The 90,266-nt window shown below is 71.5% G+C and carries 89 protein-coding genes and 1 pseudogene; 46 read left to right on the plus strand and 44 right to left on the minus strand.

Features of this window, described 5'->3' with window-relative positions:
- The first annotated feature begins 216 nt into the window (after positions 1–216).
- From ABZ795_RS17350 to ABZ795_RS17380, 7 genes are all read left to right on the plus strand, one after another.
- Positions 217–1,365 (plus strand): exonuclease SbcCD subunit D, encoded by a 1,149-nt coding sequence (locus ABZ795_RS17350; protein WP_327022035.1) that lies wholly within the window; start codon positions 217–219, stop codon positions 1,363–1,365.
- Positions 1,365–3,839 carry an SMC family ATPase gene (locus tag ABZ795_RS17355; protein ID WP_357531076.1) on the plus strand — a complete coding sequence of 825 codons (2,475 nt, stop codon included), beginning with the start codon at positions 1,365–1,367 and terminating at the stop codon, positions 3,837–3,839. Before ABZ795_RS17350 ends, ABZ795_RS17355 begins: the two co-directional genes overlap by 1 nt.
- A 7-nt stretch (positions 3,840–3,846) precedes the next feature.
- Positions 3,847–4,800, plus strand: coding sequence for a hypothetical protein (locus ABZ795_RS17360; RefSeq protein ID WP_357531077.1), 954 nt, complete (start codon positions 3,847–3,849; stop codon positions 4,798–4,800).
- The gene (locus tag ABZ795_RS17365) at positions 4,800–5,657 is read left to right on the plus strand and encodes a fused MFS/spermidine synthase (protein ID WP_357531078.1); all 858 of its coding nucleotides are present in this window, start codon (positions 4,800–4,802) and stop codon (positions 5,655–5,657) included. The genes ABZ795_RS17360 and ABZ795_RS17365 overlap by 1 nt, the downstream gene beginning before the upstream one ends.
- Before the next feature lie 83 nt (positions 5,658–5,740).
- A complete protein-coding gene (locus ABZ795_RS17370; protein WP_327022039.1) occupies positions 5,741–6,433 on the plus strand; it encodes a sigma-70 family RNA polymerase sigma factor in 693 nt (230 codons plus the stop codon).
- Entirely contained in the window at positions 6,430–7,206 is a 777-nt protein-coding gene (locus ABZ795_RS17375; RefSeq protein ID WP_357531079.1) for a zf-HC2 domain-containing protein, read from the plus strand. The genes ABZ795_RS17370 and ABZ795_RS17375 overlap by 4 nt, the downstream gene beginning before the upstream one ends.
- Before the next feature lie 193 nt (positions 7,207–7,399).
- The gene (locus tag ABZ795_RS17380; RefSeq protein WP_327027199.1) at positions 7,400–8,077 is read left to right on the plus strand and encodes a hypothetical protein; all 678 of its coding nucleotides are present in this window, start codon (positions 7,400–7,402) and stop codon (positions 8,075–8,077) included.
- Positions 8,078–8,133: 56 nt separating this feature from the next.
- Here the strand turns inward: ABZ795_RS17380 and ABZ795_RS17385 are convergent, their stop codons facing one another.
- From ABZ795_RS17385 to ABZ795_RS17400, 4 genes are all read right to left on the minus strand, one after another.
- Complete coding sequence (locus ABZ795_RS17385; RefSeq protein ID WP_357531080.1) at positions 8,134–9,894, minus strand: stealth family protein; 1,761 nt, start codon at positions 9,892–9,894, stop codon at positions 8,134–8,136.
- Positions 9,895–9,957: 63 nt separating this feature from the next.
- Positions 9,958–12,156: a glycosyltransferase family 4 protein gene (locus tag ABZ795_RS17390; RefSeq protein WP_357531081.1), complete on the minus strand. Its 2,199-nt coding sequence runs from the start codon at positions 12,154–12,156 to the stop codon at positions 9,958–9,960.
- Positions 12,153–13,754 (minus strand): stealth family protein, encoded by a 1,602-nt coding sequence (locus ABZ795_RS17395; protein ID WP_357531082.1) that lies wholly within the window; start codon positions 13,752–13,754, stop codon positions 12,153–12,155. Before ABZ795_RS17395 ends, ABZ795_RS17390 begins: the two co-directional genes overlap by 4 nt.
- Positions 13,751–15,607, minus strand: a complete 1,857-nt coding sequence (locus ABZ795_RS17400) for a stealth family protein (RefSeq protein WP_357531083.1) — start codon at positions 15,605–15,607, stop codon at positions 13,751–13,753. The genes ABZ795_RS17395 and ABZ795_RS17400 overlap by 4 nt, the downstream gene beginning before the upstream one ends.
- Before the next feature lie 499 nt (positions 15,608–16,106).
- Here ABZ795_RS17400 and ABZ795_RS17405 point away from each other — a divergent pair, with 499 nt between their 5' ends.
- The gene (locus ABZ795_RS17405; RefSeq protein WP_357531084.1) at positions 16,107–17,024 is read left to right on the plus strand and encodes a DNA-3-methyladenine glycosylase 2 family protein; all 918 of its coding nucleotides are present in this window, start codon (positions 16,107–16,109) and stop codon (positions 17,022–17,024) included.
- A 26-nt stretch (positions 17,025–17,050) separates the two neighbouring features.
- Here ABZ795_RS17405 and ABZ795_RS17410 read toward each other — a convergent pair whose 3' ends face one another.
- The gene (locus tag ABZ795_RS17410) at positions 17,051–17,263 is read right to left on the minus strand and encodes a hypothetical protein (RefSeq protein WP_357531085.1); all 213 of its coding nucleotides are present in this window, start codon (positions 17,261–17,263) and stop codon (positions 17,051–17,053) included.
- Between the two features lie 135 nt (positions 17,264–17,398).
- Between ABZ795_RS17410 and ABZ795_RS17415 the strand changes: the two genes are divergently transcribed.
- The 4 genes from ABZ795_RS17415 to ABZ795_RS17430 all read left to right on the plus strand — a co-directional run bounded on the left by ABZ795_RS17415 (position 17,399) and on the right by ABZ795_RS17430 (position 21,895).
- The gene (locus tag ABZ795_RS17415) at positions 17,399–18,511 is read left to right on the plus strand and encodes an ATP-dependent DNA ligase (RefSeq protein WP_357531141.1); all 1,113 of its coding nucleotides are present in this window, start codon (positions 17,399–17,401) and stop codon (positions 18,509–18,511) included.
- 33 nt (positions 18,512–18,544) lie between these two features.
- Positions 18,545–20,128, plus strand: a complete 1,584-nt coding sequence (locus tag ABZ795_RS17420) for an alpha/beta hydrolase (protein WP_357531086.1) — start codon at positions 18,545–18,547, stop codon at positions 20,126–20,128.
- A 556-nt stretch (positions 20,129–20,684) separates the two neighbouring features.
- A complete protein-coding gene (locus ABZ795_RS17425) occupies positions 20,685–21,344 on the plus strand; it encodes a C39 family peptidase (protein WP_357531087.1) in 660 nt (219 codons plus the stop codon).
- Between the two features lie 98 nt (positions 21,345–21,442).
- Positions 21,443–21,895 (plus strand): GNAT family N-acetyltransferase, encoded by a 453-nt coding sequence (locus ABZ795_RS17430; protein WP_357531088.1) that lies wholly within the window; start codon positions 21,443–21,445, stop codon positions 21,893–21,895.
- On the opposite strand, the gene ABZ795_RS17435 is transcribed toward ABZ795_RS17430, so the two are convergent.
- Positions 21,885–22,145: a hypothetical protein gene (locus ABZ795_RS17435; RefSeq protein WP_357531089.1), complete on the minus strand. Its 261-nt coding sequence runs from the start codon at positions 22,143–22,145 to the stop codon at positions 21,885–21,887. The genes ABZ795_RS17430 and ABZ795_RS17435 overlap by 11 nt on opposite strands.
- Positions 22,146–22,543: 398 nt before the next feature.
- Between ABZ795_RS17435 and ABZ795_RS17440 the strand changes: the two genes are divergently transcribed.
- From ABZ795_RS17440 to ABZ795_RS17450, 3 genes are all read left to right on the plus strand, one after another.
- Positions 22,544–23,410, plus strand: coding sequence for a helix-turn-helix transcriptional regulator (locus ABZ795_RS17440; protein ID WP_357531090.1), 867 nt, complete (start codon positions 22,544–22,546; stop codon positions 23,408–23,410).
- Positions 23,403–23,600: a DUF397 domain-containing protein gene (locus tag ABZ795_RS17445; protein ID WP_357531091.1), complete on the plus strand. Its 198-nt coding sequence runs from the start codon at positions 23,403–23,405 to the stop codon at positions 23,598–23,600. Before ABZ795_RS17440 ends, ABZ795_RS17445 begins: the two co-directional genes overlap by 8 nt.
- 257 nt (positions 23,601–23,857) lie before the next feature.
- Positions 23,858–24,052, plus strand: a complete 195-nt coding sequence (locus tag ABZ795_RS17450; RefSeq protein WP_357531092.1) for a DUF397 domain-containing protein — start codon at positions 23,858–23,860, stop codon at positions 24,050–24,052.
- 134 nt (positions 24,053–24,186) lie between these two features.
- On the opposite strand, the gene ligD is transcribed toward ABZ795_RS17450, so the two are convergent.
- A complete protein-coding gene (gene ligD / locus ABZ795_RS17455; RefSeq protein ID WP_327022053.1) occupies positions 24,187–25,212 on the minus strand; it encodes a non-homologous end-joining DNA ligase in 1,026 nt (341 codons plus the stop codon).
- Positions 25,213–25,259: 47 nt separating this feature from the next.
- On the opposite strand from ligD, the gene msrB reads away from it, so the two are divergent.
- Positions 25,260–25,670 (plus strand): peptide-methionine (R)-S-oxide reductase MsrB, encoded by a 411-nt coding sequence (gene msrB / locus ABZ795_RS17460; RefSeq protein ID WP_357531093.1) that lies wholly within the window; start codon positions 25,260–25,262, stop codon positions 25,668–25,670.
- Positions 25,671–25,675: 5 nt separating this feature from the next.
- On the opposite strand, the gene ABZ795_RS17465 is transcribed toward msrB, so the two are convergent.
- From ABZ795_RS17465 to ABZ795_RS17475, 3 genes are all read right to left on the minus strand, one after another.
- The gene (locus ABZ795_RS17465) at positions 25,676–26,338 is read right to left on the minus strand and encodes a DUF305 domain-containing protein (protein ID WP_357531094.1); all 663 of its coding nucleotides are present in this window, start codon (positions 26,336–26,338) and stop codon (positions 25,676–25,678) included.
- The gene (locus ABZ795_RS17470) at positions 26,323–27,072 is read right to left on the minus strand and encodes a lytic polysaccharide monooxygenase (RefSeq protein ID WP_357531095.1); all 750 of its coding nucleotides are present in this window, start codon (positions 27,070–27,072) and stop codon (positions 26,323–26,325) included. The genes ABZ795_RS17465 and ABZ795_RS17470 overlap by 16 nt, the downstream gene beginning before the upstream one ends.
- A gap of 92 nt (positions 27,073–27,164) precedes the next feature.
- Complete coding sequence (locus ABZ795_RS17475; protein ID WP_327022057.1) at positions 27,165–27,440, minus strand: isoamylase early set domain-containing protein; 276 nt, start codon at positions 27,438–27,440, stop codon at positions 27,165–27,167.
- A 196-nt stretch (positions 27,441–27,636) separates the two neighbouring features.
- Here ABZ795_RS17475 and ABZ795_RS17480 point away from each other — a divergent pair, with 196 nt between their 5' ends.
- The 3 genes from ABZ795_RS17480 to ABZ795_RS17490 all read left to right on the plus strand — a co-directional run bounded on the left by ABZ795_RS17480 (position 27,637) and on the right by ABZ795_RS17490 (position 29,663).
- Positions 27,637–27,897: a Prokaryotic metallothionein gene (locus ABZ795_RS17480; protein WP_327022058.1), complete on the plus strand. Its 261-nt coding sequence runs from the start codon at positions 27,637–27,639 to the stop codon at positions 27,895–27,897.
- A 77-nt stretch (positions 27,898–27,974) separates the two neighbouring features.
- Positions 27,975–28,415, plus strand: coding sequence for a GNAT family N-acetyltransferase (locus tag ABZ795_RS17485; RefSeq protein WP_357531096.1), 441 nt, complete (start codon positions 27,975–27,977; stop codon positions 28,413–28,415).
- 162 nt (positions 28,416–28,577) lie between these two features.
- Positions 28,578–29,663, plus strand: coding sequence for a lytic polysaccharide monooxygenase (locus tag ABZ795_RS17490; RefSeq protein ID WP_357531142.1), 1,086 nt, complete (start codon positions 28,578–28,580; stop codon positions 29,661–29,663).
- Positions 29,664–29,802: 139 nt separating this feature from the next.
- Here ABZ795_RS17490 and hemQ read toward each other — a convergent pair whose 3' ends face one another.
- The 3 genes from hemQ to hemE are packed head-to-tail and all read right to left on the minus strand — an operon-like array spanning position 29,803 to position 33,004.
- Positions 29,803–30,504 carry a hydrogen peroxide-dependent heme synthase gene (gene hemQ / locus ABZ795_RS17495; protein ID WP_327022060.1) on the minus strand — a complete coding sequence of 234 codons (702 nt, stop codon included), beginning with the start codon at positions 30,502–30,504 and terminating at the stop codon, positions 29,803–29,805.
- The gene (hemG, locus tag ABZ795_RS17500) at positions 30,501–31,910 is read right to left on the minus strand and encodes a protoporphyrinogen oxidase (RefSeq protein WP_357531097.1); all 1,410 of its coding nucleotides are present in this window, start codon (positions 31,908–31,910) and stop codon (positions 30,501–30,503) included. The genes hemQ and hemG overlap by 4 nt, the downstream gene beginning before the upstream one ends.
- A gap of 5 nt (positions 31,911–31,915) precedes the next feature.
- Positions 31,916–33,004 carry a uroporphyrinogen decarboxylase gene (gene hemE / locus ABZ795_RS17505; protein ID WP_357531098.1) on the minus strand — a complete coding sequence of 363 codons (1,089 nt, stop codon included), beginning with the start codon at positions 33,002–33,004 and terminating at the stop codon, positions 31,916–31,918.
- Positions 33,005–33,195: 191 nt separating this feature from the next.
- On the opposite strand from hemE, the gene ABZ795_RS17510 reads away from it, so the two are divergent.
- The 4 genes from ABZ795_RS17510 to ABZ795_RS17525 all read left to right on the plus strand — a co-directional run bounded on the left by ABZ795_RS17510 (position 33,196) and on the right by ABZ795_RS17525 (position 38,725).
- Positions 33,196–33,768 carry a DUF3000 domain-containing protein gene (locus tag ABZ795_RS17510; RefSeq protein ID WP_327022063.1) on the plus strand — a complete coding sequence of 191 codons (573 nt, stop codon included), beginning with the start codon at positions 33,196–33,198 and terminating at the stop codon, positions 33,766–33,768.
- An 89-nt stretch (positions 33,769–33,857) separates the two neighbouring features.
- Entirely contained in the window at positions 33,858–35,174 is a 1,317-nt protein-coding gene (locus tag ABZ795_RS17515) for a ribonuclease D (RefSeq protein ID WP_357531099.1), read from the plus strand.
- A 204-nt stretch (positions 35,175–35,378) separates the two neighbouring features.
- The gene (locus ABZ795_RS17520; protein ID WP_357531100.1) at positions 35,379–36,575 is read left to right on the plus strand and encodes an acetyl-CoA C-acyltransferase; all 1,197 of its coding nucleotides are present in this window, start codon (positions 35,379–35,381) and stop codon (positions 36,573–36,575) included.
- Between the two features lie 50 nt (positions 36,576–36,625).
- Positions 36,626–38,725 (plus strand): 3-hydroxyacyl-CoA dehydrogenase NAD-binding domain-containing protein, encoded by a 2,100-nt coding sequence (locus ABZ795_RS17525; RefSeq protein ID WP_357531101.1) that lies wholly within the window; start codon positions 36,626–36,628, stop codon positions 38,723–38,725.
- 128 nt (positions 38,726–38,853) lie between these two features.
- Here the strand turns inward: ABZ795_RS17525 and ABZ795_RS17530 are convergent, their stop codons facing one another.
- The gene (locus ABZ795_RS17530; protein WP_357531102.1) at positions 38,854–39,078 is read right to left on the minus strand and encodes a hypothetical protein; all 225 of its coding nucleotides are present in this window, start codon (positions 39,076–39,078) and stop codon (positions 38,854–38,856) included.
- Between the two features lie 149 nt (positions 39,079–39,227).
- Between ABZ795_RS17530 and ABZ795_RS17535 the strand changes: the two genes are divergently transcribed.
- Both ABZ795_RS17535 and ABZ795_RS17540 read left to right on the plus strand, forming a co-directional pair.
- Positions 39,228–39,776, plus strand: coding sequence for a TetR/AcrR family transcriptional regulator (locus ABZ795_RS17535; protein ID WP_357531103.1), 549 nt, complete (start codon positions 39,228–39,230; stop codon positions 39,774–39,776).
- A gap of 66 nt (positions 39,777–39,842) precedes the next feature.
- Positions 39,843–40,340: a polyketide cyclase gene (locus ABZ795_RS17540; protein ID WP_357531104.1), complete on the plus strand. Its 498-nt coding sequence runs from the start codon at positions 39,843–39,845 to the stop codon at positions 40,338–40,340.
- A gap of 106 nt (positions 40,341–40,446) precedes the next feature.
- Here the strand turns inward: ABZ795_RS17540 and ABZ795_RS17545 are convergent, their stop codons facing one another.
- Genes ABZ795_RS17545 through ABZ795_RS17555 form a run of 3 tightly spaced genes read right to left on the minus strand, consistent with a single transcriptional unit; the run spans position 40,447 to position 42,434 of the window.
- Complete coding sequence (locus tag ABZ795_RS17545) at positions 40,447–41,538, minus strand: Glu/Leu/Phe/Val dehydrogenase dimerization domain-containing protein (protein WP_357531105.1); 1,092 nt, start codon at positions 41,536–41,538, stop codon at positions 40,447–40,449.
- 19 nt (positions 41,539–41,557) lie between these two features.
- The gene (locus tag ABZ795_RS17550) at positions 41,558–41,938 is read right to left on the minus strand and encodes a thiamine pyrophosphate-dependent enzyme (protein ID WP_357531143.1); all 381 of its coding nucleotides are present in this window, start codon (positions 41,936–41,938) and stop codon (positions 41,558–41,560) included.
- Entirely contained in the window at positions 41,862–42,434 is a 573-nt protein-coding gene (locus tag ABZ795_RS17555; protein ID WP_357531106.1) for a thiamine pyrophosphate-binding protein, read from the minus strand. Before ABZ795_RS17555 ends, ABZ795_RS17550 begins: the two co-directional genes overlap by 77 nt.
- A gap of 127 nt (positions 42,435–42,561) precedes the next feature.
- Here ABZ795_RS17555 and ABZ795_RS17560 point away from each other — a divergent pair, with 127 nt between their 5' ends.
- Positions 42,562–43,290, plus strand: a complete 729-nt coding sequence (locus ABZ795_RS17560; RefSeq protein ID WP_357531107.1) for an IclR family transcriptional regulator — start codon at positions 42,562–42,564, stop codon at positions 43,288–43,290.
- Positions 43,291–43,307: 17 nt separating this feature from the next.
- On the opposite strand, the gene ABZ795_RS17565 is transcribed toward ABZ795_RS17560, so the two are convergent.
- The 5 genes from ABZ795_RS17565 to ABZ795_RS17585 form a co-directional block, all read right to left on the minus strand.
- Positions 43,308–43,688, minus strand: coding sequence for a VOC family protein (locus tag ABZ795_RS17565; protein ID WP_357531108.1), 381 nt, complete (start codon positions 43,686–43,688; stop codon positions 43,308–43,310).
- Between the two features lie 63 nt (positions 43,689–43,751).
- Complete coding sequence (locus ABZ795_RS17570) at positions 43,752–44,945, minus strand: HAMP domain-containing sensor histidine kinase (RefSeq protein ID WP_357531109.1); 1,194 nt, start codon at positions 44,943–44,945, stop codon at positions 43,752–43,754.
- Positions 44,942–45,610, minus strand: a complete 669-nt coding sequence (locus tag ABZ795_RS17575) for a response regulator transcription factor (protein ID WP_327022077.1) — start codon at positions 45,608–45,610, stop codon at positions 44,942–44,944. The genes ABZ795_RS17570 and ABZ795_RS17575 overlap by 4 nt, the downstream gene beginning before the upstream one ends.
- 94 nt (positions 45,611–45,704) lie before the next feature.
- Positions 45,705–46,991, minus strand: a complete 1,287-nt coding sequence (locus ABZ795_RS17580) for a PQQ-binding-like beta-propeller repeat protein (RefSeq protein ID WP_357531110.1) — start codon at positions 46,989–46,991, stop codon at positions 45,705–45,707.
- Positions 46,992–47,055: 64 nt separating this feature from the next.
- Positions 47,056–48,351: a PQQ-binding-like beta-propeller repeat protein gene (locus tag ABZ795_RS17585; protein ID WP_357531111.1), complete on the minus strand. Its 1,296-nt coding sequence runs from the start codon at positions 48,349–48,351 to the stop codon at positions 47,056–47,058.
- Between the two features lie 104 nt (positions 48,352–48,455).
- Between ABZ795_RS17585 and ABZ795_RS17590 the strand changes: the two genes are divergently transcribed.
- Complete coding sequence (locus ABZ795_RS17590; protein ID WP_357531144.1) at positions 48,456–50,282, plus strand: hypothetical protein; 1,827 nt, start codon at positions 48,456–48,458, stop codon at positions 50,280–50,282.
- 4 nt (positions 50,283–50,286) lie between these two features.
- Here the strand turns inward: ABZ795_RS17590 and ABZ795_RS17595 are convergent, their stop codons facing one another.
- Positions 50,287–52,167, minus strand: a complete 1,881-nt coding sequence (locus ABZ795_RS17595; protein WP_327022080.1) for a hypothetical protein — start codon at positions 52,165–52,167, stop codon at positions 50,287–50,289.
- Positions 52,168–52,438: 271 nt separating this feature from the next.
- Here ABZ795_RS17595 and ABZ795_RS17600 point away from each other — a divergent pair, with 271 nt between their 5' ends.
- A complete protein-coding gene (locus ABZ795_RS17600; protein WP_327022081.1) occupies positions 52,439–53,614 on the plus strand; it encodes a hypothetical protein in 1,176 nt (391 codons plus the stop codon).
- Positions 53,615–53,747: 133 nt separating this feature from the next.
- On the opposite strand, the gene dxs is transcribed toward ABZ795_RS17600, so the two are convergent.
- The 3 genes from dxs to ABZ795_RS17615 form a co-directional block, all read right to left on the minus strand.
- Positions 53,748–55,697, minus strand: a complete 1,950-nt coding sequence (gene dxs, locus ABZ795_RS17605) for a 1-deoxy-D-xylulose-5-phosphate synthase (RefSeq protein WP_357531112.1) — start codon at positions 55,695–55,697, stop codon at positions 53,748–53,750.
- A gap of 97 nt (positions 55,698–55,794) precedes the next feature.
- Complete coding sequence (locus ABZ795_RS17610) at positions 55,795–57,054, minus strand: TRAM domain-containing protein (protein WP_357531145.1); 1,260 nt, start codon at positions 57,052–57,054, stop codon at positions 55,795–55,797.
- 5 nt (positions 57,055–57,059) lie between these two features.
- Positions 57,060–59,132 (minus strand): APC family permease, encoded by a 2,073-nt coding sequence (locus ABZ795_RS17615; protein WP_357531113.1) that lies wholly within the window; start codon positions 59,130–59,132, stop codon positions 57,060–57,062.
- A gap of 155 nt (positions 59,133–59,287) precedes the next feature.
- On the opposite strand from ABZ795_RS17615, the gene ABZ795_RS17620 reads away from it, so the two are divergent.
- Positions 59,288–59,950 carry a TrkA family potassium uptake protein gene (locus tag ABZ795_RS17620; RefSeq protein ID WP_327022084.1) on the plus strand — a complete coding sequence of 221 codons (663 nt, stop codon included), beginning with the start codon at positions 59,288–59,290 and terminating at the stop codon, positions 59,948–59,950.
- Between the two features lie 2 nt (positions 59,951–59,952).
- Positions 59,953–60,642 (plus strand): TrkA family potassium uptake protein, encoded by a 690-nt coding sequence (locus ABZ795_RS17625; RefSeq protein ID WP_357531114.1) that lies wholly within the window; start codon positions 59,953–59,955, stop codon positions 60,640–60,642.
- A gap of 24 nt (positions 60,643–60,666) precedes the next feature.
- On the opposite strand, the gene ABZ795_RS17630 is transcribed toward ABZ795_RS17625, so the two are convergent.
- The 4 genes from ABZ795_RS17630 to dut all read right to left on the minus strand — a co-directional run bounded on the left by ABZ795_RS17630 (position 60,667) and on the right by dut (position 63,138).
- On the minus strand, positions 60,667–61,350 hold the full coding sequence (locus ABZ795_RS17630; RefSeq protein ID WP_357531115.1) for a DUF3159 domain-containing protein: 684 nt from the start codon (positions 61,348–61,350) through the stop codon (positions 60,667–60,669).
- A 76-nt stretch (positions 61,351–61,426) separates the two neighbouring features.
- On the minus strand, positions 61,427–61,807 hold the full coding sequence (locus tag ABZ795_RS17635) for an OB-fold nucleic acid binding domain-containing protein (protein ID WP_327022087.1): 381 nt from the start codon (positions 61,805–61,807) through the stop codon (positions 61,427–61,429).
- Between the two features lie 144 nt (positions 61,808–61,951).
- Positions 61,952–62,611 (minus strand): DUF3710 domain-containing protein, encoded by a 660-nt coding sequence (locus tag ABZ795_RS17640; protein WP_357531116.1) that lies wholly within the window; start codon positions 62,609–62,611, stop codon positions 61,952–61,954.
- Complete coding sequence (gene dut, locus ABZ795_RS17645) at positions 62,608–63,138, minus strand: dUTP diphosphatase (protein ID WP_327022089.1); 531 nt, start codon at positions 63,136–63,138, stop codon at positions 62,608–62,610. Before dut ends, ABZ795_RS17640 begins: the two co-directional genes overlap by 4 nt.
- An 84-nt stretch (positions 63,139–63,222) precedes the next feature.
- Between dut and ABZ795_RS17650 the strand changes: the two genes are divergently transcribed.
- Positions 63,223–63,711, plus strand: coding sequence for a DUF3093 domain-containing protein (locus tag ABZ795_RS17650; RefSeq protein WP_357531117.1), 489 nt, complete (start codon positions 63,223–63,225; stop codon positions 63,709–63,711).
- Between the two features lie 134 nt (positions 63,712–63,845).
- Here the strand turns inward: ABZ795_RS17650 and ABZ795_RS17655 are convergent, their stop codons facing one another.
- Entirely contained in the window at positions 63,846–64,664 is an 819-nt protein-coding gene (locus ABZ795_RS17655; RefSeq protein WP_357531118.1) for a hypothetical protein, read from the minus strand.
- A gap of 208 nt (positions 64,665–64,872) precedes the next feature.
- A complete protein-coding gene (locus tag ABZ795_RS17660; protein ID WP_007075406.1) occupies positions 64,873–65,169 on the minus strand; it encodes a DUF4193 domain-containing protein in 297 nt (98 codons plus the stop codon).
- Positions 65,170–65,590: 421 nt separating this feature from the next.
- Here ABZ795_RS17660 and ABZ795_RS17665 point away from each other — a divergent pair, with 421 nt between their 5' ends.
- The gene (locus tag ABZ795_RS17665) at positions 65,591–66,106 is read left to right on the plus strand and encodes a LytR C-terminal domain-containing protein (RefSeq protein WP_357531119.1); all 516 of its coding nucleotides are present in this window, start codon (positions 65,591–65,593) and stop codon (positions 66,104–66,106) included.
- A 147-nt stretch (positions 66,107–66,253) separates the two neighbouring features.
- On the opposite strand, the gene ABZ795_RS17670 is transcribed toward ABZ795_RS17665, so the two are convergent.
- Positions 66,254–67,069: an inositol monophosphatase family protein gene (locus ABZ795_RS17670; RefSeq protein ID WP_327022093.1), complete on the minus strand. Its 816-nt coding sequence runs from the start codon at positions 67,067–67,069 to the stop codon at positions 66,254–66,256.
- A gap of 284 nt (positions 67,070–67,353) precedes the next feature.
- Here ABZ795_RS17670 and ABZ795_RS17675 point away from each other — a divergent pair, with 284 nt between their 5' ends.
- Together ABZ795_RS17675 and ABZ795_RS17680 are read left to right on the plus strand one after the other, a co-directional pair.
- Complete coding sequence (locus ABZ795_RS17675) at positions 67,354–68,967, plus strand: RNA polymerase sigma factor (RefSeq protein ID WP_357531120.1); 1,614 nt, start codon at positions 67,354–67,356, stop codon at positions 68,965–68,967.
- 243 nt (positions 68,968–69,210) lie between these two features.
- Positions 69,211–69,444 carry a hypothetical protein gene (locus ABZ795_RS17680; protein ID WP_073835435.1) on the plus strand — a complete coding sequence of 78 codons (234 nt, stop codon included), beginning with the start codon at positions 69,211–69,213 and terminating at the stop codon, positions 69,442–69,444.
- 201 nt (positions 69,445–69,645) lie between these two features.
- Here the strand turns inward: ABZ795_RS17680 and ABZ795_RS17685 are convergent, their stop codons facing one another.
- The 3 genes from ABZ795_RS17685 to ABZ795_RS17695 form a co-directional block, all read right to left on the minus strand.
- Positions 69,646–71,376 carry a DEAD/DEAH box helicase gene (locus ABZ795_RS17685; protein ID WP_357531121.1) on the minus strand — a complete coding sequence of 577 codons (1,731 nt, stop codon included), beginning with the start codon at positions 71,374–71,376 and terminating at the stop codon, positions 69,646–69,648.
- Between the two features lie 188 nt (positions 71,377–71,564).
- The gene (locus ABZ795_RS17690) at positions 71,565–72,218 is read right to left on the minus strand and encodes a trimeric intracellular cation channel family protein (RefSeq protein WP_357531122.1); all 654 of its coding nucleotides are present in this window, start codon (positions 72,216–72,218) and stop codon (positions 71,565–71,567) included.
- A gap of 28 nt (positions 72,219–72,246) precedes the next feature.
- Positions 72,247–72,465: a DUF3039 domain-containing protein gene (locus ABZ795_RS17695; RefSeq protein ID WP_327022098.1), complete on the minus strand. Its 219-nt coding sequence runs from the start codon at positions 72,463–72,465 to the stop codon at positions 72,247–72,249.
- A 92-nt stretch (positions 72,466–72,557) separates the two neighbouring features.
- Here ABZ795_RS17695 and ABZ795_RS17700 point away from each other — a divergent pair, with 92 nt between their 5' ends.
- Positions 72,558–73,478 carry a pseudouridine-5'-phosphate glycosidase gene (locus tag ABZ795_RS17700; RefSeq protein WP_327022099.1) on the plus strand — a complete coding sequence of 307 codons (921 nt, stop codon included), beginning with the start codon at positions 72,558–72,560 and terminating at the stop codon, positions 73,476–73,478.
- A gap of 4 nt (positions 73,479–73,482) precedes the next feature.
- A complete protein-coding gene (locus tag ABZ795_RS17705; protein ID WP_357531123.1) occupies positions 73,483–74,412 on the plus strand; it encodes a PfkB family carbohydrate kinase in 930 nt (309 codons plus the stop codon).
- 92 nt (positions 74,413–74,504) lie between these two features.
- Here ABZ795_RS17705 and ABZ795_RS17710 read toward each other — a convergent pair whose 3' ends face one another.
- Positions 74,505–74,861, minus strand: a complete 357-nt coding sequence (locus tag ABZ795_RS17710) for a DUF3099 domain-containing protein (protein ID WP_327022101.1) — start codon at positions 74,859–74,861, stop codon at positions 74,505–74,507.
- Positions 74,862–74,966: 105 nt separating this feature from the next.
- Between ABZ795_RS17710 and ABZ795_RS17715 the strand changes: the two genes are divergently transcribed.
- Both ABZ795_RS17715 and ABZ795_RS17720 read left to right on the plus strand, forming a co-directional pair.
- Complete coding sequence (locus ABZ795_RS17715) at positions 74,967–75,266, plus strand: hypothetical protein (RefSeq protein WP_357531124.1); 300 nt, start codon at positions 74,967–74,969, stop codon at positions 75,264–75,266.
- A 2-nt stretch (positions 75,267–75,268) separates the two neighbouring features.
- Complete coding sequence (locus ABZ795_RS17720; RefSeq protein ID WP_327027207.1) at positions 75,269–75,580, plus strand: hypothetical protein; 312 nt, start codon at positions 75,269–75,271, stop codon at positions 75,578–75,580.
- Positions 75,581–75,625: 45 nt separating this feature from the next.
- Here ABZ795_RS17720 and ABZ795_RS17725 read toward each other — a convergent pair whose 3' ends face one another.
- Positions 75,626–76,207 carry an HhH-GPD-type base excision DNA repair protein gene (locus tag ABZ795_RS17725; protein ID WP_357531125.1) on the minus strand — a complete coding sequence of 194 codons (582 nt, stop codon included), beginning with the start codon at positions 76,205–76,207 and terminating at the stop codon, positions 75,626–75,628.
- A 197-nt stretch (positions 76,208–76,404) separates the two neighbouring features.
- Positions 76,405–77,625: a S8 family peptidase gene (locus ABZ795_RS17730; protein WP_357531126.1), complete on the minus strand. Its 1,221-nt coding sequence runs from the start codon at positions 77,623–77,625 to the stop codon at positions 76,405–76,407.
- Between the two features lie 178 nt (positions 77,626–77,803).
- On the opposite strand from ABZ795_RS17730, the gene ABZ795_RS17735 reads away from it, so the two are divergent.
- Entirely contained in the window at positions 77,804–79,288 is a 1,485-nt protein-coding gene (locus tag ABZ795_RS17735) for a methyltransferase (RefSeq protein WP_357531127.1), read from the plus strand.
- Positions 79,288–79,710: a D-aminoacyl-tRNA deacylase gene (dtd, locus tag ABZ795_RS17740; protein ID WP_357531128.1), complete on the plus strand. Its 423-nt coding sequence runs from the start codon at positions 79,288–79,290 to the stop codon at positions 79,708–79,710. The genes ABZ795_RS17735 and dtd overlap by 1 nt, the downstream gene beginning before the upstream one ends.
- Before the next feature lie 44 nt (positions 79,711–79,754).
- Here dtd and ABZ795_RS17745 read toward each other — a convergent pair.
- A pseudogene (locus ABZ795_RS17745) lies at positions 79,755–80,542 on the minus strand (sporulation protein).
- Positions 80,543–80,779: 237 nt separating this feature from the next.
- Here ABZ795_RS17745 and sigB point away from each other — a divergent pair.
- Genes sigB through ABZ795_RS17760 form a run of 3 tightly spaced genes read left to right on the plus strand, consistent with a single transcriptional unit; the run spans position 80,780 to position 82,494 of the window.
- Positions 80,780–81,784 (plus strand): RNA polymerase sigma factor SigB, encoded by a 1,005-nt coding sequence (sigB, locus tag ABZ795_RS17750; RefSeq protein WP_327022112.1) that lies wholly within the window; start codon positions 80,780–80,782, stop codon positions 81,782–81,784.
- Positions 81,785–81,793: 9 nt separating this feature from the next.
- A complete protein-coding gene (locus ABZ795_RS17755) occupies positions 81,794–82,090 on the plus strand; it encodes an SRPBCC domain-containing protein (RefSeq protein ID WP_357531129.1) in 297 nt (98 codons plus the stop codon).
- A complete protein-coding gene (locus ABZ795_RS17760; protein WP_327022114.1) occupies positions 82,087–82,494 on the plus strand; it encodes a VOC family protein in 408 nt (135 codons plus the stop codon). The genes ABZ795_RS17755 and ABZ795_RS17760 overlap by 4 nt, the downstream gene beginning before the upstream one ends.
- Before the next feature lie 29 nt (positions 82,495–82,523).
- Here the strand turns inward: ABZ795_RS17760 and ABZ795_RS17765 are convergent, their stop codons facing one another.
- From ABZ795_RS17765 to ABZ795_RS17775, 3 genes are read right to left on the minus strand one after another with little or no spacing between them, the layout of a single operon-like run.
- A complete protein-coding gene (locus ABZ795_RS17765; RefSeq protein ID WP_357531130.1) occupies positions 82,524–85,079 on the minus strand; it encodes a GNAT family N-acetyltransferase in 2,556 nt (851 codons plus the stop codon).
- A 25-nt stretch (positions 85,080–85,104) separates the two neighbouring features.
- Entirely contained in the window at positions 85,105–86,286 is a 1,182-nt protein-coding gene (locus tag ABZ795_RS17770; protein WP_357531131.1) for an acetoin utilization protein AcuC, read from the minus strand.
- 51 nt (positions 86,287–86,337) lie between these two features.
- Positions 86,338–87,195 (minus strand): sulfurtransferase, encoded by an 858-nt coding sequence (locus tag ABZ795_RS17775; RefSeq protein ID WP_357531132.1) that lies wholly within the window; start codon positions 87,193–87,195, stop codon positions 86,338–86,340.
- A gap of 99 nt (positions 87,196–87,294) precedes the next feature.
- Between ABZ795_RS17775 and ABZ795_RS17780 the strand changes: the two genes are divergently transcribed.
- Positions 87,295–87,984, plus strand: coding sequence for a metal-dependent transcriptional regulator (locus tag ABZ795_RS17780; protein WP_327022118.1), 690 nt, complete (start codon positions 87,295–87,297; stop codon positions 87,982–87,984).
- Between the two features lie 7 nt (positions 87,985–87,991).
- Here ABZ795_RS17780 and ABZ795_RS17785 read toward each other — a convergent pair whose 3' ends face one another.
- Entirely contained in the window at positions 87,992–88,231 is a 240-nt protein-coding gene (locus ABZ795_RS17785) for a DUF5522 domain-containing protein (RefSeq protein ID WP_357531133.1), read from the minus strand.
- Between the two features lie 163 nt (positions 88,232–88,394).
- Between ABZ795_RS17785 and ABZ795_RS17790 the strand changes: the two genes are divergently transcribed.
- Both ABZ795_RS17790 and ABZ795_RS17795 read left to right on the plus strand, forming a co-directional pair.
- Positions 88,395–88,736, plus strand: coding sequence for a YciI family protein (locus tag ABZ795_RS17790; RefSeq protein ID WP_327022120.1), 342 nt, complete (start codon positions 88,395–88,397; stop codon positions 88,734–88,736).
- 116 nt (positions 88,737–88,852) lie between these two features.
- Entirely contained in the window at positions 88,853–90,070 is a 1,218-nt protein-coding gene (locus ABZ795_RS17795; RefSeq protein ID WP_357531146.1) for an RNA polymerase sigma factor, read from the plus strand.
- Positions 90,071–90,266 lie beyond the last annotated feature (196 nt).

Here is a 90,266-nt window from a genome sequence, read left to right on the forward strand (position 1 = left end):
GAAGCGGAGCCCCGCAGTCGCGAACGAAAGGCCAGCCCCGTGAGCGCGAGGAGTGCAGCGAAGCGGAGCCCCGCAGTCGCGAGCGAAAGGCCAGCCCCGTGAGCGCGAGGAGTGCAGCGAAGCGGAGCCCCGCAGTCGCGAGCGAAAGGCCAGCCCCGTGAGCGCGAGGAGTGCAGCGAAGCGGAGCCCCGCAGTCGCGAGCGAAAGGCCAGCCCAGTGAAGATCCTGCACACCTCGGACTGGCACGTGGGCAAGGTCCTCAAGGGGCAGTCGCGGGCCGAGGAACACAAACAGGTGCTGGCCGGGGTCATCGACATCGCCCGGCAGGAGCGACCGGATCTGGTCGTCATCGCCGGTGACCTGTACGACACGGCCGCCCCGACGGCGGAGGCCACCCGGCTGGTCACCCGGGCCTTGACCGCCTTGCGGCGCACCGGCGCGGACGTGGTGGCCATCGGCGGCAACCACGACAACGGTGCCGCCCTGGACGCCCTGCGCCCGTGGGCCGAGGCCGCCGGCATCACCCTGCGCGGGGCGGTACGCGAGGACCCGGCCGAGCACGTCATCGACGGCACCACTCCCGGTGGGGAACGCTGGCGGTTGGCCGCCCTGCCGTTCCTGTCCCAGCGGTACGCGATCCGGGCGGTGGAGATGTACGAGTTGACCGCCGCGGAGACCATCCAGACCTACGCCGACCACCTGGGCCGCATCCTGGCCCGGTTGACCGAGGGGTTCACCGAGCCGGACCGGGTCCACCTGGTCACCGCCCACCTGACCGTGGTCGGGGCGGCCACCGGCGGCGGTGAACGGGATGCGCACACCGTCATGGGGTACGCCGTACCGGCCACGGTCTTCCCGGGCACCGCCCACTATGTGGCGCTGGGGCACCTGCACCGGGCCCAGCGGGTCTCCGGGCCCTGCCCGATCCGCTACAGCGGTGCCCCGCTGGCGGTGGACTTCGGCGAGCAGGAGAACGTCCCCTCGGTGACCCTGGTAGAGGTCAGCGCGACCACGGCGGCGCAGGTGCGGGAGGTACCGGTGACGGCGGCGACCGCCCTGCACACCGTACGCGGCACGCTGGAACAGCTGGCCGGGATCACCCCACCGGAGGGTTGGCTGCGGGTGTACGTACGCGAGCAGCCCCGCGCCGGGCTGCGCGAGGAGGTGCAGGAGTTGTTCCCCCGCGCCCTGGAGATCCGCATCGACCCGGAGCTGCTGGCGGCGCCCGGCAGCGGCGCCCGGGTCGCCCAGCGCGCCGGGCGTACCCCCCGCCAACTGTTCGCGGACTACCTGGACAGTCGGGGGCACGCCGACGAGGGGGTCCGGGACCTCTTCGACGAACTCCTCGAACAGGTGGAGCACTGATGCGGCCGATGCGGTTGGACCTGGCCGGGTTCACGGTGTTCCGGGACGAGACCACGATCGATTTCACGGACGCGGACTTCTTCGCCCTGGTCGGTCCCACCGGCTCCGGCAAGTCGACAGTGCTCGACGCGATCTGCTTCGCCCTCTACGGCACGGTGCCCCGCTGGGGCGGCACCCGGGGGCTGGGTAACGCGCTGGCCCCCTCGGCGACGGAGGCCCGGGTGCGGCTGGTCTTCGAGTCGGCCGGGGCCCGTTACGTGGCTACCCGGGTGGTGCGTCGCGACGGCCGGGGCAATGTCAAGACCGCCAATGCCGGGTTGCAGTTGATGCCGGACGGCTTCGACGTCACCAAGCTGGACACCGGGCTGAGCCCGGAGGATCTCGGCGAGGTGGTCGCCGGCACCCCGGCCGAGATGGAGTCCGCCGTGCTGGCGGCGGTCGGCCTGCCGTACGAGCAGTTCACCAGTTGCGTGGTGCTGCCGCAGGGGCAGTTCGCCGACTTCCTGCACGCCCGACCGGCCACCCGGCAGCAGATCCTGGTCAACCTGCTGGGCCTGGGGGTGTACGAGGAGGTGCAGAAGCTGGCCACCGGTCGGGCCGGGCAGGCCGAGGCGAAGCTGGAGGCTCTGGACCAGTTGCTAGCCGGGCTGGCCGACACCGACGAGGCCACCCTGGAACAGGCCACCGCGCAGGTCGAGCGGATGACCGAGCTGGCCGGGGCGGTGACCGAGGCCGTACCGGAGCTGGAGCGGGCGCGGGCCACGGCCCGGGAGGTGGCCCGGGCCCTGGCCGCCCTGGACGCCGACCTGGCCCTGCTGGAGGCGGTCCGGGCCCCGGAGGTCACCGCCGAGCTGACCCGGGCGGTGTCCGCCGCCCGGGCGGCGGCGGATGCCGCGGTGGACGAGGTCTCGCTGGCCGAGGAGCGTGAGGAGAAGCTGCGCGGCGAGCTGACCGCCCTGGGCGACGAGAGCACCCTGCGGCTGCTGCTGGGGGCCTACGCCGATCGGGAGCAGTTGGCCGGGCAGGCCGAGGCGCTGCGGGTGGCGGTGGAGCAGGCCGCTGCGCGGCACGAGGCGGCCGTGACGGCGCTGGCCCAGGCCGGTGCGCAGGCCGAACGAGCCGAGGCGGAGCTGGCGGCGGCCTTCCAGGCCCACGAGGAGGCGAAGACCGCCGACCAGGCGGCGGCGCTGCGGGCGCACCTGAGCGACGGGGACCCCTGCCCGGTGTGCGAGCAGGTGGTGGCCCGGGTGCCGGCGATGCCGGCCGGGTCGGCGGTGGCCCGGGCGGTGGCCGCCGGCAAGGCCGCCCGGACGGCCAGCGAGGTCGCCAAGCGGCTGGTGGCCGAACGCGACACGGCGGCCCGGGAACTGGACCGGGTCCTGGTGCGGGCCCGCGCCGAACACGACGGGGTACGGGCCCGGCTGTCCACGTTGGACGAACGCCTGGCCGACGCGGCCAGCCCGCAGACCCTGCGGGAACGGCTGGCCGAACACACCCGGCTACGGGCCGCCCTGGACGAGGCGGCCACCGCGGTACGGGCCGGTCGGGACGCCGCCCGCCGGGCCCGGGGCACCCTGGAGGCGGCCCAGGAGCGGCTGCGTACGGCCTGGCGGCACTTCGACGGCACCCGCGACGGGTTGGCCCGTTTCGGCCCTCCGGGGGTCGACCGGGAGGACCTGGCCGCCGCCTGGACCGCCCTGTCGGAGTGGGCGCGGCAGCAGGCCCGGGACCGCCGCTCGCAGCGGGAGGGCCTGGCCGCATCGGTCGCCGACGCCGAGACGGCCACCCGGGCGGCGACGGAGCGCATCGAGGGCATCTTCGCCGAGGCGGGGCTGCCCGCTCCGGAGGATCCGGTCCGCGCCGCGACCGTGGCGGTGGAGCGGGCCGAGGCCGAGCTGCGCCGGCTGGTGGAGCGCCGCGAGCAGGCGGCGCAGCTACGCGAGCAGCGGGCCGAGCACGAGCGGGAGGCCCAGGTGGCCCGGGCGCTGGCCGGGCACCTACGGGCCAACAACTTCGAACGGTGGCTGCTGGCCGAGGCCCTGGACCTGCTGGTCGACGGCGCCTCCCGGATCCTTCGGGAGCTTTCCGGCGGCCAGTACGACCTGGTCCACGACAAGGGCGAGTTCTTCGTCGTCGATCATCACGATGCCGGCCTGCGGCGGGGGGTGCGGACCCTGTCCGGCGGGGAGACCTTCCAGGCTTCCCTGGCGTTGGCGCTGGCCCTGTCCGAACAGTTGGCCGGGATGTCCACCACCGCGGCCAGCCTGGAGTCGATCGTGCTGGACGAGGGTTTCGGCACCCTGGACGCGGCCACCCTGGACACGGTCGCCGCCACTCTGGAGAACCTGGCCGCCCGGGGGGACCGGATGGTCGGGGTGGTCACCCACGTACCGGCGTTGGCCGAGCGGATCCCGGTGCGTTTCGAGGTACGCAAGGACGCCCGCTCGGCCCGGGTGGAACGGACCGGCCGGTGAGGCGACCATGACCCGGTTCTTCGTCGACGCCTGGGATCCTGCCTACGGGGCCTCCTTCGAGGCCTCCGCGGGTGGTCCGGCCGCGCCGAGCAGCGCCCAGGTCGACGCCGACGCCGAACTGCCCGCGGTGGACTGGCGGGCCATCGGCCCCCGCCCGGGGGTGCGGGCCCCGCATGTGGTGCTGCTGGTCGACGGGGTACGCCGGATCGACGCCAGCGTCTGGACGGCAGAGGAGGACGGCACCTCGTACCCCGGCCTGGCCGCCTCGTACGCCGCCGGGGTGGTGCGGTGCGACCTGGAGCGCGGTGCGGCGCAACTGGCCGGGGCGAAGGTCGGCCGGGGGCTGTTCACGGCCAGCCCTTCGGCGGCCGAGGTGGTGGCCGGCAACGTCCGCTACCCGGTGCACCGGGTCAGCGGCACGGGCGAGTTGGCCAAGCTGCCGGCGGCCGTGCAGGGGCCGCTGACCGCCCTGGAGGTGGAGGTCTCCGACGCCGCCCGTACGGACGAGGATCTGCTGGTGGTGGACGGGCCGCTGCGCAACCGGCGGCAGTTGCCGCGCACCCTGGGGTACATCAAGACCCAGCACAGCCAGTATCTCGACGCCCGGCTCACCGCCGTGGTCACCGGGCTGGCACCGGGCCACCGGTCGCCGGTGTTCCGCCTCGGCACCGCCTGGGGTGGCTGGTCGTGGTATCTGCGGCTGCCGGTGGCCCCCGGGGCCCCCTGGGCCGGCATCGTCCGGATGGAATGCTCCGCCGAACTGGAGATCGACGAGGCGGTACGGCTGGCGGATCTGTCGCTGGTGACCCTGCCCCGGTTCGCCTCCACCCCCTACAAGGATCCCCGGGCCCCGCAGAACCTGGTGCCGATCGCCGGCCTGGAGCGGCTGCTGCGGTCCCGATTGGGTGACGCCCGGCTGCTGCACCGCGCCCTGAACGCCGCCGCGCGGACCAACCGCTGATGGGCCGCCGCCGCGACACCGACCGGCGCACCGAACAGGTCGACACCGGGTTGGCCGAGCTGACCCCCGATCCGGACCGCCCCGGCTCGTGGACCCTGTCGCTGGACGGGGCCCCACAGTCGCATGTGGACCTCGACGATCCGACCCACCTGGAGTTCGAGTACGTCCGGCGGCTGGCCGCCGCACTGGATCTGATCGCACCGACCGGCACCCCCCTGCGGGTGCTGCACCTGGGCGGCGGGGCGTTGACCCTGCCCCGCTATGTCGCCGCCACCCGACCCGGCTCCACCCAGCGGGTGGTCGAGGTGGACGGTGCCCTGGTCGACCTGATCCGCCGGGCCCTGCCCTGGCGGCCGGACGCCCGCCTGAAGGTGCGGGTCGCCGATGCCCGGGCGGCGTTGGTCGGCACCCGGGAGGGCAGCTACGACGTGGTGGTCGCCGACGTGTTCGCCGGTGCCCGCACCCCGGCCCGACTGACCTCTGTGGAGTACGCCGCCGAGGTGGCCCGGGTGCTCCGACCGGGCGGCTGGTACCTGGCCAATCTCGCCGACGGCCCACCCCTGCGCTACGCCCGGGGGCAGGTCGCCACGGTGCGTACCGTGTTGCCTCGGGCCTGTCTGGTCGCGGACGCCGGGGTGCTGCGGGGCCGCCGCTACGGCAACCTGGTGCTGGTCGCCGGTGCTCAGGAGCCCCCGGTACCGGAGTTGACCCGCCGGGCCGCCGGTGACTGGTTTCCCGGCCGGGTGCTGGCCGGCACCGACCTCGACCGCTTCGTCGGGGGCGCCCCGGTGGTCCACGACGAGCAGGCCACGGACTCCACCCCACCCCCGGCGGGAATTTTTTCCGTCCGACGTTGATCTGTACGGCCCGGCCGTGCGTATCAATCGGCAGCCATGCCCGTGGGGGGACGGCTTCTGTCCATGGACAACCGGAGGTCTGCATGCACGCACTGGCGGCCGGTTGGCACGGCGAACGGGTGCGGGTGGACTGGATGTCTGCCCGGTCCCAGTCCCGGCCGACCACGACCACCAACGGGGTCGACTCGCGTGCGGGGTCTCGCCAGAATAGCCCGGTGACGCCGCGCCCCGCCCCTGGCCGCCATCAGGCGACGACCACCGAGGCCGCCCACTCCGACCAGTTGATCCGCACCCTGTACGCCGAGCACGCCGGTCCGCTGCTGATGTTCGTGATGCGACTGACCGGTGGTGACCGGCAGCGGGCCGAGGACATCGTGCAGGAGACACTGCTGCGGGCCTGGCGTAACGCCCACCGGCTGGGCACCCAGGGACAGGGTTCGTTGCGTCCCTGGTTGGTTACGGTGGCCCGCCGCATCGCCATCGACGAACACCGCAGTGAACAGGCCCGCCCGGCCGAGACGTACGACCGGGACCTGACCGCGTTCGCCGAGTCGGACAACACCGACCGGGTGCTGCGTTCGATGACAGTGGCCGACGCACTACGCACGTTGAGTCAATCGCACCGGGAGATCCTGGTGGCGACCTACTTCCGAGGGCGTACGGTGCCAGAGGCGGCCGAGGAACTCGGTCTGCCCCTGGGCACCGCCAAGTCACGGGTCTACTACGCGCTGCGCGCCCTGCGCACAGCCTTGCAGGAGAGGGGGGTGACGGAATGAGCCGAGTTGACCACATGGACGTCGCCGCGTACGCGCTCGGCGTGCTGGACGAACAGGACATGGAACGGTTCGAGGAACACCTCGCAACCTGCTGGGCGTGCGCCGCCGAGTTGGAGTCGATGGTGCCGGTGGTCGGGCTGCTCTCCGACATCGACGCGGAGTCGGTGACGGCGCTGGAGCAGACCCACACCAATCCGGTCCTGCTGGACCGGACCCTGGTGGCGATGCGGGCGCACCGGCGCAAGGCACGGTTCCGGCAGATTCTCGCGACCGCCGCGGCCGTGGTGGTCCTCGGTGGGATCACCGGGGTGGTGTTCAGCAATCTGGCCGACAGTGGTGCCGCACCCCCGGTCGCCGGTCCGACCTCCGGACCGGTGGAGGTGCCGACCAACCGCCCGGGCAACCCGGATGGCCCGGGATTCGGGGGTACCAAGCAGGAGGGCAAGCAGGTCGACGCCACCGACCCGACCACCGGGGTCACGGCCACCTTCTTCCTGGCCGCGAAGGATTTCGGCACCAACATCAACTTCACCCTGGGTCGGCTGCCCGGTCCCCGGGAGTGCCGTCTGGTGGTGGTACGCCGGGACGCCAGCACCGAGGTCATCTCCAGTTGGTCGGTCCCGCAGGGCGGCTACGGCACCAACAGCAATCCCCAACCGCTGACCCTGTCCGCCGCCACCTCCTCCACATTGGACGAGGTCAAGCACTTCCAGGTGCAGGAGGTCGACGGCAAGGGAGTGGGCAAGACCCTGGTCACGGTGCCCGCTGGCTGAGCGCCCGGAGATCGCGCGAAGGCCCGCCTCGATCGAGGCGGGCCTTCGCACGTCCACCCCTGCACGGACAGCCGTCGATTCCGGTTCAATCGATGGGCTGTGAAATGAGCCACCGTTCTGCTTTCAACCTTGACAGCACTGTTTCCCGTACTTCCCGGTGACTTGTCAAGTATGAGGAGGGCACGTGGCAAAGATGAAGCGGACCGTCGTTGTCGCGAGCGCCATGGTCGCACTTACGGCCTGCGCGCCCGCGGGCTACAACGGAGCGGACCCCGGCGCGGCGGAACCGGTCGCCGTCGCTGCGGCCGACTCCTCGGCGACCCCGGAGCCGGAGATCAGCGCGGACCCCGGGGCCAGTCCCGAACCGGGCACCTCGGCCTCGCCGGGTGCGGAGAACGAGAACGATGCCCCGCTGCCCGAGGGTGTCGAACTGACCGAGAGTCTGACCGGCAAGAAGTTCCCCCGGATGGGCAGCGCGGTCGTCAACCAGGACGGGTTCCTGCTGTACCGCTTCGACCGGGACAGCAACGACCCGCCGACGACCAACTGCGAGGACCAGTGCGCCGAGGTGTGGCCCCCGGCGCTGACCGACGGCAACCCGAAGCTCAAGGGGGTCTCCGACGACGCGGTCGGCACCATCACCCGCCCCGACGGCACCCGTCAGATCACCCTGGACGGTTGGCCCCTCTACACCTACATCGGTGACAAGAAGCCGGGCCAGTGGAAGGGCCAGGGGGTCGGCGGCACCTGGTTCGTGGTCAACCCGGACGGCAGCAAGAACCTGGAGTGCCTGCCCAAGGGCACCCCGAAGGCGGTAGAGCCGCCGTCGAAGACCAAGTCGGGCGGCTCCGACTCGGACTACGACTACTGACCCTGAGGTTCCTCCGATGGCCGGCCGCAGCAACTGCGGTCGGCCATCGTCGTCCGTCAGGCCCGCTCCCAGGGGCTGGGGACCGGGAGGTAGGTGTCCAGGAAGGGCGTGACGACCGCCAGTTGAGCGGCCAGATCCTCCTCCGTGGAGAAGGCGTCGTTCAGGCAGAAGACATGCCGGTCCCGCCGGGCCAGCAGGTGCGCCAGCCGTCCCGGGGTGCCCGGATCGGACAGCTCCGCGATGGTGTACCGCAGGTTCCCCGGCACGGCCCGCCCGGTGTGGAAGGCGTAGTAGTGATGCAGCGACGAGGCGATCGAGATGTCCGTCATGCTGCGGAAACGACTCCCGGCCGTCTGCCGGTGGGCGGCGGGGAAGGCCTCCTCGATCTCGTACAGCACACTGCGCCGCAGGGCGTGGGGCATGTGCTTCATCTTCTGGGTCAGCACGGTCCCGAACCGCTCGGCGATCAGGGCCCGGTTGTTCTTTCCGGCCGCCGACGAGGGGATGTCCTCGGCGGTCGCCGTGCCCGGCGGCACCAGGGCCGGCGAGGGGAAGTACCGGGAGATGCCGTTGGCCAGGAAGAAGTCCGAGGGCAGCACCTCGCTGCCGAGGAACACGTCGTCGTTGAAGTAGAGGAAGTGTTCCGCCAGCCCCTCGATGTGGTGCAGTTGGCTCTCGATGGCGTGCGAGTTGTAGGTGGGCAGCACTTCCGGGTCGGCGAAGATCTCCCGATGGCCTACCACCCGCAGTCCGGGCGCGGACCGGTCCAACCAGGGCGGCACCTGATCGTCGGTGACCAGGTAAACCTGGCGCACCCAGGGCGCGTACAGGTGCAGGGAACGCAGTGAGTAGCGCAGCTCGTCCCGGCTGAGGAACCGGGCCGGGTTGGCCGCCTCACTGTGGTACGGCACCCCGGTCGCCGCCGCCCGCCGCCGCAGCCAGTCGGGGTCGGTGCCGTCGACCCAGGTGTAGACCACATCGATCGGGAAGGTGACATCCTCCGGGCGTCGCCCGGCGAACGGCGACCTGGTCCGGGCGGTCGCCGTGGTGGTCGGGGGCAGCAGCCTGGTGAACAGCGCCTCGGAGGCGACGACCGGCGGCTGCGCCGGGTCTACCTGCTCGGCCACCGGATTGGGGCGGGGGGCCACCAGGGTGTTTCCCCGGCGGGTCCAGAACTCCACCTCGCACCCGTACTGCTGCCCCAGCACCATCCGGTGTCGGGGATCCGTCCGGTACCAGGTCAGCCGGAGCACCTCGGCCGCGGCCAGGCGCTTCCACACCCTGGGCTCGAATCCCGGGGCCGGCGGTTGCTCGCCGCCGGAGCCCACCTGGGTGACATAGCCGGGAGTACGCGTGCAGGCCGCCGCCAGGGCGGCGTACACCCGGTCCCGGTCGGCGACGTCCACCCCGACCACGGAGGACCTCTCGGAGCCGCCCCGGACCCGGAAGAAGTCGACACCGGCCTCCGTCAGGGCCACGGTCACCGCCGCCAGGTTCTCGGTCCGGGCCAGCAGGGGGGTCAGGTCGGCGGCCACCAGGGCGATCCGGGGCGCCCGGTCGGCGGTGACGGCCGCCCGGTCACCGCCGGAGAGCAGTTCCGGCTGTTGGCGGGCCAGCCGCTCGGCTCGACGACCCGCCGACCGGGTGTCCTCGGCGGCCCGGGCCACCCACTGCTTCAGTTGGTGCCGGGCTCGGGGACTCACCTTCTTGGCGATGGCCCGCCGGGTCTGCGGGCTGAGCACCCGCCGATAGACCTCCACGAACCCGGAGGGTTCGGCGACAGCTCTGGGGATCTCGGCTCGCCCCGGCTCGGTCACGGCTACCTTGCTCCTCTGTGCGGGCGCTCCGGGAGCGCGATCTGGGGGCGCATCCTGGGGGCGCTAGGGGCGGTCGATGATCGTGAAGGAGAGTTCACTGTCGATGGTGTAGTAGGGGCGGACCCGCAACCTCGGCGCCGGGTCCTCCTCGACCAGGTCCAATGGGATCAGCTGGGTCAGGTCGATCTCCGGATAGCTGTACGCGCGCTTCTTGTCGACCACGTCGTCGGCGAACCGGCCCATCCGCACCTCGTCCGCGCCGCACCGCAGATAGACGTCCCAGTCCTCGTACCGGCCCAACCGCAGGTCGGTCAGGGGGGTCAACGGCACCACCATGCTCAGCTGCCCCTGCGGGGCCGGCCCGACCGGCAGGCTCAACGACTCCGGGACATCCCCCCGTCGGCGCAGCACCGCCTGATCCGGTACCCCCGGTCCGTGCCAGGTGAAGGTGACCGCTACAGCCGTGCCGTCGACCGCGATCCGGCGTACCTCGGCGTGGCGGGCCCGCACCCAGCTACGGATCGCCAGGAAACCGTCCGCCGTCTGGTACGGCACCTGCGCCGACAGGCCCGCCCGGTCCCCCAGCGGACCGGCGGCACCGGACAGCACCCGGCAGTCCACCCGCTGGGGACGCAACCGACGCCGACCCTTGTTCCCCTCGGTCAGGAAGAGGTTCCAGCGGCCCTCGGACAGGGCCCCGGCGTCGAGGGCGACCTCCGCCCGCGTCCCGTCCGGGGAGGGCACGAGAGGGGTACGGAGCACCTCCCGGGTGTCCCGGTTGCTCAGCACCACGCACGCCTCGCCGGCACCGGTGGTCCCGTCCACCGACACCCGCAGGCCCAGATCCGGCAACACCAGGCAGTCCGCCACCGGTGCCTCCTGGGTCTCCGAGATCCGGCGTCTGATCGCGGATTGCAGCCGGGTGCTGGTGCTGCGGGCCCGGGGTATCCGGGTCAGTCGCAGCAGAGCGCCCATGCTCGCCCGTCGGGCCAGTTCGTTGCCGGCGATCCCCCGCAGCACCGGATCGGCCAGGGCGCGGGCCAGCCCGGCCTCCCGGCGGGTCGGCTCCGTCGGCAGGGGTCGGCGTCCCACCCGCCGGGGGCGGGGCACCTGGCTGCGGCGGACCGCTAGCACCTGGGCGCAGTCCCGGGCGAACTGGGCGGCCAGGTGCACCGGATCGAAGCGGGCGGAGTGGGTCACCGCCATCCGGCCCATCCGGATGCGCAGCTCGTCGTTGTGCATCAGAACCCGCAGCGCATCGGCGTACGCCCCGAAGTCGTCCGTGGGTACCAGCAGGCCGTCCTCGCCGTGGGTGATGATCTCGCGGGGGCCGACCGGGCAGTCGCTGCTGACCACCGGCAGGCCCAGTCGCATGGCCTCGACGATCGTCATGCCGAAGGACTCCCGCTGCGAGGAGACCGCGGCGATGGCGCCCTTGACCCACTCCGCGGCCATGTCCTCGCGCCGCCCCATCAGCAGGACCTGGCCGTACAGGCCCAGCTCACGGATGAGCCGGGCCAGCCCCGGCCGCTGGTCGCCGTCCCCGTAGATCCGCAGGGTCCAACCCGGGCAGTCCCGGACCGCCTGGCCGAAGGCCAGGATCAGTTGGTCGTACCGCTTGAGCGGTTCCAGGCGGCCCGCCGCCACGACGATCCGGCTCCGCCCGTCCGCCGGCGGAATCGAGCTGGCCGGCACGCTGTTGGCCAGGGCCTTGACCTGGGTGAACGGGACGGGGTTGCCGGTGCGGAAGGCCTCGGCGTCCGCCTGGGACACGGTGTACGCAAGGTCGATGCGCGAGTAGTACCGGCTGATGTCGGCCTTGACCGCCTCGTGGATCAGGTCCTGGGTCATGTGTTCCTGGGCCACCCGCACCACATGCTCCGGGGCGTACCTGGCGATGACGAGGTTGAGCCCCGGTCGGGTGCCCACGACCACGTCGGCGTCGGTGTGCCTGAGGTAGCGGACCATCCGCTCGTCGGTCAGCCGGCTGTACTGCTGGTGGAACTCCTCCTGGGTCGGGATCACCGTGGAGGGTTCCCGCAGTTGGGGGTCGGAGCGGTCCGGCCGCCGTGGCCTGATGTCGACCAGCGGCACCACGGTGATCCGGTCGTCGCCGTCGAACATCATCCGGTCGACTCGCCGGAAGACCGAGGCGATCTCGACGGTGTGGCCGTCCTCGACCAGGCCGGTGGCCAGGTTGAGCACCGCTCGGTTGGTGCCGCCCACCCCGTAGAAGTTGTGCACCAGGAAGGAGAACTTCACCGCTGGTCCGCCGCCTCGTAGGGGCTGGGCACCGGGAAGTACGCCTGAAGGAAGGGCTCCAGGACGGCCATCTGCTGCTGGAGTTGGGCGTAGGTGGAGAAGGCGTCGTTGATGCAGAAGGTATCCCAGTCCCGCCGGGCCTCGGCCCGCTTGAGTCGGGCGACGAGATCCGGCACCGCCAACTGCACGTACCCGTAGTTCACCTGGCCGGGCAGGGCCCTACCGGTCAGGAAGGCGTAGTAGTGGTACAGGGAGTAGGTGATGATGATGTCGGTGGCGCTGCGGAACCGGCTGTGCGCGGTGCGGGCGTGTTCCTGCGGAAACTCCCGCTGGATCTCGGCCAGGATGCTGCGCCGCAGCGGGTAGGGCACATGCTGGCTGCCCTGGGTCAGGGTCCGGCCGAACCGTTGCTCGATGAGCCGCCGATTGTTCTTGATCATGGCGTCGATCGGGGTGTCCAGGTTGGTGATCGGACCGACCGGGACCCGGTTCTGGGACAGGAAGAACTTGGTGTTGCCGTTGGCCAGGAAGAAGGTCTGCGGGGCCAGCGGCCGGCCGAAGAACATGTCGTCATTGAGGTAGAGGAAGTGCTCGGCCAGGCCGTCGATGTTGTGCAGCTGGGTCTCGATGGCCACCGAGTTGAAGGTCGGCAGGGCCGCTCGGTCGGCGAAGATGTCCTGGTGGTCGACCACGAAGATGTTCCCCGGGCTCAGATCGAGCCAGGCGGGGCGCTGCCGGTCGGTCACGATGTAGATGTTGCGGACCCAGGGCGCGTTGAGGTGCAGTGAGCGCAGCGAGTACTTCAGCTCGTCCCGGTTGATGTAGCGCGACTCGCTGGCGGCCTCGGCGTGAAAGGCCTCCCCCTTGATCTCGGCCCGCCGGCGTTGCCAGTCCGGATCCGCGCCGTCCACCCAGGTGTAGACCACATCGATCGGGAACTCGATGTCGTCCGGCAGCGAGTGGTCGAACTCCGGCCGGGTACGCAGACCCGGGCCGGCGCCGCGCGCGGCCGCCAGGCGGGTGAAGCGGTGCTCGCCGACCCGCACCGGCACCCCCGCCATCGAGACCGCCGGCATCATCCGGTTGCGCCTGGGGGCACGCAGCACCTCGGCCCCCCGGTCCGGCTGCCAGAACTCGATCTCGCATCCGTACACCGGGCCGAGGACCAGCTTCATCGTCGGGTCCGCCCGGAACCAGGTCAGCTTGAACGCCTCGACGGTGTGCAGGTCGGCCCAGACCGCCGGGTCCTCGGCATCGTGCAGCACCGCGGTGACCGGTGGCTTCGGCAGCACCTGACTGAGGTAGCAGCCGGCGGTGGCCCCGAGCTTCTCCAGGGCACCCAGGACGGCCGTCCGGTCCTGCTGGCTGACCCCGATCACCGGGGTGCGGTCGTCCATCCCGCGTACCAGGAAATGGTCCACGCCGTGCGCGTCCAGGGCCCCGGTCACCGCGGCGACATTGAGCCGGCGGGCGAGCAGGGGGGTCAGGTCGGGGTGGACATGAGCGCGCCGACGACGCCCGTCCACCAACACCTCACGAACATCGACACCCCCCGGGGGCACCGTGTCGGTCGTCCGGGGTGGGGAGGTCAGGTTCACGGTGATTCCCTGGGGGTCGAGGGCAGGGTGGGGGCGTCCGACCGGGGGCCGACCCGCAGGGCCGGGAGGGTGGCCGCGTCCACCTGGCGGGCCGTCGGAAGTGAGGGGGTGGTCTGGGCGTCCACCTGCCCGGTGTACCGGTCGACACCTGCGGACTGCCGCCACAGGGCACTGGCGCCCAACTCCCGCCGCCGGGCCACCTCCTCCTCCGGCAGCTCGAAGGGCGCGGGGAAGGGCAGATAGCGGGGCAGGACCTCGGCGAGCATCCGTTCCTGCTCCTGGAAGGTCCGGGGGTCGGAGTCGGTGTCGTTCAGGCAGAACACGTCACGGTCGCGGTGGGCCAGCAGTTCGGCCAGCCGGGCGGGCGTCGCCGGGTGGCCGAGGTCGGCGTACTCGTACTCGATCTCCCCCGGGACGGCCTGGGCGGTCAGGTAGGCCCAGTACTGGTGCAGGGAGGACGGGATCGACAGATCCCGGTGGTCGCGGAACCGGTGCCGGGCCGTGGCGGTCACCTCCGCCGGCAAGGTCGCCTCGATCTGCTGCATGATGCTGCGCCGCAGGGCGAAGGGGGTGTGCTTCATCTTCTGCGTGATGGTCACACCGAAGTGGCGCTGGATGTGCCGCCGGTTGTTCTTCCCGGCGGCGTTCACCGGAAGGTCACCGGGGGTGGCCTCGCCGAGCCCGAACTGCGCCGGAGAGGGGAAGAACTTGGCGATCCCGTTGGCGTGGAAGAAGTGGGTGGGCAGCAGCGGCCGACCCAGGAAGACGTCGTCGTTGAGGTAGAGGAAGTGCTCCGCCAGGCCCTCGATGCGGTGTAGCCGGGACTCGATGGCGTGCGAGTTGAACGAGGACAGGCCGTCCAGGTCGGCGAAGAGGTCCGCATGCGACACGACCGTGACCATCGGATGGTCGGGGTCCAGCCAGCTCGGCAACTGGCTGTCCGTGACCACGAAGATCTTCCTCAGCCAGGGGGCGAAGCTGTGCAGCGAGCGCATGGAGTACCGCAGTTCGTCGCGGTTGTGGTAGCGCGAGGTGTTGGCGGCGATCGCGTGCAGGGCGGCGTCCGGGGTACCCATCGCCGCCTGCTTGCGCTCCCGCCATTCCGGGTCCGCGCCGTCCACCCAGGTGTAGACCGCGTCGATCGGGAAGCTGACCCGGTCCGGGGCGCGTACGGCCAGGTCACGACGGGTGCCGTAGGTGTGGTCGTCGGCCTCGGGCACGAAGTGGCTGAGCAGGGCGGCGGCGACCCGCACCGGTTGCGCCTGGGCCGGAGCCTCGTCGATCACGGCGTTGTGCCGGGGTGCCCGTACCAGGTCACCGACCCGGGTCCACATCTCGATCTCGCAGGCGAACTGCGCGCCGAGCACCACCCCCGCCCGCATGTCCGTCACCGGGAACCACACCTGGATCACCTCGGTCGGCTCCAGGTCCGGCTGGTCCCGGTCCGGCCGTACCTCGACCACCCGGACCTGGGCTCCGGACAGCAGCGGTGCGGAGTCGACCAACCGCCGCACCGCCTCCCGCTGATCGTCCAGCACCGCCACCGAGCTACGCAGGTAGTCGTCGTGGCGTACACAGTGGTATTCGATCCCGGCGGACTCCAGAGTGGAGGTCACCGCGGTCAGGTTGCGGTGCCACATCTGAAGGGGGGTCGCCGCGGCGACGACCTCGGCCTCGGCGCGGACCCCGTCGTCGCTGACCAGCACTCGGGCGCCGATCGGGTGCAGGGTCTCCCCGCCGCGAGGGCGGGTGAGGGTACGCACGATGCCGAGCCGGTGCTGCTCCGGGAGCAGCCGCAACAGGTGACGCCGGACGCCCGGCGGCAGGAGACGGTAGACACGCAGCGCGATCATCGGATCGTCACGCTCGGTTCAGCCACCTGGGGCCACCCCACCTCAAAGGTGCCGCCCGTACGGCGTGACGACGGTTCTGAAACACCCCGACCGAACGATCGCGCCAGCAGCCATCCCGGCACCTCCTGAGCAGATTCCCCGTGACCCGCGGCAGGTCTGACCTCATCGGGGTGACCTCGTGGCCAGCCATCCGACATGCACCGGCTGCTATGTCGGCCGGGCGGATGCCGCGCTGGTCGGACCCTAACAGCGCACTTCACTTACAGGTGAGGAATCAAACCTTTCCATATTGATCGTGTCTCGGTGTGAGGTCAGTTACATCAGCAAATGGAGGTATTTGCCCGATGATTCCTGACCGTTCGGTGGGCCCCGCGATGAACGGACGGTGACCGAGAAGGGTCCGGAGCGCCGATCGAAGTCGGGCCGGCGGTGTCCGGGGCGCCGACCAGAGCCGGGTCCGGCGGTGCCCCGGGCGCCGGTGAGGTGGCACAGTGGGGTCGTGACCGGAGCCGCACCCACCGCCGGCCGGACCCTGCGCCCGCCGTCCGGCTACCGGTTGGCCGCCTCGATCCGGCCACTGACCTTCAGCCCGTACGATCCCTGCGCCCGGATCACCGGCGACACCTTCTGGCTGGCGGCGCGCACCCCGGTCGGGCCCGCCACCCTGGCCCTGCACGCCACCGGCGACGAGTTGCGCGCCGAGGGGTACGGGCCCGGCGGCGGCTGGCTGGTCGAGCAGGCCGACGCGATCGCCGGGCTGCGCGACGACCTCACCGGCTTCGCCGACCTGGCCCGGTCCCACCCCGTGGTGGCCCGCCTGGCGGCCCAGCACCCAGGTCTGCGGATGCCCGCCACCGGGCTGGTCTTCCCCCGGGTGCTGCGGGCCGTCTTCGAGCAGAAGGTCACCGGCAAGGAGGCCTACCGGGCGTACGCGGCCACCGTCCGCCACTTCGCCGAGCCGGCACCGGGACCGGTGTCGCTGCTCCTGCCGCCCGAGCCGGGGGCCGTGGCAGCCGCCCCCTACTGGGTCTTCCACCCCTTCGGGGTGGAGCAGCGCCGCACCGACACCCTGCGCCGGGCCGCCGCCGTCGCCGACCGGCTGGAACGCTGCGAGGACTCGGCGAGGGCCACCCGTGCCCTGCTGTCGATCAACGGGATCGGCCCGTGGACGGCCGCCGAGGTCGTCCGGGTGGCGTACGGCGACCCGGACGCGGTGAGCGTCGGCGACTACCACGTACCGAACACGGTGGCCTGGGCCCTGGCCGGCGAGGCCCGCGCGGACGACGCCCGGATGCTGGAGTTGCTGGAGCCGTTCCGGGGCCACCGGGGCCGGGTCTGCCGACTGCTGGAGGTGGCCGGCATCCACGCCCCCAGGTTCGGCCCCCGGATGCCGATCCGCTCCTTCGCCCGCTACTGACGGTCACCCCCGCTGCCAGCCGGGTCTCAGGCGGCTTCGTGCAGGTCGGCCAGGTCGACCGGGCTCCACTGGCGCAGCAGCGCCGCCAACTCGGCCACCGTGGCCACCTCGCCGAGCACGTTGTCCCCGCCGCCGAAGCGGCTGGGGTAGCGGTGGGTCAGCCGGTAGACGTACCGGCCCCGGATCAGCTCGACGCTGACCCGCCACCGTCCGCAGCACCCGCAGACCCACTCCGACACCCCGCGAAAGTAGCTCTGACCTGCCGTTCTCCGAATCTCCCAGGCGCGCTGGGACAGCCCAGCGGCGGACACGCCGCCCGCCGGTGCGCCGTGATGTGCCTCACCGTTGTCGGTGGGTTCTGGTTGACTGTCGCCGTGGACCTGCCGATCAATCCGCCGGTGGAGCCGATGCTCGCCCGCAGTGTCGCCTCGATCCCCACCGGGTCGGGGATGACCTACGAGCCCAAGTGGGACGGGTTCCGCTGCATCATCTTCCGCGACGGCGACGAGGTGGAGCTGGCCAGCCGGGGCGGCAAGCTGATGACCCGCTACTTCCCCGAGGTGGTCGAGCAGGCCCGTCGGCAGTTGCCGGACCGCTGCGCGGTCGACGGTGAGCTGATCGTGATCCGCCGCGACGGCCCGGAGGCCGCCCCCCGGCTCGACTTCGAGCTGCTGGCCCAGCGCATCCACCCGGCCGCCTCCCGGGTGAAGCTGCTCGCCGAGACCACCCCGGCCGACTTCGTCGCCTTCGACCTGCTCGCCCTCGACGACGAGAGCCTGCTGGAGGTGCCCTACCCGACCCGGCGGGCCCGGCTGGAGCAGGCCCTGGCAAAGGTGCGTCCGCCGGTGCACCTCACCCAGATCACCACCGAGGCCGACACCGCCCGCCGCTGGTTCGAGGTGTTCGAGGGGGCCGGGTTGGACGGGCTGATCGCCAAACCCGCCGACCTGCCCTACGAGCCGGGCAAGCGGTTGATGTTCAAGGTCAAGCACGCCCGCACCGCAGACGTGGTGGTCGCCGGGTTCCGCTGGCACAAGTCCGGGCCGGTGGTCGGTTCCCTGCTGCTCGGGCTCTACGACGACGCGCAGGTGCTGCACCACATCGGAGTGAGCGCCTCGTTCACCATGGCCCGCCGGGCCGAGCTGCTGGAGGAGCTGGCCCCCTACCGCGAGGTCGCAGACGATCACCCCTGGGTGCACGGCGACCACGAGCGCGGCCAACGCATCCCGGGCGGGGTCAGCCGGTGGACCGGCACGAAGAACCTGGAATGGGAGCCCCTGCGCCCGGAGTTGGTGGTCGAGGTGGCGTACGACGCTATGGAGGGTGACCGGTTCCGGCACACCGCGCGGTTCGTCCGCTGGCGGCCCGACCGGGACCCCCTCTCCTGCCGGTACGACCAGTTGGAGCGGCCGATCCGGTTCGACGTGGACCAGGTCCTGCGCGGCGATCCGGCGGTGACGGTGGGGTCCGCTTCCGGTTCGGCGTAGCCTGACGATCGCACCGATCCCGGAGGCCCGCTCGTGACCCGTACTTCCGCACCGATCCGCCGTCGACGGCTCACCCTGGCCGGTCTGGTCGCCGCCGCGGTGGTCGCCGCCGGTTGCACCCTGCCGGCGCTGGCACCGCACGACGACACCGTCAGCAGGGCCGCCCCACCGGGCACGACACCGACCTGGCAGGCCTGCCCGGAGGTCGCCGACGAGGTGGTCGGGCGAGGGGCACCGGGCATCCGGTACGAATGCACCCGCATCCGGGTCCCCCGCGACTGGGCCGGCGGCAGTGGCGCCACGACCGGCCCCGGTGCCGGAGAGACCTTCGAGATCGCCCTGATCCGGGCCCGCTCCGAAAACCAACGCGACCGGATCGGTTCCCTGCTGGTCAACCCCGGTGGTCCCGGCGGTTCCGGAGTGGACACCGCCGTCTACCTCTCCTTCGGCGAGCGGTACGGCGGGCTGCCCGACCGCATCCTGGAACGCTTCGACATCGTCGGCTTCGACCCTCGCGGGGTGGCCCGGTCCAGCCCGGTGGAGTGCATCTCCGACGACGACCTGGACGCCGTCTTCGGCTCCGATCCCGACCCGCAGAGCCAGGAGTCCTTCGACGGCCTGGTCGACCTCGCCGACCGCATCGGCCGGAGCTGCGGCGACAAGTACGGCGACCAACTCCCGCTGTACGGCACCGAGCAGGCCGCCCGGGACATGGACGCGATCCGCGCGGCGGTCGGCGACGACCAGCTCACCTACCTGGGCTACTCCTACGGCACCCTGCTCGGTGCCACGTACGCCCAACTGTTCCCCACCCGGGTGCGGGCGCTGGTACTCGACGGGGCGATCGACCCCCGACAGGGTCTGATCGAGGGCTCGGAGAGCCAGGCCAAGGGCTTCGAGCGGGCCTTCGACAACTTCCACCGGTGGTGTGCTGCCAACGCCGCCCGCTGCCCGATCGCCCCGGACGCCCGGGCGGCGGTCGTCTCCGCGATCGACAAGGCCCGGGTGTCCCCGGCCCGTTCCGCCGACGGCCGGGAAGCCACCGCCGGCTGGGTCTTCTACGCGGTCATCTCCTCCCTCTACACCGAGAGCGGCTGGCAGGAGTTGGCCCGCGCCATCGACCAACTGGAGGGCGGCAACCCGCAGGGGGTGTTCCAACTGGCCGACAATTACGCCGACCGCGACGACCGGGGCCACTACACCAACCTCTTCGACGCCAACACGGCGATCAACTGCGCCGACGAGGAGGAACGGCCCGACCTGGACCGCATCCGCCAACTGCAGTCCCAGTGGCGAGGACAGTACCCGTTGTTCGGCCCGGCCCTGGCCACCGGCCTGATCTCCTGCACCGAATGGCCGGGCGGCAGCGACCCCTACCCCACCGGCCGCGCCGACGGCGCCCCACCCATCCTGATCATCGGCACCACCGGCGACCCGGCGACCCCGTACGAGCAGGCCCCGGCCCTGGCCGAGATGCTCGGGGTGGGGCGGCTGCTCACCTGGGAGGGTGAGGGGCACACCGCGTACCCGCAGACCGCCTGCATCACCCAAGCCGTCGACGCCTACCTGATCGACCTGACCGTGCCGGCCGAAGGGAAGCGCTGCCCGGCCCGCTAGCCGCAGCCCTACCTCTGCCAGCTCGGGCGGCTTGGGCCACCGCGCCGTCACCGAGGGTCTCTCGGGGGAGCCCACGCACCTCGGCCGGCACCTGCGCCACTCGGACGGGCAACTCGTCCTGTTCGGCTTCGGTGCAACTCGTGGCCGTGGCCAGCACCAGCAGTGCAAGCGCAATCGACGCAGCTTGGCGGATACCGGTCATCCGGGCATTGTGATCCCCCGTCGGCATGCCGCCGCTTCCGGGCGAGGCCCGAGATTTCATGCCCGGCGCCGACCTGCCGTCCGGTACGTGGCCGTTTGCGGGCCGGCCCGATCAGCCGACGGCGCGGAATGATGCTCGGCTGCGGGTCGTTGTACATGGCATACCGCGAGGGCTTCCCCCGCCCCGCAACGCGGTCTCCCGGAACCCCTGGAATGTGGGGGCGCCCGGGATCGTTACATCCCCCGGACGCCCGAGCACCCCCGCCGGGCGTTCCTCTTTCCCCCCGCAGCACCGCGAACCCCGAACCGGGTTGATTCCTGCTGCGTACCCCCGAACGGAAGGTGTGAGTCGATCATGCGTACCACCATCCTGCGTAAGACCGCTCTGACCGTCGCCGCTGCCGCCGCCACCGCCGGTGGCATCGCCGGCCCCGCCGTCGCCGCCTACGCCGCCCCCGCGCCGGCCACGGCCGCTTCGGTGCAGGCCGACCGCAAGTCCAGCGACGAGCGCCAGCTCGACGTGCGCTACGAGGCCCAGCCCAACTTCTACTTCTGCGGCCCGGCCGCCGCCCGTAACGCGCTGAGCGTGCAGGGCAAGAACATCGACGTGTACGACATGGCCAAGCGGATGGGTACCACCGAGGCCGGTACCGACTCCATCAACGACATCACGCCGGTGCTGAACAAGGAGACCGGTAAGGACGTCTACAAGTCGGTGGAGATCCGGGACGCCAAGGCCGCCGAGAAGCATGCCGACAAGCTGCGCGAGGACATCGTGCGGACCGTCGACGACGGCCGTGCCGTGGTTGCCAACATCGCCGGCACCGCCACCGACACCGACGGCGGCGTGCACAGCTTCGAGGGCGGGCACTACGTCAGCGTCACCGGATACGACGACGAGGGCGAGACCGTGACCATCGCCGACTCGGCCGACCCGGCCAAGGCCTCGTACCGGATGGACGTCGACACCCTCGCCAACTGGATCGCCACCCGCGGTTACTCCGCAGCCTCCTGACGATCCGACAACCGAACACTCGAAGGGTCGACCCCCTGCCGGGGTCGGCCCTTCGGTCTGCCGCAGCCCGGTCGCCGCAGGTATGTCACCCTCACTGAATGAACGACATGATCTTCCGTACGGCGATCCGGGCCGACCTGCCTACGGTGCTCGACCTGCTCGCCGACGACATGCTGGGACGTACCCGGGACGTCGGAGAGGTCGACGCCACCTACGAGAAGGCGTTTGCGGACATCACCGCCGACCCGCGCAACCACCTAGTGGTCGCCGAGGTCGACGGCGAGGTGGTCGGCTGCATGCAGCTCACCTACATCCCCGGGCTCGGTCGGCACGGGGCCGAACGGCAACTGATCGAGTCGGTTCGGGTTCGCTCCGACCAGCGGGGTCGGGGCCTGGGTCGGCTGATGATGACCTGGGCGATCGAGCAGGCGCGGCTGCGTGGCTGCGCCCTGGTGCAGCTCACCACCGACAAGAGTCGCCACGACGCACACCGCTTCTACCTGGGTCTCGGCTTCGTGGCCAGCCACGAGGGCATGAAGCTCAGTCTCTGACGCCGCCGCCGGTCGGCGGGTCGACCAGCCGGGGACGTCCCACCTCGCAGTCGAGGACGCTGGCCCAGAAGCTGGTCAGGACCGACAGGCTCGAACCGTGGGTCAGGCTCCGCGCGGCATTGCGGATCAGCCAGAAGTCGCCTTCGGGCAGGACGACCGCCCACCCGATCGGCCCGTCGTCCTCGGTCGCCAGGACCAGCAGTACCGGCTGGCTGACCACCTCGATCTCCGGCAGGTCCGTCACCTCCACGGGCTTCAGCCCTCGCGGCCCGCTCACCGGCTGCCGCCCCGGTCGCATCGCCCTACCAGGCGGCTGGAGCGCAACCCCACCCTCGTCGTCGTCCGTCGCTCAGGCTGGGCCGCCGTGGGGACACGCCCGGCAGACTCACCGGACCCATCGGAGCAGGTTGACTCCTCCACCACGTCAATCGGTTCGTCCTTGCGCTGAAACCACTTCCACCGCCCCACCCCGAAACCTCCCAATGCCAGCGACCAATCTCCTTCCGGAGCCAGAATCTGCGCGGCGCGAGCGATCGCGCAACATTCCTCGTGAGACAGTCACCTGGAGATGCTCTTTTCGTTTGCCGACGCGCAGGCCGTCTCGCGGCAAGCCCGGTGAGGCGTCGGCATGAGACAGGGAGGACGGCCATGGCCGAAGTCGGCTCCACGGTGCCCCGACGGGAACTCGGACGGCTACTCCGCCAGACCCGGGAGCAGGCCGGGATCGGTTTGGAGGCCGCTGCCTCGGATCTTGAATGGTCGCGGGCCAAGATGTATCGGATCGAATCAGGGCAGACTCCGATCCGTGCACTTGACGTCGAGCAGATGTGCCGGCTCTACGGCGCCTCGCCGGAGATGTCAGAGGTACTGGTCAGCCTCGCCAAGGAGTCCAAGAGCAAGGGTTGGTATCACGCCTACGGTGACGTGATCCCCCGATGGTTCCAGTTGTACGTGGGGCTTGAGTCCGCCGCGACTCGCATCCGCACCTACGAGCAGAGCCTGGTTCCTGGGCTGCTACAGACTCCCGACTACACGACAGCGGTCGCGAAGTGCCGACCGAACATCACCGATGACGAGGTCGCAAAAATCGTCGAGTTGCGGCTGGAACGACAGCGCATTCTCACCAGGCAGCGGCCGGCCGCGCCCACGCTGGACGTGATCCTCGACGAGGGTCTTCTGCACAAGGACGTGCCTGGCATGCCTCGGCAGATCGACAAGCTGATCGAGGCCAGCGAGGCACCCAATATGACCGTCAGAATCGCTCCACTTGGCGGCAACCTCAACCGTGCCGCCGTCGCCGGCAGTTTCGTGATCCTGGACTTCCCTGCCAAGGGGGCTCGATCAGCCGAACCAACTACCGTCTTCCACGAAAGCCTCTCCGGCGCGTTGTACCTTGATCGTCCAGATGAGGTCCGAGCGTACGCCGAGGTGTGGAACCAACTCAGCGCAACAGCGCTGAACAGCGAGGAATCCCGCTCGCTCCTGCGACGAGTCAAGGAGAAGCATCATGACTGACCTGCGCAGTGCGACTTGGCGCAAGGCCACTTACAGCAGCGACCAGGGGAACTGTGTCGAAGTGGCCGACGATCTTGGTGGCGTCGTGGGGGTTCGGGACAGCAAGGACACCACCGGACCGGTGCTGCTGTTCGCCCCCACCCAGTGGCGGTCCTTCGTCGAGACCATCAAGGCCGACGACCTCTCGTAGTCCCAACCCACCACACTCCGCGCCACCCCTCCGCGCTCCGCAAGATCGCGGGCGCTCCGCAAGATCGCGCTCGATTTGGGATCGAGTGGTCTCGGAGCGAATCAAGGCCACTCGATCCTGGATCGAGCGCGATCTTCAAAAGGGCCCCGCGCGGAAGCAGCCGAGCGTCCGTCCGAGTGCTGCCGCTGGGCAGCGGGCCGCACGCGGCATCCGTCGCCTACTCGTCCATCATCCTGGACCTTCAAAGAGAAGCTTCGATGAATGACCTGACCATCGCCCGGTGGCGCAGAAGCAGCCGAAGCGCTGAGGGTGAGTGTGTCGAAGTGACCAGCGATCTTGGTGGTGTCGTGGGGGTGCGGGACAGCAAGGACATCGCCGGGCCGGTGCTGCTGTTCGACCCCACCCAGTGGCGGTCCTTCGTCGAGACCATCAAGGCCGACCGCCTCTCGTAGCCCCTCACCGCACCCCGAGCCACCGAGCGCTCCGCAAGATCGCGCTCGATCTGGGATCGAGTGGCCTCGGAGCGAATTTAAGCAACTCGATCCTGGATCGAGCGCGATCTTCAAAGGCCCACGCGGAAGGCGAGTCAGCGGGGGCGGTCGCGGTCCTTGGAGGGTTGGACCCGCTTCGGTTCACCCGGCATCTTCGGGTGGTCCGGGGGGTAGGGCAGATCGCCCTCGCCGGCGGCGGCGTCCCGCTCGGCCCACTCCAGCAGCGGGGTGATGTCCCACGCGGTGTCGTCGATGCCGGCGTGCGGGTCGCCCTGCTCGGCCAGCCGCTGCGGGACCGTACCCAGGTCGAAGTCGTCCGGGTCGACCTGGGGCAACTCCTCCCAGGTGACCGGGGTGGAGACCGTGGCCCGGGCGTTGGCTCGCAGCGAGTACGCACACGCGATGGTGCGGTCCCGGGCCATCTGGTTGAAGTCGACGAAGACCCGTTCGCCGCGTTCCTCCTTCCACCAGGCGGTGGTGACCAGGTCGGGGCGGCGGCGGGCCAACTCCCGGGCCAGGGCGATGGTGGCCCGGCGTACCTCGACGAAGGTCCACCGTGGCTGGATTCGCAGGTAGACGTGCACCCCCCGCCCGCCGGAGGTCTTCGGCCAGCCGGGCACGCCCAGCTCGTCGAGGATGGCCCGCAGCTCCGCGGCGGCGGTGGCGGCGTGGGCGAAGTCGGTGCCGGGCTGCGGGTCGAGGTCTACCCGCAGTTCGTCGGGGCGGTCCGGGTCGGCGGCGCGTACCGGCCACGGGTGGAACACGACAGTGCCCATCTGCGCCGCCCAGGCCACATGGGCCAGGTCCGCCGGGCAGAGCTCCGCCGCCGTACGCCCACTGGGGAAGGTGATCTCGCTGGTCCGCACCCAGGGCGGCACCCCCCGGGTCGGCACCCGCTTGGAGAAGAACATCTCCCCCTCGATGCCGTCCGGGAAGCGTTGCAGGGTGGTCGGCCGTTCGCGCAGGGCACGCAGGATGCCCTCGCCCACCGCCAGGTAGTAGCCGAAGACGTCGGCCTTGGTGAAGCCCCGCTTCGGAAAGATCACCCGGTCCGGGCTGGACAGCCGTACGGTGTGTCCGGCGACCTCGATCTCCTGGGCCGCCGCCTTCGTGCCTGCCATTTCGCGACCATATGCGATGGGTCCGACGTTCGACGTACCGTTGACGGGTGAGTCTTCCCGACAGTGAACTGCCCCGCACCGAGGACGAGTGGCGGGTCCGGCTCAGCCCCGAGGAGTTCCGGGTGCTGCGCGAGCACGGCACGGAGCCCGCCTGGACCGGCGAGTACGTCGACACCAAGACCCCCGGCATGTACCACTGCCGGGCCTGCGGTGCCGAGTTGTACCCCAGTGACACCAAGTTCGACTCGCACTGCGGGTGGCCGAGCTTCGACGACGCCATCCCGGGTGCGATCAGGGAGATCGAGGACAACTCCCTGGGCATGCGGCGCACGGAGATCCGCTGCGCCCGCTGCGACAGCCACCTGGGGCATGTCTTCCGGGGCGAGGGCTTCACCCCGAAGAACACCCGCCACTGCGTGAACTCGCTGTCGATTCGCCTGGACCCCAGCACCCCCTGAGCCGGTCAGGCCGCTGCCGGGTGGGCGGCCAGCATCGCTACCTGGGCGGTACGGGACTGCTCGATGCGTCGGGCCAGGTCGCGTACCCCCTGCTCGGTGCCGGCCGCCAGGTGGGCGCGGGCCAGGTCGGCGGCGGCCCGCTGGTGGGCAGACAGCACCTCGATCAACACCTTGTCGACCTCGCCGTCCTCGGCGTCGCGCAGCCGGGCCAACTGGTCCGGGCCGGCGCCGTGGCCGGTGTGGTCGTCGGCGCGGGCGCTGCGTCCGGCCTGCGCCAACCAGCGGCGTACGGTGGCCAGTTCCTCGGCCTCGGTCACCTCGATGGCGGCGACCAGGGTACGCAGTTCCGGGTCGGTCAGCCGGTCGTGCACCAGCCGGACGATCCGCAGGGTCTGTTCGGTGTGCCCGGCCGTCATCGACAGGTACAGCAGGTCCACCCCGGTCATGTCGGTGGCCGTCGGGGTACCGGGTGCGTCGCGGGTGGGTGACGCCGCCCGGCCACCGGTGTCGGCCGCCGAGGCGGACGAAGTCGCGGTCGGCGGTGCCGACCCGCCGCCACAGCCGGTGGGCGCCAGCACAAGGGTCAGGGCCAGCGCCGCCCGGAACAGGGCGAAGGGCAGGCGCGGCCGGTCAAGGCCGCACCTGCCGCTGCTCAGAGCAGGCTCCACAGCGCCGGTACGTTCGGCGGCTCCCAACCGGCGATCGCGGTGTGCGCCTGCCGGCACCGGTACGCCCGCCCGCCGTAGGTGACCTGGTCGCCGACGGCGTACGCCCGGCCTGCGGTCCAAGTGCCCCCGGCCGGCGGGGTGGTGGTCGGTGCCGGGGTGGGCGACGGCGGCGGGCTGGTCGGGCCCGGGGTGGTCGGGCTCGGACTGGGCGGTGGGTTGCCGCCACCGCCGATCTGGAGATCGATGCAGGAGTAGAAGGCGTTGGCGGTGTCGGCGATGTTCCAGACGGCCAGCACCTTCTGGCGACCGGGGTAGCCGGACAGGTTGACGCTGTGCGAGACCGTGGGGCCCGGCTGGCGTCCGCCGCCGCTGAACACGGCGACCCGGGTGTTGCCGATGAAGTACTCCCAGTCGCGGGTGGCGTGCATCGCGGTGTTCACCCAGGTGAAGATGACCGTGGTGCCGACCGAGGTGGCGGGCCAGCCCCGGTTGTCGTCGTTGAGGACGGCGAAGTGGGAGATGTTGGCGTGGCAGGTACGCAGCCCCTTGGGGCCTTCGACACTCTGCGGCTCCCACCGGATCTGCCCGCAGTCGGGCACCCGGTTCTGGGCGCAGAGGGCCTGCCGGCTGGGCGGTGACGAGACGTAACCGTGGGCCTGGGCCGGGGTGGCGACGGCCAGGGTGGAGATCATGGCGCCGGTCGTGGCCAGGGCGAGGGTGAGTCTTCGACGCATGGCGGCACTCCTTTTCGGCGTGTTGCCTGGTGAGGTGCCACCAACATAATTTAAACATTGTTAACAGTAAAGACTGCTATCAATAAAAGGGCTCACAGCATCAGCAGGCCACCATGGTCGTCGAGCCGGTCGGCGGACTCGTCGTCGAACCACAGCCCACCGCTGGCCAGGTAGCGGAAGCGGTGCTGCCCCGGCCCCAGCCGTACGGTCACCGTCCGAGTGCCGTCACGCCGGGCCACCAGCACGTGCTCACCGGGCCGCCAGTCGTTGAAGGACCCGACCACGCTGACCGTGCCGGGCGGGGTGTCCCGGGGGAGACAGAAGGTGACCCGGGTCTGACTGCCGAACAGCCGGTTGCGCTTGATCATTGTTCCTCCCGGTTCGGGTGCTCCACCGAAAGGCGGCGGCCGGGCCGCCGCCTCCGGCCAGGTCACTGGGTACAACGGCGCACCGGCGACCGGCGACACGCCGCCCCGTACGGGCGATGCAGGCTGGTTCCCACCGGGCCGGCCGGCGACCTGCCGCACCCTGGGCAGGACACCGGCTAGCGAAGGGATGTGCGTCGTGGCGACGTGCGAGGTCTGCGGAAACGACTACTGGTTGGCCTTCGAGGTACGCACCGTCAGCGGGGACGTGCACACCTTCGACAGCTTCGAGTGCGCCGCGCACAAGCTGGCCCCGATCTGCGAACACTGCCAGGTGAAGATCGTCGGGCACGGGGTGGAGGTGTCCGGGCGCTTCTTCTGCTGCGGCCACTGCGCCCGCGCGGTCGAGGCCGAGCACGGCGCCCAGATCCGCGACGCGGTAGGCGCCCGCCCCGCCTGACCGGCACCCGCCCGCCGCCCCCGAGCACCCCGGGACCCGCGACGGGCAAGGGCCGGGCGAGGCTCTAACCTGGGCCGATGCCGAGCACGCACCTCCGGATCGCCGGCTTCGCCGACCTGGACGCCCGCACCTTCCACGACCTGGTACGGCTGCGCATCGACGTGTTCGTGGTCGAGCAGGAGTGCGCGTACCCGGAACTCGACGGTCGGGACCTCGAACCCGGCACCCGACACCTCTGGCTGGCGCGCGACGGCGCCGTCCTGGCGTACCTGCGGATTCTGGCCGACCCCGACGGGGTGGCCCGGATCGGTCGGGTGGTGGTGGCCCCCTCGGCGCGCGGCGCCGGGCATGCCGGGCGGCTGCTGGCCGCGGCGCTGGCCGAGATCGGCGACCGGCCGTGCGTGCTGGAGGCCCAGTCCCACCTGGTCGACTTCTACGCCCGACACGGGTTCACGGTCAGCGGCCCGGACTATGTCGAGGACGGCATCCCGCACACCCCGATGCGCCGCGACCCCTGACCCTGAACCAGGGCGATTGACGGCTGGCGATGTTTTGTGCCATTCTTCCGCACGGAGCTATACCGCAGTGCCACGCGGACCGGCGCGGGAGAGGCAACTCCCGGGCGTTCGGGCGATGTCGCAATCCGACGACTCCCCCTGGGGGCTCCATCCATGTCCAAAATGCTCAAACCCGCTAGGCTGGTCGGCCTGCTCGCCACCGCGGCGGCCGCCACCCTGCTCGTCTCCACCGCTCTGGTCAACTCCGCCTCCGCACACGGCTCGGTTGTCAACCCCGGAGCCCGCGCCTACAGCTGCTGGGAGCGCTGGGGTGGCGACCACATGAACCCTCGGATGGCCACCGAGGACCCGATGTGTTGGCAGGCCTGGCAGGCCAACCCGCAGGCCATGTGGAACTGGAACGGCCAGTTCCGTGAGGGCGTTGGCGGCAACCACCAGGCGGCCATCCCGGACGGCCAGCTCTGCTCGGGCGGTCGCGCCGAGGGTGGGCGGTACAACGCCCTGGACACCGTCGGCGCCTGGCGGACCACCCAGGTCTCCAACAGCTTCCGGCTGAAGTTCTTCGACCAGGCCAGTCACGGGGCCGACTACATCCGGGTGTACGCGACCCGGCAGGGATTCGACGCGCTGACCAAGCCCCTGGCCTGGTCGGACCTGGAGCTCGTGGGGCAGATCGGCAACACCCCGGCCTCCCAGTGGCAGCGTGAGGTCGACGGCGTCTCCATCGAGATCCCGGTGAACGCGCCGGGTCGCAGCGGCCGGCACATCATCTACACCATCTGGCAGGCCAGCCACTTCGACCAGTCGTACTACCACTGCAGCGACGTGCAGTTCGGTGGCAGCACCAACCCGCCGCCCACCACGCCGCCGCCGACCACTCCCCCGCCCACGACCCCGCCGCCCACCACTCCCCCGCCGTCCACTCCGCCGCCCAGCAACCCGCCGCCGGCGGGTGCCTGCTCGGCGACGTACCAGGTGACCAACACCTGGTCCGGTGGCTTCCAGGGTGAGGTGAAGGTGACCGCGGGCAACGCGGCGATCCGCGGCTGGCGAGTGACCTGGACGTACGCCAACGGCCAGCAGATCAGCCAGGCATGGAATGCCACCGTCAGCTCCAGCGGCTCCACGGTGACCGCCACCAACGTCGGCTACAACGGCAGCCTCGGCGCGGGAGCCAGCACCACCTTCGGCTTCCTGGCCTCCGGCTCCAGCAGCGCACCCACGCTGACCTGTACGGCCACCACCTGATCCCGGGTGGGGTCGCGCCCTTCTCCCTCGGACGCGGCCCCGCCCGGCCGGGCCTGCCGGCCCTCGACTCCCGTCCGGGTGCCGGCGCCCTGAGTTGAAAAAGGGGTCCCCTGCTACCTCAGCAGGGGACCCCTTCTCGTCAGGCCAGGGCGGTGACGATGTCGGCGATGGAGCGGCGGCGGCCGGTGTAGAAGGGCACTTCCTCGCGTACGTGCAGCCGGGCCCGGGAAGCACGCAGGTCCCGCATCAGGTCCACGATCCGGTGCAGTTCGTCGGCCTCGAAGGCCAGCATCCACTCGTAGTCGCCGAGGGCGAAGGAGGCCACCGTGTTGGCGCGTACGTCCGGGTAGCCCCGGGCCATCTGGCCGTGCTCGGCGAGCAGTTCCCGCCGCTCGGCGTCCGGCAGCAGGTACCAGTCGTACGAGCGGACGAAGGGGTAGACGCACAGGTAGGCGCGGGCCTGCTCACCGGCGAGGAAGGCCGGGATGTGGCTCTTGTTGAACTCGGCCGGCCGGTGCAGGGCCATCTGCGACCAGACCGGGGTCATCGCCCGCCCCAGGGTGGTACGCCGGAACCGCAGGTAGGCGTCCTGGAGGGCGTCGCTGGAGGAGGAGTGCCACCAGATCATCAGGTCGGCGTCGGCGCGCAGCCCGGCCACGTCGTACGTGCCCCGGACCACCACATCCTTGCCGGCCAACTCCTCGATCAGGGACTCGACCTCGCCGGTGACGTTGTCGCGCAGCGAGGGCAGCGGTGCGCTGGCCCGGAACACCGACCACATGGTGTAGCGGATGGTGGAGTTGAGTTCCTTCAGCCGGGCCGCGTTGCTCTGCTCGGTCATCTCGCCGATCCTCCCAATGCTGTGATGATCTCCTCGGCCGCTGTCTCGCCGGAGCGGATGCAGACCGGGATGCCCACCCCGTCGTAGCCCGCTCCGGCCAGGGTCAACGTCGGATACGCCGCCCGCAGGAGGGCCCGCGCGGCCGCGATCCGGTCCAGGTGGCCCGGGGTGTACTGCGGCAGCGCACCGCCCCAGCGCTGCACATGCCCGGCGATCGGGGCGGGCAGCGGGGTGCCGATCACCGCGGACGCCTCCCGGTGCACCGTGGCGGCCAGGTCCTCGTCGGGGCGCTGGAGTTGGGCCTCGTCGCCGTAGCGGCCCACGGAGGCGCGGACCAGGGCCACCCCGTCGTCCCGACGCAGGTGCCCCCACTTGGTGGTGAAGAAGGTGGAGGCCTTGATCAGTAGTCCCTCGGTGCTGGGCACCAGGAAACCGGAGAGCTGCGGCAGGGTCGCCTCGGGCAGGGCCAGGGTGACCAGTGCGACGCTGGCGTAGTCCAGTCCGCCGATGCTCCCCGCGACCGCCTCGGCGACCTCGGTCAGCAGTCGGGCCGCCGGCCGGGCCGGTACCGCCAGCACCACCGCGTCGACCTCGACATGCTCCGGGTCCCGGGTCGGTCCGACCGTCAGCCGCCAGCCGGTGTCGGTGGGGATCAACTCCCGTACGGCCGCGTTGGTGCGGATGGTGGCCCCGCTGGCCGTGGCCGCGGCCTCGACCAGGGTGCTCAGCCCGCCGTCCAGGGTGCCGAAGACCGGTTCGCCGACGGCCCGGGGTGCGGCGGCCTGCGCGGTCCGGACCGCATCCAGCAGGGTGTGGCTGGTGCGGGCGGCCCGGGCCAGGGCGGGCATGGTGGTGACCAGGGAGAGGTCGTCGGCCCGGCCGGCGTACACACCGCCGAGCATCGGGTCGACCAGCCGGTCGACCACCTCGTCGCCGAACCGGGCCCGGACCAGTGCCCCGACGGAGATGTCCTCGGTGGCACCCAGCAGCGGAGCACCACCGTCGCGGTCGGCCTCCGGGGTCGGCCGGGCCACCGTCGCCACCTTGTCCAGATCCCCGGGTACGCCGACAAGGGTCCCGCCGGGGATGGGCCGCAGCCCGCCGTCGACGGCCAGGGCGGCCTGCCCGACGGTGGGGTGCACGATCCGCTCCCCCAGCCCGAGGCGGTGGATCAGGCGTACCGCCGCCGACTCCCCGCCGGCCGGGTCGCGCATCAGGAAGGACTCCGCGCCGAACTCCACCGGCCCGCCGGCCAGCTCACCGGTACGCAGCTTGCCGCCGAGCAGGCCGGACTGCTCGTACACGGTGATCTCCGTGTCGGCGGGTGCCTGGTCGCGCAACCGGACCGCGGCGGCCAGTCCGGCGATGCCGCCGCCGATCACGGCCACCCGCCAGCGCGTCGTCATGGCGGTCAGGCCCCCTCGGCGGACAGTTCATGCACCAGGGCGACCACCCGGGTGAGCACCTCCGGGTCGGTCTCCGGCAACACCCCGTGCCCCAGGTTGAACACGTGCCCGGGCGCGGCCCGACCCTGGTCGAGGATGCGGCGCACCTCGGCCTCGATGACCGGCCACGGGGCGAACAGCAGGCAGGGATCCAGGTTGCCCTGCACGGCCTTGTCGGGCCCGATCCGCCGGGTCGCGACGTCCAACGGGGTACGCCAGTCCACGCCGACCACGTCGGCCCCGGCCTCACCCATCGCGCCGAGCAGCTCGGCGGTGCCCACCCCGAAGTGGATCCGGGGCACCCCCGCCTCGGCCAGCCCGGAGAGCACGGCGGTCGAGTGCGGCAGCACGAACCGGCGGTAGTCGGCCTCGGAGAGCGCCCCGGCCCAGGAGTCGAAGAGCTGCACCGCGCTGACCCCGGCGGCGATCTGCACCCGCAGGAAGGCCAGGGTCACCTCGGCCAGCCGGCCCGCCAGGGCGTGCCACAGCTCGGGGTCGCCGTACATCAGGGCCTTGGTCTTGACGTGGTTCCGCGACGGCCCGCCCTCCACCAGGTAGCTGGCCAGGGTGAACGGCGCACCGGCGAAGCCGATCAGGGGGGTGTCGCCCAGCTCCTTGACCAGCATCCGGACCGCCTCGTCGACGTACGGGACGTCGTCGCGGTCGATCAGCCGGATCCGCTGCACGTCAGCGGCGGTACGCACCGGCTCGGCCACCACCGGTCCGGTGCCCGGCACGATGTCCAGGTCGACCCCGGCGGCGGCGACCGGGACCACGATGTCGCTGAACAGGATCGCCGCGTCCACCCCGTGCCGGCGTACCGGCTGGAGGGTGATCTCGGTGACCAGGTCGGGGCGGCGGCAGGACTCCAGCATCGCCACGTTGGCCCGGATCTCGCGGTACTCCGGCAGCGACCGGCCGGCCTGGCGCATGAACCAGACCGGGGTGTGTGGGACGGGCAGACGACGACACGCCCGCACGAAGGGCGAGTCGGCGGGCCCGCCGGGGCGGGAGGCGTCGTCTCGGGCAGCGGCGCCCGTGGTGTCGGTGGTCATCGCGGCAATCGTGCCACGCCCCGGATGACCGCTATCGGGCGGTCGCGGAGTTTGGCTGGTTTGAATAAGGCAGCCCACCGATGACTGTCGATGAACTCGGCGCGGCGTGGACGGCCGGGGCAGCGGCTCTGGTTCGTGATCGTCGGCGCGCCGTCCGGGCGCAGCGACCGACAGCGGCTTAGGCTGCGGACATGCCCCCCCCGATCGCGCTTCCGGACACCTTCGCCCGCGCGGTCGCCGGGCTCCGGTCGGCGACACCCCGGCCGGAGATCCTCCTGGAGGAGGTCGGCGCACCCCAGCGACTCGCGCCGTACGCCTTCGCGCTGTCCGCCACGGTGCTGCGCGACGGCGAGGAGGTGGCCACCGGGCGACTGATCCTCCTGCACGACCCGGCCGGGCACGAGGCCTGGCAGGGCACCCTGCGCCTGGTCACCTACGTGACGGCCGAGTTGGAGAACGACCTGGCCGCGGACCCCCTGTTGCCGGGGGTCGGCTGGACCTGGCTCACCGACGCCCTCGACGCCCAGCAGGCGGGTCACCGGGCGATCGGCGGGACGATCACCCAGACGATGTCGAACCGGTTCGGGGAGCTGTCCGGCCCACCGGCGACCGCCGACATCGAGATCCGCGCCTCGTGGACCCCTACCGATGCCGATCTCACCGCCCACCTGTACGCCTGGTGCACCCTGCTGGCCTCCACCGCCGGCCTGCCGCCACCCGGGGTGACCGCCCTGCCGGAGCGCCGGGCCGCCGCGGCCGGCTGAGTCGGCTGAGTCGGCTGAGTCGGCTGAGTCGACACGCGGCCGGGGGCGGGTGCGCGCGGTGTGTTCCGCTTCCGCACTAGGGTTGTCAGGTGACCGACGAACCACCCCTGCGCCGTCGGGCCGCCGCAAGCCGTACGGGAAACGACATCGAGACCCCGCCTTCGGCGCGGCCGGAGCCGTCGGACGCGGGGACCGAACCCACCGGCAGCGAGTCCGTGCCGCTGACCGCACCCCGTGAGGGCACCCCGGAACCGGTGACCGTGCCGGAGCAACTGGCCGAGGTGGTGGCCCGATTCGCAGCCGGCAGCGGCCCGGTGGCCCTGGACGCCGAACGCGCCTCGGGCTACCGCTACAGCCAGCGGGCCTACCTCGTGCAGTTGCGGCGCAGCGGCGCCGGTACCGCCCTGATCGACCCCCTGCCCCTGCCCGACCTCAGTGCTCTGGACACCGCGATCGCGGACACCGAGTGGGTGCTGCACGCGGCCAACCAGGATCTGCCCTGCCTCGCCGAGCTCGGGCTGCGCCCGCGTCGGCTGTTCGACACCGAGTTGGCCGCCCGGCTGGCCGGGTTCGAGCGGGTGGGGCTGGCCGCCCTCACCGAACAACTGCTCGGCTACAGCCTGGAGAAGCACCATTCGGCCGCGGACTGGTCCAGCCGCCCGTTGCCGGAGTCCTGGCTGACCTACGCCGCCCTGGATGTGGAACTGCTGACCGATCTGCGCGACGCCCTGGACGCGGAGCTGACCCGGCAGGGCAAGTCGCAGTGGGCGGCGGAGGAGTTCGCCGCCCTGGTGCAGGCCGGCACCCGCCCACCCCGGGTACGCGCCGAGCCCTGGCGTCGCACCTCCGGCATCCACCGGGTACGCGGGGCGCGGGCGCAGGCCCGGGTCCGGTCCCTGTGGTACGCCCGCGACCAGATCGCGGCCCGCCGGGACTCGGCGCCGGGCCGGGTGCTGCCCGACTCGGCCATCGTGGCGGCGGCCGAGCTGGACCCCAAGGACGAGAAGACCCTGCTCACCCTGCCCGGGTTCGGTGGCCGGTCGGTACGCCGACTGGCTCGGACCTGGCTGGCGGCGCTGGAGGACGCCCGGCAGTTGCCGGACGAGGACCTGCCGGTGACCCCGACCGTGGAGGGCCCACCCCCGCCGCACCGGTGGGCCGAACGGGATCCGGCCGCCGCCGCCCGGCTGGCCCGCAGCCGTGAGGTCGTCCTGCGGGTGGCCGGTGAACACAATCTGCCGCCGGAGAATCTGATCTCCCCCGACTCGATCCGTCGGCTCGCCTGGCAACCCCCGGAGGAGATCACCGAGGCCACGGTGGCGGAGGCCCTGCGCGCCATGCATGCCCGCGAATGGCAGATCACCCTCCTGCTCCCCGCCCTGGCCGAAGCCCTCCTCCCCACCTGACCGCACTCTTTGCCCCTGTTGATCAAGAGGTTTGCGTCAACGACACGCCGTACGGCTGACGCGAACCTCTTGATCAACAGGGCGAGGGGCCGGGTGGGCTGGGGACGGGGGTCGGTGTGGGCTGGGCCACAGGGAGGGGTGGGGCGGGGATAGTTACTGACGGGTAGCATTCGGGGAAATGCCAGTGCCGGCTAGGAGGCTCCAGTGCCCCGTGAAGTTCGGGATGTCGTCTTCGTCGACGGCGTCCGCACCCCCTTCGGTAAGGCGGGTGGCATGTACGCCAACACCCGCGCCGACGACCTGGTGATCCGATGCATCCGTGAGTTGCTGCGCCGCAACCCGCAACTGCCGCCGGAACGGGTCGAGGAGGTGGCCATCGCCGCCACCACCCAGATCGGTGACCAGGGACTGACCATCGGCCGTACCGCCGCCCTGCTGTCGGGCCTGCCCAAGACCGTCCCCGGCTTCGCCATCGACCGGATGTGCGCCGGGGCGATGACCGCCGTGACCACCGTCGCCAGCGGCATCGCCGTGGGTGCGTACGACGTGGCGATCGCCGGCGGTGTCGAGCACATGGGCCGCCACCCGATGGGCGAGGGCGTCGACCCCAACCCGCGCATCGTCGCCGAGAAGCTCGTCGACCCGTCCGCGCTGGTCATGGGCGCCACCGCGGAGAACCTGCACGACCGGCTGCCGCACATCACCAAGGAGCGCACGGACGCCTTCGCGCTCGCCTCGCAGCAGAAGACCGCCAAGGCGTACGCCAACGGCAAGCTCCAGGACGACCTGGTGCCGGTGGCCATCCGGGACGAGGAGGGCGGCTGGGGCCTGGCCACGGCCGACGAGGCCCCCCGCGACACCTCGCTGGAGAAGCTGGGCAGCCTCAAGACCCCCTTCCGGCCGCACGGCAAGGTCACCGCGGGCAACGCCGCCGGTCTGAACGACGGCGCCACCGCCAGCCTGCTGGTCGCCGAGGACGTCGCCCGCGAGTTGGGCCTGCCGGTCGCCATGCGCCTGGTGTCGTACGGCTTCGTCGGTGTCGAGCCCGAGGTGATGGGCGTCGGCCCGATCCCCTCGACGGAGAAGGCCCTGCGCATCGCCGGGCTGACCATCGACGACATCGGCCTGTTCGAGCTGAACGAGGCCTTCGCCGTGCAGGTGCTCGCCTTCCTGGACCACTTCGGCATCGCCGACGACGACCCGCGGGTCAACCAGTGGGGCGGCGCGATCGCCATCGGTCACCCCCTGGCCTCCTCGGGCGTACGGCTGATGACCCAGCTGGCCCGGCAGTTCGCCGAGCACCCGGAGGTCCGCTACGGCCTCACCGCCATGTGCATCGGCATCGGCATGGGCGGCACCGTGATCTGGGAGAACCCGCACTGGGAGGGTGGAGACAAGTGAGCGCGAGGAGTGAGCTTGCGAGCCCCGCAGTCGCGAACGAAGGAGGCACTGTGAGCCTCACCGCACCGAACGAGGTGGTCACCCGGGCCCTGCTGCGCCAGGTGAACGTACCCGGGCTGGACCGCCCAGCCGCCCTGATCACCCTCGACAACGGATTCGACCACACCAAGCCGAACACCTTCGGTCCCGGCGGACTGGCCAGCCTGGACGAGGCGATCAGCGCCGCCCTGGCCGCCGAGCCCGCCTTCATCGCGGTCACCGGCAAGCCGTACATCTTCTGTGTCGGCGCGGACATCACCAGCCTGCCGCTGCTGGCCGACCGGGAGCAGGCCCTGGCCATCGGGCAGCTGGGCCACCGGGTCTTCGCCCGGCTCAAGGACAGCCAGATCCCGACCTTCGCCTTCGTCAACGGCGCGGCGATGGGCGGCGGCCTGGAACTGGCCCTGCACTGCCACTACCGGACCCTGTCCGCCGGTGCCGCCGCGCTCGCGCTGCCAGAGGTCTCCCTGGGGCTGATCCCGGGCTGGGGCGGTACCCAGCTGCTGCCGAACCTGATCGGCATCCCGGCGGCCACCCAGGTGATCATCCAGAACCCGCTGATGCAGAACAAGATGCTCAAGCCCAAGCAGGCCGCTGAGCTGGGCATCGCCGATGTGCTGCTGGAGCCGGCCGACTTCGTGGAGCGGTCCCTGGAGTGGGCCGCCGGAGTGGTCCGGGGCGAGGTCACCGTGACCCGGCCCGAGGTCGACAAGGACATGTGGGCCGGGGTGCTCTACTTCGCCCGGCAGACCCTCGACCAGCGGCTGCACGGCGCGGTCCCGTCCGCGTACAAGGCGCTGGACCTGCTGGAGACGGCGAAGGACGCCGACTTCGCCACCGGCACCGCCGCCGAGGACGAGGCCCTGGCCGACCTGATCTTCTCCGAGGAGCTGCGCAGCGGCCTGTACGCCTTCGACCTGGTGCAGCGGCGGGCCAAGCGCCCGGCCGGGGCACCGGACAAGGGCCTGGCCCGCCCGGTGACCAAGGTGGGCATCGTCGGGGCCGGCCTGATGGCCAGCCAGTTGGCGCTGCTGTTCGCCCGCCGCCTCCAGGTGCCGGTCGTCATGACCGACCTGGACCAGGCCCGGGTCGACAAGGGTGTGGGCTACGTGCACGCCCAGATCGAGAAGCAGGTCAGCAAGGGCCGGATGGACAAGGGTACGGCCGCCAAGCTGTACGGCCTGATCAGCGGCTCGCCAAAGGCAGAGGCCTTCGCCGCGTCGACCCCGGGCCAGCGCACTTCGTTTGCTGACTGTGACTTCGTCATCGAGGCCGTCTTCGAGGACCTGAACGTCAAGAAGCAGGTCTGGGCCGAGCTGGAGAAGATTGTCAAGCCGGAGGCGGTGCTGGCGACGAACACCTCCTCGCTGTCCATCACCGGGATGGCGGCAGAGCTGGAGCACCCGGAGCGGGTGGTCGGCTTCCACTTCTTCAACCCGGTGGCCGTCCTGCCGCTGCTGGAGATCATCCGGGGCGAGCGGACCGACGACGCCACCCTGGCCACCGCCTTCGCGGTCGGCAAGCAGCTGAAGAAGTCCTCCGTGCTGGTCGCGGACGCCCCGGCCTTCGTGGTCAACCGGCTGCTCACCCGCTTCCTGGGGTCGATCTTCGCCGCGGTGGACGCGGGCACCCCGCTGGAGGTGGCCAACCGCGCGGTGGACCCGCTGGGTCTGCCGATGCGTCCGCTGGCCCTGCTCCAACTGGTCGGCCCGGCCGTGGCGTACCACGTGGGCGGCACCCTGCACGCCGCCTTCCCGGACCGCTTCGGCCTGAGCGAGAACCTCAAGCGGATCGCGGACTCCGGTCAGCCGATCGTCGTCGACGACGAGATCAACGCCGAGGTGGCGAAGCTGCTGGTGGTCGGTGACCAGCCGCTCACCGAGGAGGAGGTACGCCGCAACGCGCTGGACGCGCTGGCGCAGGAGATCCGGCTGATGCTCGACGAGGGTGTCGTGGCGCAGGCGCAGGACGTCGACCTGTGCATGATCCTCGGTGCCGGTTGGCCGTTCCACCTGGGCGGCGTCACGCCGTACCTGGACCGGACCGGCACCAGCGAGCGGGTGACCGGCCAGCGGTTCCTGCCGCCGGGAGTGGCCAGCCTGGCCGGCTGACCCACCCGAGAACACCGGATCGCGGTGGTCGCCCGTCTGGGCGGCCACCGCGATCTCGTTCTGGCGGCCCCCTTGCGGCAAGGGCGGGGTCAGATGCCCACGCGACGGTTTCCGCGGCCGGACGGCGGTCAGGAGGTGCGTCGTCGCCGGACCACCAGCAGGACACCCTGATGGATCAGCACGCCGACGGCGGTGTTGAGCACGGCGAGCCCGGCGGCGGCGAGCAGACCCGGCCCGACGTCCTCCACTGCGCTGGCGACCAGCAGAACCGGCCATCCCAGCGCGGCGAGGATGAGTGCCGAGCGCCACCAACGCCCGAGCAGCAGGCCGAACACGATCAGCGCAGGGATCATCGGGCCTCCATGGTTGCTCGCCCCACCCGCCAGGGCAGGAACGCCGGCACCGGCAGCGGCGGAGGGGCCGCCGTCGGGAGTACGCGGTCGCCGATCCCAGTCAATCACAGTCTTGTATGTAAGTGGTTACTACTGTAAGGCTGCCTGACATGGCAACGCAGCGCAGCACGGCGCCACGACGACGTACGGATGCGGTCGACATCGGGATGCGGGTCTTCGCCGACAACGGTCTGACGACGGCCTCGATGCAGAAGGTGGCCGACCAGATGGGGGTGTCACAGCCGTACGTCTTCCGGCTGTTCGGCAGCAAGCGTGGCCTCTTCCTGGCCTGTCTGGACGAGTTGGAGGCCCGCATCCGGCAGGTGCTCCGGCGGGCGGCGGCCGAACATCCGGAGGACCCGTTGCCGGCGATGCGGGCCGATTTCCGGGCCCTGATCGCCGACGGCGTCGTCACCGGCCTGTGGTTGCAGGCCTGCGCGGTGGCCCGCTCCGACGAGGTGGTCGCGGCCCGCTGCCGGGCCCTGCTCGGCGGGATTCTCGACGAGGCGGGACGGCTGTCCACCGCCGCGCCCCGGCAGCTGCGCGACACGCTGGCCCTCGGCGCGTTGGTGGTGATGCTCCAGGCGCTGGGGATGGACCTGAGTGGGGGCAGCCAGGCCGCCGTCGACTCGCTGCGGCCCACGGAGGTGACGGTGTGAGCCCGCCGACTGCCGAGGGGGTCGGAGCCGACCTGTGGGTCGGGCCGACAGGGGAAGGAGCTTCTCGTGTTCGGTGACCGGTGGGGGGTCACCGAACACGAGATGGCGCGGGCCTATCCGTGCGACGACTTCGTCGTCTCGCCCGCCATGCAGGTCTGGCGAGGAGTACGGGTGAACGCGCCGCCGACGGCGGTGTGGCCGTGGATAGCCCAGATCCGGCTGGCGCCGTACTCCTACGACTGGATCGACAATCTCGGCCGCCGCTCACCTCGACGGCTGGTCGGCCTTGCGGATCCCCAGGTAGGAGAGGCCTTCACCACCGCCGGTGGGCGACAGCGCGGCCGGATCCTCGCGGTCGAGCCCGGAGTGCACCTGACCGCGACCATCATGAACGCCTACCTGTCCTACCTCCTGGTGCCCCAGGAGGACGGCACCACCCGACTGCTACTCAAGATCGTCATGCAGACCAATCGGGTGTACGCGGCAGCCTTCGCCGTCGGCGACCTGATCATGGCCCGCCGCCAACTACTCACCTTCAAGGACCTGGCCGAATGCCCCGGCTGACCGTCGGGCACGGCTGCCGGCCTCGCCGTATCGCCGTAATGGCGGTGATCGGCCCGGTCGGATACCACCGTTACGCCGTAACGGAGTCGATCAGAAAGGGGGTCACTCAGCGGGGCAGGTAGCCGGGCTTGAGGCCGGTTCGGGCCTGCTGGATGCGGGTGTGGGCCAGGTCTTCGGCTGCCGCGCCGGGCAGCATGCCCTGTCCGCGGGCCAGGCCGAGCACCTCGGTCACCGTGTCGAAGATCTTCGCAACCTGGGCGGGCACCTCCTCCAGAGGAATCCGCCGGTACTCGGCGCAACCGATGGTGACCCCACCGGCGCTGGCGACGAAGTCGGGTACCCAGAGGATGTCGCGCTCGGCTAGCTGCTCCTCCACCTCGGGGGTGGCGAGTTGGTTGTTGGCGGCGCCGCAGATGACAGCGGCGCGGATCGTCGGGACCGAGTCGCTGGTGAGGACGGCGCCGAGCGCGCACGGGGCGTAAATGTCGACCGGCGCGTCGATGACCCGCTCGGCCAGGAGGACTGCGGGCAAATCCCGTCGGGCGCGTTCGCGGGCGGGCCCGGAGAGGTCGGCGGCGGTGACTCCGGCACCGGCCTCGACCAGCAGTCGGGCCAGCTCGTAGCCGACCTTGCCGAGCCCTTCGACCCCGACGGAACGCCCGGCCAGGTCGGCGGTTCCCCACCGGACGGCAGCGGCGGCACGCAGGGCGTGGAAGGCACCGTACGCGGTCATCGGGCCGCTGTCGCCGTACCCACCGGCGGTGGTGGTGCGGCCGAGGACGTGGTCGGTGCCCCGGCCGATCACATCCAGGTCGGCGGCGCTGATCCCCACGTCACCGGCGGTGACGTAGCGGCCGCCCAGGCTCTGCACGAAACGTCCGTAGGTCTCCAACAACGCCTCGGACTTGACCGTGTCGGGGTCGCCGATGATGACGGCCTTGCCGCCGCCACAGGGCAGACCGGCGACCGCGTTCTTGTAGGTCATCCCCCGCGACAGTCGCAGCACGTCGGTCAGCGCCTCGGCCTCGGTGGCGTACGGGTGCATCCGGGTGCCCCCGACGGCCGGGCCGAGGGTGCTGTCGTGGACGGCGATGATGGCCCGCAGCCCGGTCTCCGGGTCCTGGCAGAAGGTCACCTGCTCGTGTGGGAAGTCGGGGAAGCGGCCGAGCACCGGGGCGGACGGCTGGGGTGCGGACATGGGCTTGCCTTTCAGCGGTTCAGGGGGTGGTGAGGTCGGTGTCGACCTGGATGAGCCGGGGTTCCCCGGCACCGAGGGCCTCGGTGACCGCCTCGACGAGTGCCGTACGGCTGGAGACCGCCACGCCGGTGACGCCGTACCCGGCGGCCAGCGCGGTGAAGTCGATGTCGGGGATGTCCAGGCCCGGGGTCTCCCCGGCCCCCAGCACCCCGGCGAACCAGCGCAGGGCGCCGTAGGTGCCGTTGCGCAGGATGACGAAGATGACCGGGATGCGGTAGCGGGCGGCGGTCCACAGCGCGGTGATGCCGTAGTTGGCCGACCCGTCACCGACCAGGGCGACGACCTGCCGGTCGGGGTCGGCCAGCTGCACCCCGAGGGCCGCTGGCAGCCCGAAACCCAGGCCGCCGGAGGCCGGGAAGTAGTAGCTGCCGGGCCGGCGAAGGTCCGCCTGCGCCCAGAAAGCACCGGTGGTCGAGGTGGACTCGGTTACCCACGTCCTCGGCGAAGGACGGCTCGCTGCTCCACTTCACCAGCGGCCGGGGCAGCGCGGCGGCGTCCATGTTGGCCAGCATCACCTCTTGGCCGACGGTCGAGCGGACCTGCTGCCCGGCGGTGACCACCAGTGGGCTGTGCGAGTAGACCGAGTTGGTCAGCTGGCCCATCGCGTTGCCGGTGCCGGCTGCCGCGTGCAGGTTGACCAGGGCCGGGCCCCGGCGGGCCTGGGCGTACCCGTCGGCCATGGCCAGCACCACCCCCTCGTGCAGGCCGAGGAGGTACCGGAAGTCGTCAGGGAGACCGGCCAGGAACGGCAGCTCGTTGGAGCCCGGGTTACCGAAGATGGTGGTCAGGCCGTGCGCCCGCAACAGCTCGAAGGTCACATCCCGCACGCTCGCCACCGCACAGTTCCTCTCCGTCGACCCCGACCAGTAGACCTGGATCTTCCGCCTTGCAGAAGGGTCTGGGACAACGGTTCCGCTGTGCGAAATACTGCTGGTCCGGGTGGTGAGCGGTGGGAGGAAGGACATGGAGTCGGTGGGCAACGCGCTACGAGCCCTGCGCTATCTGGGTGCCCAGGAGTCCGTCAGCGTGGCGGACCTGGGCCGACACCTCCAGGTAGCCCCGTCCACCGCGCACCGGCTGCTGTCCACCCTCAAGGAGTACGACTTCGCCCGCCAGGACGACTCCCGCCGCTACCGCCTCGGCCCGGCGGCACACGAGGTCGCCACCCGACAGGCCCCCTGGGACGTCGTCGCCGCTGTCCGCCCCCACATGGAACACCTGGCCGCGACCACCCGGGAGACGGTCAACCTGATCGGCCTGCAGGGCGCCAGCATCGTCTTCCTCGACGGCGTCGAGAGCACCCAGACCGTCCGGGTCGGGGTCCGCACCGGCGACCGGCTACCCGCCTACACCACCGCCGGCGGCAAGGCCCTGCTCGCCCAGCTGCGCCCGAAGGACATCCGGGCCCTGCATCCGCGCATCCTCGCCGCCCTGACCTCCGCCACGATCACCACGACCGATCAACTGATCAAAGAACTCGACGCCGTACGCGCCCGCGGCTACGCCTCCAACCTCGAAGAATGCGTAGACGGTGTGTACGCCGTCGGGGTGGCCCTGATCCATCCCACCCGGGGCGCCGTGGCCGCACTCACCATCTCCGCCCCCGCACACCGGACCGACGAGCGGCGCGCCGACCTCCTCGCCGAGCAACTCCTCCAGGCCAGCACCCGCCTCACCCAGGGCTGGCAGTGAGCCGGCGTCCGTTACGCCTAGTGCTCGGCCGCGCTGCGCTCCACGCAGAACTCGTTGCCCTCCGGGTCGGCCAGGACCGCCCAACCGGTGCCGTCGGGTCGACGCTGATCGTCGATCAGTACGGCACCCAGGCCGAGCAGGCGGTCGATCTCCTCGTCGCGGGTCCGGTCGGTCGGTTGGAGATCCAGGTGTACCCGGTTCTTCGCCGTCTTGCCCTCCGGTACCCGCTGGAACAGCATCCCGCCCTCGGCGATCTCCGTGCCGGACAGCAGGGCGCACTCCGGCTCCCCCGGCTTGTTGTCCGGATCGTGCCGCATCCCGGTAGCCTCGGCCCAGAAGGTCGCCATGGCGAACGGGTCGGCACAGTCAAAATCGATCCAACGCACCCTGGAAGTCATGGGCCCAATCTCTCACCGAGATCAACCGAATTACCGCCACCGGGTCACCCGGCTCGCGCAGGGTCACCGGCTGGGGTTCTCCCCCGTCGACGCGGCGTCGGCGGCCGGCAGGCTTACGGTCACCTCCAGGCCGCCCCCGGGCTGCGCCACCGCGGTCACCGTGCCGCCGTGGGCGTCGCAGACCGCCCGGACGATGGACAGGCCCAGCCCGGACCCGCGGGCCCCGGTCCGCTCCCGGCCACCCCGCCGGAAGGGTTCGAACAGCCCCGGCACGTCCGCCTGATCCACCTCGAAGCCGGTGTTGCCGACCACCAGCCAGGACCGCTGCCCGTCGGAGCCGGTGCGGACCCAGAGTCGGCCGTGCAGGTGGTTGTAGCGGACCGCGTTCTCGATCAGGTTGCCGGCCAACCGGTCCAGCAGGCCGGGATCACCGACCACCGGTGCCGGTTCCAGGGAGGTCTGCACATCCAGCTTGATCCGCTCCACCTCACGGCGTACCGCCGACAAGGCGTTCAGGGTGCCGGCGGCCAGGTCACACTCGGTACGCCGACCCAGTCGGCGGCCGGTCTGGGCCTCGCTGCGCGCCAGCACCAGCAGCGCGTCGACCAGGCCGTTGGCCCGCTCGGAGGCGTCGCGCACCACGGTGGCCATCCGGCGGTACTCGCCCGCATCCGCCTCGTCGTCACTGAGGGTCACGTCGATCTCGGTACGCATCACGGCCAGGGGGGTACGCAGCTCGTGCGAGGCGTTGGCGACGAACCGTTTCTGCGCCTCGAAGGCGGCCGCTATGCGGTCCAGCATCTCGTCGAAGGTGTCGGCCAGCTCGGCCACCTCGTCGTTGGCGCCCGAGTAGCTGATCCGCTGATCCAGGGTGGTCTCGCCGAGCCGCCGGGCGGTCGCGGTCACCTGGTGCAGGGGGCGCAACGCCCGACCGGCCACCGCGTACGCCCCGACCACCCCGACCGTCCCGATCGCCAACAGGGCGGCCAGCCCCTTGGCCAGCAGTTCCCCGGAGGCGGAGTCGACCAGTTGCCGCTGCCAGGCGGCGGCGTCCATGGAACGCCCGTCGGCCAGCAGCACGGTGGTGCCCGGCAGCAGTTCGTCCGTGGGGCGCAGGGCATCGCGGACCAGCAGCCAGGCCAGCAGCACCAGGATGGCCCCCGCTCCCACCAGCAGCACCCCGTTGAGCAGGGTCAACCGCAGCCGCAGGGTGGGTCGCAGGCGCGGGCGCAACTCCTCCCGCGGGGTGCCCGTCATGCCGGCACCTCGGCGGTACGGTAGCCGGCCCCCACCACGGTCTCGATCAGCGACGGGTCGCCGAGCTTACGACGCAGGGTCATCACGGTGACCCGGACGATCGTGGTGAAGGGGTCGGTGTTGGCGTCCCAGACCCGTTCCAGCAGTTCCTCGCTGGACACCACCGCACCTCGGGCCTTGAGCAGCTCGCAGAGGACGCCGAACTCCTTGTTGGTCAGCTCCACCGGGGCCCCGCCCCGGGTGGCCGTACGGCGGGCCGGGTCGACGACCAGGTCGGCCAGTTCCAGCACCGGCGGGGCCGCCGGGGTGGCCCGCCGACCCAGCGCCTGCACCCGGGCGACCAGTTCGTCGAAGGCGAACGGCTTGGGCAGATAGTCGTCGGCACCGAGCTGCAACCCCTCGACCCGGTCGGCCACCGTGCCGCTGGCGGTGAGCATCAGCACCCGGGTCAGGGCGCCGGAGGTGGCCAGCTCGGCGCAGATCTGGTCACCGTGCATCCCGGGCAGGTCACGGTCGAGCACCACCACGTCGTAGCGGGTGACGAAGGCCATCTCGTGACCGCTGTCGCCGTCGTAGGCCACATCCACCGCCATGCCGCGCTTGCGCAGGCCCCGCGCGATCGCGTCGGCGAGGTGGCGTTCGTCCTCGACCACCAGTACCCGCATGTCCAGCCCCTTCCCGGCGACGACAACTCGACAACCTAGCGCCGACGGCCAAGCCGACCCCAACCCCCCGCTGCGGTGGGTCGGCCCACCCGGCTCAGTCCGGCAGCGTCCACACCCCGAAGGAGCCGTCCTGCCGGCGGCAGGCGATCAGGTCGTACCGGCTCTGGCAGTCGCTGGTGACACCGGGGAGCAGGTCGATGCGCCGGGGCTGTGGCCGACTCGGGTCCAGCCGGGCCAGCACCGCGCCCACCTCGGGCACCAGTCGGATCCCTAGCAGCCAGGGGGTCTGCTCGTAGCCGGCGACCGTGTCCCAGGCGCCGTACTCGGTCACCACCTCCCCGGTCGCCGCGTCGAGGGCTACCAGCCCCTGGCCCTCCACCTGCGCGATGGCCCGCTCCTGGGTCACCCACAGCAGGCCGTGGTCCTCGCTGGTGCTCCACCGCAGGTTCCCGGTCGCCGGGTCGAGGACATAGGTGCCACCCCGGTTGGCCCGGGCGCAGAGCAGCGCGCCGCAGCGGGTCACGTAGTCCGCCAACGAGACGGTGCTCTGCCAGCGTGGCACCAGTCCAGCCATCTCGTAGGCGGTGATGGTGCGCGAGTTGCGGATTATCACCAGCAGGTCGTCGACCACCGACACCTGCTGGTAGCCAGTGGTGTCGACCGCGGGCAGCCGGTCACGGAGTCGGCCGGTGGCCGGGTCCAGCACCTCGACCTCACCGGCGTTCGTGGACACCACCAAGGCCTCGATCACACCGTCGCGCTGGTGGTGCTCCACGAACGAGGGGGGCATCGTCCTGGACCACAACCGGCTCCCGGTGGCCGACTCGACCGAGGCCAGCGTGGTCGACTCCTGAAGGGCCATCGTGTGCAGCAGCACCCGCCCCGAGGCGTCCGGGGTACCGAACCCGGTGGCGTGCCAGCGCTGCTGCCCGGTGGCCACGTCCAGCAGCATGGTCTCGCTGGTCAGGCCCACATTCTCCGACAGGACCCGGGCGAACAGCACACCGTCGTCGAGGGTCTCCACCCGGAAGAACCGGCTCCCCGGCGGCAGCGGCACCCGCCACAGGGGGACCAGGCGCTGCGGGGTGGCGGTGGCCCACCGGGGCCGGGGGTACGCGGTGAGTTCCTGCGAGCCGTCGGTCACCCCACGTGCCGGGGTGACCGTGAAGATGTGCTCCTCGGTGAGGAACAGATCAGCGCTCAGACCACCCGGCACGGTCGCATGCACCCGGGTGGCCGGGGGTGCGGCACTGGCGAGCGTCACCAGCGCAGCCAGGGCCATCAGCGCGACCGGCCAGTTCCGGGTGCCACGGCGACGCCGTCGGGGTGGCGGCTGCGGGTCGTCCGACACGGTCATCACACCGAGGTCGATCACCGTCACGCTCGTCCCCTCCACCACTCACCTGCCGGGCGACGCAGGCAGCCGACCCGCCGGGCACCTGCGGTCAGTCGGGTAGCTGCCACAGTCCGAAGTTGCCGTCCCGGCGCCGACACAGGATCAGATCATCCCGGTACCGGCAGTTCCCGACCGCGCCGGGCAGCAGGTCGATGCGGCGTGGCTGCCCGGTCTCCGGATCGAGCCGGGCCAGCACCGCGCCCACCTCGGGGACGGCCCGGGTGCCGAGCAGGTGCGGGGCGTTGCCGAAGTCCTGCACCAGATCCCAGCTGCCCTCGGCGGTCGCCCGCTGCCCCGTCTCCGCGTCGAAGGTCACCACGCTGAGGTTGCCTTGCCGGTGGTCGGCCGCCAGGGCCCGTCGGTCCCCGGCTCGCAGCACCTCGACGTCGTCCTCGACGGTCCACCGGACGGCTCCGGCCACCGGATCCAGCAGATGCACGCGGGACCGGCCACTCGGCGCACAGAGCAGCGCCCCACACTGGTAGATCCACTCGAGCGACGGCAGTTCGATGTGCCAACGCCGGACCAGATCGTCGAGGTCGTACGCGGTCACCGCCGATGGATTCCAGGCCAGCAGGAGATCACCGGCGACCATCGGGTACCGATGGCTCACCGGATTCGCCGGGTCGTCCGGGGCGGCCGGGAGGCGACCGCGCAGGGCGCCGGTCCGCGCGTTCAGCACCTCGATCTCGCCACTCACCTTGGCCACCGCGACGACGTCGATCACCGGCGCTGCCAGGTGGTACAGCGGCCAGACCGCCCGGGCGGAGGGCACCGACCACAGTTCCCGGCCACTGGCCACCTCAAGGGTGGTGAGCTGGTCCAGACCCTGCGAGTCGTGGGAGCGCAGGATGACCCGATCCGGCTCCACCAGTACTACCATCCCCGGTCGCCGCCAGCGGAGCTCTCCGGTGCGGCTGTCCAGCAGCAGGCTCTGCGCTCCTTCGGCGGAGTCGAACACGGAGATGACCAACGTGGAGTCGTTCACCCGCTCGACCCTCACCGGCTCGACGACACCGAGGGGCCGCCGCCACAGTGGGGTGAGCTGCTGGAGTGAGCCGGTGGCCCGCGCCGGCGGCTGATAGGCGAGCAACTCCTGGCCACCCTCGGCGCCCGCGGTCGCCGGCGCCACGGCGAGGATCTGACCGCCGCCGGGAAGGATCACCTCGGCGGCCAGGGAGGACGGCAGGATCGCCTGCATCCGCCGGGCCGGCGGCACGGCACTGGTCAGGGCCAGCAGCACGACCAGCGCCACCGGCACCAGAAGCCACCGGGAAGGGACGATCCTATGTCGGCGCCGGGGATCGATCCGATCGGTCCGGTCACCGAGATCGATCACCGCCACGGTCGTCCTCCTGCCCCTATCCGGTACGCACCCTATGGCCGTTAAAGGCCCAGACGCCGCCTGTACGATGGCCCGTCGTGGCTGTGCCGGTGGTAGATCCTTCGCTGAATCCCGTCTCCCCGACCGTCGAGGCGCAATCATCGACACGGCGGCCCCGTCGACGACCGGCCCGGGTCGACATGGTGGCCCTCGGAGCCTACGTGCTGCTCGGCGTTCTCGTGTGCCTCAACTACTGGGTGGACGTCAACAACCGGGTCTCCTCGCATCTGCCCACCGACCACAGTTGGTTCGAGTGGCTGTTCTCGCACGGCGCGTACTCGGTGCGCAACCTGGAGAACCCGCTGTTCAGCACGCAGCAGAACGCCCCGGACGGGGTGAACATGATGGCCAACACCTCGCTGCTCGGGGTGACCCTGCCGTTGGCCCCGCTGACCTGGCTGCTCGGCCCCCAGGTGGTGTACGCGCTCTACCTGGGCGCTGCGCTGGCCGCCACGGCCGGCACCGCGTACTGGATGCTGTCGCGGCACCTGGTGCGCTCGCGGGCGGCGGCCTTCATCGGCGGCGGGTTCCTCGGCTTCGCCCCGGGCATCGTGCACCACGCCAACGGCCAGCCCAACTTCGTCTCCAACTTCCTGCTCCCGCTGATCGTGGTGCGGGTGTTCCGGCTGGCCGAGCCGGGCCGGTGGCGGCGCAACGGGCTGATACTGGGACTGCTGGTGGCGTACCAGATCTTCCTCAACGAGGAGATGCTGCTGCTCACCGCGATGGCCTGCCTGGTCATCGTGATCGCGTACGCGATCATGCGGCCCCGCGCGGCGCGGCAGCGGGCCGGCACCTTCGCCGCCGGGCTGGGCCTCGGCGGCGGGCTGGCTCTGCTGCTGACGGCGTACCCGATCTGGTTCCAGTTCAACGGCCCGCAGTCCTACCGGGGGTTGCAGGGCGGGGTGTTCCACAGTTGGGGCGAGGACATCGTCGCCTTCGTCACCTTCCCCCGCGACACCATCGCCGGCACCGAGGCGGTGGAGAAGACCATCGGGATGACCGAGCAGAACACCTGGTTCGGCTGGCCGCTGGTGCTGGTGTCCGTGGTGGCCCTGGCGCTGCTGGTACGCCGGTCGCTGGTAGCCCGGATCCTGGCGGTGCTGGTGGTGGTCTTCTCCGTGGCCTCGCTCGGCCCGGAGATCCGGTTCAACGGCGAGCTGACCGGGATCCCCGGACCCTGGTCCTACATCCCGGAGGACCTGCCGCTGGTCGAGATGATGATGCCTACCCGGCTGACCCTGGTGACCACGGCCGCTCTCGGCGTCCTGCTCGCGCTGGCCTGGGAGGCGGTCTCCGGTCGGAACCGGCCGCCGGTGCCGGCCCCCCGCGCCCCGCAGCCGGCAGGTGTGGCGTGGTGGCGGCGACCGCGCTGGCAGCAGGCCCTCGGGTACACCGCGATCACCCTGGCGGTGCTGCCGCTGATCCCCACCCCGCTGCCGGCCAAGCCGGTCGATCCGCCGCCGACCTTCGTCACCTCCGGCGCCTGGCGGCCGTACGTGCCGCAGGGCAGGACCCTGGTGCCGGTGCCGATCCCCAGCAACGTGCACGGACTGTCCACCCTGAGGTGGAGCGCGCTGGCCCAGCACCAGTTCCCGATCCCGGCCGGCTACTTCATCGGTCCCAACCTGGACGGTGAGGGGGTCTTCGGGGCCCCCAACCGGCCCACCAGCACCCTGATCTACCGCAGCATGGACACCGGTGAGCTGCCGGAACTGACCGAGGAGGACCGCCGGCGGGCGGTCGAGGATCTGCGCTTCTGGCGGGCCTCCGTGGTGGTCCTCGGCGCCCACCCCAAGGAGGCCGTGCTGCGCGAGTTGATGACCGCCCTGCTCGGCGAGCCGCAGCGGGTCGACGACGTCTGGCTCTGGGACGTCCGCGACCGGGCGTGAGCGGTCAGCGGTCGGTCAACGCCCGTACGTCCCAGACCCAGACGTCCAGTTCCTGGCGTGCCGGACCGACGAGTTGCTCGACGGTCTGGCGCAGCGGCTCGGAGTGCGGCTGGCTCACCGGCAGCACCAGCACGGCCGCCCGCCAGTGCCGCAGTTCGTCGAGGGCGCGGCGCCGCTGGCGGTCGTCCAACTCGGGCGTACGACCGGTCGAGGCGACCTCCTCCAGCAGCCGGCCGATGCCGCTGGGCCGGCCACCGAAGCGGCCCGGGTCGCCGGTGTTGCCGTTGCGGGGGGCCAGGAAGTAGCCGCCCGGAATCTTGAAGTCGAGGTTGGTGGCGGCGGCCCACCGCATGCCGTGGGTGTTGCCCATGCTCGGGACCGGGATGGGCACCAGGGTCTGGTCCGGCCCGACGTAGGCCCGCCACCGGTCGGCGGTGATGAACTTCGGCACCGGCGGTCGGGAGGTCATCGGCAGCGGCATGGGCGCGATCGGCAGCAGGGCCAGGACCAGCCCACCGGCGGTGAGGGTACGCAGGGTACGCGGATCCAGGGGCAGCGCTCGACTGCGCTCGATGGCCAGCGCCAGCAGGATCGCCACCACCACACTGGTGATCATGCCGAACCGGGTCGGTACGACCGCGTCGAGCAGGGGCAGTCGGACCAGCCACTCCCAGGGACCGACGATCAGCTCCCGGTCCCACCAGGTGATGCGCTCCCCCAGGGAGAGCAGGGCGTAGAACGCGGCCGTGCCGGCCAGGGCCCGGACCAGCACCTCCCGGCGCAGCCACAGCACGATGCCCACGGCGATCAGTGTCAGGCTCCAGCCGAAGAAGGCGTTCTCCTCGGAGTAGTTCGGCGCCAGGTTGACGTTGGCCCGCTGGTTGCCGCCGATGGTCGGCGACCCGGGGGCCAGGTAGGCCGCGATGTCGTTGCCGTAGTCGCGTACCGCGTCGCTGAGCCCGTGGTACGCCATCGGCCCGGCGAACTGGATGTACAGCGGGTAGGCCAGCAGCGCCCCGGCGATCACCGTGCAGGTGGCCACCGCCTTGCCCAGCGGCCGCCAGGCGGCCGACCACAGGGCCGGACGCTGGACCACCACCGCGATCAGGAAGATCCCGCAGCCCATCGCGGTGAACAGCAGGATCTCCTCGTTGATGAAGGCCTGCACGGTGACCAGCAGCGCCAGCACCGCCCCGTCCCGGTACGGCCGGGTCGAACGGGTGATCACCATGACCCGCCACACGATGAAGGGCAGCAGGAACTGGCTGATGATGTTGGGGTGCCAGCTGGCGTGGGACAGCATCGCCGGTGAGAAGCCGCAGAACCAGCCGCCCACCACGGCGGCCAGCCGGTTGCTCACCACGTGCCGGGACAGCACGTAGTACCAGGCCGAGGCGGTGCCGGCCAGGGCCAGGGTGACCAGCACCACGAAGGTGACCGCCGGCCCGAACAGCAGGGTCACCGGCACCATCGGGATGCCCAGCGCCAGGATGGCCGTGTTGGCCATCAGATTGACCCCGTCGGGATAGTTGAACTGCTCCGTGAAGAACGGGAATTCTCCGTGCAGCACCACCCGCACCGAGTGGGCCAGGAAGAACTGCACCTGGGCCGGGTCACTGCTGTAGAGGGAGGCGACCCGACCGGCCGGGTCCGCCCAGATCTGGCTGGTCACCCAGACCGCGACGAGCAGGAATCCACCGAAGACCGCCAGGTCCACCCGACGGGGGGTCCACCGGAAGCGCCGCTTCGGGGCGACCTCCGCCCGATCCGCACCATCCTCTACCGAGTTCCCGCCGACAGCGCCATCGCTGGAAGAACTGCCACCGGTCGATTCGCCGTCCACAATCGGGGCTGGGGCGACCGAGACGGAGGCTTCCTCACGCACCGTGACGGGTTCGGCTGGCAGATCCGGGGTGACGTCGGTTTTCAGCGGATTTGCGGCGCTAATCTCGGCAGGCGTCACAGTCGGCGGAGTCTACCGGAGTGGGGAAATAGCCCCAAAGTCGACCGGCAATTCCCTTGTGGTCGTTGAACAGCGCCACGACGCAGCGTGAGGCGGGGGAAAGCGTCGGGGTGACATCTCGTACTATTGCCCTCCGACACGACGACCGACGCGATCGGGGGCGTAACAGGTGGGTCCAGTCCGCTGGCGCGGCTTGACGGCCACCGGCCTGTCGGCACTGTTGGTCACCGTCGCCGCCTGTGGTCCCGTGGCCGAGCGCCGACCGCAGGACCTGCGGGTCGGCTACGACAGCCAGGACGGTTCGCTGACCGTCTGGCCCCCGCGCGGCTCGCTGATCGAGGACCCTGCGGCGACCGCCGCGGTGACCCGGGCGGTACGCGACTGGCGTTCCCCCGTCGATGATCGGGTGCATGTGCCGTCCTCCGGCATCCTCTACTCCGGTCAGGTCGACGGCGCTCCGCTGGCCCTGGTCGCCGCCTCGGTGCCCGGTCAGGCCGCCTCCTGGCTCCTGCAACTGACCGGTGACGGCGAGGGGTACCAGGTCAGCCACGCCACCGAGTACACCGATCCCGGCTACCTCGTCTACTCCGACGTACTGCCGGTGCAGGCCGCCGACCGGCGGCGCTACTTCACCTCCGAACGGGTCCGCCGGCTGGTCGGCCCCCAGGGCAAGGTGCTGCCGGTCACCGAGGGCCTCACCGACCCGGTGGAGGTGCCGGCATGCCGCGCGGTGGCGGTGTCGGCCACCCTACGGTCCACCACCTCCCTGCCTCGGGGTCGTTCTGCCGACCGGCTGCTCGATCTCGGCACCGGCATCACGGCACCCCGGTACCCGCTGGTCCGCGACGAGAGCGGCTCCGGACGACGGGCGCTGGCCGACCTGGACACCTGCCAACTGGCCGGGTCGGAGGGTCCCTTCGGCAGCATGACCCGGCGGGTAGGGGACCGGAACTCCCCCGACTCCGTACCGGCCTCCTGGCCCAAGACGAAGCTGGCCGTCCGTACCCTCGGCGAGGTGGCCCTCGACGGAGGCCAACCGGCCGAGTTGGAGCAACTGACCTGGGAGACCGCCGACGGCACGATGAGCGCGGTGGTCTACCGACCGGCCGACGACGCTCCGGTGGTGTTCTCCCCCGCCGACTGGACCAATGCCCTGCAGGTCTACGAACTGCCGGTGCCCGGGCACCCGTTGGTCGTGCTCAGCTGGCGATCCACCAAGGACACCAACCTGTCCGTGCCCCCCGGCACGGTCCGCCTGGTCGACCGTCCCGGTCTGGTCGTGGCGCCACTGCCCGAGCGCCGTCAGACCTTCAGCCTCGCCGCTGAGGACAAGACCCACTACCGCACCGCCGGCTCCACCCGCCGCTGACCAACCCGCCAGCCCCAGGTCGCTGACCGGGTGGAGAGCTACGGGTGGAACCGGCCCCGGGGAGATCCGCAGGGCCGGTTCACCTGAGCGACGAGTCGACCTGGCTGAGTGGCTGGGTCGATCGGCGGGTGGATCAGTTGTGGGTGGGGGTGTTGTCGGCTACCGGCAACGGCTCCACGGTCTGGGTGTCCAGGCGGGAGATCCAGCCGGTGACGTCGCGGGCGACATCCTGGGCGGTCAGGCCCAGGTCGGCGAGGATCTGGGCACGGGAGCCGTGCGGGTGCCAGGCGGCCGGCACCCCCAGGTCGCGCAGCGGCACCTGGACGTCGGCGTCGCGCATGGCCTGGGCCAGGCCGTCACCGACACCACCGACCCGGACACCGTCCTCGACGGTGACCACCAGGCGGTGCCGGGCGGCCAGCTCGACCAGTTCGGCCGGGATCGGACGGACCCAGCGGGGGTCGACCACGGTGACCCCGTAGCCCTGCTCGGCCAGCCGGGCGGCGACCTCCATGCCCATCTGACCGAAGGAACCGACCGCCACCAGCAGTACGTCCGCCCGGTCCGACTCGGTCAGCACGTCCACCGTGCCGATGCGCCGCACGGCGGGCAGGTCGGCCGCGACCGCGCCGGTCGGGTAGCGCAGCACGGTGGGGCCGTCGTCGACGGCGACCGCCTCGCGCAGCTCCTCGCGCAGGGTGGCGGCGTCGCGGGGGGCGGCCATCCGCAGGCCGGGCACCACGCCGAAGACCGACATGTCCCAGATGCCGTAGTGGCTGGGCCCGTCCGGGCCGGTGATGCCGGCCCGGTCCAGCACGAAGGTGACCGGCAGCTTGTGCATCGCCACGTCCAGCAGGACCTGGTCGAAGGCCCGGTTGAGGAAGGTCGCGTAGACCGCCACCACCGGGTGCAGCCCACCGAGGGCCAGCCCGGCCGCCGAGGTGGCCGCGTGCTGCTCGGCGATGCCCACGTCGTACACCCGCTGCGGGTACTTGCGGGCCAGCTTCGCGATCCCGGTCGGCTCGGCCATCGCGGCCGTGATGCCGACCACGTCGGGCCGCTCGTCGGCGATCTTGACCAGCTCGTCGGCGAAGACGTTCGTCCACTTCACCGACGGTGCGGCGGTGGCCTTGCCGGTGGCGATGTCGAAGGCACCGGGGCCGTGGAAGCAGTCCGCCTCGTCCTCCTCGGCGGGGCGGTAGCCGTAGCCCTTGCGGGTCACCGCGTGCACGATCACCGGGCCGCCGAAGTTCTTCGCCGCGCGCAGCGCGGTCTCGACCGCAGGAACGTCGTGTCCGTCGACCGGGCCTACGTACTTGATGCCGAGGTCCTCGAACATCGCCTGCGGGGCGACCGCGTCCTTGATGCCCCGCTTGACCGCGTGCAGCACCTCGTACATCGGCTTGCCGACCAGCGGGGTCGAGCCGAGGGCGTCCTTGACCGTGTCGAGGACCTTCTCGTAGCCGGGGTTGAGCCGCAGGGTCGACAGGTGGTCGGCGAGCCCGCCGATGGTCGGGGCGTACGAGCGGCCGTTGTCGTTGACGACGATCACCAGGGGGTTGCCGGCGGAGGCGATGTTGTTCAGGGCCTCCCAGCACATGCCGCCGGTCAGGGCCCCGTCGCCGACCACGGCCACCACGCTGCGGGCCTCGCCGCGCAGGGCGTACGCCTTGGCCAGCCCGTCGGCGTACGACAGGGCGGTGGAGGCGTGCGAGTTCTCGATGATGTCGTGCTCGCTCTCGGCCTGGCTGGGGTAGCCGGAGAGCCCGCCGCGCTGGCGAAGCTGGTCGAAGCCGTCCTGCCGACCGGTGATGATCTTGTGAACGTACGCCTGGTGGCCGGTGTCGAACAGCAGCCGGTCACGGGGAGAGTCGAAGACCCGGTGCAGGGCCAGGGTGAGTTCCACCACACCCAGGTTGGGGCCGATGTGCCCGCCGGTACGCGACACCTTGGCGACCAGGAAGTCACGGATCTCGGCGGCGAGGTTGTCCAGCTCGGTGCCCGACATCCGCCTCACGTCCTGCGGACCGTGCACCCTGGCCAGCAGCCGGCCCTGGTTGGCCGTGTCCTCTTCAGCACTCATGACCGCAGAGTCTATCGGCCTTCGCCCGCCTCGCAGCGCGGTCACCGCAGCGGGGCCCCGGGGAGGAGACCCGCGCCACCCACCCGAACAGGGGTTCTCACTTCGGGGACAGCAGTCCGACCAACTCCACATGCTGGGTCATCGGAAACAGGTCGTACCCCCGCAAGGCGGACAGCTCCCAGCCCAGCTCGGTGAAGACCCGCAGGTCCCGGGCGAAGGCGGCCGGGTCGCAGGCCACGTACGCCACCGCCCGGGGCCCGGCGGCGACCAGCTCGCGCACCACCCGCGCCCCCGCGCCGGCGCGCGGCGGGTCGAGCACCACCACGTCCACCGGTGCGGTGATCCGGCGCCGGGCCAGGGCGGTCTCCACCCGGGCCGCCACCACCTCCACCTGAGCCAGGTCCCGCAGGTTCTCCCGGGCCGCGCCGACCCCGTCGCCGGCCGCCTCCACCAGGGTCACCCGGCCGGTCTCGCCGACCCGGGCTGCCAGGGCCGCGGCGAACAGCCCGGCCCCGCCGTAGAGGTCCCAGACCCGCTCCCCCGGCCCCGGCCCGGTCAACTCCAGCACCGCGGCGACCAGGGTGTCCGCGGCGGCGGGATGGACCTGCCAGAAGGACGAGGCGGGCAGAATCCAGTCCCGGCCCGCGGCCTGTTCCCGGACCCGCTCCGGGCCGCTGATCCGCCGGGTACGCCCCGCTGTGGAGGCCGTCACGGTCACGTCGCCGCCGGTGGAGGCGACCACCTCCACCGCATCGTCGTCGGGCCACCTGGTGCCGCTGGAGGTGAGCACCGGCCGGTCCTGGATGGCCGGGTGGGCGATCAGGCACCGGTCGATCGGCACCACCTCGTGCGAGCGGTGCTTCAGCAGACCCGCCCGACCCGCCGCGTCGACCGCGTACCGGACCCGGGATCGCCAGCCGAGCGGGCCGCCGGGCAGGGCCTCGACCCGGACCGCCAGGGCGTCGCACCCGGCCTCGTCGAGACCACCGAGGCGGATCAGCTGCTCCCGTACCACCTCGGTCTTCCAGCGCAGCTGGGCGGGCACCGCGACATGTTGCAGGTCGCAGCCCCCACAGCGTCCCGGCCGGGCGTACGGGCAGGGTGGCTCGACCCGGTCCGGGGAGGGCTCCAGCACCCGTACCGCGTCGGCCCGGACGAAGCCCCGGTGCACCTCGGTGACCTCGGCCACCACCCGCTCGCCGGGCAGGGCGTGCCGGACGAAGACCACCTGACCCTCGACCCGGGCCACGCAGTGCCCGCCGGGAGCCACCGCCGCCACGGTCAACTCGACCTGCTCGGCCTCGGTCAGCCCGCTACGACCGTCGGCCGTGTCGGACCGCTGCCCCGGGAGGGTCATCTCGTTCACCGTGTCTCTCCGTTCGACGACTGCTGGCCCGGCCCGGAGGACGCGGGATCCACCGGCGGGATGGTCGGTGGCAGGGTGCTGCGGGGCACCGCCCGGGGACCCCGGACCGGCCCCCTACCCAGGGTGGCGTCCATCCGGTCGAGATCCTTGCCGGCGGTCGAGGCGAGCTGCCACGGCACGCTGGTGACCATCACCCCCGGCTCGAACAGCAGCCGGCCCTTGAGCCGCAACGCGCTCTGGTTGTGCAACAGGTTCTCCCACCAGCGCCCGACGACGTACTCCGGGATGAAGACCGTGACCACGTCGCGCGGCGAGGCCCGGCGGACCCCGGCCACGTAGTGCAGGATCGGGCGGGTGATCTCCCGGTACGGGGAGTCGATCACCGTCAGCGGGATCGGTACGTCCCGGCGTTCCCACTCGGTCTGCAACTGCCGGGTGTCGACGTCGTCCACATTGACGGTCACCGCGGTCAGGGTGTCCGGCCGGGTTGCCTGGGCGTACGCCACGGCCCGCAGGGTGGGCTGGTGCAGCTTGCTGACCAGCACGATCGCGTGGTTGCGGGCCGGCAGCACCGGTCGCCCGTCGTCCGGTGCCAACTCGACGGCCACCCGGTCGTAGTGCCGACGGATGGCCAGCATCAGCAGGTAGATCACGCCCATCGCGACGATGGCGATCCAGGCGCCCAGCAGGAACTTCGTGATCAGCACGATGACCAGCACCGCACCGGTCATCACCATGCCGAAGGTGTTGATCGCCCGGGACCTGATCATCCGGCGGCGCAGCTGCGGATCCCGCTCGGTACGCAGATGCCGGTTCCAGTGCCGGATCATGCCGGCCTGGGAGAGGGTGAACGAGACGAACACCCCGACGATGTAGAGCTGGATCAGCTTGGTCACCTCGGCCTGGAACCCGACGATCAGCACGATCGCGAAGGCGGCCAGGAAGAGGATGCCGTTGGAGAAGGCCAGCCGATCGCCTCGGGTGTGCAGTTGCCGGGGCAGGTAGCGGTCCTGGGCCAGGATCGACCCGAGGACCGGGAAGCCGGTGAAGGCCGTGTTGGCGGCCACGAACAGGATCGTGGCGGTCACCCCGACGACCAGGAACATCAGCACCGAACCGGAGCCGAAGATCGTCTCGCCGAGCTGGGCGGTGACGGTCTTCTGCACGTATCCCTCGGGGCCGGAGACGATCTGGTGGCCGGGGTCCTCGACGAACTGCAACCCGGTCAGCCGGGCCAGCCACACGATGCCGACCAGCATGGTCACCGCTACCAGACCCAGCATCAGCAGGGTGGTGGCGGCGTTGCGGCTCTTGGGCGCCTTGAAGGCCGGCACCCCGTTGGAGATGGCCTCCACCCCGGTCAGGGCGGCACAGCCGGAGGAGAAGCTGCGCAGCAGCAGGAAGGCCATGGCCCAGCCGGTGGTGTCGTGCCACTCGGCGGCGATGACCAGGTCGGCGCTGGGGGCCCGCAGGTCCTCACCGAGCACCACGATGCGGACCAGCCCGGTCAGGATCATGCCGACGATCACGATCATGAATCCGTAGGTGGGGATGGCGAAGGCGCTGCCCGCCTCCTTGAGCCCCCGCAGGTTGACCGCGGTCAGCAGGACCACCGCGCTGACCGCGATGAGCACCTTGTGGGTGGCGACGAAGGGGATCACCGAGCCGAGGTTGGCCACCCCGGAGGAGACCGACACGGCGACCGTCAGCACGTAGTCGACCAGCAGGGCGCTGGCCACCCCCACCCCGGCCCGGGGGCCCAGGTTGACCGTGGCCACCTCGTAGTCGCCACCGCCGGAGGGGTAGGCGTGCACGTTCTGCCGGTAGCTGGCCACCACGGTCAGCATCACCACGACCACCCCGAGGGCCACCCAGGGCGAGAAGACGAAGGCCGAGGCTCCCGCGATGGAGAGCATCAGCAGGATCTCGTCCGGGGCGTACGCGACGCTGGACAGCGCGTCCGAGGCGAAGACGGGCAGCGCTATGCGCTTCGGCAGAAGGGTGTGCTTGAGCCGGTCGGACCGGAATGGTCGACCGACGAGCAGCCGCTTCAGCAGGGTTCGGGCCACGGTCGCCAAGCGTACGACCGCCCTCGGCAACCTCGTCGTCCTGCACCGCCGGTGAGGGCACTGCGGGGGTCGAAGGCCGGCGGAGTAGCGTCGGTCTCCGCCTGACGTCACGACGTGGCAGGCTCGCGGTGACGGGCGCACCTTGGGAGGGCGGCGTGCATATCGTGATCATGGGGTGTGGCCGGGTCGGCTCGACCCTGGCGCAGAGCCTCCAGTCCCGCGGGCACTCGGTGGCGGTGATCGACCAGGACGCCGACGCCTTCCGCCGACTGGGGCCCGACTTCGCCGGCACCACGGTCACCGGGGCGGGATTCGACGGTGAGGTGCTGCGCCAGGCCGGCATCGAGCGGGCGGACGCCTTCGCCGCCGTCTCCAGCGGGGACAACTCCAACATCATCTCGGCGCGGTTGGCCCGGGAGACCTTCGGTGTGTCCCGGGTGGCGGCCCGCATCTACGACCAGCGGCGGGCGCAGGTCTACGAGCGCCTCGGCATCCCCACGGTGGCGACCGTGCGCTGGACCGCCGACCGGATGCTGCGACACCTGCTGCCGGAGGGCAACGTGGAGATCTTCCGCGACCCGACCAGCACGGTGTCGATCATCGAGGTGCCGGTGCACAAGGACTGGATCGGGCACCGGGTGCAGCGCCTGGAACAGGCCACCGGGGCCCGGGTTGCCTACCTGCTGCGGTTCGGCATCGGCACCCTGCCCACCGCCTCCAGCGTGGTGCAGGAGGGTGATCAGATCTTCATGCTGGTCACCGACGACATGGTGGCCACGGTCACCGAGATCGCGGCGGCCCCGGACGGAGGGCAGTGATCATGCGAGTCGCCATCGCGGGTGCCGGCAACGTGGGCCGCTCCATCGCCCAGGAGTTGATCGAGAACGGCCACCAGGTGATGCTGATCGAGCGGCAGCCCCGGATGCTGCGGCCCGAACGGGTACCGCAGGCCCAGTGGGTGCTGGCGGACGCCTGCGAGCTGACCAGCCTGGAGGAGGCCGACCTGGCCGGCTGCGACGTGGTGGTCGCGGCGACCGGCGACGACAAGGCCAATCTGGTGGTCTCCCTGCTGGCCAAGACCGAGTTCGCGGTCCCCCGGGTGGTCGCCCGGATCAACCGGGCCGAGAACGAGTGGTTGTTCACCGAGCAGTGGGGGGTGGACGTCGCGGTCAGCAAGCCCCGGGTGATGGCCGCCCTGGTCGAGGAGGCCGTCACGGTGGGCGACCTGGTACGGCTGATGACCTTCCGCCAGGGTGAGGCCAACCTGGTCGAGATCACCCTGCCGCCGACCGCGCCGCATGTCGGTCAGCCGTTGCGTGCGGTGCCGCTGCCCCGCGACGCCGCCCTGGTGGCGATCCTGCGCGGCAAGCGGGTGCTGGTGCCCAGCCCGGACGATCCGATCGAGGTCGGCGACGAGCTGATCTTCGTCTGCACGGCCGAGATGGAGGACGCGGTACGCGCGGTGATCCTCGGTCCGGACAGCGTCGAACGCACCCGGGAGTCGCGGTGAGGGGTGAGGGTGCCCCCGTGTCGGTCAGCTACCGGCCAGCGGCACCGGCTCGGCCTGCCGGGTGACCCGGCGTACCGTCCAGACCGTGATCAACAGCAGCATCACGTACGGCGGGTAGCCCAACGCCAGGCGGGCCACCCCTAGAGCAGTGTCCTGCTCGGCCAGGTAGAGCGCGGCCTGCACCCCCACCTTGGCCAGCCACACCACTCCCCAGAGCACGGTCAGCCCGGTGAAGGTCCGGACCAGCTTCGGGTCCTCCCGCCAGGCGGAGCTGCCCTTGGCCACCAGCACCGACCAGAGCCAACCGACCAGGGGCTGACGGATCGCGGCCGAGACCAGCAGAGCCAGCCCGTAGCCGATGCCGTAGAGGATGCCGGGCAGGTAGAAGTCCCGGGCCTCACCGGTCCGCCAGGCGATCGCGGCGCCGATGCCGATGCCGAACAGCCCGTTGACGGCGTGCCGTACGGGCTTGCGCTGCGCCAGCCGCAGCCCACCGATGAGCACCGCCACACCGACCGAGGCGATCACCGCGGGTCGCAGCGAACCGACGACGTTGACCACCACGAAGACCACGACCGGGATGCTGGACTCGACCAGCCCTCGCCAGCCGCCGAGCTGGTCGGCCATCTGCTCGGCGACGGTGGGCAGCCGCTCCTCGTCGTCGGCTCCACTGGTCGGTTGGGTGGCCGGTTGCTGTCCGGTGGTCATCGCCCGCCTTTCCGGCAGAATCGTGGCTGTCGTGCCGGGGTTTCCGGACAGTCTCTCATCCTCCGGGTCACGGACGTCACGTCGATGGCTCCAACTCGTAGTACGGGTTGTAGATCACCTTACGGTCGTCACGCAGCGCGACCCGTCCCCGCGCGGTCAGGTGTCGTCCCGGCTCGATCCCGGTGATGTGCCGTCGGCCCAGCCAGACCAGGGTGACGACATCGCTGCCGTCGTAGAGGTCCGCCTCCAGCGCCGGCTGGTTGGTCCGAGGGGTGTAGACGACCGTACGCAGCCGCCCGGCGACGGAGACCAGCTGACCGCGTACGCACTGGGTCACCGGCACCCCGCCGCAGCGGGCACTCTCCTGCCGCAACAACTGGGCCTCGATCTCGGCCTCACTGGCGGTGAGCCGGCGCAGCATCCGCCGCAGCGAACCCTGCCCCTCCTCGGTCGTCATGAACTCCGCGTCACCCTTCCCGAACCGGCCGGCCCACGCCGACACCGGGCCGCTCCCAGCAGAACGGGAGGGCCCCACGCCAGCGTACGCCGACGTGAGGCCCTCCCGGTGCTGACGATTGCGCGCCCGCCGGACGGACCCGGCTCAGTTCGCGCCGGGCGCCGGTGCGCCTTCCGAGGCCGCCGCGGCCTGCTCAGCCGCCTCGCCCGCCTCGCGCGGCAGCCGCAGCGGCAGCGGTTCGCGTACCGGCTTGGCCTCGATGCCGCGGTCGACCACCAGCCCCTCCATGCACCGGGCCAGGGCTCCGGCCGCGTCCGGGTTGGTCGCCGCCTCGCCCTGGTAGACCGCGCGGACCATCCAGCGGGGCCCGTCGACCCCGACGAACCGCAGATCGGTCAGGCCCTCCTCGGTGCGCACCCGGGCCCGCAGCTCGGTGCCGTACTCGCCGGTCACCTCCTGGGCGGCGGCGCCGTCGTTGAACAGCGACTGCCGGATCTCCTCGCGCACCTCATCCCAGATGCCCTCGCTGCGGGGGGCGGCGAAGACCCCGAGTTGCAGGGCGCTCTGCCCGTGCACCAGGACGACCTGCTGGATCACCCCCTGCGGGTCGGCCTGCACCCGCACCTCGACGTCGGGCACCGCCGGGATCTGGAGGCTGCCCAGGTCCAGCCGCTGCACCCCGGCAGGGGCCTCGGTGACGTCGTACGGCCCGCGCGCCGGGGCCGCCTCGACGGTCTCCGGCGCCTCGACGGTCCGCTCGTCACTGGCGTGCCGCCCCGTGGCCCGCTTCCGCGAGAAGATCACTGTGTCCACCTTCCGCTGTTCACACTCACCGTGCCCTCTCCTCCGTCCGCGCCGTCGGCCGCCGGTGGCGGCACCAGAGCGACGTGTCCGCCGGTGGACCCGTGCCCGCCGCCTCCGCGTCCGGACTCGGGCAGCTCGGCCACCGGTTGGAAGGCCGCCCGTTCCACCCGTTGCACAACGAGTTGCGCGATCCGGTCGCCCCGGGAGATCTTCACTGGCACAGCCCGATCATGGTTGATCAGGTTGACCAGGATCTCACCCCGGTAGCCGGCGTCGACCGTACCGGGCGCGTTGAGCACGGTCACGCCGAGTCTGGCCGCCAGCCCCGAACGGGGATGAACCAGGCCCACGTACCCCTCCGGCAGCGCGATCGCCACGCCGGTGGGTACCAGGGCCCGACCGCCGGGCGGCAACTCGACGTCCGCGGCCGCCACCAGGTCGGCACCGGCGTCGCCGGGATGGGCGTACGCCGGCAGCGGCAGCTCGGGGTCGAGCCGGCGGACCAGCACGGGCACCACGTCGGTCACGGTTGCCTCTTTCGTCTTCTGCACGGAGGTGACCCTGCCATCCTGCCCGGTACCCCGGCGGCCACGCGCCGTACCCTGGTATGAGTGAGCGTGTCACCCTCCCCCACCGATGCGGCTACCCGGGCGTACGCCGAACGGCTCAGCCTGCCCTGGTGGTTGTGGCTGGCCGGGCTGGCCGCCACCGGCCTGCTGGCGGTGGAGCTGTGGATGGGCGCGACCGGGGTACGGGCCTGGCTGCCCTTCGTGGTGCTGCTGCCCGCCGCCGTCGCCGCACTGACCTGGCTGGGCAGGATCAGGATCGCGGTGACCGACGGGGAGTTCCGGGTCGACGACGCCCGGCTACCGGCCCGGTTCGTCGCCGAGGTCATCGCGTTGGACGCCGACGGGCGCCGTGAGGTGCTCGGGGTGGGGGCCGACCCGCTGGCCTTCGTGGTCCAGCGGCCCTGGATCTCCGGCGCGGTGCAGGTGGTCCTGGACGATCCGGACGACCCCACCCCCTTCTGGGTGGTCAGCACCCGCCATCCGGTAGCCCTGGCCGAGGCCCTGCTGGCCGCCCGCGACGCCAGCCGCTGACCGCCCCAGCGCCCCGCTACACCGCCACGATCCCGCCGGAGCGCTCCGGTGGCCAGAGGTCGGGTAACGGCGTTCAGGAGCCAGCTGACGGCGGCCAAGGACCGGGTGGCCGCGACCAGGGCCGGGTGACGGCGTCAGGGGCCGGGCAGGGCGGGCGGGGTGCCGGGGAGTGCAGGCGGGGCCGGTGGGGTGTCCGGCAGGCTGCGCCGCTGCCGACGCAGGTCGGTGCGGAGCTGGTCGGCCAGGGTGCGGGTGGCCCGCCGGTTCAGGTAGCTCGCCACGGCCGCGCCGGTGAGGAAGGGTCCCAGGGTGGTCAGGTTCCGGCCGAAGCGCTTGAGCAGGGTGTCCCGCAGCTCCCGTCGGGCGGCCGTGCCGAGGACTGCGCCGATGCCCACCCCGGGCACCATCGGGTTGACCCCGCGTTGGTTGGCCCAGGCCTGGAGCAGCGCGACGGTGCGCTGGGCACCCCCGGCGGGCAGCGGGGCCCGGTAGATCTCGTGCAGCTCCCCGGTCAGCTTCAGCTCGATGGCCACCACGGCCACGGTCTCCGCGGCGAGCAGGACCGGCGCGGAGAGCAGGCTGGGGGTGACCGTCCACTGCACCGCCGAGGCGCCCCCGCCGGCCGCACCGACACCGGCGGTCGCCCTGGCGGCATTGCGTACCAGCCGATCGGCCAGCGCCTCGTCGTCCAGGTCGGGGAAGTGTCGGCGCAGGGTGGCCAGGTCACGGATCGGCACGTGCGGGGCGATCTCGGCGACCACCTCGGTCATCCAGCGCAGCGCCGTCCTCGGCTTGAACAGCCCGCCGACCCCACGGGCCCGGGCCTGCCGGACCAGGCGCCCCAGCAACTGACGTCGCCGGGCCGGCTCGATCTCGTCGGCGGTCAGCGCCGCGACCGTCGTACCGAGCTCGTCGGCGCCCTCGCCGTCGATGCCCGCGCTCCACTCGCTCATGCCGACGCTCCGGTCGACGCCCGCTCGCGCCACCGCCGTACGCCGATGGTTCGTTCCCTCACTGCCCGACCTCCCCGACCGACGGCCGCCGGCGCGACGGCCACCCTTTACGAGTGAAGCAGGTCGATCGGCGCGGCGCTCGCCGAGCCGGGCAGCGGCGGCTCCCCTGGGAAGCCGCCGCCGTGCGGTGATGGTGTCGGATCGTCGGTCAGACGCACTCGCGGCAGATCAGCTCGCCGTTGCGCTCGACCGCCAGTTGGCTGCGGTGGTGCACGAGGAAGCAGCGAGCACAGCGGAACTCGTCCTGCTGCATCGGCAGCACCTTGACCGTCAACTCCTCGTCGGCCAGGTCAGCACCGGGCAACTCGAAGCTCTCAGCCACTTCGGCCTCGTCGACGTCCACGGCGCCCGACTGCGAGTCGACACGCCGGGCCTTCAGCTCTTCCAGGCTGTCCTCGCCGAGGTCGACCTCGTCCCGGCGCGGAGCGTCGTAGTCGGTGGCCATCGGTTTCACTCTCCCATTTCGATGTTGTCGCTTCCGGTTGTAACGCCGGACGACGCTGTTTCGGTTCCGCTGGCCGGCCACCGCTAGTGTCGGCCACCCGACCCGACGACCGCTCGGGCCGGGCCGCCCGGAAGAATCTCCCGGCGAGCGCGGAACCCTACCCCCCCTTTGGGCGAGGCATGTATACCGCCCTTGTGGCTGAGATGTACGCCCCTGCACGGGAAGTTGTTCCCAATGTGACTCAGGCGACACGAAGATAGGGGTAGTACTACCCGGTTCTCGGGTGGCGCGCCGGTATGTCGGACTGTTTCCACGCGACGGTCGGACAGCGGTTAACCTCAGCGGCGTACCAGACGGCCCGACCGTCGACGTCCGCCGCCACCCATCACTGTCCGGGAGCACCCTGATGAGTTTCGCGCGAGTGCGAGCACTCGTAATCGTCGGCATGCTGGCGGTGATCGCCCTGGTCTTCGTCGTGGTCGCGGTGGTCCGGGACACCCAGAGCAACGCCGGTGCCGCCGAGGGCTGCCCCGCGGACTGGCCCCGCGCCGACGTGACCCTGCGCGACCACAAGGACGTCAAGATCCGGGTGTTCAACGGCACCGACCGCCCCGGGTTGGCCTCCAGCGTCGGCGACGACTTCCGCAACCGCGACTTCCAGGTGGAAAAGGAAGCAAACGAGAAGAAGCAGATCGACGAGGTCGCGGTGCTGCGTTACGGCCCGAAGGGGGTCGGATCCGCCCATCTGCTGCGAGCCTACTTCCTCGGCAACGCCGAGCTGGAGTACGACGCCAAGCGCCCGGACGATGTCGTCGACGTCGTGCTCGGCAACGAGTTCCAGCAGTTGGCCACCACCACCGAGGTCAACCAGTCCATCGGTGACCTGGGTGCCCCGGTCGCTCCGCCCGGTTCCTGCCCGATGCCGGTCGACAACTGACTCCGGCCGCCGGGCCGCTCGAATCCCGTGACGTGGACAGCACCCTTGGCCGTACGGACCGACATCATCGACCGCACGGCCAGATCCCGACTCGTCCGGCCGGGCGACACCGAGGCCCCGGGCCGGTTCGGCGAGGGTCGTACGGGCTCAGGGGCCCCCGTCGGCGTCCAGTTCGACCAGGCGGTCGTGCAGCGGGGTGAAGAGCGCCGCCGGCGCGGCGAGGACCATGTCCGGGCCGGGGGCCCGCCCCCGCAGGCCACCTACCCGCAGACCCGCCTCCGTGGCGACCAGCGCCCCGGCCGCCTGATCCCAGGCGGCCAGCCCCTTCTCGAAGTACGCGTCGGCCCGCCCCTCGGCCACCAGGCAGAGGTCGATGGCGGCCGCACCGAGTCGGCGGATGTCCCGTACCTGCGAAATCAACTCGGCCACCACCCGGGCCTGATGGGCCCGACGGGCCGGGTCGTAGCCGAATCCGGTGATCACCAGGGTCTGTCCCAGGTCGGTCTCGGCGGAGCAACGCAGCCGCCGGCCGGCCCGCCAGGCCCCGCCGCCGAGGGTGGCGGTCCACTCCTCGCCGGTGTGGATGTTGCGCACCACACCGGCCACCACCTGGCCCTCGACCTCGGCGGCGATCGACACCGCGGAATGCCCCAGCCCGTACAGGTAGTTGATCGTGCCGTCGATGGGATCCACGATCCAGCGCACCTGGGCGGTGGCGTCGCCGGGGGCCGCCGCGCCGTACTCCTCGCCCAACATGGCGTCGTCCGGCCGCAGCCGCCGCAGGGCCTCGCTGATCTGGCGCTCGACGGCCCGGTCGGCGGCGGTCACCACGTCGGTGACGGTGCTCTTGGTCGCGGCGACGGAGACCCCCTCGGAGCGCATCCGGGAGGCGGTGTCGGCGGCCTCCCGGGCCACCTCGACCGCGATTTCCAACAGTTCCTGCGCCGCCGGGCGATCCATCATCCGTCCCCTTCCCGCACGGCCGGGTATCCGGGTCGCACGCGGGTATCATCCTTACAAACTCCACAAGCGCACCGAATCGGCGGCCCCGGCCGTCGTTCAGCCGTGCGGCGCAGGATGATCGCCGCAGACGGCGTTACAATTCACCCCTGCCCACGCGCCACGGACGACCGAACGACCGGTCGGCCGGGGACACGGGGGTTCCTCAACCACATCGCCCGGCACGGTGCACCACTCTGCGCCGGACGATCCGGCCGTGCTCGCTCTTCGCCTCCGGAAGGTCATTCGTGACAGAACCCCGCCAGACCGGCGCCGACGTTCGCTCGCTCACCGACACCCTGATCGCCCACGCGCAGAGCGCCGGCGGCCAGCTCACGTCGGCCCAGCTCGCGCGCACCGTCGAGTCCGCCGAGGTGACTCCGGCCCAGGCCAAGAAGATCCTGCGGGCGCTCTCCGAGGCTGGAGTGACCGTGGTGGTCGACGGCTCGGCCAGCACCCGTCGCCGGGTTGCCGCCGCCCGCTCCGCGACCCCGGCGTCCCGTGCCACCACTGCCAAGACCACCAAGAAGGCGGCACCGGCCGCCCCGGCCGCCCCGAAGCAGGCGCCCGCCGCCGAGGAGGCCACCGCCCCGGCCCCCCGGAAGGCGACCTCCCGTAAGACCGGCACCACCGCCGAGGTGGCCGCCAAGGCTGCCGCTCCGGCCAAGAAGTCGACCCGGGCCACCAAGGCGACCGTGGCCGCCGCGAGCGCCGGGAAGCCCGCCAAGGCCGCCGGTAAGGCCAAGGGTGAGGGCGCCGAGGGTGACGTCGACCCCGAGGATCTCGCCGCCGAGATCGAGGACGTGGTGGTCGAGGAGCCGGCCGAGCTGGCTCAGGCGGCCGAGGCCGACGCGGCGAACTCCGCCAGCGACAACGACTTCGAGTGGGACGACGAGGAGTCCGAGGCCCTCAAGCAGGCCCGTCGGGACGCCGAGCTGACCGCCTCGGCCGACTCGGTCCGGGCGTACCTCAAGCAGATCGGCAAAGTCCCGCTGCTCAACGCCGAGCAGGAGGTGGAGCTGGCCAAGCGGATCGAGGCCGGGCTCTACGCCGCCGAGCGGCTGCGGGCGGCCGACGAGGGCGAGGAGAAGCTCGCCCGCGACATGCAGCGGGACCTGCTCTGGATCTCCCGGGACGGGGAGCGGGCCAAGAACCACCTGCTGGAGGCCAACCTCCGCCTGGTCGTCTCCCTCGCGAAGCGGTACACCGGTCGCGGCATGGCCTTCCTCGACCTCATCCAGGAAGGCAACCTCGGCCTCATCCGCGCCGTCGAGAAGTTCGACTACACCAAGGGCTACAAGTTCTCCACCTACGCCACCTGGTGGATCCGACAAGCCATCACCCGCGCCATGGCCGACCAGGCCCGCACCATCCGCATCCCGGTCCACATGGTCGAGGTGATCAACAAGCTGGGTCGGATCCAGCGCGAGCTGCTCCAGGACCTGGGCCGCGAGCCCACCCCGGAGGAGCTGGCCAAGGAGATGGACATCACACCGGAGAAGGTGCTGGAGATCCAGCAGTACGCCCGGGAGCCCATCTCGCTCGACCAGACCATCGGCGACGAGGGCGACAGCCAGCTCGGTGACTTCATCGAGGACTCGGAGGCCGTGGTGGCGGTCGACGCGGTCTCCTTCTCGCTGCTCCAAGATCAGCTCCAGCAGGTCCTCCAGACGTTGTCCGAGCGTGAGGCGGGTGTGGTACGCCTGCGGTTCGGCCTGACCGACGGGCAGCCGCGCACCCTGGACGAGATCGGCCAGGTCTACGGTGTGACCCGCGAACGCATCCGGCAGATCGAATCCAAGACCATGTCCAAGTTGCGACACCCGTCGCGTTCCCAGGTGTTGCGCGACTACCTCGACTGATCAGTAATCGTCAACTGATCGTGTCGTTTTGATCACCTGGCGTCAAGGCCGGGCGGTGATCAGGTGGTTGCGCGAATGTGATCGTTGACGTGACACCCGGGGTACCCGGCACACTGTCGGTGCCAGGTGTGACCTCGGTCCCCCGGGGGCACACAGGGAAGGCGAGACCCGGGATGGGTGTTGCACGATAGGTGACCAAGACCGAAGAGAGTGTTCATCGGTGACGACCAGAGGAGGAAGGCGATGACCCCGACCCTCACGCCGCCGCCCGAGACGGTGAGCCCCCCGGCCGCCGATGAACGGTGCGACCGCTGCAATGCCGCCGGCAAGCTCCGGATCACCCTCGCGGGCGGTAGTGAGCTGGTGTTCTGTGGACACCACGCCAACAAGTACGCCGAGGATCTTGTGAAGATCACCGTACGGTACGCGACGGACCCGGAGTTCTCCTGGCGCGGCGCCGACCTGATGGCCAACTGAGGATTCACAACCCGACATAAAGCGGCCGGAGGCATCCAGTGGATGCCTCCGGCCGCTTTCGTCATCCCCATCCCCACCGCGCCCCGTACCCCGGCGTTGTTGATCAAGAGGTTTGCGTCACGAGAACGCGGTTTCGTGACGCAAACCTCTTGATCAACATGGGCTGGGTGGTGGGCTTGGCCGGGGTGAGCGGGCGGGAGGTTAGAGGGTTTGGACGGTGGCTATGCGTTCTTCCAGTTGTTCGATGGTGGCCTGGGCGCTGGGAGGGCCGCCGCAGAGCCGGCGCAGCTCGGCGTGGATCTTGCCGTGCGGTTGGCCGGTACGGTGGTGACGGGCGGCCACCAGGGCGTTGAGTTGCCGGCGCAGGGCCACCCGGCGCTGGGCGGCGCTCATCGGGGCCGGTGGGGCCGCCACCGGAGCTGAGACCTCGGACTGCCGCTCGGCGGCGCGGCGGCGCCGGGCGGCCAGCTGCTCGGCCTGCCGCTTGGACAGCAGGGCGGCGACCTGGTCCGCGGTCAGCAGGCCCGGCAGCCCCAGGTACTCCTCCTCCTCCGGAGTGCCCGCCTGGGCGGCCGTGCCGAAGGAGGCACCGTCGAAGATCACCTGGTCCAGTTCGGCGGTGGCGGACAGGGCGGCGAAGCGCTTCTCCAACTCGCCGCTGGCCTGCTCGTCCCGTTGGGCCCGCTCCAGCAGGTCGTCGTCGAAGCCCTCCCGGTCCTTGGGCTTGCCGAGTACGTGGTCCCGCTCGGTCTCCATCTCGCTGGCCAGCCCGAGCAGGTGCGGCACGCTGGGCAGGAAGACCGAGGCGGTCTCCCCCGGCCGACGGGCCCGGACGAACCGGCCGATGGCCTGAGCGAAGTACAGGGGGGTGCTGGCACTCGTGGCGTACACCCCGACGGCCAGCCGGGGGATGTCCACCCCCTCGGAAACCATCCGCACCGCGACCAGCCAGCGTTGCTCAGAGGCCGCAAAGGTCGCGATCCGGGCCGAGGCACCCACGTCGTCGGAGAGCACCACGGCGGCCTTCTCCCCGGTCACCTGCTCGATGAGCTTGGCGTACGACCGGGCGGCCTGCTGGTCGGTGGCGATGACCAGCCCACCGGCGTCCGGCATGCCGGCCTCCCGGAGCACGCTCAGCCGGGCGTCGGCGGCCCGCAGCACCTGGGGCATCCAGTCACCGGCCGGGTCCAGGGCGGTACGCCAGGCCTGGGCGATGAGATCCTGCGTCATCGGCTCGCCCAGCCGGGCCGCCAACTCCTCACCGGCGTTGGTACGCCACCGGGTCTCCCCCGAGTAGGCCAGGAACAGCACCGGCCGAACCACGCCGTCGCGCAGGGCGTCGGAGTAGCCGTAGACCGAGTCGGCCCGGGAGCGCAGCAGACCGTCCTCGCCGCGCTCGTAGCTGACGAAGGGGATCGGATTGTCGTCCGAGCGGAACGGGGTACCGGTCAGCATCAGTCGGCGTACCGCGGGCTCGAAGGCGTTCTTCACCCCGTCGCCCCATGTACGGGAGTCGCCGGCGTGGTGGATCTCGTCCAGGATGACCACGGTCCGCCGGGTCATGGTGCGGCGCCGGTGCACCTGGGGGGCCATGCCGACCTGCGCGTAGGTGACCACCGCGCCGTGGAAGTCGGCCGAGGAGTGCAGGTCGGCGTTGCGGAAGGCGGCGTCCAGTTGGATGCCGACCCGGGCCGCGGCCTGCGCCCACTGGGTCTTCAGGTGCTCGGTCGGAGCGACCACCGTGACGGCCTCGACGGTGCCGTCGGCCAGCAGTTCGGCCGCGATCCGCAGGGCGAAGGTGGTCTTACCGGCGCCGGGGGTGGCGACCGCGGTGAAATCCTCGCTGCGCCGGCGCAGGTACTCCACCAGTGCCTTACGCTGCCAGGCCCGCAGGGGCGGGAAGGTCTCGAGCGCCGGCGTCCGGGCTGCCACGCGTTGGCTCCTCTCCGATGCGCACGATGGCCCGACCGCAGGCCGACGGACCGGGCCGAGGGGCAGGTCGGTCGCCCCATGAAAACGCCTCCGCGCGCCAGGGCCGCGAAGGCCGATTCAGCATAACCAGCACCGGCCCCGCGCCCCACTCGACGCCACACCGGGTGGTCCCCCGGTGGCGGGTCGCGCTAGTCCGGGGTCGGTCCGGGGGTGCCGGTGCGCGGTGGTCGCAGGGTCGCCACCGGCGCCGACCAGCGTCGTCGCAGGGCCACCAGGCGTACGCCGAAGACCAGGACCACCGCCGCGGTGAGCGGGGCCGGCCCGGTGTGGCCGAGAGTGTCCAGGAGCACCACCAGGATCGCCCCGGCCAGGGCGGCCACGGCGTAGATCTCCCGTCGCAGCACGACCGGGATCTCGGCGGTCAGCAGGTCGCGGCAAAGCCCACCACCGATGGCGGTGATCATGCCGATCAGACCGGCACCCACCGGGGGCACCTGGGCGTCCAGGGCCTTGAGGGTGCCGGCGACGGTGAACAGCCCCAGCCCGGCCGCGTCCAGCACCAGCACGGTGGTGCGGAGCCGGGCGAACTGGGGGTGCAGCCAGAAGATCGCCCCGGCGGTGACCGCGGCGGTGGTCGCGTACCGCCAGTCGGCGAAGGCCAGGGGCGGAACCTCGCCGATCACCAGGTCCCGGACGATCCCGCCACCGAGGGCGGCGACGAACCCGACGAAGACGACACCGAACAGGTCGAGCCGCTTGGCCACCGCCGCGGAGGCACCCGAGGCGGCGAAGACCGCGACTCCGGCCAGGTCGGCCAGGAGCAGGGCGGTGGAGGTGGTCACCGCCGCAGGTTACGCCGCCCGAGCAGGCTCACTCGGAGTACGAGTCGTAAATCTCCTTGCACTTCGGGCAGACCGGCGATCCCGGTTTGGGAGTCTTCGTCACCGGAAAGGTCTCTCCGCACAACGCCACGACGAAGGTGCCCATGACGGCACTTTCGGCGATCTTTTCCTTCCGGACGTAGTGGAACATCTCCGGACCGGTGTCGGCGTCCTTCAGTTCCGGACGCTCAAGGACCTGTGCGCTCACGTCTGCACCTCCGACCGTCAAGTCTTGCAGGTCCGCGTGGCCTCGGTCCACCTGAGGGTGACCTGCGTCGCTGGGCAGTACGGTGGGCAACCGTGACCAACTTTCATCTTCGCTACGGCACCGAGGTGGCCGAGGCGCTGCGCGAACGCCGTCCGGTGGTCGCCCTGGAAAGCACCATCGTCTCGCACGGCCTGCCCCGGCCGGACAATCTGACGGTGGCCCGTCAGATCGAGCAGGCGGTGCGGGACGCCGGCGCGGTGCCGGCCACCATCGGCATGGTCTCCGGTGAGGTGGTGGTGGGCCTCGATGACGCCGAGCTGACCCGGTTGGCCACCGCCGACGGCGTGACCAAGCTCTCCGTACGTGATCTGGCCGTGGCCGCGGCGACCGGCGCGGACGGTGCCACCACGGTGGCCGCGACGAGTGCCCTGGCCGCAGCGGCGGGGATCAGGGTGTTCGCCACCGGTGGGCTCGGCGGGGTGCACCGGGAGGCGGCGCAGACCTTCGACGAGTCGGCCGACCTGGTGGCCCTGGCCGCCACCCCGATCGCGGTGGTCTGCGCCGGGGTCAAGTCGATCCTCGACGTCGGCGCGACGCTGGAACGCCTGGAGACCCTGGGGGTGACCGTCGTCGGCTACCGCACCCGCCGTTTCCCGGGCTTCTTCATCACCGACGGCGGCTTCGACCTGGACTGGTCCGTCGACTCCCCGGAGTTGATCGCCGAGATCCTGGCCGCGCGCGAACAGCACGGCGTCCAGCACGGCGGCCTGGTGGTCGCCAACCCGCTGCCCACCGAGGAACAGCTGGATCCGCAACTGCACGACCGTACCCTCGCCGAGGGGCTGGCCCGGCTGGAGCGCGACGGGATCAGCGGCAAGGCCGTGACGCCGTACCTGCTGGCTCACTTCCACTCGGCCACCCAGGGCGCGAGCCTGGCGGTCAACGTCCGGATCATCCTGCGTAACGCCGACCTCGCCGCCCGCATCGCGGTCGCCGCCGCCCGCCGTGGGTGACACCGTGCCCTCCGACCCTGCGAGACCCGACCCGGCCGGTCAGGGCGGTCGGATCCTGGTAGTCGGTGACGTGATCACCGACGTGGTGGCGATGCTGGCCGGCCCGCTGGCGTCCGGCTCGGACACGGCGGCGGAGATCCGGTTCACCGGGGGCGGTCAGGCCGCCAACACGGCCGCCTGGCTGGCCGCCCAGGGGGTGCCGGTGACGCTCGTCGCCGCGGTCGGTGACGACGCCGCAGGGCGGGACCGGGTGGCGGAGTTGATCGCCGCTGGGGTGGACTGTGCCGTGGCCCGGATCGCCGGATGCCCCACCGGCACGGTGATCGTGCTGGCCGCAGGCGATGAACGCACCATGATCACCGAGCGTGGAGCTAACCTGCGGTTGACCCCGGAGCATGTCGAGCAGGCCCTGGCCGGGGCACCGGAGGCGACCCATCTGCACCTGTCCGGGTACGTCCTGCTGGACCCCGGTTCCCGACCGGCCGGGCTGCACGCGCTGGCCCTCGCCCGTCAGCAGGGCCTGACCACCAGCGTCGACGCGGCCTCCGCGGCACCCCTGCGGGCGGCCAGGGCGGCGGCCTTCCTGTCCTGGGTACGCGGGGTGGATGTGCTGCTGGTGAACACCGACGAGGCGGCCGTGTTGGCCGGCGGGCTGGATCCGGTGGCGCAGGGGCGGGCCCTGGCGGCCTCGGCCCGACGGGTGGTGGTCAAGCAGGGGGCGGCCGGCGCTACCTGGGTGGACCGGCAGCCGACGATCGTGGCCATTCCGGCGCGCCGGGTGGCGGTGACGGACGTGACCGGAGCCGGTGACGCCTTCGCCGCCGGGCTGCTGACCGCGTGGCTGGCCGGGGCACCGCCCCACGCCGCCCTGGAGCGGGCCACCCGCCTCGGTGCGGCGGCGGTCTCCCAGGTCGGCGCCCGCCCGAGCGACTGATCCGGCCGCGCGGTCCCGCGAGACAGACGACACCGCCCCCGTGGGCAGAACCGGTACCACGGGGGCGGTGGGCAGCACCGGCTACCCGGCCGTCAGGGCTCGCCGTCGATGATCTTGTGGGGTCGTTCCTCGGTGGTGAGACTCATCGCCGGGGCCTCGGTCGACCGGCCGGCCCGGAACCGGTTGGCCAGCCGGTGTCGCTCCTTCGGCGGGCGGTCGTTGGCGAGCAGCACCGCCAGCCAGGGGACGACCAGCATGCCCACCGCCAGCAGGGGCAACCAGAGCCAGAGCAGGGGTGTGCGGGCGCTGACCAGGATGGCACCGACGATCAGACAGGCCACCCGGATGCCCATCATCACGATGTAGCGCCGTTGCCGGGTGGTCAGTTGGTCGTCCTGGCTTCGCGAGGCGTCGGTGATGAGGATCGGTCGGTACGCCTGACGCTTCACCCTCTACCTCCTCGGGATTGTTCCCCATCCTGTCACTGCCACCGGCCCGCCGACGAGGATTGTCGGCCCCGGGATGCCGTGTTACGTGCGTGGTACGCTCTCGCCGTGGGCAGCCGGTTCAGCTTCACCGACGAGGCGTTGGCCAACCTGCGGGTCTACGACGTCACACCGGGGGAAGTCTGGGCGGCGCTGCACAGCGGTCGGCGAGTCATCCGCCACCTCGGCGACGACGTGATGGTGGTCTACGCCAGCACCGCCCAGGGGCGGCGGATCGCCGTACTGCTGGCCGAGGCCGACGGGGCCGACAACGACTGGGACGTCCTGTCCGCCCGCGAGTTGAGTGACATCGAGGCCAAGCGCTACGACGAGGCCGTACGAAGATCCCCGGAGAGCAGGAGGCGGTGACGATGGACCGTCACGACGCGACCAAGCAGTTCCACGGCGGCGGCGAGCGACTCGCCGAGTTGATCGACGAGAGCCGACCCGTGGAGCTACCCGTCCCCGACACCGACACCCCGATGGTCAGCCGCTCGGTCAGGCTGCCCCTGGAGACCTACGAGCGGGTCCGGGAAGCGGCCGACGCCCGGGGCATCGGGGTGACCACCCTGATGCGGCAGTGGATCGAGGCCGGCCTCGCCGACCTGGACGACTCCGCCACGGTCTCACTGGCCGACGTGCGACGGGCCATCGCCGCCCTGGCCCAGCCCAGCGCCGCCTGACGATCGACCCGGGCCGCCAGACCGAAGGCGGAATCCGGCCGGCGATCAGGCCCCGGCGGCCTTCGCCTTCGCCGCCGCCTTCATCTGCTGCTTGTACTCACGGACCAGGCGCAGCGACTCCGCGTCGGTGACATCGGCCACGGAGCGGTGGGCCTCCGGGTCGCCGTAGTCGCCGGCCGCCTCCCGCCAGCCGGGCGGTTGCACCCCGAACCGTTTGCCGAGCAGCGCGAGGAAGATCTGCCCCTTCTGCCGACCGAAGCCGGGCAGGGCGGTGATCCGGGCGAGCAGTTGCGCCCCGTCCGGCACCTCGGCCCAGAGCCGGGCGGCATCGCCGTCGTACTGCTCGACCAGCGCCCGGCACACCTCCTGCACCCGGGCCGCCATCGCCTTGGGGAACCGGTGCAGGGCCGGCGGCTGGGCGAAGAGGGCCACCAGGGCCTCCGGGTCGTACCCGGCGATCTCCCGGGCGTCCAGGTCGTGGCCGAGTCGCTGAGTCAGCACGTACGGAGAAGAGAACGCCTTCTCCATCGACACCTGCTGATCCAGCACCATGCCGACGAGCAGGGCCAACGGATCAGAGGCCAGCAGCCGGTTCGCCTCCGGGTCAATGGGCAGTACGAGGGTCATGGCAGTCATGTTTCCCTACCGGCCCGGGCCACCGGCGCCGGATGCCCGAGGCGCGCCGAACCCGTCACCAGTCCGACCTTGCCCCCGTGGAGCGTCGCCGGGAGTGTGCCCGAGGGTCCGGTGACCGTGCTGGTCGATCTGGCGGCATGAGGCGGCCCGGTGGATCGGTGATCCACCGGGCCGGTCTCAGCTGAGGATCAGTTGACCACGTACAGCAGGCGGTTCGGGGAGCCGCTGCCCGGGCTGGTCACCACGCCGGTGGTGGCGTTGTTGACCAGGTAGGTCTTGACCTGGGCCGGGGTCCAGGAGGGGTTGGCCGACAGGACCAGGGCGGCGGCGCCGGCCACGTGCGGCGCGGCCATCGAGGTGCCGCTCAGGGTGCTGGTGGCGGTGTTGCTGGTGTGGTACGCGGACAGCACGCTGGAGCCCGGGGCGAAGATGTGCACGCAGGAGCCGTAGTTGGAGAAGGACGACCGGGCGTCCGTGCTGGTCGTCGAGCCGACCGTGATCGCGGTCGAGGTACGGGCCGGCGAGGAGTTGCAGGCGTTGGCGTTCGAGTTGCCGGCTGCCACGGCGTAGCTGATGCCGGCGCGGATCGAGTTGGCCACCGCGTTGTCGAGGGTGCTGCTGACCCCACCGCCGAGGCTCATGTTGGCCACGGCCGGCTTCACCGCGTTGGCGGTCACCCAGTTCACGCCGTTGATCACACCGGTGGTGGTGCCGCTGCCGGAGCAGTTGAGCACCTTGACCGCGATCAGGCGGACCCCCTTGGCGACACCGTAGGTCGAGCCGCCGACCGTGCCGGCGACGTGGGTGCCGTGGCCGTTGCAGTCGGTGTTGTTGCTGTCCACCGTGTTGGTGCCCCAGGTGGCGCGGCCACCGAACTGGCCGTGGGTGGTCCGGATGCCGGTGTCGATGATGTACGCCCGCACGTTGGTGGCCGTGTTCGGGTAGGTGAAGGTGCCGCTCAGCGGACGGTTACGCTGGTCGATGCGGTCCAGGCCCCAGGTCGGGTTGGTCTGGGTGGCCGCCAGGGTGATCTTCTGGTCCTGCTCCACGTACTCCACCGCCGGGTTGGCGGCCAGCCGGGCGGCCTGGGCGGCGGTCATCTTGACGGAGAAGCCGGTCAGCGCGGCGCTGAACACGTCGGAGACACTGCCCCCGTACCGCTTGACCAGGGCGCTGGCCCGGTCCGGGACGGCGGCCCGGGCGGCCGACGAGCCGGCGGTGCCGACCGCGTCAGAGCGAAGAACTACAAGGTAACTTCCGCTGATCGCGTTCGACGCGCCGGCACCGCGGATCTCGCCGGTGGGTGCGGCTACCGCAGCGGTGGTGGTGGCCGCGGAGACGGCCGCCGCGGTGGCGACGACGGCGAACGCCCGGATGAGGCTGCGCCGCGCGGGGGACCCTGAGGACATCGTCTTGCCTCCCTTACCTGGGCAGCCGACCGGGTTCTGGCCGGACGACCCGCCCGTGGATTGAGTTGCAGGAGATGCTAGCGCTAGATCGATGGATATAACAGAGATGTGCATCGATTGACTTCAGATGTCACGGGTGCTAGCAGTAGAGGGCGGTGCGACCAGGCAGGATGACAGGGTGGACGGACACGACATGCTGCTCTCTCCCGCCGGCGTCGACGCGCTGCGAACCGCACTGACCAACGCCGGCTTCACCGCCAACGGCATCGCCGCCCGGCTCGGCTCGACGGCGACCGGTGGGGTGGCCCGCAACGACTTCCGAGCCGCGCTGCGCGCCACCACCGACCGGGATCCCCTGGCCACCCTGATCCGGATGTTCATCTGCGAGCAGACCGAGCCGGAGGCCGCCGTCGCGGCGGCCCTGGCCCCGCTGTCGATCGCCGAGGCGCTGGAGGCCGGACTGGTCGAACGGCACGGCGAGGGTCTGCGGATGGGCCTGGACCTGGAACCGTACGAGGACGACTGGTGGGTGCTGGCGGACGTGCCGGCCAGCGCCCGCCCCGGCCGCCCGCTGCACGCCGAACACGTGCTCGGCATCGGCGGGGCCACCCAGACCATGATCGGCGCCGCCGTCCGACGGCCGGTGGAGACCGCCCTGGATCTGGGCACCGGCTCCGGGGTGCAGGCCCTGCACCTGAGCACCCACGCCCGGCGGGTCACCGCCACGGACGTCTCCCGGCGGGCCCTGCGCTTCGCCGCCACCACCGCGGCCCTCAACGGCCAGGACTGGGAGCTGCTGCGCGGGGACATGGTGGCGCCGGTGGCCGGGCGCCGCTTCGACCTGGTGGTGAGCAACCCGCCCTTCGTGGTCGGGCCGGGCATCACCACCCACGTGTACCGCGACTCCGGCCGGGTGGGTGACGCGATCGGCGCCGAGCTGGCCGCCGCCGCGCCGGGCCTGCTCACCGAGGGCGGCACCATGCAGTACCTGGCCAACTGGGTGCATGTGACCGGCGAGGACTGGGCGGAGCGGGTGACCGGCTGGTTCGCCGACACCGGGCTGGACGCCTGGGTCATCCAGCGCGAGGTGGCCGACCCGATGGCGTACGTCAACCTGTGGCTCACCGACGTCGGTGAGGTAGCCGACCCCCAGCGGATGGCGGACTGGCTGGACTGGTTCGACGCGCACAAGGTGGAGGCGATCGGCTTCGGCATCGTCTCGCTGCGACGAAGTGGCCACGACGACCCGGTCGTACGGGTCGAGGATCTGCGCCAGCGGGTGCAGTCCCCCCTGGGTGAGCGCATCGCCACCTGGTTCGACCGGCAGGACTGGCTGCGGCAGCAGGGCACCGAGGGCCTGCTGGCCGCCCGCTACCGCGCCGCCGAGGGGCTGCGGCTGCACCAGGAGGCCACCATGGGCGAGGAAGGCTGGGGGGTGGATCGTCAGGTCCTGACCATGCCGCACGGGCTGCGCTGGAACGAGGAGATCGACCCCCTGGTGCTGGCCCTGGTCGGCGGCGCCGACGGGCGGCTGCCACTGCGGGACCAGCTCGCCCTGCTCGCCGTGGCGCACGACGTCGCCGTGGAGGAGTTGGCCGAGGCCGCCGGCCCGATCGTGGCGCACCTGGTGGAGCGGGGCTTCATCGAGCCGGTGGCGGCCTAGTGCGCGCGGTGGTGCAGACCGTCGGGCGGGCCAGCGTCACGGTCGACGGCGAGGTGGTCGGGGCGATCACCGACGGGCTGCTGGTGCTGGTCGGGGTGACCCACACCGACACCCTGGACATTGCCCGAACGATGGCCCGCAAGGTGCATGAGCTGCGGATCCTCGACGAGGAACGCTCCGCCGCCGAGGTCGCCGCGCCGATCCTGGTGGTCAGCCAGTTCACCCTGTACGGCGACGCCCGCAAGGGGCGCCGCCCCTCCTGGACGGCCGCGGCCCCGGCCGGGGTGGCCGAGCCCCTGGTGGAGGCGGTCGTCGAGGCGCTGCGTCAGCGTGGCGCCCAGGTCCACACCGGTCGCTTCCGGGCGCACATGCTGGTGGAGAGCGTCAACGTCGGCCCCCGCACCATCCTGCTCGACCTCTGACGACCGGGCCGCCCCCATCCGGGCGGTGGGGGCGGCCCGGGAGGTCAGCCGAAGAGTCCTCGGCGTCGCAGGGACTGCCGCAGCCAGCCGTCGAGTTGGGCGGCCCAGTCGGTCTGGTCCAGGGTCGCGTGGTCCATGGTGAACCGGCCGAAGACGTCCCTACCCTCGGTGAACAGCCCGCCGCGCTTGTCCAGCTCCAACACCACCTGCACCTGTCGGGGGTCGGCGATGAAGGTGACCTCCAGTTGGTTCATCGCGCCGGCGTACTGCGGGGCCGGATAGAACTCGATCTCCTGGTAGAACGGCAGGGTCTGGTGCACGCCGTAGATGTGCCCCCGTTCCAGGTCGGCCCGGGCGAACCGGAAACCCAACCGCAGCAACGCCTCCAGCAGCCGCTCCTGGCCGGCAGGGGGTGCACCGCCACCGCGTCCAGGTCGCTGGAGTCGACGGCCCGGGCCACCTCCAGCTCCGTACGCAGCCCCATGGTCATCCCGGTCAGGTGCCGTCCGTACAGTTCGGTCACCGGGGTTTCCCAGGGCACCTCGAAGCGGAACGGGATGTCGTGCCGTTGTCCGGCTTCCAGCCGGAAGGCCCCGGTGACGTGCTGCCGGTGGAACTCCTGGTTGGTCGAGTACTCGCTGTCGCCGCTCTCCACCTCGACCCGGGTCTGCAACCCCAGCGCCACGTACGAGATGTCCACCGGGTGGTCTCCGCCGCCGACCGTGACGGTGCCCTCCAGTTGGCCTCCCGGCCGACAGTTCGGATTCGTCAACACCGTCTGCACCGTGGGACCACCGACTCCCATCGCCTGCATGAGTCGCTTGAATACCACCGTTGCCTCCGTTACTCGACCGTCTCTGTCCCACCTCGGCAGACCACCTGGTCGGCCCGACCGCAGGCACGGTAACCGGAGTGAGCAACCCGAACCGGGCGAATCAACCGATCCGACCGATGTGGTGCTGTCAGGTTCTCGATCGCCTCACTCCCGTTTTACGCCCCGACCGCCAAGCTGTGTGTCACCGGCAGAACTGGCCACGCAACACCGCACGGACGAAACGGGGAGACGGAGATGGGTCTGCAGATGATGGAGCACCAGACGCGCGTCGGCATCGAGGCCGAGCCCGGCATCGACACCCTGACCGACCTGGACGCCACCGACGAGCGCGGCGTCTCCACCGACCTGGTCCGCGCCTACCTCAACGGCATCGGCCGCACCAAGCTGCTCACCGCCGCCCAGGAGGTCGATCTGGCGAAGCGGATCGAGGCCGGGCTCTTCGCCGAGGAGAAGCTGAGCACCTGCACTCCGGTCTCCGCCGAGCTACGCGCCGACCTTACGGTGGTCGTGCAGGAGGGGCAGGCCGCGAAGAACCACCTGCTGGAGGCCAACCTCCGCCTGGTGGTCAGCATCGCGAAGCGGTACACCGGTCGCGGCATGGCCTTCCTCGACCTCATCCAGGAAGGCAACCTCGGCCTCATCCGCGCCGTCGAGAAGTTCGACTACACCAAGGGCTACAAGTTCTCCACCTACGCCACCTGGTGGATCCGACAGGCCATCACCCGCGCCATGGCCGACCAGGCCCGCACCATCCGCATCCCGGTCCACATGGTCGAGCAGGTCAACCGGATGGTCCGGGCCCGCCGCGAGCTGGCGGTGTCGCTGGGCCGCGAACCCACCGTCGCCGAGATCGCCCGGGCCCTCGACGTGCCCGAGTTCCAGGTGATCGAGCTGATCTCGTACGACCGGGAGCCGGTGAGTCTGGACCAGACCGTCGGCGAGGACGGCGAGAGTGCCCTGGGTGACTTCGTCGCCGCCGCCGACCCCATGGTCGCCGACGAAGCCGTTCAGGGGGAGCTGCGCAACGAGGTGAGCATCGTGCTGGCCACCCTGTCCCAGCGTGAGCAGGCGGTGATCCGGCTGCGGTTCGGGCTGGACGACGGCCGCCAGCGCACCCTGGACGAAGTCGGCCGGGAGTTCGGCCTGTCCCGTGAGCGCATCCGGCAGATCGAGAAGGTCACCCTGCTCAAGCTGCGGGCACCGGAGCGGGCCCAGCGACTGGAGGCGTACGCCTGCTGAGCGGGTGAGATGAACTGCGAGGTCGGCCCCGGTGGTTCACCGGAGCCGACCTCGTCGTGTCGGCTTGACCCGCCCCACCGGCTGGTCTACACCGAACTGTTCGACGATCAGTCGTACCCCGGCGAGACCCTGGTCGACCACGAATTCACCGAGCTGGCCGGGCGCACCACGGTGACCACCACGCTGCGTTTCGCCAGCCCCGACGGGCGGGCCACGGCCCTGCGCTACCCGATGGCCCGCGGCGTCACCGAGAGCTACATCCGACTCGCCGGACTGCTGGCGACAACACCAGGAGTGAAGCCATGAACTGGACACTGGAAGTGGTCGTCGTACCGGTCTCGGACCTCGACCGGGCCAAGGCCTTCTACGCCGACCAACTCGGTTTCACGGTCGACCACGACACCGTCATCAACGACGACATCCGGCTGGTGCAGTTGACCCCGCCGGGCTCCGGCTGCTCGATAGTGATCGGCAAGGGCGCGGTGCCGCAGATGCCGCCGGGGTCGCTGAAGGGACTCCAGCTCGTCGTACCGGACCTGCACAAGGCGCGGACCCAGCTACTCGAACGCGGCGTCGAGGTCAGCGAGATCCAGGTGCTGGGCGAGAACCCGCACCCGGTGCCGGACCCGCTGGACAATGTCGGCTTCATCCACTTCGCGGACCCGGACGGTAACGCCTGGGCGGTGCAACAGATTTCCAGCCGGGCCTGATCGATCGCGGGTGCCGCCGCGCCGACGCTTCACAGTCGACGGGGGCCAGTGTCGGGGCGGGCTACCGCGGAGCCCACCCCGACACTGGCGTGCAGCACCGACAAACCGTCCGGCCGGGCCAGTACCGGGTTCAGGGTCAGGGAACGGACCCGGGGCTGTTCGTCCGCCAACCGTCCGACCCGCAACAGCAGGTCGATCAGGGCCCCCCGGTCCACCGGATCGGCTCCCCGGTGCCCGTGCAGCAGGGGTGCCGCGCGCGGCGCGTCCACCAGTTCGGCGGCGTCACGGTCGGTCAGCGGGACAGCCCGCCAGGCCCGGTCGCCGAGCAACTCGGTGGCGACCCCACCCAGCCCGAAACCGACCACCGGACCGAAGGCCGGATCCTCCACCACCTCGACCACACAGGCCACCCCGGGCGGGACCATCGGTTGCACCAGCACCTGGGTGCCGAAGGTCGTCGCCAGTTCCGCATAGGTGCGGCGTACGGTGGCGGGGTCGGCCAGATCCAGCCGTACCGCGCCGAGATCGAGGCGGTGCCGCAGACCGGCGGCGGCGGCCTTCAGGGCCACCGGGAAGCCGAGCCGGGTCGCCGCCTCGACCGCCTCCCCGGCCGAATCGGCCGGCACGGACTCGATCACCTCGATGCCGTACGCGGCGAGCAGGGCCGCGCTGTCGGCTCCGTCCCCGCGCAACGCCGCCTGCACCGCCTGGGGGTCGACGTCGGACAGTTCGGGCAGCACCCCGGGGGGTCGGCGCAGCCAGTCGGCGTACGCGGTGACCCGGGCCAGGGCGCGGACGGCCTCCTCCACACTCGGGTAGGCGGGCACTCCGGCCGGGGTCCGGCCGACCAGGAAGGTCGCCACGGCAGGCTTGTCGGCGGTCAACGCCACCGGCAGGGCGGCCGCGAAGTCCGCCTCCGTGCCGGTCAGCTGGCCAGGCAGGGGTGGGGCGAAGAGTGCCACCAGGGCGTCGACGTTCTCGTCCTGCGCGGCGGCGGCCAGCGCCTCGGCGAAGTCGAAGGCGCTGGCCCGTGGACCGACGTCCCGGGGGTAACCCACCGCGACGGTCAGCCCGGCGGCCATACAGGCGGTCGCCGCCAGCCCGGTCAACGCCGAGGAGTTGCCGACGATGCCCACCCGGTCACCGGCCGGCAGCGGCTGGTTGGCCAGCAGCACCCCGACATCGAGCAACTCGGCCACGGTGTCCACCCGGATCACCCCGGACTGGGCGAACAGGGCGCTGACGGCCGCCTCGTCCGGGCCCACGGAGTCCCCCACCCCGGGTGGGCGGGCCGGGGAGGCCAACGCCACCACCGGCTTGTCCCGGCCGATGCGCCGGGCCAGCCGGGCGAACTTGCGCGGGTTACCGAAGGTCTCCAGGTACAGCATGATCACGTCGGTGGCCGGGTCGTCCTGCCAGTACTGCAACAGGTCGTTGCCGGACACGTCGGCCCGGTTACCGGCCGACACGAAGCTGGACAGGCCCAGGCCACGTCGATCCGCCTCGGCCAGCAGCGCCACCCCGAAGGCACCGGACTGACTGAAGATGCCGACCCGGCCGGGCACCGGCAGGCGGGGGGCCAGGGTGGCGTTGAGGCGTACGGTCGGGTCGGTGTTGGCCACCCCCAGGCAGTTCGGGCCGATCACCCGCATGCCCGCCGCGTGGGCCGCCCGGACCAGGGTCCGTTGCGCGGCCGCACCCTGTACCCCGGCCTCGGCGAAGCCAGCGGAGATGACCACCAGGCCGTGCACCCCGGCCTTGGCCGCGTCCGCTACCACCTCGGACGCGGACTCCGGTGGCACGGCCACCACCGCCAGATCCACCGGCAGCCCCGCGTCGGCCGCCGAGGGGTACGCGGGCAGCCCGGCGACCCGGGTCGCGTGGGGATGCACCGGCACCACCGAGCCGGTGAAGCCCCCGTCCCGCAGGTGCCCGAGCACGGCCGCGCCGACCCCCTGGCCGGTCGCGCTGGCCCCGTAGACGGCCACACCCCGGGGGGCCAGCAGCCGGGCGATGGAGCGGGCCTCGGTCCGCTGCTCCCGGCCGCGCTGCACCTCCAGGGTCGCCTCGGTGGGAGCGATCGGGAAGGTCAGGTGCACCACCCCATCGGCGAACTGCTGCTGCACCTGGTAGCCGAAGTCGGCGAAGACCCGCAACATGGCGCCGTTGGCCGGCAGCACCTCGGCGACGAAGTTGACGATGCCGGCCCGGCGGGCGGCGTCGGCCAGGTGTTCCAGCAGCACCGAGCCGATCCCCCGCCCCTGGTAGGCGTCCTCCACCACGAAGGCCACCTCGGCATCGGGTGCGGCCGGGCCGAGCCGCTCGTAGCGGCCGACCGCGACGATCCGCTCGCCGGCCAGCACCACGAAGGCCTCCCGGTCTACATGGTCGACGTTGACGAACCGCTGGAGGTCCCGCTCGGGAATGCGGGGGTACGGCGAGAAGTAGCGCAGGTACCGGGTGCGCTCGGAGAACCGGGCGTGCATGGCGACGATCGCCGGGGCGTCCGACGGTTGGATCGGTCGCAACTGGACCGTTGCGCCATCGCTGAGCAGGACGTCGATGGCATGTTCTGCTGTGGTCACCTCGGGCGGCCCTCCCCTGGCCGACTCAGTCGCGCGGATCGTGCGGGTCGAGGCCGAGCAACGGGAAGACCGCCTTGCGGGTCGCCGCGATCGCCCGGTCCACCGGGTTCGGCTCGCCGGTGGGCTGCCACGGCTCGTACCCCGGATCGACGTCGTCGGTCATCCGCAGCGGCACCTCCGTGCCGGGCCGACGCTGGGCGGCCAGGTCCCGCCAGGCCGGCGGGGTCAGGGTGGCCGGGTCCAGCGGCGCCCCGGTGGCCACCGCCAGCAGGTGGGTCCAGGCCCGAGGCACCACCTCCACCAGGGCGTACCCGCCGCCACCGGTGGCCACCCAGCGCCCCTCGCACAGTTCGTCGGCGAGGGCCCGCAGGGCCAGGTAGGTGGCCCGCTGACCGTCGACGGACAGATGCAGGTCGGCCAGGGGATCGCTGCGGTGGGCGTCCGCGCCGCACTGGGTGAACAGCAACTGAGGGCGGAAGGCCCGCAGCACCGACGGCACGATCGCGTGGAAGGCCCGCTGCCAACCGGCGTCGGAGACACCCGGCGGCAACGGGACGTTGACCGCGGTGCCCTCGGCACCCGGGCCGCCGGTCTCGTCGGGAAAGCCGGTGCCGGGGAACAGCGCCAGCGGGGTCTCGTGCAGGCTGACGGTCAGCACCCGGGGGTCGTCCCAGAAGATCTGCTGCACCCCGTCGCCGTGATGCACGTCGACATCGACGTACGCGATCCGCTGGGCACCGAGGTCGAGCAGGCGGGCGATGGCCACCGCCGGGTCGTTGTAGACACAGAACCCGGCGGCCCGGCCTGCCATGGCGTGGTGCAGGCCGCCGGCCACGTTGACCGCCCGGCGGGCCTGCCCCCACCACACCGCCTCGGCGGCGGCCACGGAGGCGCCCGCGATCAACGCGCTGGCCTCGTGCATCCGGTCGAAGATGGGATTGTCCGAGGTGCCCAGGCCGAAGCCGGAGAAGTACGGTTCGCGGGGGGCCATCCGGACCGCGTCCAGGTAACGCTGGTCGTGCACCCGGGTGAGCAGCGCCTCGTCGGCCAGCCACGGCCGGACCAGCCGTACCCCGGGCCGTTGCAGCACACCCAGTTCCCGGGCCAGTGCGATGGTCAACTCCACCCGCACCGGGTCAAGCGGGTGGTCACCGAGGTCGTAGGCGAGCAGGGACTCGTCCCACACCACCACCGTGTCTTCGGACATCTGACCATGGTCGCACGCAACCAGCCGGGCGTCAGGGGTCGGCAGGCGCGGTCAGGGGCCCGACGGTGGGGTGACCGCGACCGGCCGTTGTGGGTCGGCCACCCAGTTGCTCCAGGAGCCGACATAGAGCGCGGCGTCCGGTCGACCGGCCAGATGCAGCGCCAGCACGGCCTGCGCGGCCGTCACCCCGGAGCCGCAGTACGCCCCGACCGGCGCGCTGGGACTCACCCCGGCGGCGATGAACCGGTCGCGCAGGGCCGCAGCAGAGCCGAACCGCCCCTCGGTGACGTACTCCGGGGCGGGCAGGTTGACCGCCCCGGGGACATGCCCGGCGACCGGGTCGATCGGTTCGTGTTCGCCCCGGTACCGGGGGGCGGCACGCACATCGAGCAGGACCCCCTCGTCGGCGGCGGCCAACCGGGCGGCGCCGACCGCGTCCAGCACCGGCAACGCCCCCGGCGTGAGAGTCACGTCCCCCGATGCCGGGTCCGGCTCGTCGGTGCTGACCGGCAGACCGGCCGCCGACCAGGCCGGGAAGCCGCCGTGCAGGACGCGTACCGGACGGTGTCCGGCCCACCGCAGGGTCCACCAGGCCCGGGCCGCGGCCATGCCGTCACCGCCGTCGTACACCACCACCGGGTGACCGGCCCGCACCCCGGCGGCCCGCAGCGCGGACTGCAACGCGGCCGGGTCGGGCAGGGGGTGGCGACCGGCCGGTCCCGGCGGACCGCACAGGGCGGTGTCCAGGTCGACGAAGACCGCGGTCGGCAGGTGTCCCGCCGCGTAGTCGGCCCGGCCGGGCGGACCGGTCAGCCGCCAGCGGACGTCGAGCAGGGTGGGCGGGTCGACCGCGGCAAGTTCGGCGGCGAGTTGCTCCGCCTCCACCAGAAGATCATCGGTAGCGGACATGTCGCCCAGTCAACACCATCGGTGAGCCTGGCTGCGGTTCGGCGACAGGTGTCGAAGGTGCGGCAGGGTACCATCGATCGTTGGAGGGCCGCTGACACCATGAAGTCTCACGACCTGGTCGATACGACCGAAATGTACCTGCGTACGATCCTCGAACTCGAGGAAGAGGGTGTACCGCCGCTGCGCGCCCGGATCGCCGAACGGTTGCGCCAGAGCGGCCCCACCGTCAGCCAGACCGTCGCCCGGATGGAGCGCGACGGCCTGCTCACCGTCGAGGGCGACCGCCATCTCAGCCTCACCCCGCTGGGCCGCAGCACGGCCGTCTCGGTGATGCGCAAGCATCGGCTCGCCGAACTGCTGCTGGTCAACATCATCGGGATGCCCTACGAGGAGGCCCACGAGGAGGCCTGCCGCTGGGAGCACGTGATGAGCGACGCGGTCGAGAAGCGGGTCTACGACCTGCTGAACCGGCCTACCCGGTCGCCGTACGGCAACCCCATCCCCGGCCTGGAGGATCTCGGCTCACCGGGCGAGACCGAGCCGGAGCCGGTCGAGGGCGAGCGGAACCTGGCCTTCCCGGGCCTGACCGGGCAGGTGGTCGTCCGGCGGATCTGCGAGAGCGTGCAGACCGACGCGGAGGTGCTCCGGCAGTTGCACGCCGCCGGGGTGGACCCCGGTGCCACCGTCACGGTGGCCCAGGAACGCGACGGGGTCTCCATCGACCGTTCCGGAGAGATCATCCGGCTGCCCCGTGAGGTGGCCTCCCGGGTGTTCGTCGCCGCAGCCTGAGGGGCCCTCAGGTCACGTACGGACAGTGCCGGCAGCCCCGGCCGCAGCAGGTGCCCCGCCGGGCCAGAAAGCCGGCGGTGAGTACGAACAGGCCGGTGGCCGGGTCCGGGTACCCGGCGTCACCGGCAGCCAGGGCGGCGGCGTGGGCGGCCAGGATCCGCTCCCGCTCCGGATGCTCCGGCGACAGCCGGGACGGATGCGGTTCGGTCAGGGGTCGCCCCGCCAAGGGCCGTCGCTCTCCGCTCACCGCGGCAGTCTAGGCAGCCGTACCCGATGCGCTGACCAGCGTGGCGCTGCCCTGTCGAGCTGAACGCGTGGGTGGATCGGTGGAGATCTTTCCACCCTGACCGATTCGCGCTGGCCTCCCGCGCGGGTTACGCCGAGGATGAACAGCGATCCAAGGAGGACCCATGCCCCAGTACGCAGTGCTGATCTACTCGCCGGCACCGGCCGACCCGATGGAGCTGACCCCCGACTACGTAGCGTTACTCGAACAGTATCCGGCGAAGGTGACCGAGTTGGGCGGGCAGATCCTCACCGGCTTCGCGCTGCAACCGAGCACCACCGCCGCCGCGGTACGCGGAGACCTCGTCACCGACGGCCCCTTCATCGAGGCCAAGGAGGTCGTCGCCGGATTCTTCGTGCTGGAGGCGCCCGACCGGGAGACGGCACTGAAGATCGCCAAGCTGAACCCGGCCACCATCCACGGCGGGGTGGAGGTCCGGCCCCTGTTCATCGCCCCGACGGAGTGAACGACCGCGCGGAACCCGCCGGGTCCGGCAGTGCCGCGCTACCGGGAGCGGTCGGCGCCACCCCGCGCGATCCCACCGGCGCCGCGCCGGGCGATCTCAGCGCCGCCGGTCAGGCACTGGTCGAGGCGCATCGCCGGGAGTGGGTCTTCGTGCTCGCCGCCACCGCCCGGGTCGCCGGTGACCTGGACCTGGCCGAGGAATGCGTCCAGGAGGCGTACGTCGCCGCACTGGGCACCTGGACCAGGGACGGCGTACCGGACAAGCCCGGTGCCTGGCTGACCGCCATCGCCCGCCGCAGGGCCCTCGACGTACTGCGCCGGCGGCAGGTGTTGCGCACCAAGCTCCCGTTGCTCGTGGAGCCGGAGGCGGTCGATCCGGACGTGCCCGACGAGGTGGCCGTACCGGACGATCGGCTGCGGCTGGTCTTCACCTGCTGCCATCCGGCGCTCGCCCGGGAGGCGCAGGTGGCCCTCACCCTGCGTCTGGTCTGCGGGGTCAGCACCCTCGACATCGCCCGGGCCTTCCTGGTCTCCGAGTCGACGATGGCGGCCCGACTCACCCGGGCCAAGAAGAAGATCTCAGCGGCCCGGATCCCGTACCGGGTACCGGACTCCGCCGAACTGCCCGAACGGCTGGACGCGGTGCTCACCGTCGTACACCTGCTCTTCACCACCGGGCACACCGCGCCGACCGGCGGCGACCTGGTCCGCGCCGACCTGGTGGACCGGGCCCTGCACCTGGCCCGGATGCTGCGGGAGTTGATGCCCCAGGAGCCCGAGGTGGGCGGGCTGCTCGCCCTGCTGTTGCTCACCGACGCCCGCCGGGCCACCCGCACCGACGACCAGGGTCGGCTGCTACGACTGGAGGACCAGGACCGTTCCCGCTGGGACCGGAGCGCCATCGGTACGGGTCATGGCCTGGTGGTCGAAGCCCTGCGCACCGGACGGGCGGGCCGGTACGCGCTGCAGGCCGCCATCGCCTCGCTGCACGCCCACGCGCCCAGCTACGCCGCGACCGACTGGCCGCAGATCCTCCGACTCTACGACGCGCTGCTGGCCCGCTGGCCCTCCCCGGTGGTCGCCCTGAACCGAGCCGTGGCGGTGTCCATGGTGCAGGGGCCGGAGTCGGCCCTGGCGGAGGTGGACACCCTGGCCCGGGACCCTCGTCTGGCCGGCTACCACTATCTGCCGGCGATCCGCGCCGACCTGCTCCGCCGCCTGAACCGCCCGGCCGAAGCCGCCGACGCCTACCGCGCCACCCTGGCCCTGACCGACAACACCGCCGAACGCACCCACCTGACCACCATGCTCACCCCCGTCCTCCCCCACCCCTGACCCACGCCCCACGCCCCACCCCCTCGCGCCCTCACTCCCACCCCGCGATCTTGCACTTCTGGTCACCAAAAAGACCGACTATGCGGCTTTTGCCGCGACGAAAAGTGCAAGATCTGTGAAGGTGTTTGTCAAGCGGTGGCTTCGAGGGTGCGCCAGATTTGGCGGGCTATGTAGCGTTTGAGGCTGCGGGTGATCT

Origin of the sequence: Micromonospora sp. NPDC047134 (genome assembly GCF_040643455.1) — a bacterium.
In the GTDB taxonomy this organism is placed as follows: Bacteria; Actinomycetota; Actinomycetes; order Mycobacteriales; family Micromonosporaceae; genus Micromonospora.

Bases quoted from the DNA above. Each gene is read 5' to 3' on its own strand.
- hemE (WP_357531098.1), bottom strand. From the start codon at position 33,004: ATGACCACCGACACCACGGGCGCCGCTGCCCGAGACGACGCCTCCCGC.
- ABZ795_RS17355 (WP_357531076.1), top strand. From the start codon at position 1,365: ATGCGGCCGATGCGGTTGGACCTGGCCGGGTTCACGGTGTTCCGGGAC.
- ABZ795_RS17510 (WP_327022063.1), top strand. From the start codon at position 33,196: ATGCCCCCCCCGATCGCGCTTCCGGACACCTTCGCCCGCGCGGTCGCC.
- ABZ795_RS17570 (WP_357531109.1), bottom strand. From the start codon at position 44,945: ATGACGGGCACCCCGCGGGAGGAGTTGCGCCCGCGCCTGCGACCCACC.
- ABZ795_RS17450 (WP_357531092.1), top strand. From the start codon at position 23,858: ATGAATGACCTGACCATCGCCCGGTGGCGCAGAAGCAGCCGAAGCGCT.
- ABZ795_RS17630 (WP_357531115.1), bottom strand. From the start codon at position 61,350: ATGACCACCGGACAGCAACCGGCCACCCAACCGACCAGTGGAGCCGAC.
- ABZ795_RS17610 (WP_357531145.1), bottom strand. From the start codon at position 57,054: ATGACCCTCCCGGGGCAGCGGTCCGACACGGCCGACGGTCGTAGCGGG.
- ABZ795_RS17660 (WP_007075406.1), bottom strand. From the start codon at position 65,169: ATGGCCACCGACTACGACGCTCCGCGCCGGGACGAGGTCGACCTCGGC.
- ABZ795_RS17760 (WP_327022114.1), top strand. From the start codon at position 82,087: ATGAACTGGACACTGGAAGTGGTCGTCGTACCGGTCTCGGACCTCGAC.
- ABZ795_RS17365 (WP_357531078.1), top strand. From the start codon at position 4,800: ATGGGCCGCCGCCGCGACACCGACCGGCGCACCGAACAGGTCGACACC.
- ABZ795_RS17560 (WP_357531107.1), top strand. From the start codon at position 42,562: ATGGAGTCGGTGGGCAACGCGCTACGAGCCCTGCGCTATCTGGGTGCC.
- hemG (WP_357531097.1), bottom strand. From the start codon at position 31,910: ATGACGACGCGCTGGCGGGTGGCCGTGATCGGCGGCGGCATCGCCGGA.
- ABZ795_RS17655 (WP_357531118.1), bottom strand. From the start codon at position 64,664: ATGAGCGAGTGGAGCGCGGGCATCGACGGCGAGGGCGCCGACGAGCTC.
- sigB (WP_327022112.1), top strand. From the start codon at position 80,780: ATGGGTCTGCAGATGATGGAGCACCAGACGCGCGTCGGCATCGAGGCC.
- ABZ795_RS17755 (WP_357531129.1), top strand. From the start codon at position 81,794: ATGAACTGCGAGGTCGGCCCCGGTGGTTCACCGGAGCCGACCTCGTCG.
- ABZ795_RS17635 (WP_327022087.1), bottom strand. From the start codon at position 61,807: ATGACGACCGAGGAGGGGCAGGGTTCGCTGCGGCGGATGCTGCGCCGG.
- ABZ795_RS17485 (WP_357531096.1), top strand. From the start codon at position 27,975: ATGCCGAGCACGCACCTCCGGATCGCCGGCTTCGCCGACCTGGACGCC.
- ABZ795_RS17370 (WP_327022039.1), top strand. From the start codon at position 5,741: ATGCACGCACTGGCGGCCGGTTGGCACGGCGAACGGGTGCGGGTGGAC.
- ABZ795_RS17575 (WP_327022077.1), bottom strand. From the start codon at position 45,610: ATGCGGGTACTGGTGGTCGAGGACGAACGCCACCTCGCCGACGCGATC.
- ABZ795_RS17360 (WP_357531077.1), top strand. From the start codon at position 3,847: ATGACCCGGTTCTTCGTCGACGCCTGGGATCCTGCCTACGGGGCCTCC.
- ABZ795_RS17380 (WP_327027199.1), top strand. From the start codon at position 7,400: ATGAAGCGGACCGTCGTTGTCGCGAGCGCCATGGTCGCACTTACGGCC.
- ABZ795_RS17425 (WP_357531087.1), top strand. From the start codon at position 20,685: ATGCGTACCACCATCCTGCGTAAGACCGCTCTGACCGTCGCCGCTGCC.
- ABZ795_RS17720 (WP_327027207.1), top strand. From the start codon at position 75,269: ATGGACCGTCACGACGCGACCAAGCAGTTCCACGGCGGCGGCGAGCGA.
- ABZ795_RS17445 (WP_357531091.1), top strand. From the start codon at position 23,403: ATGACTGACCTGCGCAGTGCGACTTGGCGCAAGGCCACTTACAGCAGC.
- ABZ795_RS17730 (WP_357531126.1), bottom strand. From the start codon at position 77,625: ATGTCCTCAGGGTCCCCCGCGCGGCGCAGCCTCATCCGGGCGTTCGCC.
- ABZ795_RS17680 (WP_073835435.1), top strand. From the start codon at position 69,211: ATGACCCCGACCCTCACGCCGCCGCCCGAGACGGTGAGCCCCCCGGCC.
- ABZ795_RS17470 (WP_357531095.1), bottom strand. From the start codon at position 27,072: ATGCGTCGAAGACTCACCCTCGCCCTGGCCACGACCGGCGCCATGATC.
- ABZ795_RS17490 (WP_357531142.1), top strand. From the start codon at position 28,578: ATGCTCAAACCCGCTAGGCTGGTCGGCCTGCTCGCCACCGCGGCGGCC.
- ABZ795_RS17440 (WP_357531090.1), top strand. From the start codon at position 22,544: ATGGCCGAAGTCGGCTCCACGGTGCCCCGACGGGAACTCGGACGGCTA.
- ABZ795_RS17725 (WP_357531125.1), bottom strand. From the start codon at position 76,207: ATGACCCTCGTACTGCCCATTGACCCGGAGGCGAACCGGCTGCTGGCC.
- ABZ795_RS17770 (WP_357531131.1), bottom strand. From the start codon at position 86,286: ATGTCCGAAGACACGGTGGTGGTGTGGGACGAGTCCCTGCTCGCCTAC.
- ABZ795_RS17535 (WP_357531103.1), top strand. From the start codon at position 39,228: ATGGCAACGCAGCGCAGCACGGCGCCACGACGACGTACGGATGCGGTC.
- ABZ795_RS17625 (WP_357531114.1), top strand. From the start codon at position 59,953: ATGCGAGTCGCCATCGCGGGTGCCGGCAACGTGGGCCGCTCCATCGCC.
- ABZ795_RS17375 (WP_357531079.1), top strand. From the start codon at position 6,430: ATGAGCCGAGTTGACCACATGGACGTCGCCGCGTACGCGCTCGGCGTG.
- ABZ795_RS17430 (WP_357531088.1), top strand. From the start codon at position 21,443: ATGAACGACATGATCTTCCGTACGGCGATCCGGGCCGACCTGCCTACG.
- hemQ (WP_327022060.1), bottom strand. From the start codon at position 30,504: ATGACCGAGCAGAGCAACGCGGCCCGGCTGAAGGAACTCAACTCCACC.
- ABZ795_RS17400 (WP_357531083.1), bottom strand. From the start codon at position 15,607: ATGATCGCGCTGCGTGTCTACCGTCTCCTGCCGCCGGGCGTCCGGCGT.
- ABZ795_RS17545 (WP_357531105.1), bottom strand. From the start codon at position 41,538: ATGTCCGCACCCCAGCCGTCCGCCCCGGTGCTCGGCCGCTTCCCCGAC.
- ABZ795_RS17780 (WP_327022118.1), top strand. From the start codon at position 87,295: ATGAAGTCTCACGACCTGGTCGATACGACCGAAATGTACCTGCGTACG.
- ABZ795_RS17775 (WP_357531132.1), bottom strand. From the start codon at position 87,195: ATGTCCGCTACCGATGATCTTCTGGTGGAGGCGGAGCAACTCGCCGCC.
- dxs (WP_357531112.1), bottom strand. From the start codon at position 55,697: ATGAGTGCTGAAGAGGACACGGCCAACCAGGGCCGGCTGCTGGCCAGG.
- ligD (WP_327022053.1), bottom strand. From the start codon at position 25,212: ATGGCAGGCACGAAGGCGGCGGCCCAGGAGATCGAGGTCGCCGGACAC.
- ABZ795_RS17790 (WP_327022120.1), top strand. From the start codon at position 88,395: ATGCCCCAGTACGCAGTGCTGATCTACTCGCCGGCACCGGCCGACCCG.
- ABZ795_RS17565 (WP_357531108.1), bottom strand. From the start codon at position 43,688: ATGACTTCCAGGGTGCGTTGGATCGATTTTGACTGTGCCGACCCGTTC.
- ABZ795_RS17475 (WP_327022057.1), bottom strand. From the start codon at position 27,440: ATGATCAAGCGCAACCGGCTGTTCGGCAGTCAGACCCGGGTCACCTTC.
- ABZ795_RS17670 (WP_327022093.1), bottom strand. From the start codon at position 67,069: ATGATGGATCGCCCGGCGGCGCAGGAACTGTTGGAAATCGCGGTCGAG.
- ABZ795_RS17530 (WP_357531102.1), bottom strand. From the start codon at position 39,078: ATGATCCCTGCGCTGATCGTGTTCGGCCTGCTGCTCGGGCGTTGGTGG.